This is a genomic window from Roseateles sp. GW821-FHT09G03, assembly GCF_059416045.1.
This window is the reverse complement of sequence record NZ_JBWKOK010000005.1, coordinates 1-109,752: the sequence shown is the minus strand read 5'-3', so window position 1 is coordinate 109,752 and position 109,752 is coordinate 1. Positions and strand designations below refer to the sequence as shown.

The 109,752-nt window shown below is 66.8% G+C and carries 105 protein-coding genes, 1 tRNA gene and 1 pseudogene (1 of these 107 only partly in view); 58 read left to right on the top strand and 49 right to left on the bottom strand.

From position 1 onward, the window contains the following. A protein-coding gene (locus AC07OZ_RS19045; protein ID WP_495468659.1) for a terminase ATPase subunit family protein crosses the window boundary here: on the top strand, nt 1–308 show its final stretch. The gene continues 1,489 nt to the left of window position 1, outside the view; 308 of the gene's 1,797 nt are visible here — the last part of the coding sequence; its start codon lies beyond the left edge, outside the window; its stop codon occupies nt 306–308. Further along, nucleotides 308–1,342, top strand: coding sequence for a phage portal protein (locus AC07OZ_RS19040; protein ID WP_495468658.1), 1,035 nt, complete (start codon nt 308–310; stop codon nt 1,340–1,342). The genes AC07OZ_RS19045 and AC07OZ_RS19040 overlap by 1 nt, the downstream gene beginning before the upstream one ends. A 50-nt stretch (nt 1,343–1,392) precedes the next feature. On the opposite strand, the gene AC07OZ_RS19035 is transcribed toward AC07OZ_RS19040, so the two are convergent. Both AC07OZ_RS19035 and AC07OZ_RS19030 read right to left on the bottom strand, forming a co-directional pair. Then, nucleotides 1,393–2,226 carry a DpnII family type II restriction endonuclease gene (locus AC07OZ_RS19035; RefSeq protein ID WP_495468657.1) on the bottom strand — a complete coding sequence of 278 codons (834 nt, stop codon included), beginning with the start codon at nt 2,224–2,226 and terminating at the stop codon, nt 1,393–1,395. Further along, on the bottom strand, nt 2,226–3,428 hold the full coding sequence (locus AC07OZ_RS19030; RefSeq protein WP_495468656.1) for a DNA adenine methylase: 1,203 nt from the start codon (nt 3,426–3,428) through the stop codon (nt 2,226–2,228). The genes AC07OZ_RS19035 and AC07OZ_RS19030 overlap by 1 nt, the downstream gene beginning before the upstream one ends. A gap of 1,005 nt (nt 3,429–4,433) precedes the next feature. On the opposite strand from AC07OZ_RS19030, the gene AC07OZ_RS19025 reads away from it, so the two are divergent. Together AC07OZ_RS19025 and AC07OZ_RS19020 are read left to right on the top strand one after the other, a co-directional pair. Beyond that, complete coding sequence (locus tag AC07OZ_RS19025; RefSeq protein ID WP_495468655.1) at nt 4,434–4,670, top strand: hypothetical protein; 237 nt, start codon at nt 4,434–4,436, stop codon at nt 4,668–4,670. 3 nt (nt 4,671–4,673) lie between these two features. Continuing rightward, complete coding sequence (locus tag AC07OZ_RS19020) at nt 4,674–5,417, top strand: SOS response-associated peptidase family protein (RefSeq protein WP_495468654.1); 744 nt, start codon at nt 4,674–4,676, stop codon at nt 5,415–5,417. Here the strand turns inward: AC07OZ_RS19020 and AC07OZ_RS19015 are convergent. Beyond that, nucleotides 5,383–5,739 (bottom strand): hypothetical protein, encoded by a 357-nt coding sequence (locus tag AC07OZ_RS19015; RefSeq protein WP_495468653.1) that lies wholly within the window; start codon nt 5,737–5,739, stop codon nt 5,383–5,385. The genes AC07OZ_RS19020 and AC07OZ_RS19015 overlap by 35 nt on opposite strands. 441 nt (nt 5,740–6,180) lie before the next feature. On the opposite strand from AC07OZ_RS19015, the gene AC07OZ_RS19010 reads away from it, so the two are divergent. The 4 genes from AC07OZ_RS19010 to AC07OZ_RS18995 all read left to right on the top strand — a co-directional run bounded on the left by AC07OZ_RS19010 (nt 6,181) and on the right by AC07OZ_RS18995 (nt 10,858). Then, nucleotides 6,181–8,265 carry an AAA family ATPase gene (locus AC07OZ_RS19010; protein ID WP_495468652.1) on the top strand — a complete coding sequence of 695 codons (2,085 nt, stop codon included), beginning with the start codon at nt 6,181–6,183 and terminating at the stop codon, nt 8,263–8,265. A 247-nt stretch (nt 8,266–8,512) separates the two neighbouring features. After that, nucleotides 8,513–9,025 (top strand): hypothetical protein, encoded by a 513-nt coding sequence (locus AC07OZ_RS19005; RefSeq protein ID WP_495468651.1) that lies wholly within the window; start codon nt 8,513–8,515, stop codon nt 9,023–9,025. Nucleotides 9,026–9,375: 350 nt separating this feature from the next. Further along, nucleotides 9,376–9,921 (top strand): hypothetical protein, encoded by a 546-nt coding sequence (locus tag AC07OZ_RS19000; protein WP_495468650.1) that lies wholly within the window; start codon nt 9,376–9,378, stop codon nt 9,919–9,921. 1 nt (nt 9,922) lies between these two features. Beyond that, nucleotides 9,923–10,858 (top strand): hypothetical protein, encoded by a 936-nt coding sequence (locus tag AC07OZ_RS18995; RefSeq protein ID WP_495468649.1) that lies wholly within the window; start codon nt 9,923–9,925, stop codon nt 10,856–10,858. A 259-nt stretch (nt 10,859–11,117) separates the two neighbouring features. Here the strand turns inward: AC07OZ_RS18995 and AC07OZ_RS18990 are convergent, their stop codons facing one another. The 5 genes from AC07OZ_RS18990 to AC07OZ_RS18970 form a co-directional block, all read right to left on the bottom strand. Further along, nucleotides 11,118–11,882, bottom strand: coding sequence for a FadR/GntR family transcriptional regulator (locus AC07OZ_RS18990; RefSeq protein WP_495468648.1), 765 nt, complete (start codon nt 11,880–11,882; stop codon nt 11,118–11,120). A 126-nt stretch (nt 11,883–12,008) separates the two neighbouring features. Beyond that, a complete protein-coding gene (locus tag AC07OZ_RS18985) occupies nt 12,009–13,082 on the bottom strand; it encodes an ABC transporter ATP-binding protein (protein WP_495468647.1) in 1,074 nt (357 codons plus the stop codon). Between the two features lie 36 nt (nt 13,083–13,118). After that, entirely contained in the window at nt 13,119–13,976 is an 858-nt protein-coding gene (locus tag AC07OZ_RS18980) for a carbohydrate ABC transporter permease (protein WP_495468646.1), read from the bottom strand. Next, nucleotides 13,973–14,836 carry a carbohydrate ABC transporter permease gene (locus tag AC07OZ_RS18975; protein ID WP_495468645.1) on the bottom strand — a complete coding sequence of 288 codons (864 nt, stop codon included), beginning with the start codon at nt 14,834–14,836 and terminating at the stop codon, nt 13,973–13,975. The genes AC07OZ_RS18980 and AC07OZ_RS18975 overlap by 4 nt, the downstream gene beginning before the upstream one ends. Further along, nucleotides 14,833–16,236 (bottom strand): ABC transporter substrate-binding protein, encoded by a 1,404-nt coding sequence (locus tag AC07OZ_RS18970; protein ID WP_495468644.1) that lies wholly within the window; start codon nt 16,234–16,236, stop codon nt 14,833–14,835. The genes AC07OZ_RS18975 and AC07OZ_RS18970 overlap by 4 nt, the downstream gene beginning before the upstream one ends. Nucleotides 16,237–16,398: 162 nt before the next feature. On the opposite strand from AC07OZ_RS18970, the gene AC07OZ_RS18965 reads away from it, so the two are divergent. The 5 genes from AC07OZ_RS18965 (at nt 16,399) to AC07OZ_RS18945 (ending at nt 21,388) form a co-directional block, all read left to right on the top strand. After that, complete coding sequence (locus tag AC07OZ_RS18965; RefSeq protein WP_495468643.1) at nt 16,399–18,147, top strand: IlvD/Edd family dehydratase; 1,749 nt, start codon at nt 16,399–16,401, stop codon at nt 18,145–18,147. 88 nt (nt 18,148–18,235) lie between these two features. Beyond that, on the top strand, nt 18,236–19,231 hold the full coding sequence (locus tag AC07OZ_RS18960) for an acyl-CoA dehydrogenase family protein (RefSeq protein ID WP_495468642.1): 996 nt from the start codon (nt 18,236–18,238) through the stop codon (nt 19,229–19,231). Then, a complete protein-coding gene (locus AC07OZ_RS18955) occupies nt 19,219–20,100 on the top strand; it encodes a PIG-L deacetylase family protein (protein WP_495468641.1) in 882 nt (293 codons plus the stop codon). Before AC07OZ_RS18960 ends, AC07OZ_RS18955 begins: the two co-directional genes overlap by 13 nt. Continuing rightward, on the top strand, nt 20,100–20,735 hold the full coding sequence (locus AC07OZ_RS18950; RefSeq protein WP_495468640.1) for a class I SAM-dependent DNA methyltransferase: 636 nt from the start codon (nt 20,100–20,102) through the stop codon (nt 20,733–20,735). Before AC07OZ_RS18955 ends, AC07OZ_RS18950 begins: the two co-directional genes overlap by 1 nt. Beyond that, on the top strand, nt 20,732–21,388 hold the full coding sequence (locus tag AC07OZ_RS18945; protein WP_495468639.1) for a glycosyltransferase family 2 protein: 657 nt from the start codon (nt 20,732–20,734) through the stop codon (nt 21,386–21,388). Before AC07OZ_RS18950 ends, AC07OZ_RS18945 begins: the two co-directional genes overlap by 4 nt. On the opposite strand, the gene AC07OZ_RS18940 is transcribed toward AC07OZ_RS18945, so the two are convergent. Further along, complete coding sequence (locus AC07OZ_RS18940) at nt 21,360–22,076, bottom strand: DUF72 domain-containing protein (protein WP_495468638.1); 717 nt, start codon at nt 22,074–22,076, stop codon at nt 21,360–21,362. The two genes, AC07OZ_RS18945 and AC07OZ_RS18940, sit on opposite strands and share 29 nt — an antisense overlap. A gap of 235 nt (nt 22,077–22,311) precedes the next feature. On the opposite strand from AC07OZ_RS18940, the gene AC07OZ_RS18935 reads away from it, so the two are divergent. Beyond that, entirely contained in the window at nt 22,312–22,722 is a 411-nt protein-coding gene (locus tag AC07OZ_RS18935) for a hypothetical protein (protein ID WP_495468637.1), read from the top strand. A 58-nt stretch (nt 22,723–22,780) separates the two neighbouring features. On the opposite strand, the gene AC07OZ_RS18930 is transcribed toward AC07OZ_RS18935, so the two are convergent. After that, a complete protein-coding gene (locus tag AC07OZ_RS18930) occupies nt 22,781–25,432 on the bottom strand; it encodes an excinuclease ABC subunit UvrA (RefSeq protein ID WP_495468636.1) in 2,652 nt (883 codons plus the stop codon). 197 nt (nt 25,433–25,629) lie between these two features. Here AC07OZ_RS18930 and AC07OZ_RS18925 point away from each other — a divergent pair, with 197 nt between their 5' ends. Together AC07OZ_RS18925 and AC07OZ_RS18920 are read left to right on the top strand one after the other, a co-directional pair. Continuing rightward, on the top strand, nt 25,630–26,145 hold the full coding sequence (locus tag AC07OZ_RS18925) for a pyridoxamine 5'-phosphate oxidase family protein (RefSeq protein WP_495468635.1): 516 nt from the start codon (nt 25,630–25,632) through the stop codon (nt 26,143–26,145). Between the two features lie 115 nt (nt 26,146–26,260). Further along, nucleotides 26,261–26,581 (top strand): plasmid stabilization protein, encoded by a 321-nt coding sequence (locus tag AC07OZ_RS18920; RefSeq protein ID WP_495468634.1) that lies wholly within the window; start codon nt 26,261–26,263, stop codon nt 26,579–26,581. Nucleotides 26,582–26,670: 89 nt separating this feature from the next. On the opposite strand, the gene AC07OZ_RS18915 is transcribed toward AC07OZ_RS18920, so the two are convergent. The 3 genes from AC07OZ_RS18915 to AC07OZ_RS18905 all read right to left on the bottom strand — a co-directional run bounded on the left by AC07OZ_RS18915 (nt 26,671) and on the right by AC07OZ_RS18905 (nt 28,112). Continuing rightward, nucleotides 26,671–27,000, bottom strand: coding sequence for a DUF4148 domain-containing protein (locus AC07OZ_RS18915; RefSeq protein WP_495468633.1), 330 nt, complete (start codon nt 26,998–27,000; stop codon nt 26,671–26,673). Nucleotides 27,001–27,303: 303 nt separating this feature from the next. Continuing rightward, on the bottom strand, nt 27,304–27,555 hold the full coding sequence (locus AC07OZ_RS18910) for a hypothetical protein (RefSeq protein WP_495468632.1): 252 nt from the start codon (nt 27,553–27,555) through the stop codon (nt 27,304–27,306). 227 nt (nt 27,556–27,782) lie between these two features. After that, nucleotides 27,783–28,112 (bottom strand): DUF4148 domain-containing protein, encoded by a 330-nt coding sequence (locus AC07OZ_RS18905; protein WP_495468631.1) that lies wholly within the window; start codon nt 28,110–28,112, stop codon nt 27,783–27,785. A 296-nt stretch (nt 28,113–28,408) separates the two neighbouring features. On the opposite strand from AC07OZ_RS18905, the gene AC07OZ_RS18900 reads away from it, so the two are divergent. The 6 genes from AC07OZ_RS18900 (at nt 28,409) to AC07OZ_RS18875 (ending at nt 33,467) form a co-directional block, all read left to right on the top strand. Next, the gene (locus AC07OZ_RS18900) at nt 28,409–29,671 is read left to right on the top strand and encodes an MFS transporter (protein ID WP_495468630.1); all 1,263 of its coding nucleotides are present in this window, start codon (nt 28,409–28,411) and stop codon (nt 29,669–29,671) included. Nucleotides 29,672–29,815: 144 nt separating this feature from the next. After that, nucleotides 29,816–30,124 (top strand): DUF3649 domain-containing protein, encoded by a 309-nt coding sequence (locus AC07OZ_RS18895; protein ID WP_495468629.1) that lies wholly within the window; start codon nt 29,816–29,818, stop codon nt 30,122–30,124. Further along, nucleotides 30,121–31,785 (top strand): PepSY-associated TM helix domain-containing protein, encoded by a 1,665-nt coding sequence (locus tag AC07OZ_RS18890; RefSeq protein WP_495468628.1) that lies wholly within the window; start codon nt 30,121–30,123, stop codon nt 31,783–31,785. Before AC07OZ_RS18895 ends, AC07OZ_RS18890 begins: the two co-directional genes overlap by 4 nt. Beyond that, nucleotides 31,785–32,075, top strand: a complete 291-nt coding sequence (locus AC07OZ_RS18885) for a DUF3325 domain-containing protein (protein WP_495468627.1) — start codon at nt 31,785–31,787, stop codon at nt 32,073–32,075. The genes AC07OZ_RS18890 and AC07OZ_RS18885 overlap by 1 nt, the downstream gene beginning before the upstream one ends. Before the next feature lie 185 nt (nt 32,076–32,260). Continuing rightward, on the top strand, nt 32,261–32,638 hold the full coding sequence (locus AC07OZ_RS18880) for a response regulator (RefSeq protein ID WP_495468626.1): 378 nt from the start codon (nt 32,261–32,263) through the stop codon (nt 32,636–32,638). Nucleotides 32,639–32,714: 76 nt separating this feature from the next. After that, nucleotides 32,715–33,467 carry a class I SAM-dependent methyltransferase gene (locus AC07OZ_RS18875; protein ID WP_495468625.1) on the top strand — a complete coding sequence of 251 codons (753 nt, stop codon included), beginning with the start codon at nt 32,715–32,717 and terminating at the stop codon, nt 33,465–33,467. Here AC07OZ_RS18875 and AC07OZ_RS18870 read toward each other — a convergent pair. From AC07OZ_RS18870 to AC07OZ_RS18820, 11 genes are all read right to left on the bottom strand, one after another. After that, nucleotides 33,406–33,897: a copper chaperone PCu(A)C gene (locus tag AC07OZ_RS18870; RefSeq protein WP_495468624.1), complete on the bottom strand. Its 492-nt coding sequence runs from the start codon at nt 33,895–33,897 to the stop codon at nt 33,406–33,408. The genes AC07OZ_RS18875 and AC07OZ_RS18870 overlap by 62 nt on opposite strands. 44 nt (nt 33,898–33,941) lie before the next feature. Then, the gene (locus tag AC07OZ_RS18865; RefSeq protein ID WP_495468623.1) at nt 33,942–34,589 is read right to left on the bottom strand and encodes an SCO family protein; all 648 of its coding nucleotides are present in this window, start codon (nt 34,587–34,589) and stop codon (nt 33,942–33,944) included. Between the two features lie 141 nt (nt 34,590–34,730). Beyond that, a complete protein-coding gene (locus tag AC07OZ_RS18860; protein WP_495468622.1) occupies nt 34,731–35,084 on the bottom strand; it encodes a DUF2946 domain-containing protein in 354 nt (117 codons plus the stop codon). Nucleotides 35,085–35,230: 146 nt separating this feature from the next. After that, nucleotides 35,231–35,674, bottom strand: a complete 444-nt coding sequence (gene cynS / locus AC07OZ_RS18855) for a cyanase (protein WP_495468621.1) — start codon at nt 35,672–35,674, stop codon at nt 35,231–35,233. Continuing rightward, a complete protein-coding gene (locus tag AC07OZ_RS18850) occupies nt 35,671–36,495 on the bottom strand; it encodes an ABC transporter ATP-binding protein (protein ID WP_495468620.1) in 825 nt (274 codons plus the stop codon). The genes cynS and AC07OZ_RS18850 overlap by 4 nt, the downstream gene beginning before the upstream one ends. A 4-nt stretch (nt 36,496–36,499) precedes the next feature. Continuing rightward, entirely contained in the window at nt 36,500–37,417 is a 918-nt protein-coding gene (gene ntrB / locus AC07OZ_RS18845) for a nitrate ABC transporter permease (RefSeq protein WP_495468619.1), read from the bottom strand. Between the two features lie 13 nt (nt 37,418–37,430). Beyond that, on the bottom strand, nt 37,431–38,843 hold the full coding sequence (locus AC07OZ_RS18840; protein ID WP_495468618.1) for a CmpA/NrtA family ABC transporter substrate-binding protein: 1,413 nt from the start codon (nt 38,841–38,843) through the stop codon (nt 37,431–37,433). 96 nt (nt 38,844–38,939) lie between these two features. Continuing rightward, nucleotides 38,940–39,737: an arsenical resistance protein ArsH gene (gene arsH, locus AC07OZ_RS18835; protein WP_495468617.1), complete on the bottom strand. Its 798-nt coding sequence runs from the start codon at nt 39,735–39,737 to the stop codon at nt 38,940–38,942. After that, the gene (locus AC07OZ_RS18830) at nt 39,730–40,428 is read right to left on the bottom strand and encodes an aquaporin (RefSeq protein ID WP_495468616.1); all 699 of its coding nucleotides are present in this window, start codon (nt 40,426–40,428) and stop codon (nt 39,730–39,732) included. The genes arsH and AC07OZ_RS18830 overlap by 8 nt, the downstream gene beginning before the upstream one ends. A gap of 4 nt (nt 40,429–40,432) precedes the next feature. Further along, the gene (locus tag AC07OZ_RS18825) at nt 40,433–40,936 is read right to left on the bottom strand and encodes an arsenate reductase ArsC (protein ID WP_495468615.1); all 504 of its coding nucleotides are present in this window, start codon (nt 40,934–40,936) and stop codon (nt 40,433–40,435) included. A gap of 1 nt (nt 40,937) precedes the next feature. Further along, nucleotides 40,938–41,264, bottom strand: a complete 327-nt coding sequence (locus AC07OZ_RS18820; RefSeq protein ID WP_495468614.1) for an ArsR/SmtB family transcription factor — start codon at nt 41,262–41,264, stop codon at nt 40,938–40,940. A gap of 87 nt (nt 41,265–41,351) precedes the next feature. Here AC07OZ_RS18820 and AC07OZ_RS18815 point away from each other — a divergent pair, with 87 nt between their 5' ends. From AC07OZ_RS18815 to AC07OZ_RS18800, 4 genes and pseudogenes are all read left to right on the top strand, one after another. After that, nucleotides 41,352–41,735 (top strand): hypothetical protein, encoded by a 384-nt coding sequence (locus AC07OZ_RS18815; protein WP_495468613.1) that lies wholly within the window; start codon nt 41,352–41,354, stop codon nt 41,733–41,735. Nucleotides 41,736–41,844: 109 nt separating this feature from the next. Continuing rightward, complete coding sequence (locus AC07OZ_RS18810) at nt 41,845–43,044, top strand: TolC family protein (RefSeq protein ID WP_495468612.1); 1,200 nt, start codon at nt 41,845–41,847, stop codon at nt 43,042–43,044. Then, on the top strand, nt 43,041–44,558 hold the full coding sequence (locus AC07OZ_RS18805; protein ID WP_495468611.1) for an efflux RND transporter periplasmic adaptor subunit: 1,518 nt from the start codon (nt 43,041–43,043) through the stop codon (nt 44,556–44,558). Before AC07OZ_RS18810 ends, AC07OZ_RS18805 begins: the two co-directional genes overlap by 4 nt. Next, nucleotides 44,555–47,643 (top strand): annotated as a pseudogene (locus AC07OZ_RS18800) (efflux RND transporter permease subunit). The gene AC07OZ_RS18805 and the pseudogene AC07OZ_RS18800 overlap by 4 nt, the downstream one beginning before the upstream one ends. 64 nt (nt 47,644–47,707) lie before the next feature. Here AC07OZ_RS18800 and AC07OZ_RS18795 read toward each other — a convergent pair. The 3 genes from AC07OZ_RS18795 to AC07OZ_RS18785 all read right to left on the bottom strand — a co-directional run bounded on the left by AC07OZ_RS18795 (nt 47,708) and on the right by AC07OZ_RS18785 (nt 50,227). Beyond that, entirely contained in the window at nt 47,708–48,373 is a 666-nt protein-coding gene (locus AC07OZ_RS18795; RefSeq protein ID WP_495468610.1) for a response regulator, read from the bottom strand. Further along, nucleotides 48,370–49,563, bottom strand: a complete 1,194-nt coding sequence (locus AC07OZ_RS18790; protein ID WP_495468609.1) for a sensor histidine kinase — start codon at nt 49,561–49,563, stop codon at nt 48,370–48,372. The genes AC07OZ_RS18795 and AC07OZ_RS18790 overlap by 4 nt, the downstream gene beginning before the upstream one ends. Before the next feature lie 112 nt (nt 49,564–49,675). After that, nucleotides 49,676–50,227: a carboxymuconolactone decarboxylase family protein gene (locus AC07OZ_RS18785; protein WP_495468608.1), complete on the bottom strand. Its 552-nt coding sequence runs from the start codon at nt 50,225–50,227 to the stop codon at nt 49,676–49,678. 186 nt (nt 50,228–50,413) lie between these two features. Here AC07OZ_RS18785 and AC07OZ_RS18780 point away from each other — a divergent pair, with 186 nt between their 5' ends. The 5 genes from AC07OZ_RS18780 to AC07OZ_RS18760 all read left to right on the top strand — a co-directional run bounded on the left by AC07OZ_RS18780 (nt 50,414) and on the right by AC07OZ_RS18760 (nt 55,307). Continuing rightward, nucleotides 50,414–51,340 (top strand): helix-turn-helix domain-containing protein, encoded by a 927-nt coding sequence (locus AC07OZ_RS18780; protein ID WP_495468607.1) that lies wholly within the window; start codon nt 50,414–50,416, stop codon nt 51,338–51,340. Nucleotides 51,341–51,394: 54 nt separating this feature from the next. Further along, nucleotides 51,395–51,976, top strand: a complete 582-nt coding sequence (locus tag AC07OZ_RS18775) for a hypothetical protein (RefSeq protein ID WP_495468606.1) — start codon at nt 51,395–51,397, stop codon at nt 51,974–51,976. 1 nt (nt 51,977) lies between these two features. Next, complete coding sequence (locus AC07OZ_RS18770) at nt 51,978–52,376, top strand: hypothetical protein (protein ID WP_495468605.1); 399 nt, start codon at nt 51,978–51,980, stop codon at nt 52,374–52,376. Then, nucleotides 52,373–52,954, top strand: a complete 582-nt coding sequence (locus AC07OZ_RS18765) for a DUF6624 domain-containing protein (RefSeq protein ID WP_495468604.1) — start codon at nt 52,373–52,375, stop codon at nt 52,952–52,954. Before AC07OZ_RS18770 ends, AC07OZ_RS18765 begins: the two co-directional genes overlap by 4 nt. A gap of 76 nt (nt 52,955–53,030) precedes the next feature. Continuing rightward, nucleotides 53,031–55,307 carry a tetratricopeptide repeat protein gene (locus AC07OZ_RS18760; protein WP_495468603.1) on the top strand — a complete coding sequence of 759 codons (2,277 nt, stop codon included), beginning with the start codon at nt 53,031–53,033 and terminating at the stop codon, nt 55,305–55,307. Between the two features lie 167 nt (nt 55,308–55,474). Here AC07OZ_RS18760 and AC07OZ_RS18755 read toward each other — a convergent pair whose 3' ends face one another. From AC07OZ_RS18755 to AC07OZ_RS18745, 3 genes are all read right to left on the bottom strand, one after another. Continuing rightward, nucleotides 55,475–55,939 (bottom strand): DUF3788 domain-containing protein, encoded by a 465-nt coding sequence (locus AC07OZ_RS18755; protein ID WP_495468602.1) that lies wholly within the window; start codon nt 55,937–55,939, stop codon nt 55,475–55,477. A 9-nt stretch (nt 55,940–55,948) separates the two neighbouring features. Continuing rightward, a complete protein-coding gene (locus AC07OZ_RS18750) occupies nt 55,949–56,494 on the bottom strand; it encodes a carboxymuconolactone decarboxylase family protein (RefSeq protein ID WP_495468601.1) in 546 nt (181 codons plus the stop codon). A gap of 93 nt (nt 56,495–56,587) precedes the next feature. After that, nucleotides 56,588–57,223, bottom strand: coding sequence for a nitroreductase family protein (locus AC07OZ_RS18745; protein ID WP_495468600.1), 636 nt, complete (start codon nt 57,221–57,223; stop codon nt 56,588–56,590). Nucleotides 57,224–57,446: 223 nt separating this feature from the next. On the opposite strand from AC07OZ_RS18745, the gene pdxR reads away from it, so the two are divergent. Further along, nucleotides 57,447–58,871: a MocR-like pyridoxine biosynthesis transcription factor PdxR gene (pdxR, locus tag AC07OZ_RS18740; protein ID WP_495468599.1), complete on the top strand. Its 1,425-nt coding sequence runs from the start codon at nt 57,447–57,449 to the stop codon at nt 58,869–58,871. A gap of 260 nt (nt 58,872–59,131) precedes the next feature. Here pdxR and AC07OZ_RS18735 read toward each other — a convergent pair whose 3' ends face one another. Further along, nucleotides 59,132–59,524: a hypothetical protein gene (locus tag AC07OZ_RS18735; RefSeq protein ID WP_495468598.1), complete on the bottom strand. Its 393-nt coding sequence runs from the start codon at nt 59,522–59,524 to the stop codon at nt 59,132–59,134. Then, nucleotides 59,521–59,967 carry a DUF4231 domain-containing protein gene (locus AC07OZ_RS18730; RefSeq protein ID WP_495468597.1) on the bottom strand — a complete coding sequence of 149 codons (447 nt, stop codon included), beginning with the start codon at nt 59,965–59,967 and terminating at the stop codon, nt 59,521–59,523. The genes AC07OZ_RS18735 and AC07OZ_RS18730 overlap by 4 nt, the downstream gene beginning before the upstream one ends. A gap of 743 nt (nt 59,968–60,710) precedes the next feature. On the opposite strand from AC07OZ_RS18730, the gene AC07OZ_RS18725 reads away from it, so the two are divergent. The 3 genes from AC07OZ_RS18725 (at nt 60,711) to AC07OZ_RS18715 (ending at nt 62,174) form a co-directional block, all read left to right on the top strand. Further along, the gene (locus tag AC07OZ_RS18725; protein ID WP_495468985.1) at nt 60,711–60,974 is read left to right on the top strand and encodes a DUF2024 family protein; all 264 of its coding nucleotides are present in this window, start codon (nt 60,711–60,713) and stop codon (nt 60,972–60,974) included. A 529-nt stretch (nt 60,975–61,503) separates the two neighbouring features. Further along, a complete protein-coding gene (locus AC07OZ_RS18720) occupies nt 61,504–61,800 on the top strand; it encodes an autorepressor SdpR family transcription factor (protein WP_495468596.1) in 297 nt (98 codons plus the stop codon). Continuing rightward, complete coding sequence (locus AC07OZ_RS18715) at nt 61,797–62,174, top strand: hypothetical protein (RefSeq protein WP_495468595.1); 378 nt, start codon at nt 61,797–61,799, stop codon at nt 62,172–62,174. The genes AC07OZ_RS18720 and AC07OZ_RS18715 overlap by 4 nt, the downstream gene beginning before the upstream one ends. Before the next feature lie 125 nt (nt 62,175–62,299). Here the strand turns inward: AC07OZ_RS18715 and AC07OZ_RS18710 are convergent, their stop codons facing one another. Both AC07OZ_RS18710 and AC07OZ_RS18705 read right to left on the bottom strand, forming a co-directional pair. Beyond that, nucleotides 62,300–62,683: a tautomerase family protein gene (locus AC07OZ_RS18710; protein WP_495468594.1), complete on the bottom strand. Its 384-nt coding sequence runs from the start codon at nt 62,681–62,683 to the stop codon at nt 62,300–62,302. A 132-nt stretch (nt 62,684–62,815) separates the two neighbouring features. Beyond that, a complete protein-coding gene (locus AC07OZ_RS18705) occupies nt 62,816–63,283 on the bottom strand; it encodes an ExbD/TolR family protein (protein WP_495468593.1) in 468 nt (155 codons plus the stop codon). 184 nt (nt 63,284–63,467) lie between these two features. Between AC07OZ_RS18705 and AC07OZ_RS18700 the strand changes: the two genes are divergently transcribed. The 3 genes from AC07OZ_RS18700 to AC07OZ_RS18690 are packed head-to-tail and all read left to right on the top strand — an operon-like array spanning nt 63,468 to nt 66,452. Beyond that, complete coding sequence (locus AC07OZ_RS18700) at nt 63,468–64,148, top strand: HemK2/MTQ2 family protein methyltransferase (RefSeq protein WP_495468592.1); 681 nt, start codon at nt 63,468–63,470, stop codon at nt 64,146–64,148. Continuing rightward, nucleotides 64,123–65,814, top strand: coding sequence for a transporter substrate-binding domain-containing protein (locus AC07OZ_RS18695; RefSeq protein ID WP_495468591.1), 1,692 nt, complete (start codon nt 64,123–64,125; stop codon nt 65,812–65,814). The genes AC07OZ_RS18700 and AC07OZ_RS18695 overlap by 26 nt, the downstream gene beginning before the upstream one ends. After that, nucleotides 65,811–66,452: a hypothetical protein gene (locus tag AC07OZ_RS18690; RefSeq protein ID WP_495468590.1), complete on the top strand. Its 642-nt coding sequence runs from the start codon at nt 65,811–65,813 to the stop codon at nt 66,450–66,452. Before AC07OZ_RS18695 ends, AC07OZ_RS18690 begins: the two co-directional genes overlap by 4 nt. A gap of 28 nt (nt 66,453–66,480) precedes the next feature. Here the strand turns inward: AC07OZ_RS18690 and AC07OZ_RS18685 are convergent, their stop codons facing one another. Next, complete coding sequence (locus tag AC07OZ_RS18685) at nt 66,481–67,707, bottom strand: TAXI family TRAP transporter solute-binding subunit (protein ID WP_495468589.1); 1,227 nt, start codon at nt 67,705–67,707, stop codon at nt 66,481–66,483. A gap of 278 nt (nt 67,708–67,985) precedes the next feature. Here AC07OZ_RS18685 and AC07OZ_RS18680 point away from each other — a divergent pair, with 278 nt between their 5' ends. Next, on the top strand, nt 67,986–68,903 hold the full coding sequence (locus tag AC07OZ_RS18680) for a hypothetical protein (RefSeq protein ID WP_495468588.1): 918 nt from the start codon (nt 67,986–67,988) through the stop codon (nt 68,901–68,903). Between the two features lie 67 nt (nt 68,904–68,970). On the opposite strand, the gene AC07OZ_RS18675 is transcribed toward AC07OZ_RS18680, so the two are convergent. The 3 genes from AC07OZ_RS18675 to AC07OZ_RS18665 form a co-directional block, all read right to left on the bottom strand. Beyond that, the gene (locus AC07OZ_RS18675) at nt 68,971–69,432 is read right to left on the bottom strand and encodes a cupin domain-containing protein (RefSeq protein ID WP_495468587.1); all 462 of its coding nucleotides are present in this window, start codon (nt 69,430–69,432) and stop codon (nt 68,971–68,973) included. Then, nucleotides 69,318–71,624, bottom strand: coding sequence for an acyl-CoA dehydrogenase (locus AC07OZ_RS18670; RefSeq protein WP_495468586.1), 2,307 nt, complete (start codon nt 71,622–71,624; stop codon nt 69,318–69,320). Before AC07OZ_RS18670 ends, AC07OZ_RS18675 begins: the two co-directional genes overlap by 115 nt. A 162-nt stretch (nt 71,625–71,786) precedes the next feature. Further along, nucleotides 71,787–72,251 (bottom strand): hypothetical protein, encoded by a 465-nt coding sequence (locus tag AC07OZ_RS18665; RefSeq protein WP_495468585.1) that lies wholly within the window; start codon nt 72,249–72,251, stop codon nt 71,787–71,789. A gap of 197 nt (nt 72,252–72,448) precedes the next feature. Between AC07OZ_RS18665 and AC07OZ_RS18660 the strand changes: the two genes are divergently transcribed. Beyond that, nucleotides 72,449–73,276, top strand: coding sequence for a DUF3667 domain-containing protein (locus AC07OZ_RS18660; RefSeq protein WP_495468584.1), 828 nt, complete (start codon nt 72,449–72,451; stop codon nt 73,274–73,276). Nucleotides 73,277–73,306: 30 nt separating this feature from the next. Here the strand turns inward: AC07OZ_RS18660 and AC07OZ_RS18655 are convergent, their stop codons facing one another. Beyond that, the gene (locus AC07OZ_RS18655; RefSeq protein ID WP_495468583.1) at nt 73,307–73,642 is read right to left on the bottom strand and encodes a winged helix-turn-helix transcriptional regulator; all 336 of its coding nucleotides are present in this window, start codon (nt 73,640–73,642) and stop codon (nt 73,307–73,309) included. 102 nt (nt 73,643–73,744) lie between these two features. Between AC07OZ_RS18655 and AC07OZ_RS18650 the strand changes: the two genes are divergently transcribed. Further along, a complete protein-coding gene (locus AC07OZ_RS18650; RefSeq protein WP_495468582.1) occupies nt 73,745–74,524 on the top strand; it encodes an SDR family oxidoreductase in 780 nt (259 codons plus the stop codon). A 9-nt stretch (nt 74,525–74,533) separates the two neighbouring features. On the opposite strand, the gene AC07OZ_RS18645 is transcribed toward AC07OZ_RS18650, so the two are convergent. Both AC07OZ_RS18645 and AC07OZ_RS18640 read right to left on the bottom strand, forming a co-directional pair. After that, nucleotides 74,534–76,738 (bottom strand): hybrid sensor histidine kinase/response regulator, encoded by a 2,205-nt coding sequence (locus tag AC07OZ_RS18645; RefSeq protein WP_495468581.1) that lies wholly within the window; start codon nt 76,736–76,738, stop codon nt 74,534–74,536. Between the two features lie 284 nt (nt 76,739–77,022). Next, entirely contained in the window at nt 77,023–77,643 is a 621-nt protein-coding gene (locus AC07OZ_RS18640) for a CHRD domain-containing protein (RefSeq protein ID WP_495468580.1), read from the bottom strand. Nucleotides 77,644–77,892: 249 nt separating this feature from the next. On the opposite strand from AC07OZ_RS18640, the gene AC07OZ_RS18635 reads away from it, so the two are divergent. Then, nucleotides 77,893–79,029, top strand: coding sequence for an acyltransferase family protein (locus AC07OZ_RS18635; RefSeq protein WP_495468579.1), 1,137 nt, complete (start codon nt 77,893–77,895; stop codon nt 79,027–79,029). On the opposite strand, the gene AC07OZ_RS18630 is transcribed toward AC07OZ_RS18635, so the two are convergent. The 3 genes from AC07OZ_RS18630 to AC07OZ_RS18620 form a co-directional block, all read right to left on the bottom strand. Beyond that, nucleotides 79,016–80,122 (bottom strand): Glu/Leu/Phe/Val family dehydrogenase, encoded by a 1,107-nt coding sequence (locus tag AC07OZ_RS18630; protein ID WP_495468578.1) that lies wholly within the window; start codon nt 80,120–80,122, stop codon nt 79,016–79,018. The genes AC07OZ_RS18635 and AC07OZ_RS18630 overlap by 14 nt on opposite strands. A gap of 95 nt (nt 80,123–80,217) precedes the next feature. Further along, entirely contained in the window at nt 80,218–80,964 is a 747-nt protein-coding gene (locus AC07OZ_RS18625) for a 2OG-Fe dioxygenase family protein (protein ID WP_495468577.1), read from the bottom strand. Between the two features lie 83 nt (nt 80,965–81,047). Then, the gene (locus AC07OZ_RS18620; RefSeq protein WP_495468576.1) at nt 81,048–82,085 is read right to left on the bottom strand and encodes a CDP-6-deoxy-delta-3,4-glucoseen reductase; all 1,038 of its coding nucleotides are present in this window, start codon (nt 82,083–82,085) and stop codon (nt 81,048–81,050) included. 55 nt (nt 82,086–82,140) lie between these two features. Here AC07OZ_RS18620 and AC07OZ_RS18615 point away from each other — a divergent pair, with 55 nt between their 5' ends. Further along, nucleotides 82,141–83,064 carry an NAD-dependent epimerase/dehydratase family protein gene (locus AC07OZ_RS18615; protein WP_495468575.1) on the top strand — a complete coding sequence of 308 codons (924 nt, stop codon included), beginning with the start codon at nt 82,141–82,143 and terminating at the stop codon, nt 83,062–83,064. A gap of 25 nt (nt 83,065–83,089) precedes the next feature. Here AC07OZ_RS18615 and AC07OZ_RS18610 read toward each other — a convergent pair whose 3' ends face one another. Both AC07OZ_RS18610 and AC07OZ_RS18605 read right to left on the bottom strand, forming a co-directional pair. Beyond that, nucleotides 83,090–83,677 (bottom strand): rhomboid family intramembrane serine protease, encoded by a 588-nt coding sequence (locus tag AC07OZ_RS18610; protein WP_495468574.1) that lies wholly within the window; start codon nt 83,675–83,677, stop codon nt 83,090–83,092. 238 nt (nt 83,678–83,915) lie between these two features. Then, nucleotides 83,916–84,000: transfer RNA gene (locus tag AC07OZ_RS18605), tRNA-Leu, on the bottom strand. Between the two features lie 144 nt (nt 84,001–84,144). Here AC07OZ_RS18605 and cysM point away from each other — a divergent pair. From cysM to AC07OZ_RS18590, 3 genes are all read left to right on the top strand, one after another. Then, on the top strand, nt 84,145–85,074 hold the full coding sequence (gene cysM, locus AC07OZ_RS18600) for a cysteine synthase CysM (RefSeq protein ID WP_067274271.1): 930 nt from the start codon (nt 84,145–84,147) through the stop codon (nt 85,072–85,074). A 66-nt stretch (nt 85,075–85,140) separates the two neighbouring features. Further along, a complete protein-coding gene (locus AC07OZ_RS18595; protein WP_495468573.1) occupies nt 85,141–85,668 on the top strand; it encodes an NUDIX domain-containing protein in 528 nt (175 codons plus the stop codon). Nucleotides 85,669–85,763: 95 nt separating this feature from the next. Beyond that, the gene (locus tag AC07OZ_RS18590; RefSeq protein ID WP_088406471.1) at nt 85,764–85,991 is read left to right on the top strand and encodes a sulfurtransferase TusA family protein; all 228 of its coding nucleotides are present in this window, start codon (nt 85,764–85,766) and stop codon (nt 85,989–85,991) included. Between the two features lie 114 nt (nt 85,992–86,105). Here AC07OZ_RS18590 and galU read toward each other — a convergent pair whose 3' ends face one another. Then, nucleotides 86,106–86,975, bottom strand: coding sequence for a UTP--glucose-1-phosphate uridylyltransferase GalU (gene galU / locus AC07OZ_RS18585; RefSeq protein ID WP_495468572.1), 870 nt, complete (start codon nt 86,973–86,975; stop codon nt 86,106–86,108). Between the two features lie 84 nt (nt 86,976–87,059). Here galU and AC07OZ_RS18580 point away from each other — a divergent pair, with 84 nt between their 5' ends. Next, nucleotides 87,060–88,034 carry an NAD(P)-dependent oxidoreductase gene (locus AC07OZ_RS18580; protein WP_495468571.1) on the top strand — a complete coding sequence of 325 codons (975 nt, stop codon included), beginning with the start codon at nt 87,060–87,062 and terminating at the stop codon, nt 88,032–88,034. Here the strand turns inward: AC07OZ_RS18580 and AC07OZ_RS18575 are convergent. Continuing rightward, nucleotides 87,976–90,834: a valine--tRNA ligase gene (locus AC07OZ_RS18575; protein ID WP_495468570.1), complete on the bottom strand. Its 2,859-nt coding sequence runs from the start codon at nt 90,832–90,834 to the stop codon at nt 87,976–87,978. The genes AC07OZ_RS18580 and AC07OZ_RS18575 overlap by 59 nt on opposite strands. A gap of 379 nt (nt 90,835–91,213) precedes the next feature. Between AC07OZ_RS18575 and AC07OZ_RS18570 the strand changes: the two genes are divergently transcribed. The 4 genes from AC07OZ_RS18570 to AC07OZ_RS18555 are packed head-to-tail and all read left to right on the top strand — an operon-like array spanning nt 91,214 to nt 94,128. Further along, nucleotides 91,214–91,945 carry a hypothetical protein gene (locus AC07OZ_RS18570; RefSeq protein WP_495468569.1) on the top strand — a complete coding sequence of 244 codons (732 nt, stop codon included), beginning with the start codon at nt 91,214–91,216 and terminating at the stop codon, nt 91,943–91,945. Then, nucleotides 91,945–92,268: a 4Fe-4S binding protein gene (locus tag AC07OZ_RS18565; RefSeq protein ID WP_495468568.1), complete on the top strand. Its 324-nt coding sequence runs from the start codon at nt 91,945–91,947 to the stop codon at nt 92,266–92,268. Before AC07OZ_RS18570 ends, AC07OZ_RS18565 begins: the two co-directional genes overlap by 1 nt. Further along, nucleotides 92,246–92,965 (top strand): response regulator transcription factor, encoded by a 720-nt coding sequence (locus AC07OZ_RS18560; RefSeq protein ID WP_495468567.1) that lies wholly within the window; start codon nt 92,246–92,248, stop codon nt 92,963–92,965. The genes AC07OZ_RS18565 and AC07OZ_RS18560 overlap by 23 nt, the downstream gene beginning before the upstream one ends. Next, a complete protein-coding gene (locus tag AC07OZ_RS18555) occupies nt 92,962–94,128 on the top strand; it encodes a sensor histidine kinase (RefSeq protein WP_495468566.1) in 1,167 nt (388 codons plus the stop codon). The genes AC07OZ_RS18560 and AC07OZ_RS18555 overlap by 4 nt, the downstream gene beginning before the upstream one ends. 103 nt (nt 94,129–94,231) lie before the next feature. Here AC07OZ_RS18555 and AC07OZ_RS18550 read toward each other — a convergent pair whose 3' ends face one another. Then, nucleotides 94,232–96,499 (bottom strand): S8 family serine peptidase, encoded by a 2,268-nt coding sequence (locus AC07OZ_RS18550; RefSeq protein WP_495468565.1) that lies wholly within the window; start codon nt 96,497–96,499, stop codon nt 94,232–94,234. A gap of 388 nt (nt 96,500–96,887) precedes the next feature. Between AC07OZ_RS18550 and AC07OZ_RS18545 the strand changes: the two genes are divergently transcribed. The 7 genes from AC07OZ_RS18545 to AC07OZ_RS18515 all read left to right on the top strand — a co-directional run. Next, nucleotides 96,888–97,550, top strand: a complete 663-nt coding sequence (locus AC07OZ_RS18545) for a hypothetical protein (protein WP_495468564.1) — start codon at nt 96,888–96,890, stop codon at nt 97,548–97,550. Between the two features lie 56 nt (nt 97,551–97,606). Then, nucleotides 97,607–98,290, top strand: a complete 684-nt coding sequence (locus AC07OZ_RS18540; RefSeq protein ID WP_495468563.1) for a response regulator transcription factor — start codon at nt 97,607–97,609, stop codon at nt 98,288–98,290. Beyond that, the gene (locus AC07OZ_RS18535) at nt 98,262–99,731 is read left to right on the top strand and encodes a sensor histidine kinase (RefSeq protein ID WP_495468562.1); all 1,470 of its coding nucleotides are present in this window, start codon (nt 98,262–98,264) and stop codon (nt 99,729–99,731) included. Before AC07OZ_RS18540 ends, AC07OZ_RS18535 begins: the two co-directional genes overlap by 29 nt. 691 nt (nt 99,732–100,422) lie before the next feature. Next, on the top strand, nt 100,423–102,639 hold the full coding sequence (locus tag AC07OZ_RS18530) for a type I secretion system permease/ATPase (RefSeq protein ID WP_495468561.1): 2,217 nt from the start codon (nt 100,423–100,425) through the stop codon (nt 102,637–102,639). Continuing rightward, the gene (locus tag AC07OZ_RS18525; RefSeq protein WP_495468560.1) at nt 102,636–104,105 is read left to right on the top strand and encodes an HlyD family type I secretion periplasmic adaptor subunit; all 1,470 of its coding nucleotides are present in this window, start codon (nt 102,636–102,638) and stop codon (nt 104,103–104,105) included. Before AC07OZ_RS18530 ends, AC07OZ_RS18525 begins: the two co-directional genes overlap by 4 nt. Nucleotide 104,106: 1 nt before the next feature. After that, the gene (locus tag AC07OZ_RS18520; RefSeq protein ID WP_495468559.1) at nt 104,107–104,631 is read left to right on the top strand and encodes a hypothetical protein; all 525 of its coding nucleotides are present in this window, start codon (nt 104,107–104,109) and stop codon (nt 104,629–104,631) included. A gap of 3 nt (nt 104,632–104,634) precedes the next feature. After that, nucleotides 104,635–109,752, top strand: a 5,118-nt coding sequence (locus tag AC07OZ_RS18515; protein WP_495468558.1) for a calcium-binding protein, incomplete at its 3' end; no start/stop codon positions are given.

Here is a 109,752-nt window from a genome sequence, read left to right as displayed (position 1 = left end):
AGAAGTTCTTCCCAGCGGTGAGGGCGATCAACTACTCGCTGGAGACGAAGACGCGCCTGGTGCTCAAGGCCAAGAGCGTGATCGCCAAGGGCCGGCTGGAGTTCGACGCGGGCTGGATCGACCTGGCGCATGCTTTCCTTGCCATCCGCCGTACCCTGACAGCGAGCGGTCGCAGCGTCACCTACGACGCGGGCCGCAGCGACGAGACGGGGCATGCAGACCTGGCCTGGGCCTGCATGCACGCATTGGACAACGAGCCCCTGGAGGGGTTCACGCTGCAGAGCCGCAGCATCATGGAGATCTCGTGATGGAAACGATTGAAGCGATCGCGCCTCAGGGCCGTCGTGAGCCTCGCGTCGAGGCGTTCACCTTTGGCGATCCGGTGCCGGTGATGGACCACCGGGATCTGCTCGACTACCTGGAGTGCGGCCTGATGGGCAAGTGGTACGAGCCGCCGGTGAGCTGGGAAGGGCTCGCCAAGAGCTTCCGCGCCAGCACGCACCACAGCAGCAGCATCTACTTCAAGCGCAACGTCCTGGTGTCGACGTTCAAGCCGCACAAGCTGCTGAGCGCAGAGACCTTCGGCGCGTTGGTGTTGGACTTCCTGATCTTCGGCAACGCCTACCTCGAGCGGCCGCGATCGCTCACGGGGCGAGGGCTCGAGTTGCGTCATGCGCTCGCGAAGTACGTGCGCCGCGGCGAGGACCTGAAGACCTACCATTTCGTGCGGCGCTGGGGCGACGAGCATGAGTTCCGGAAGGGCTCCGTGTTCCACATGCGCGAGGCCGACATCAACCAGGAGGTGTATGGCCTGCCTGAGTACCTCAGCTCGTTACAGGCGGCCTGGTTGAATGAGTCGGCGACGCTGTTCCGGCGGCGCTACTACAACAACGGCAGTCACGCCGGCTTCATCATGTACATCAGCGACCCGGCTCAGCAGCAAGAGGACATCGATGCGATCCGCCAAGCGCTGAAGGACAGCAAGGGGCCGGGCAACTTCCGCAACCTGTTTCTGTACTCGCCGAACGGCAAGAAGGATGGAGTGCAGCTCATACCCGTAAGTGAGGTAGCGGCGAAGGATGAGTTCTTTAACATCAAGAACGTGAGTCGCGACGATGTCCTCGCGGCTCACCGCATCCCTCCGCAACTGCTCGGCATCGTTCCGGGCAATACGGGCGGCTTCGGCGCGGTATTGCCTGCAGCAAAGGTGTTTGCGCGAAACGAGATTGCGCCGCTTCAGCAGCGATTCCGCGCCCTCAACGAGTGGCTTGGAGACCAAGTCGTCGATTTCGATGCCTATGCGATCGAACTGGGCGATGGCGACGTCGGTAGTGCATCGTGACGCAGACCTCAGCGGAAGTGCAGCCATCGCGACAAAGTGGCGCTCGTGCCTTAACTAATTATCTGTTTGAGACTCTTCAGGTCATTCAAAAATTCATCGCGCATTTGCGTCGTATAGATGCGTGCGATCTTGCCCTGATTTTGGCGGTCAACGATTTTTTTGAGATCGGAAAGTCGCTGCTTCCAGGTCATGCCATCGGTCACGAAGAGCAGCCATGTGTCGCGGCGCATGGCATCAATGATGGCATCGAGGTCGCCAATGATGTCTGTCATCTTTGACCCTGTGGCCCCGTAACCCTTGACTTCAATAACTATCCTAGGTCGAGTTCGATCGGGTACGCAGACGTCGCACTTCGCAGTCTTGTTATCTGCACCCGTGAATGTGCACCGAGTTTCATAGCCTTCGCCAAAAACTTCGCGCACCATTGCCTCGGTGAAATCCTCTAGGCCCCTGCCCCGTCGTTGGCCCGAGATAGCTGAACCACGCCCCGACCGTAGGCGCTCGACAAGGATGTCACTCCAGACGGGCTCGTGGTTGATTGACGCGGCCATTGCCTCTGGCAGCTTCAACTGTTCAAGCGCAGACAGGTAGGCCGCAGAGTCCGCCTTGTAGCGCGTAACGCCTATCCCACCGGCACCGAGGACGCGTTTGAGTTCTGCTTCCATGGTGTCTTTGGACAGGGCAAGGAAGAGTCGAGCGCACAGGATGCCTTCTTCAAAGTCTCCGGCAAGCAGCGCGGCCATCTCGCTGCGACCGTAGGTGGGCTGCTTGGGAAGGTCCGTCAGGCGCGCGATCGCTTTGGCGGCTGTTTCGTCCATCCAATCCACAGCGAGCGGACTTAGCCTGTCGACGATCTCGCCGAGCGATTGATCTTTTGCTTGCATTAGACGCCGACGATCAGATATTCCGTGACAGACGCGCGCTCCACCCCTGCATGCGTACCGAAATGATAGCGGTGAGGCTTCTCGAAAACTCGCACATTGCTTTTGTACTTGCGCATGAGTCCTTCCAACTGTTCTAAGTCTGGGAAGCCATTTGAACTGTATGAAAGAGCAATCTTGCTGCCTTTGAACTTCGCAAACATGCGGTCAAACGCTTCCACCGCAGTACGTCGGTAGCTGAATGGTGTGTACCGTTTTGCAATTTTGCGGACTTTGGTTGTCGTGTCGATTGGCAGACCTTGCCAATAACAAGAAAGGCCTTCGAGGAAGTGGTATCGCTTGATGTAGCAGTTGTCGTCCGAACGAGGCACGTACGGCGGATCCAGGTAGACGAGATCTACCTTGCGGCGGGGAAGATCAAAAATATCGGAACGAATCGCTTGGTTCTTCCTCCCGTTGTCGAAGACAGCTGCGTTGTAGACCTCAATTTGCTCCAAGAAATGCTCTTCGAGGGAAAGCTGTAAATCGCGCCGACCGTCGTCATATCGGGAGAGGTCACCGGAAATAGTAAACACCCCGCGTGGCTGACGCTTTGAGCAGGAGCGGAACAAGGCAGCAAAAGCGAGGGCTTGCTGATGCGGGTCTTGGAGCTGGCGAATATTGCCCGAAACGCGGTCGAGGAAGCGCAGATCCTCAAGCGTGTAGAACACTCCGTTGAATGTTCGCTCCACAAAATCGTGTGCTGGCGGGGTGCGGTCAAGAAGCTTCTTAATTGCCTTCCCGTCGAGATGCACGATGTTGTTCTCAACAGTCGCGCGGGCGACCGTGCTAGTGAAGTTCAAAAAGTCAGAAGCGATGACGCGCCGGCCCATCGACTTCAAGAGATAGGAGACGCTGCCTGTTCCGGAGAAGGGGTCCAGTGCACTCGTGAAGTCGAACTGATCGAGCGTTTCGAATATCCATGGCAGCAGACGCCGCTTCGACCCCATGTAACGAAGTTCAGGATATTTCGATGCACTAGCTGGCATCGCTTCGAGCGGCGCCGTGGGCCGCCGAATGGGAACGACTGGGGCGACGGTCTGTTGAACATTCGCTGTACGTGGCATCTGACGGAGTTCCTCGCGGAGTGTGCGCACTCGGTGCTTGAGTGCCGTCTCGAATTCTCGCATCCAATCGCTGCACGTTGCCTCCTGGCGGTCGCGCATAGCACGCGATCAGCAACCGATCGGCAACGCCAGCAAACACGGCTCGCATGTGCCCACGGGAGCTTTTGGCTTCCGTTGCTCGCCATGGGAACGCGACCGCCCTGCTGATCGTGCACGCTCTAGCAACTGCTCGCAACCGATTGGCAACCGCTTAGCAACCTGGCATCGGAACGCAAGATCAGCTTGCCGCAAAGCGTGGCGGCTCAGCGAGGACACCCGCAGGGTGCAGCTGCGCGGGTCCGACGGCAGCAGCGTGCGTCGCAGCGATAAAGCGCGCAGGCGCTTCGTCGGCGATGAGGCTTGCTGACCCCCGGGCGAATCCACGTTTGTCGCTCGGCGGCCCGATGCGGGCATCGGAAGAGGGGCGGCGAGGCGTGGGGCGGTGCCCCAGGGCCGTTGCAGCCGATGCAGACCGGCGGCGCGCGCTCGGGACCCCGCCCCGCCCGCGCGCTAAATAGGTCGACTTCGACGACTCTGCCGAGAGGGCGTAGCGCCCGGCGCGGCGCGGCCTTGACGGCGCAAATGCGCGGCGCCAGCGTGACGAGATCTGCCGGGCTTCTAAGGACGGTACCGCCCGCGACTGCCGCCTGCGATGGTCTGCCCAACGCTGCAGGATCCGCATGTGGCGGGGCCTTTCCGGGAGGCAACTCGGGAAGTGCCTAATCTTCCTAACTACCCCTGAAAAACGCAGCTAAGCCGTTGTCCCTTTTGAATTTCTCTGATTAGGCTATGGACCTAATCAGACCTAACCTCAAACCTAATTTTTTCGTAAGTTGTTGTTTTGAAAGGGATAGTCGTTGTGAAAAAGTTAGGATCGATCTTCCTAATCTGATTAGGTTGAGGTTAGAAAAAGATTAGGGTTGATGACTGTCGCTAAGCGCATGATTCGCAAAGGAATTTCGGCATTCCGACAGGCGTGATTAGGAAGATTAGGGAGTTCCCGAGGCCGTTCCGATTTTGGATTGGTGGCTTCCGCAGGCCGTCGGCGGCCTCTACAGTGGCCTCATGGACGCCGAGAATTTTTGGGCTGATGTGGAGGTTGACGAGACAGAGCAGGGCACCTTTGTGCCGGTGCTCGTGATGGGTGTGGGCGAGGATCCGGACCAGATCACTCGGGTGCCGCTCGCCGGTCAATGCGAGCTGCCGGAGCTGGCCAGGAGTGCAGCTGTCGACGCAATCGCAGCGATGGAGCTTGAGGCAGACCCGGGTGGCGACTGCAGCGCTCCGTTTGAGGAGCGCTGACAGATGTGCAACCTGTACCACATGGCCCCGAAGAACGCATTCGAGGTCTATGTTCGCCGCCATCTAGGCAAGCTGTGGTTGCCGGAGCGGCTACCCGAAAAGCCGTTCGTTGGCCCGTTCGATCCTGGCCTCTTCCTGAGATCGGACGGCGAGAACGGGATGATCGGTGAGATCGGCCAGTGGGCGCTGATCCGGCCTGGTGCGCCTGCGCGCAAAGACATGATGCAGCCTAAGCCCGTACCGGAAAAGAAACCGCCGGCGCCGCGGCCTCGCAGCACGAACAACGCGAGGTCAGAGACCGTCGCGACGTCGCAGACCTTCCGTGCTGCATGGAACGAGGGCAGGCGCTGCTTGATCCCCGCAACGTGGTACCAGGAACCGAACTGGGAGACCGGCAAAAACGTGTGGTGGCAACTGAAGCGCGCCGACGGGCTGCCTTGGATGCTGGCCGGCATCTGGAACCACTGGACAGACCCGTCCACCGGCGAGATTGTCCCAAACTACACGGTGCTGACCTGCAACTGCGACACCCATCCGATGCTCGCGCGACTGCACAAGCCCGATCCGAAGCTGGCCGACGACAAGCAGGACAAGCGGGCCGTCGTGCACGTCGAGCCGGAGGACTGGGGAGCGTGGTTGTTTGGGCCGATCGACAACGCCGGCGAGTTGATTCGCACCCAGCCGACTGAGTTCTTCGACCAGGTCGACGCGATCAGGACGGATGCGCTGCTGACCACTCTGCTGTGACAGCAGTGGGCATTGCCTCGATGGTGACGAACTCGTCGGCCAACGCCTCGTCGAGGTCGTCGCCGGCGAGGCGCAGCATGAGTGCGGGAAACGCGAGGTGGACAGCGTCCAGCGCGGCCAGCTCGGCGTTGCGCCACTGCACGGCCGCAGCGTGGGCCGGTGCAGTTATTCCGAAGTCCCGCCCGCCTGCAACGAAGTAGGCGTCGACCACTCCTGCCGCGCCGCCGAGGCGCTCTTCAAGCACCCGTCGGATCACGCATTCCGCGCCATCATGGTCGCGCTCTAGCACTACGACCTGGTGCATCGCGATGGAATAGGTCATGGCGTCTTGCCGCTGGATTGGAGAGGCGCCCGCTGCATTTGCGGTCCGCTGCATTCGCGCGGGTCGACGGGCGGCGGCGGCGCTTCGGGCACGCCCGTCACGCCCCACATGGTGAGCGGTATCCCAGTGAGCTGCCCCATGGCGAGTGAGCTGTCGATCTCCTCACACACTTCTGCTGGTAGCTCGCGGAGAGCCCAGGTCTGTCGGAGCGACACCTCAGTCCCGTCGATCGTCTCGCGCTCGATGCCCGTGACCGACCAGAAGGCACCGCTGCACTGTCACCAACATTGGAAGGACGGTGGAAAAAGCCAGATCGGTAGCAACACTCTGTTGCAAAGCAAAGAATTTCGCTTCACTAGGCAGAGCCGCTGGCGCGCAACTGAGCGTGCGCGTGACCAAACGGCTTCGATCTGTTAAGGGAGGACTATGTCAAATTACACAGTGACAATCGAATACTGCAATAGCGTTGAGAAGGCAGATGTGTCGATTGAAAAAGAGACGCTGAATATCAAATATGGCCCGAATGGGCTGGGTAAGAGCTCGATCGCGCGAGCAATTTCGTACGCGGTCAATGACGTGGATTCGTTGAAAACATTGAAGCCATTCAAATACCGCAAAGATCCCACTCAATTCAATCCGAAGGTGACGGGACTGGAGGGGGTGCAGTCTGTGATGATATTTGATGAAGCCTATGTTTCGCAATTTGTATTTCAAAAAGATGAAGTTCTCAAAAATAGTTTTGACATTTTCATTCGTAATGAGGCGTTTGTCATTGCGATGGCTGAGATGGAAACCTTGTTCTCTGATATCAAAGCCTCATTTAACAATGATAGTGATATTGAGGGTGCGATTGGCGATCTCAAAGAGCTACGTGACGCCTTCGGTTTGACCAAGGCGGGTGCAATAGCCAAAACTAGCAAGGGCTTTAAAGCTTTTGGCTCGGGAAATAAAATTGAAAACATCCCTGATGGTTTGGCCGCCTACGGGGATTTCATAAAAAGCGATCAGCCAGCGACATGGATTTCTTGGCAGACTAAGGGTAATGCATTCTCGGAGCTTTCGCACAATTGTCCATATTGCTCGTCCGATCTGCAGCAAAGTGACAAGAAAGACGTTGCACGATTGGTGGCTAAAGAATATGACCCGAAGGTGATAGAGCATTTGAGTGGCCTCCAGGTAATCATCAAGAGACTTGGAAAGTATTTTGAATCTGCATGCAGAGTTGGTTTGGATGCTATTACACGATCCAAGGTCGAACTTTCTCCGGAAGGTGAGAATTTTCTCGCTGGCCTCCGGGGGACCGTAGAAACCTTGTTGTTGAAACTAGAAGGATTACGCTCGATTTCGTTCTACGCCTTGAGAGATGTCGAAAAGATTGAAGACTCACTTGACTCGCTCCGAATTGACTTGACATTTTTGCCCCAGTTGAATTCAACGGACACTCAAGCACTTGTCGAGCCGATTAATACACGCCTAAAAGATTTGTCTAAAAAGGTTGGTGATCTAAAAGGGCGTGTCAATAAACATAAGGCGCAAATTCAGAAGTCAATTGTAGAGAACCAGAAAGGAATTAACGAATTTCTGATGTCGGCCGGTTATAGGTACTTGGTATCTATTCAAGCCGAGGGTGATGCTTACAAGATGAAGCTTTCTCATCGCGATGCTGACGATCACCTTGAGGCGGCAGCAAAGCACTTGAGTTATGGCGAAAGAAACGCTTTTGCGCTCGTTTTATTCATGTATCAAGTTCTTAAAGAAAAGCCTGATCTCGCCGTGCTTGATGACCCAGTTTCAAGTTTTGACAAGACCAAGAAATTCGCCATTCTGAACGAGCTTTTTCGTGGAAAGGCTTGTCTTCGAGATTCGACGGTTTTGTTGTTGACGCACGATATGGAGCCGGCGATTGACGTCCTTCGAGGCGTGAAGGGTAAATTTCAACAGCCTAAGCCAAAGGCACATTTTCTAAGCTCACGTGGCGGCGTTATTTCGGAGCTGGAGATCTTGGAGCAAGATATTCAAACTTTTGCACAGGTATGCTCTTCCAATGTGGCTAGTGTGACAGACGAAATTATCAAATGTATCTACCTTCGTCGCCACTTTGAGATCGTCAACGATTTAGGTGTTGAGTACAATTATCTTGCAAGTCTGCTGCATGCTCGAAAAGATCCGGCTTACAAGGAGGGAACCTTAATGACCCCGGCAGAAATTACGGAGGCGGAGAATTCTGTTATGCAGTGGATTCCTGGATTCTCTTATGCAAATGTGCTCGCATTGATTGATGACAAGGTGGGCCTGCGTCAAAGATTTGCTTCAGCTTCTATTGGCTACGATAAGCTGCAGTTGTTCCGCATATTTAGAGAGCGGCATATCGGTGTAAGCGGAGATCAGGATGACGTTCTGAGGAAGTTTGTTAATGAGACATTCCACATTGAAAATGAATATGTAATGCAAATAAATCCGCACAGATTTGATGGCATACCTGAATACATTATTCACGAGTGTGAGCGGATTATTGCTGCCCATTGATTGTTAATGCTCGTCTGCTGCGTGCCCGTGCGGGGTTAAGCGGTTCCAGGGCTTCGGTAGTGCCTTTCGCACCGATGCGCATCGAGCGGCGCGGCGTCCGGGACGCCTGCGGGTTCAATTCCCGCCATCCGGTCGCTACCCAAAAGCTACGGCGTCCCCAGCGTTGTCGAATGGGGTTAGCCCGTGGGTAAGCCGTCGCGAGGATGTCGCGGAGTGCGATAGCGTTGCGGGAAACAACTTGGGGGGAATGATGGCCGACGCAAATCAATGGGCCACCGTCGCCGCCGGTGTTCTTGGCACCGCGATCGGCGCGTCCGCCGGCCTGGTCGGCGGTTGGCTCACGGACATGCGTGCTCGCAAGACCGATCGGAAGCGGGCGACGTCGGCGCTAGCGGCAGAGGTTCATGGACTGCTCACCATCATCCGCGTGCGCCGCTACCGTAGCGACGTGGCTCGGGTCGTCGAAGCGTTCGCGTCCGGCGAGTTGACGGGGCCCTTTCGCTTTGAGGTTTCAGTCCCCTCGCATTACTCGCGCGTGTACCAGGCGCACATCGAAAAACTGGGCGCTCTGCACGTCGAGCATGCGTCAGATCTGATCGAGTTTCACCAGCTTTTGGATTCGATCGTCCAAGATGTTTCGCCAGGTGGGCTCGTGGCAAAGGAGGGCGGTGGGAGAGAAGCGTTCGAGCAACTGCTCGAGCTGTTCGACGCCGCCATTCAGGCGGGAGGGCGCTTTGTCGAACGCGCCAGCAAGATCTAACACCACTTCTCTCCGTCAAGGCAGTGGGCCGTCTGGGGCCATGGATGGGGCCATGCTGGTGCCGGTTTGCCATTCATGCTCGATCACATCGAAGCAAGCGTGGCAGTTCGAGGTGATGATCGATACCGTGTGATCGGTACGATTCCACCGCTGAGTTGAGTATTGACCCTTGCTTAAGGTACGCGACGTCACTGTTGTGAGTGCCGGGCCCAGGCTCACAATGAATGCAATGAATAAGACGCGCTCCTGTTCCTACCTCCGGTTTGTTCCCCCAAAGGTGGGAATGGTTTTCACCAATGAATCGATTGGTGAGTGTGCTTAGTCTGAGCGCTCCATAACTGGGAGTTAGCATGCGCCAGACGCTGAAAAAGTGCACGCCTTTGATACTGGGTGTTGTGGCGGCCGCTGCCATTGCAAAGGTTTGGGGGCCGTTTTTCATGAGCCAATATCAACCTGATATTCGCTCGTACGAAGACGATAAGAATGGCGAATTCGTTGCGGCATCGAATATTGCGAGATTCTTCTTGAACATTGATGTCAGCGCGATCAAGAGGGGCGATCATGTTCGGATCGTTTACGCGGATGGAACTGTCTATGATTTCGAGACGTCGCAGCGGTGCTCTGCGACGGCGACCGTATCGTGCCCTATCCAGAAGGCAACGCAACGGCCTTCGGAGACCTCGCCAGCTCCTCGGTCGCAGCTTCAACTTGAGGAAGAGAAGAGAATGGCGCGAGATACGTGTATTCAGCAGGCATATACGTATACGTTTAAAACCGGCTACTGGCAGGTTACATATCCCGATTCGGGTGATTGGGGTACCGTGATCACGGATGCCCGCTGGGTTAGCACGGGCGATGATATCGTGCAATCGTGGGGCAAGCAGGTCTGCAAGTGACATGAGTACACGCCTAGCGTTCATTGGGATAGCCGTAACCGCAGCAATTCTCGGCATCTATCTCTTTTTCGCACGTGCCGATAAGCCGCCGCAAGAAGTTGTTCAGGCTAAGGTGACCGCTGAAGCGTCGCCGCTAGGCGTACCTTCCAAAATTCCAACATCAACGCGAAGCGCTGGTATTGGCTCTGAAGCGGTGCTTGATAAAAGTCCCAAAGAACTCTGGAGCTCATCAAACGATCTATTTGAGTTGTATCGGCTAGGAGTTAATTCTAAGGACCCAAAGCTGCAGTACATGGCGCGTGAGGCTCTGAATATTTGTCTGCCGTTTGCAATGAAAGTGCCATTTTCCGACGCGGCAAATAGAAGAGACAGCGGAGCGAATGCTGCAGAGCTCCTACGAGTCAGGGCAGCCCTCGAAAAGGGATGTCGTGCATTCATGTCTTTGCCGGCAAGTGACTTGGTTCGCCAGCGCACAGAGGTTAATCTGGCTGTTCAGAATGCGGCGTTTCCTGTTAATCCGGCTCGTGCCGAACTGAGCCGCAACCCGAGTGAGCCAGAGGTGCGCGAAGCACGAAAAGCTTTATCGACGGCGCTAAACCAGCTCGGATCTGATGGTCTGCTATGGCTCGGTCCGGCCCTTGGTGGGTGGATAGAGCACGTCGAAGCGTCTAGCCCTGGCGAACTTTCTCCCGAGCTCCGGGACGTGAGGCACATCGACGCGGCTGTCCTGCTGAGTCAATGTCTCCTGGGTTATGAATGTGGGCCCGCTTCGACTCCATATTTATTCATTTGCTCGTCCAGCGGTATATGCCCAGGCTCACTTGAGGCATACGCGCTTAATGGTCTGGGGCCGGAGCAAACGGAAGCGGTGCGACGCCAGGCACAGCTCATCGCCAAAAGCATCGCCGGGAAGGACTTCTCCGCGTTTGGCCTGTGAGCTCGCGAGCGAGTGGCCTAGAGCACTGTGCCGTTCGCACCAAATTCGCACCGATAAGCGCTGAGGGACGCTCTGCGCTGGCTGAACGCGGGTTCAATTCCCGCCGGCTCCACCATTTTCCTGAAAGGGCCCGGACGTTTCGTCCGGGCCCTTTTCATTTTGGAGTGACGAGGCGGCGGCAGTCGGTCGCCGTAGTCGCTGAATTGGGTGCCGCACCAGGTTGTGCTGGGCAGCCGGAGCAGGCTTATGGCGCCTGAACCTAGCGCGCCGCCCGCTTCCCCGACCGCGCCTTCAACTTCGGCGCCGGCAGCCCCAACTGCGGCAGTTTCCTCCGCGAGCTCAGCACTTCCTCGATGTCTTCGTTCGCGCCGTCGATCAACTCGATGATCGCGCGCTCCGCCTTCTGCGGCGAACGCGCGATCACCGCGTCGAGCACCGCGCGATGCAGCGGTAGCGATGACGCCGGCCCGTCCTGGCGCGCGTTCGAGATTTCGAAGCTCGTGCGCAGCAACGCCGCCAGCGCCTTGTTCATCTGCGCGACCAGGCGGTTGTGGCAGGCACGCAGCAGGCCCTGGTGAAAGCGCAGGTCGTGGGTGACGTAGTCGCCGCCTTCCTCGACCGAGTGCTTCATGCCGGCGTACGCCGCCTCGATCTCGGCGATGTCTTCCGCGGTGGCGCGCTCAGCGGCGAGGCGCACCGCGACCGGCTCGACGAGGCGGCGCAACTCCTGCAGGTCACGCAGGAACTCCCGCGACAGGCCGGCGCGCGATTGCCAGGCCACGACGTCGGGATCGAACCAGTTCCATTGGTCTTCGTTCAGCACGCGCGTGCCGACCTTCGGGCCGGTGACGAGCAGGCCCTTGGCGATCAGCGACTTGACCGCCTCGCGGATCACGGTCCGGCTCACGCCGAGTTCTTCGCACAGGAGCGGTTCGGGCGGCAGCGTGCTGCCGACGGGATAGCGGCCGGTGACGATCGCTTCGCCGAGCAGATCGACGGTGCCGCCATGTACGTTCTTGATCATCGCGAGTGTGTGTCCAGAGCTTGGCGGTCACGCCGCCGTCGCGATCGGCAGGTCCTTGGTCAGCAGCTTCGCGACGCCCTGGGTGGCAGTGTAGACCACGGTGCCGGGCCGGCCCTTGCCGTCCATTCAGCTCAGGCGGATGCCGCTGGCCGAGTCGAAGACGTGCGCCTTCCCCGCATCGATGGCCAGGTGAATCGTGTCGTCCGGCCGCGCGGCGGGGCGGCCATGGATCACGGCGACGACCTGCGCGTCGCCGACCTGCAGCAGCAGCTCGGTCTCGGCCCCGGTGGGCTCGACGACGAGGACCTTCGCCGCAATGCCCGAGCCCGCGGGCGCGAGATGGATGTCGCCAGGGCGGATGCCGTAGTGCACGGCCTGGCCGTCGCTGCCGCCGACCTGCCGAGGCACCGGCCACCGCGTGCCGGCCGCCTCGACCTCGGTGGCGTCACCGCTGCCGCCCAGCCTGCCGGGGATCACGTTCATCGCGGGCGAGCCGATGAACTGCGCGACGAACAGGTTGTCGGGCCGGTCGTACAGATCGAGCGGCGTGCCGATCTGCTCGATGACGCCGTCGTGCATCACCACGATGCGGTCGGCCATCGTCATGGCCTCCGTCTGGTCGTGCGTGACGTAGACGGTGGTGGTCTTGAGCCGCTGGTGCAGCGCCTTGATCTCGGCGCGCATCGCGACGCGCAGCTTGGCGTCGAGGTTGGACAAGGGCTCGTCGAACAGGAACACCTTCGGGTCGCGCACGATCGCGCGACCCATCGCGACGCGCTGGCGCTGGCCGCCGGAGAGCTCGCGCGGATGGCGGTCGAGCAGGGTGTCGAGGTTGAGGATCTTCGCCGCCCGGGCGACCCGCTCCTGGGTGAGTGCCGCATCGGCCTTGCGCAGCTTCAGGCTGAACGCCATGTTCTCGCCGACCGTCATGTGCGGGTAGAGCGCGTAGCTCTGGAACACCATCGCGATGTCCCGGTCCTTGGACTCGAGTTCGTTGACGACCCTGCCGTCGATCGTGATCTCGCCGCCGGTGATGTCTTCCAGACCCGCGAGCATGCGCAGCAGCGTCGACTTGCCGCAGCCCGACGGGCCGATCAGCACGACGAACTCGCCCTCGGCGATGTCGAAGCTCACCCCATGCAGCACGCTGACCTTGTTGCCGTAGGTCTTCTCGACCCCGCGAAATCCCACCGTGGCCATGGCTCGTCCTTCCGTTGCGCTCGTGTCGGTCGGGCTTCAGCTCTTCACGGCGCCGGCCGTCAGGCCGCCCACCATGTAGCGCTTGAAGGTGTAGTAGATCGCCGCCGGCGGCAGCGCGTAGATCAGGCCGGTGGCCATCAGCAGCTCCCACGGCGAATCGTCGGCGGCGAGGAAGTTGCCGAGCGTGACCGCCAGCGTCACGCTGTCGTCCCTGGACAGCAGCAGGAAGGCGTAGAGGTATTCGTTCCACGCCAGCAGCAGCGCATACGTGCCGACCGCCACCAGCGACGGCACCATCAGCGGCAGGTAGACCAGGCGGAACAGCTGCAGCGGCGAGGCGCCGTCCATGCGCGCGGCTTCATCCAGCTCGAGGGGCAGCTTGTCGGACGCCTGCTTGAGCACCCAGATGCAGTAGGGCGAGGCAATGGTCACCATCGCGAGGATCAGCGCCCATTGGCTGTTCATCAGCCCGTAGCTGCCCATGGTCTTGTACATCGGCACCGCGAGGAACGCGGCCGGGATGAAGTAGGTGAACAGGGCGAGGTTCATCACCGTCCGCCCGCCACGCACCTTGAGCCGGCTGATCGCGAACGCCGCCGAGGTGGCGATGAACAGCGTGATCGCCGCGACCGCGACGGCGATCAGCACCGAGTTGCCGAGCTGCCGCCAGAAGTGGTCGAGGTAGAAGTGCTTCTGGCCGAACACGTTCTCGAAGTTCTTCAGCGTCGGGTGATCGGGCCACAGCTTGCCGGTCGTGGCCTGGTCCTTGGGCGAGATCGCGAACAGCACCAGGTGGTAGACCGGCACGAGGGTCCACAGCAGCAGTGGGATGCCGATCAGCAGCAGCTTCGCCTCGGTCGCGACGGTCTTCCAGCGCATGGTCTTGCCGCTCATTTCGACAACCTCTTCATCATGATGCAGACGAGCGGCAGCACCAGGGGCAGTGCGACGACGATCGAGGCCATCGACAGTTCGACCTGGTCCAGCCTCAGGTAACGGATGCCCAGCGTGGCCAGCACATGCGTCAGGTCGGCCGGGCCGCCGCCGGTCAGCAGGTAGACGCTGTTGAAGTCGCCCAGCGTCCAGATCATCGACAGGATCAGCGAGGTCACGTAGAGCGTGCGCATTGACGGCCAGGTGATGAAGCGGAACTTCTGCCAGCGCGTCGCGCCGTCGACCGATGCGGCCTCGTACTGTTCCGACGGGATGGCCAGCCGCCCGGCGATCAGGATCATGGTCCAGAACGGCAGCGACTTCCAGACATGCATGAGCATCGAGAAGCCGAGCGCGAGCGGCGGGTGGTTCAGCCAGTTCGGGCCGTCCAGACCCGTGAGCCTGAAGATCAGCGTGTTGATCACGCCCCACTCGGGGTTGAGCATGAATCGCACCGACAGGATGGTCGGGATCGACGGCAGCGCCCACGGCAGGATGAAGACCAGCGACAGGATCCTGATCCACCAGCGCTCGGTCACGAAGAAGCCCGAGAGCACCAGCGCGATCACCATCTTGATGTTGATCGCCACGATCAGGAACACCAGCGTGTTGAACACGCTGCGCAGGAAGACCGGGTCCTCGACGAGCTGCCCGTAGCTGGAGGGATGACGTGCCAGCCACAACCCGTAGCCGACCGGGTACAGCACGAAGACCACGAAGACGAGCAGGTAGGGCAGCACGAGCAGGCGGCCCCAGAACTGCCAGCGGTCGCGTGCCCGCCCCGGGTCGGCGCCCCCGCCGGACAGGAGCGGGGCGCTCATCGCGTGTCCGCCACCACGGCGCCTGGCGCCGCGACCGTCTTGATGCGCGCGATCATCTCGTCGACGGCCTTGTCGACCGGCACTTTCTCGTTGAGGACGCGGTTCATCGCCTTGGCCCAGACGTTCTCGTTGTTCAGCACGGTGAACCTGTAGTTCTTCGTGAACTCGAAGGTGACCGTGCCGGCCATGAACTGGTTGTAGACCGATTGACGGTGCGCGTCGGCCTTCCAGAAGGCGCTCTGCTGCGCCGTCCTGGTCACCGGGAACCACCGGCCCAGCGCACCTTCGACGTAAGGCGTCAGGTTCGCGTCCTCGAGCAGGAACGAGACGAACGCCTTGGCCGCCGCCTTGTTCTTCGCTTCCTTGAACACCACGCCGGTCTTCACCGCCGCGCGGTAGATCATCTTCGAGCCGTCGGGTTTGGACGGGAAGCCCGCGGTGCGGATCCGCTGTGTGTAGTTCTTCTTCGCGGTGGCGCGCTGCTCCTCGCTGAGCGTGGCGTTGTTCATGTCGTCCAGCCACTTCGCGGCGATCGAGATGGTCGCGTTGTGCGTCATCACCGTCGTCCTGTTGTGGAAGGCCACGTTGTTGTCCGGATCCTTCCAGTTCGTGCTCGACGGCGGCGAGCAACCCTTGCTGTAGACCTGCGTGTAGTCGGTCAAGGCGCCGATCAACCCCTGGCGCACGGCGGGATCGTCGACCAGCAGCCTGCCGCTGTCGTTGACCAGCTTGACGTTGTAGGCATCCATGAAGGTCAGGAACGAGTAGAACGAGTCGCTCGAATCCACGCCGAGCGGCATGCCGATGCCGAACGCGCGCGAACCGGTCCTGGCGCGATACGCGGGCTGGACCTTGTCGCACCAGAAGCTCCAGTAGTCCTTCCAGGCGGTCGGGATGTCCGACTCCTTGAAGCCCGCATCGGCAAGCATGTCGACCCAGTACTCGATGTGCATCGTCTGCTGCTTGATCGGGAACGCGTAGTAGGCGCGCTTCTTCTCCTTGTCGTTGTACAGGAAGGTGGTCTCGACGGTGTTCGGCGCGAAGCGCGCGCGGATCGGGTCGATCACGCTGCCGATGTCCTCGAGCTTGCCCTCGAACGCCCACTTCGCCGTGACCTGGTAGTCGTAGAGGTCGGCATAGGCCACGTCGGGCGGGTTGCCGGCGTCGAGCGCGGACACGGTCTTGGGAATCATGTCCTGGACCGGGTACTGCGAGAGCTCGACCTTGATGCCTTTGTGCTTCTCTTCGAACTTCCTGATCGCGGCGAGGAGTGCGTCGTCTTCCGCCTTGTAGAAACCCTTGATCCACCAGACGGTGAGCTTCTCTTGGGCCATCAGCGGGGCGGCGCCCATCAGGGCCGCGCCGGCGGCGGCGCCGACGATCCAGGTCTTCAGCTTCATGCCGATGTCTCCTTCAAAAGGTCGGAAGAAAAATTCTTATGATGTGATCGTATGATGTTTGTGCGAATAGCGCAACGGCGATTCCACCTGTCTTCCGGTTAATGGTCATACCATAGGATGTAGAGATCAATCCGGCCACCGACACGGGGAAGCGAGCGAGTCATGACCCAAGCGCGAGACAGCAAACCCAGGAAGAAGCCCGAGGCCCTGCGCAGCCAGCAATGGTTCGGGCGACAGGACCGCGACGGATTCGTCTTCCGCAGCTGGCTCAAGGGCACGGGCGTGCCGCACGACCAGTTCGACGGCCGGCCCGTGATCGGCATCTGCAACACCTTCAGCGAACTCACGCCCTGCAACTCGCACTTCCGCACGCTGGCCGAGCAGGTCAAGATCGGCGTGTACGAGGCGGGCGGCCTGCCGCTCGAGTTCCCGGTGATGTCGCTCGGCGAGACGCTGCTGCGACCGACCGCGATGCTCTACCGCAACCTGGCGTCGATGGATGTCGAAGAGAGCATCCGCGGCAACCCGGTCGACGGCGTGGTGCTGCTGATGGGCTGCGACAAGACGACACCCTCGCTGGTGATGGGCGCGGCCAGCGTCGACCTGCCGACCATCGGCGTCAGCGGCGGCCCGATGCTCAACGGCAGGTGGCGCGGCCAGGAAATCGGCTCGGGCACCGGCGTGTGGCGCATGAGCGAGCAGGTGCGAGCCGGCACGCTCAAGCTCGCCGATTTCTTCGACGCCGAGAGCTGCATGCACCGCAGCCACGGGCACTGCACGACGATGGGCACGGCGAGCACGATGGCCTGCATGGTCGAGGCGCTGGGCCTCGGCCTGCCGGGCAATGCGGCGTACCCGGCCGTCGACGGCCGGCGCAACCTGCTGGCGCGCAACGCCGGGCGGCGCATCGTGCAGATGGTGCACGACGACCAGGTGCTGTCGACCCTGCTCACGCGCGAGGCCTTCGAGAACGCGATCAGGACACTCGCCGCGATCGGCGGTTCGACCAACGCGGTGATCCACCTGATCGCGATCGCCAGGCGCATCGGCGTGGCGCTGGACCTCGAGGACTTCGACCGCCTCGCGAGCGACCTGCCGTGTCTCGTGAACCTCCAGCCGTCGGGCCGCTTCCTGATGGAAGACTTCTGCTACGCGGGCGGTCTTCCGGTCGTCATGAAGGAGATCGCGCCGCACCTGCACCTGGGCGCGATGACCGCGAGCGGCCTGAACCTCGGCGAGAACATCGCCGATGCGGAGAACTACAACGCCGAGGTGATACGGCCGCTGGCCACGCCGTTCATGGCAAAGGCCGGCATCGCCGTGCTGCGCGGCAACCTCGCGCCGCGCGGCGCGGTGATCAAGCCGAGCGCGGCCACGCCCGCGTTGATGGTGCACCAGGGCCGCGCGGTGGTGTTCGAGGACATCGAGGACTTCCACAGGCGCATCGACGACGAGGCGCTCGACATCGACGAGACCTGCGTGATGGTGCTGAAGAACTGCGGCCCCAAGGGCTATCCCGGCATGGCCGAGGTCGGGAACATGCCCTTGCCGCCCAAGCTGCTGCGGCGGGGCATCACCGACATGGTCCGGATCAGCGACGCGCGCATGAGCGGCACGGCCTACGGCACGGTCGTGCTGCACACCGCGCCGGAGGCCGCGGCGGGCGGACCGCTGGCGGTCGTGCGCGACGGCGACATCGTCGAGCTGAACGTGCCGGAGCGGCGCCTGCAGCTGCACATCAGCGATGCGGAGCTGGCGACGCGTCTGGCCGGATGGCAGGCGCCGCCGCCGCCGCTCGCCAGCGGCTACTGGCGCCTGTATGTGGACCACGTGCTGCAGGCGGACCAGGGCGTGGACCTGGATTTCCTCGTCGGCTGGCGAGGGGCCTTCGTGCCGAGGGACAACCACTGAAGCGGTGGACCGCGGTCGACCGGAGTGACTGCCGTACGAGCAACGGCATCCTGCCTGCCATGCGTCCCTCCACAAGGAGACGCAAGCGATGGAGAGCGACGGTCATCGAGACGGCATCCACAGGAACGCCATTGCCGGTCAATTGCGTGACCTGATCGACGACGGCCGCGATGAGCTTCCGCTGCCCGGTGGCGGCCGGACGCTGGACCGGTGGCGCGCGCTTGCCCGGGTCGCCGCGCGGGACCTTGCGCTGGTGAAGCTCTTCGAAGGCCACACCGATGCGCTCGCCACGCTGGCGGAGGCGGGCGTCGCGCCCCAGGCCCGCGCCAGTTACGGCCTGTGGGCCGCCGAACCGCCGCAGGCGCGCGCGGTGTTCCGGCGCCTGCCCACGGGCGGCATCGTCCTCCACGGCAGCAAGGCCTGGTGCTCCGGCGCCGAAAGGCTGGACCGTGCGCTGCTGACGGTCTGGGAGGAGGACGGCACCGGCCCCTGGCTGGCGGATGTCGATCTGCATCATCCCGGCGTCCACATCGACGACGCCACCTGGCACGCTGTCGGCATGGCCGCCACGGCGAGCGCCACGGTGAGCTTTGAAGCGGCGCCCGCCCGCCTCGTCGGCGACGCCGGTTTTTACCTGTCGCGACCCGGCTTCTGGCACGGCGGCATCGGCATCGCCGCCTGCTGGCACGGTGCCGCGTGTGCGGTGGCAGACGCTCTCCGTGCGCAAGCGAACAGTGCCGCCGAGCCGGGCTGGCACCGCACCCTCGCGCTCGGCGAGGTTGACCACCTGCTGTCCGCCAACGCCGCGCTGCTGCGCGAGGCTGCCGCCTGGGTCGACCGCCATCCGGCCGCCAATGCGCGGGCCTGGGCGCTGCGCACGCGAGCCGCCAGCGACGACGGCGCCCAGCGGGTCTTGCGTGCGGCCACGCGGGCCATGGGCGCCGGTCCGCTGTGCCTTGACCCTCATTTCGGGAGGCTGGCAGCGGATTTGCCAGTGTTCCTCCGGCAGTGCCACGGCGACCGCGATCTGGCCGCCCTGGGAACCGACAACCTGAAGGAAGACACCACGCCATGGACGCTCTGATGCACCGACGCCCGTTCCTGACCGTGAACGAGGGCATGCCCGCCGGCCTCGCCGCCGACGAGTCCCCGCTGCGATCGCCGTCCGACCGCCGCATCGACGGCGAGGGCACGCCCGAATGGGCCTGGCGCCAATGGCAGCCGCTGTGGGGCGCGCCGCTGACCTCGCTCGACGAACTGGTGCCGGAAGGCCGCCGTGCCGTCGTCGTCGCGCCGCATCCCGATGACGAGGTGCTGAGCTGCGGCGGACTGCTGTCGCTGCTGGTGACGCGTCACCGCGCCGGTCTGCCGCCCGATCGCGCGCCCGCGCCGCCCGTCGAGCTGGTGGCCGTGACCGACGGCGAAGCCAGCCACCCCGGATCGCCGCGGTGGACGCCGCAGCGCCTGGCCGTGCAGCGCCGCCACGAGCGCGCCTCCGGATTGCGCCGTCTCGGCCTGCACGTCCCCGTGCACGCGCTGGGTCTGCCCGACGGACGCATCGCGGAAGAGGAGGACGATCTCGTGCTCGAGCTGTGCCGCCGCCTGCGGCCGGACGACGTCGTCCTCACCTCCTGGCGCTTCGACGGCCACCCGGACCACGAAGCCACGGGCCGCGCCTGCGCGCGCGCCGCCTTGCTGACGGGTGCCTCGCTGGTGGAGATCCCCATCTGGGCCTGGCACTGGGCCCGCCCGGGCGACGCGGCGGTGCCCTGGCACCGGATGCGGCGCCTGCCGCTCAACGCGCGCTCGCTGCGGGACAAGCGCACCGCGCTCGCCGCGCATCGCAGCCAGTTGCTCGAGGACGGGGATCACCCGCCGGTTCTCTTCGCCGAAGCGGTGAACCGCCTGCTGCGTCCCTTCGAATTCGTGCTGGCACCCGAGGCGCATCAATGATGAACGACGCCAGCGGTGCCCCGGCGGCGCTGGCGCGTCATTTCGAGGCGCTGTTCTCCGACAACGCCGACCCTTGGGGCTATCGAACGCGGTGGTACGAGCAGCGCAAACGCGCGATGGTGCTGGCCTGCCTGCCGAGAGAGCGCTATGCCCATGGCTTCGAGCCGGGTTGCGCCAACGGCGAACTGAGTGCCGCGCTGGCCACGCGATGCGACCGTCTGCTGTCGACCGACGGCAGCGAGACGGCCGTGGCCCATGCGAAGGATCGACTGGCCTCGCTGGTTCACGTCGACGTGGCACGCGCAACGATGCCGGCGGATTGGCCCGTCGCACGATTCGATCTGATCGTGCTGAGCGAGATCGGCTACTACCTGGAGGAGGGCGGTCTCGATGCCTTGATCCGCCGGGCGGCGGCGAGCCTGGAAACGGGCGGCACGCTGCTGGCCAGCCACTGGCGGCACCAGGAAGGCGACTACCTGCGCCTGGGCGACGAGGTGCATCGCCGCATCGATCTGCTGCTGCGCGAGCGTCACGGCTTGACGCGGCTGCTGCGGCACGAGGAGACGGATTTCCTCGTCGAGGTCTGGAGCGACGACAAGCGCTCGGTGGCGCAGCGCGAGGGCTTGAGGCCATGATCGGCATCGTGGTCCCCGCGCATGACGAGGAGGTCCTGGTCGCTCGCGCGCTCCTGGCGCTGAAGGTCGCGGCGGCGCACGGCGACCTGGGCGCGGAAGAGGTCCGCATCCTCGTGGTGCTCGACGCGTGTCGCGACGGAACGGGCGCGGTGGCGCGCGCCCTCGGCATCGACTGCCTCGCGATCGAGGCGCGCAATGTCGGCATCGCGCGCGCGGCCGGCGCGCAGGCGCTGATCGGGCGCGGGGCGCGCTGGCTCGCCTTCACCGATGCCGATTCGACGGTGGCGCCGGACTGGCTCGCGCGGCAGCTCGCGTTCCGCAGCGAGGCGGTCTGCGGCGTGGTCGAGGTCGACGACTGGAGCGGCTATTCCAGCGAGGAGCGCCGCCTCTACGAGGCGGGGTACCTGGATGCCGAGGACCATCGTCACATCCACGGCGCCAACCTCGGCGTGTGCTCGAGCGCCTATCAGCGCGCCGGCGGCTTTCCGCCACTGAGCAGCCGCGAGGACGTGGCGCTGGTGCATCGGCTCGCCGCGCTGGGTGCCCGCATTGCATGGACCAACACCGTGCGCGTGCTGACGAGCGCCCGTCGCGCCGGCCGGGCGCCGGACGGCTTCGCGACCTTCATGCAGGGCTTGTGCCCGTCGCCATGAGCCTGGAAAGGCTCAGCGCATTGGCGGTCGCCGCACCGGAGGCCGTGTTGTCGAAGACGCACCAGACCAGCGTTCCCGCGGGCCAGCGCGACAGCGCCTTCGCCTGAGCCTCCAGCCATTCTTCGTCGTAGCTCGACCAGTACATGCGCGGGGCGCCGTGCCAGCGGTAGTAGACGACCGCGCCGCGTCCGTCGCCCTGCTCGCCGAGCCAGCCACCGGGCGCGCCGGCGCCTGCGGGTTTCGCAGGATCGGCCGCCACGCGACCGATGCGCTCGTGGATCAGCAGCCGCTCGGCGACATCGGTGAACCACGTGGGGTGGCGCGGCTCACACACCACGGCGCCGTCGAAACCCGCCCGTACCGAGCGGAAGAAGGCACGCGCCACCTTCACGTCGAAGACGAGCGACGGGGGCAACTGCACCAGCAGCACCGCCAGACGCTCACCCAATCCCGCCAGCGAAGCCGCGAAGGCCTTCACCTCCGCGCGGGGCACGTGCAGGCGCGCGTCGTGCGTCATCGCCCTGGGCAGCTTGACCGAGAAGCGGAAGCCGGCGGGCGTCTGGCTCGCCCAACGCTCGAAGGTATCCGGACGATGCGTGCGGCTGAAGGTCGTGTTGATCTCCGAGCAGTCGAGCACGCGTGCGTAGCGTTCCAGCTGCGCGCCGCCACCGGGGAAGGCGTCGGCCACGTCCCTGGGAATGCTCCAGCCCGCGGTGCCGATGAACCGGGAGGGCGTGGAGCGCGGGGGCGGCGGGGAGGCAGGGAACGAAGGACGTGGCATGGCGGTCAATTGAGTGATCCTCGTCGGCAAGCCGCTTGCCCATCCGCCGGATGCTGTGGCCCGGCATTGCCGCAGCGCAGCATGACAGCGGCGAGGGTGGGGGCGTAGCATCGAGACTCCTCGGACTCATGCCTCTCGCGTCATGTCAGTCTGGCAATTCGATCTCGCCTTTGCGCAAGACGGTGCCGCAGCGTCGTGGCTGCCGTCCTCGCGCTCCGACGTCATGCACTATCTCGCAAGCCGTGTCGGGCCGAGCACGCCGATGCTCGAGGGCTGGCGCTACTTCGGCAACGAGGCGGGCAATTGCATCGACATGGTCTCCGACCCCGATGGCCGCTATGAACTGCACGCGCGCCTGGACGCCTGCGCGAGCGAGACCGACCACTTCATCGAGGTCGTCTGCGACGTCGCCCACGCGCTCGGCTGCGAGTTCTTCAGCGAGGAACTGTCGGCGCTCGTGCGGCCCAGCTCGCGGGCGCTGAAGGAAGCGCTGCAGCGCTCCAGCGCCTGGCAGTTCGCGCTCGATCCCGAGGGCTTCCAGCCCAGCCGCTGATCGCGCTGATCGCGCTGAACCCGCGGATTCCTGCGGATCCGCGCCCTCCGGATCGACCTCACACCGTGCCGTCGAGCGCCGCCTTCAGATGCGGCGCCGTGCGTGACTCCGCGCTGGCGGCCACCTCTTCCGGCGTGCCCGCCGCCACCAGTCGACCGCCATCCCCGCCTGCACCGGGACCGAGGTCGATCACCCAATCCGACGCGGCGACGACGCGCATCTCGTGCTCGACGACGACGACGGTGTGACCAGCCTCGACGAGGTCGCGCAGCTGGACCATCAGCTTGTCGACATCCGACGGATGCAGGCCGGTCGTGGGCTCATCCAGCACGTAGAGCGTGTGGCCGCGCTGCGTGCGCTGCAGCTCCGTGACGAGCTTGATGCGCTGCGCCTCGCCGCCCGACAGCTCGGTCGCCGGCTGGCCGAGCCGCAGGTAACCCAGGCCGATGCCCTTCAGCAGTCCCAGCGGGCGGGCGAGCGCCGGTTCCTCCGCGAAGAACTCGAACGCGGCGTCCACGGTCATGCCGAGCACCTCCGCGATGTTCCGATCGCGGTAGTGGATCTTCAGCGTCGCCTCGTTGTAGCGCGCGCCGTGGCAGGCGGGGCAGGGCGCGAAGACGCTGGGCATGAACAGCAGCTCCACGCTGACGAAGCCTTCGCCCTCGCAGGTCTCGCAACGGCCCTTGGCGACGTTGAAGGAGAAACGGCCCGCGTCGAACTTGCGGGCGCGCGCGGCCGGTGTCGCGGCGAAGAGCTTGCGCACGTGATCGAACAGCCCCGTGTAAGTCGCGAGGTTCGAGCGCGGCGTCCGCCCAATCGGTTTCTGGTCGACCTGCACCAGCCGGCGGATCGTCTCGGCGCCGCTGGCGATCCGTCCGCCGGTGGCGGCCTGGACGTCGGTTCCGGCCTCGGCGTCCTCGTCATCCTCGATGGCCACGGGCTCGTGGCCCAGGTGCGCGCCGACGAGGTCCACCAGCGCGCGGCTCACCAGGGACGACTTGCCTGAACCCGACACGCCGGTGACCGCGGTGAAAACGCCGAGCGGAAAAGCGGCGTCCACGTCGACGAGGTTGTTCTGCGTGATGCCTTCGAGGCGCAACCAGTCCTTCGGCGGGCGGCGCACGGGCCGCCGGTCGTGCCGGCCGGCGGCACCGACTGGACCGGAGGAAGGGCCGGGGACTGCGTCGCGAGTTTCGTCGGGGAAGAGATAGGCGGCGGTGCGCGACTCCGGGACGTCGCGCAGGCCATCGGGCGGTCCGCTGTAGAGCACACGGCCGCCGAGTTCGCCGGCTGCGGGCCCGACGTCGACGATCCAGTCCGAGGCGCGCATGAGGGTCAGGTCGTGCTCGACGACGTAGACCGAGTTGCCCGCCGCCTTCAGCGACCGCAGCGAGGCGAGCAGCGATTCGCTGTCGGCCGGATGCAGGCCCGCGGACGGCTCGTCGAGCACATACACGACGCCGAAGAGGTTGGAGCAGATCTGCGTGGCCAGGCGCAGCCGCTGGAGCTCGCCGGGCGACACGGACGGCGTGGCACGCTCCAGCGACAGATGGCCGAGTCCGAGCGAGAGCAGCGGTCGCAGCCGCATCAGCACGTCGTCGACCAGGCGCCGGGCGGCGAGACGCTTCTCCTCGCTGAGCCCGTCGGTGGCGGCGTCGCCGAGGTGGTCCGCCAGCTGCGCCAGCGGGAACTGCGACAACGCGCCGATGTCCAGTCCGCCGAAGCTCACCGACAGCGCCTCGCGCTTGAGCCGCTTGCCGTCGCAGACCGGGCAGGCGCCGCCGATCAGGTAGCGCGACACGCGGCGCTTCATCAGCGCGCTCTGCGTGGTCGCGAAGGTGTGCATCACATAGCGCTTCGCGCTGCTGAACGTGCCCTGGTAGCTGGGCTCCATCTTGCGGCGCAGCGCGTCCTTGGTCTCCGCGGGGGTGAACCCGGCGTAGACGGGCACGGTGGGCTGCTCGTCGGTGAACAGGATCCAGTCGCGCGTCTTGCGCGGTAGCTCGCGCCAGGGCTTGTCGACGTCGATGCCCAGCGTGACGAGGATGTCGCGCAGGTTCTGGCCGTGCCAGGCCGGCGGCCAGGCGGCGACGGCGCGGTCACGGATGGTGAGCGTGTCGTCGGGGACCATCGAGGCCTCGGTGACCTCGTACACGCGACCCAGCCCGTGGCAATGCGGGCAGGCGCCCTGCGGCGTGTTGGGCGAGAAGTCCTCGGCGTACAGCATCGGCTGTTTCGCCGGATAGCGGCCGGCGCGCGAGTACAGCATCCGCAGCAGCGATGACAGCCCGGTCACGCTGCCCACCGACGAGCGCGCGCTGGGCGTGCCGCGCTGCTGCTGCAGCGCGACGGCGGGCGGCAGGCCGTCGATCGAATCGACCGCCGGAACGCCGACCTGGTCGATGAGCCGTCGCGCGTACGGCGCGACCGATTCGAAATAGCGCCGCTGCGCCTCCGCGTAGATCGTGCCGAAGGCGAGGGAAGACTTGCCGGAACCGGACACGCCGCTGAACACCACGAGCGCATCGCGGGGAACGTCCACATCGACGTTCTTCAGGTTGTGCTCGCGCGCGCCGCGCACCTGGACGAAGGCGGCGCGTCCGGGACGCTCGCCGTCGACATCCGATGTCGCGGCGGACGCGGCGCCGGAGTTTGACGCGGACGCGCGCGACGCGGAGGAGGACGGGCGGATGGACGGGCGTTTGGCCAAGACGGAACCTCGGAGGATCGGCGCGGTGCGCACAGGCGTGGGGGCGAAGTATCGGTCGACGCAGCTGGGTCACGTGGAATAGCAAGCTGGATGCCCAACCCGCCTGGGAGGCCGGGGATCGTGCTGTCGATCGGCTTGTCCATCGGCGCCGGGAGCGGCTCTTGCTGGGTAGGACCCATCCACAGAAGGAGTCCACCATGACCGACAAGCCCCTCTCCGACACCGAGCGACGCGAGAAGCTCTGGGACCTCATCAAGGACATCAAGGTCGGCCTGTTCACGACGCACCACGCGAACGGGCATCTGCACTCGCGCCCGATGACGCTGCAGAACAAGGACCTCGACGAAGGCGAATCGCTGTGGTTCTTCATGTCCCGCAGCGGTGAGCCGTTCAGCGACATCGTCGCGTCGTCGCAGGTGAACGTGGGCTTCGCCAACCGGGACGACGACACCTACGTCTCGGTGTCCGGTACCGCGGAGCTCAACGAGGACCGCGCCAAGCGCCAGGCGCTCTGGACCAAGGTCGCCGAGGCCTGGTTCCCCAAGGGCATCGACGATCCCGACCTGGCGGTGGTGCGCGTGCGCATCAGCCACGCCAGCTACTGGGACGTGAAGGCCTCCAAGCTGACGCAGCTCTACGCGATGGCCAAGGCCGCGGTGACCGGCAAGCCGCCCGTCGGCCTCGCCGAGACCGGCGAGGTGCGGATGAAGTGATGGCGTGACAGACCCGCGGATCCGCCGGGATCCGCCGGTTCACGTGTCGGCGATAGGCGTCGACGACAGACATCGACGACAGACGTCGACGATCAACGACCCACGGGAGATCCTCATGCCCAGAGGCGACAAGTCGTCCTACACGGACAAGCAGAAGCGGCAGGCCGAGCACATCGAGAGCGGCTACGAGCATCGCGGCGTTCCCAAGGAGGAAGCGGAGCGGCGCGCGTGGGCCACGGTCAACGCGGAGACTGGCGGCGGCAAGAAGTCCGGCTCCGGACGTGGCCAGGCCGAGAACCACGAGCCCTCGCGCAAGGGCGGGCACCTGGGCGGCAAGGCCGCGGCCAGCCGCACGGCGGCGGAGCGCTCCGCGTCCGCGAAGAAGGCTGCGGCGACGCGCAAGCGCAATGCGGCGGCGCGCGCGGGACATCATTGACGGGCCGTTCTCCGTCACCAATGAGAACGCCGACAGGACGGAGGTCCTGTCGGCGTTTGTCGCGCTGAGCCTTCCGGCTCGAGCGATGTTCAACGGGCGGCGACGCCTTCGGTCGCGGCACCCTTGGCTTCCTTGGCGGCGTAGCGCTGGACCAGCGCGGCGTACGTCGGCGAGGCCTTCATCTCTGCATATCGCGCTTGTGCCTTGGCGCGCTGGCCGGCGTTCAGGCTGAAGTCTTCGGTGCGGTCGACGGCGGCCAGGCCGGACTCGCGATAGATCTCCAGATCGGCCAGCACTTCGGCGCGGCTCTTCTGGCCTTGCGTGATCGGATCGAGGTGGCTGTAGCTCTGCGCGAAGGCCGGCACGGCGGCGGCGGACAGGGCGATCAGGGCGGTGGCGATCAGGGTCTTGGCGGTCATGATGGTGTCCTTTGAGAGAGCGTTGGATCGGGGTGTCTGGGGTCTTGGGCCGGCTTCGTTTGCCGATGACTGAAGGTTAGTGCCGCGTGTCTTTCTGATAAATGACTGGCACACGAATGGGCCGTTGTGAGGCTCGCAACAATCGGCGGCTTGCCATCGGCCGTCGGGCCTTCACGGGCTGCCGGTGTCCGATGCGCAGGCACAAAGCAAGACGCCCGGCATGAGCCGGGCGTCTTGCGTGGGAACGAAGCGAGGAGCGTCAGTCCGTGGATCGCTCCATCGACACAGCGCAGCCTGAGGCGTTCATTCGGCCGAGGCGTCTTGCTGATCGGCGGTCGTGCTGCGACGGCCGGTGATGTAGACCGTCGGCAGCTGTTCGCGCTTGACGCTGACGACCACCGGATCGAGCGTGACGATCGAGGCGCGCATCTCGCGCTGACCTTGTGCATGAGCGATCCCGAGGCCGAGCGCCAGGGCCGCGATGGCACCGAAGGCGACGGCCTTGACGGTGGTGCTGGTGGCGGAAGTGATGGCGAGGCGGTGGGCGTTGTTCATGTCGATCTCCTGAAGGCGTTGGCTGTGTCGATGGAGTCAGTGTCGTCATCGAGGCCACGCCTTGCGAGCGCCTGGCGACGAACCTTCAACGCGACGGCGTGAAGTGCATGGACGGCTGACAAACCGTCGCGCCTCGCTGGCCGTGTCATCCCATCACAAGCGAGAACGCCGACAGGACGATGTCCTCTCGGCGCTCGATGCTCCGGGCTTTGCGGCCCGGGCGGCGTTCAGCGGGCGGAGACGCCTTCGGTGGCGGCGCCCTTGGCTTCCTTCGCTGCAAAGCGCTGCACCAGGGCTGCGTACTTCGGCGACGCCTTCAGCTCGGCGTAGCGGGCTTCGGCCTTGGCGCGCTGGCTGGCGTTCAGGGTGAAGTCCTCGGTGCGGTCCGCCGCGGCCAGACCGGACTCGCGGTAGATCTCCAGATCGGCCAGCACTTCGGCGCGGCTCTTCTGGCTTTGCGTGATCGGGTCGAGGTGGCTGTAGCTCTGCGCGAAGGCCGGCACGGCGGCGGCGGACAGGGCGATCAGGGCGGTAGCGATCAGGGTCTTGGCGGTCATGATGGTTTCCTTTGAGAGAGCGGTGGATCAGGGTGTCTGGGGTCTTGGGCCGGCTTCGTTTGCCGATGACTGAAGGTTAGGCGGGTGCCCGAATCGCATAAATGGCCCAGGCGCGAATGGGTTGTTGTGCAGCTCGCAACAATCCACCGAGTCCACAGCGCCACAAAGGCGACGTGGTCGGTGGCGTCCGGTGTTGCGCGAGGAGCGTTCTCGCCCGCCTGCGCCCGCCCGCGAATCGGCTCGAAGTCCTTTAGGCTCGACGGTTTCCCAATCGCGACCTCCCGGCAGTACCCCGCATGACCACCGATTCCGCGTCCCTCGCACGTTCCGACGCGGCGCTGCCCGCCGCCGCCCCTGCGGCGACCGGCGTGACCGCCACACCCCATGCCCACGGCTTCCTGCTGCCGGTCGTCGGCGCCGCCGCCTTCGCGCACCTGCTCAACGACCTGATCCAGGCCGTCCTGCCGTCCATCTATCCGATGCTGAAGGCCAACTACGCGCTGAGCTTCGGCCAGATCGGCTGGATCGCGCTGGTCTACCAGATCACCGCGTCGCTGCTGCAGCCCTGGGTCGGCCTCTACACCGACAAGCATCCCAAGCCCTACCTGCTGCCGATGGGCATGGTCGCCACGCTGATCGGCGTCGGGCTGCTGGCGTTCTCGAGCTCGTACGAAATGCTGCTCGTCGCCGCGGGCGTCGTGGGCATCGGCTCGGCGACCTTCCATCCGGAAGCCTCGCGTGTCGCGCGCATGGCCTCGGGCGGGCGCTTCGGCACCGCGCAGTCCTGCTTCCAGGTCGGCGGCAACGCGGGCTCGGCGGTCGGGCCGCTGCTCACCGCGGCCATCGTCATTCCCCACGGCCAGTCGGCCATCGCGTGGTTCATGCTGGTCGCGGCGCTCGCGATCTTCGTGCTGTCGCGCATCACCGGCTGGACGCTGCGCCACGGTCAGGCGAAGGTCAACAGCCTCGCCCGCGGCGCGGCCGGCGGCCTCGGCCGTCGCGAGGTGGTCCGCGCCATCGTCGTCATCGCGATCCTGATGTTCGCGAAGTTCGTCTACATCGCGTCCTTCACGAACTACTTCACCTTCTACCTGATCCAGCGCTTCGGCCTCAGCGTCCAGCAGAGCCAGGTCTACCTGTTCATCTTCCTGGCCGCGATCGCGGCGGGCACCTTCGCCGGCGGCCCGGTGGGCGACCGGATCGGGCGCAAGGCGGTGATCTGGGTGTCCTTCCTCGGCGTCGCGCCGTTCGCGCTGGCGCTGCCCCATGTCGGCCTGACGCTCACTGCCGTGCTGGCGGTCGCGATCGGGTTGGTGATGTCGTCGGCCTTCGCGGCGCTGGTCGTCTACGCGCAGGAAGCGGTGCCGGGGCGCGTGGGCATGGTCTCGGGCGTGATGTTCGGACTGATGTTCGGCATCGGCGGCATCGGCGCTGCCGGCCTGGGCCATCTGGCCGACGTGCACGGCATCGTCTGGGTCTACACGCTGACGTCCTTCCTGCCGCTGCTCGGCCTGGCGACGGCGTTCCTGCCGGACACGCGCAAGGCCAAGTCGGCCTGAACCTGGCGCGGGGGGCAGGGCGGTCCGGCGCCGCCTTGCCCGTAGCGCTGCCATCCCTTCATCAATCGCACCGACATTCACGGCGCCGACCCTGTTGCGACCTATGATGAGAAAAGTTCTCATTTGCAACAAAGCCGTTTGCCCATGTCTCCCTTGGTCTCACGCCTGTGGCGTGTGTTCCCGCTGATCTCGCGCATCGTCGCGGCGATCGGTGGCGGCTACGTGCTGGCGGCGCTGCTCAGCGTGGCGGTGCTCGCGCTGCCGGTGAGCCGCCCGCAGGCGGTCATCGGCGGCATGCTCGGCAGCTTCGTCGTGTATGTCGGCGCGGTTGTGTGGGTCTTCGCGGTGCGCAGCGCCACGCGAGCCTGGGCAGGCCTGATCGTCGCCGCGCTGCCGCTCCTGGCTGTCGCCTGGTCCGTCTGGACTGCCGCCGCTCCCGTAGCATCGCCATGACCGTCGACGTCCAAGAGTCCCTGACCGCGCCGCAAGCGCGCGGCATCCGGCAGACGATGTCGGACCTGCACATCTGGACCGGTCTGCTGCTGGGCTGGTTCCTGTTCGCGATGTTCCTCACCGGCACCGTCAGCTACTTCAAGGAGGAGCTGTCCCAATGGATGCGGCCCGAGATCGCGCACCAGGCCGTGACGCCGGAGCCGGCCGTCGTGGCCGGCCGCATCGCCAAGGAGCTGGAGACGCTGGCGCCGGGCACGTCCCAATGGAGCCTGCGCCTGACCGACGATCGCCACAGCGTGGCCGACGCCTTCTGGCGCGTGCCGGCGAAGGACGGCGCGCGTCGCGCGTTCAAGTCCGCGGTCTTCGATCCGCAGACGGGAGAGAAGGTCAGCGCGCGCGACACGCTGGGCGGCGAGTTCTTCTACCGCTTCCACTTCCAGTTCCACTACATGCCGGTGCTGTGGGGCCGGTGGCTCGCGGGCCTGGCGGCGATGTTCATGCTGGTGGCCATCGTCAGCGGCGTGATCACGCACAAGAAGATCTTCACGGACTTCTTCACCTTCCGCTGGGGCAAGGGCCAGCGCTCGTGGCTGGACGCGCACAACGCGCTGTCGGTGTTCGGGCTGCCCTTCCACCTGATGATCACGTACACCGGCCTGGTGACGCTGATGGCGCTCTACATGCCCTGGGGCGAGCAGGCCGGCATCAACACGCCGGCGTTGAAGCAGCAGCTGACCGCGGAGCTCAACGCCTTCATCCAGCCCGGCAAGCCCGCGGGCGAGGCGGCGCCGCTGGCGTCCGTCGAGGCGATGGTGCGCGAGGCCGAACAGCGCTGGGGCGCGGGCAACGTGGCGCGCGTCACCGCGACGAATCCGGGCGATGCCTCGGCGCGCGTGGCGATCACGCGCGGGGAGGGCGGCCGCGTCTCGATGAGCCCGCAGTACCTGCTGTTCGACGGCGTCTCCGGCAAGCTGCTGGAGGATCGCAGCGGCGTCGGCGCCGCGGCCGAGACGCGCGGCGTGATGGTCGGGCTGCACCTGGGCCGCTTCGGCGACGACACGACGCGCTGGCTGTACTTCATCGTCAGCCTGGCGGGGACCGCGATGGTCGGCAGCGGGCTGGTGATGTGGACCGTGAAGCGACGCCAGAAGCTCCCCGATCCGGACAGGCCGTACGTCGGCTTCATGGTCGTCGAGCGGCTGAACATCGCCGCCATCGCCGGCCTGCCGCTGGCGATGAGCGGCATGCTGTGGGCCAACCGGCTGCTGCCGTTGGGTCTGGAGAAGCGCGGGGAATGGGAAGTCCACGTGGTGTTCATCGTCTGGGCGGTGACGCTGCTGCATGCGCTGGTCCGGCCGGCGAAGCGCGCGTGGATCGAGCTCTTCTGGCTGGGCGCCGCATCACTGGCGCTGCTGCCGGTGGGCAACGCGCTGACGACGGACCGTCCGCTGTGGCACAGCCTCTTGCAGGGCGACTGGACCTTCGCGGCGGTCGAGCTGATGTGCTGGGCCTTCGCGGCGCTGCTGGCCTATCTGGCGGTCCGAACGGCGCGCCATGTGCCGAAGGGGTTGGCCGTCCAGCAGGCGAGTCGCGCATCGCCGCCACCGCCCTCCGGCGAGGCCGGCATGGCGCTGCGATCGGGCGAGGAGGGGGCGCGGTGATGCACGTCCTCAGCCTGTTGATCTGCGTGGCCGCCTTCGCGGCGCTCGCGATGGCGACGGACCGCACGCAGATGGAGGTGCTCGGGCGCGAACTGCCCGCCACCAAGTCCCGCGCGTTGCGTGTCGCCGGCTGGGCGCAGCTGCTGGCGAGCCTCGCGCTCGTCGTGAGCGTCCAAGGCTGGGGCCTGGGACTGGTCAGCTACAGCGGCCACACCAGCTTCGCGGCGGGCGTCGTGTACATCGCCTTGATCGTGCAGCATCTGCGCAGACAGCAGCAGCGCTCGCGGTGAGCCAACCCCGAGCGCCGACGGCGCACACGCGCCATGGCGCTTCCGAGGTGTCCTCGAATCCCATCGGCTTGTAATCCTTCGCCTGACCCGCTGTCGGCCAGCGTCCCCACCCCGGCTGGGGGCCGCCCAGCCTCGAAAAACTGTCACCCGTGACCCATCATTGAGTCATTCCAGGGAGACAAAAAATGAAGGTTGCACTGATCGAGGACAACGTGCTGCTGCGGCGCCTGATGGTGTCGCGCCTGCAGTCCGAGGCGTCCATCACCGTGGTGGGCCAGGCCTCCAGCGAGAACGCCGCGATCAGCACGATCGCGCTGAGCGCGCCGGACGTGGTGCTGGTGGACCTGAGCATCGACGGCGGTTCCGGCCTGGGCGTGATCGAACGCCTGCGCGCCGCGCGCTTCCGCGGCCGCATCCTGGTGCTGAGCTCCGAAGACCGCTCGACCTACGAGTCCCGGGTCCTGTCCTGCGGCGCGGACGGCTTCTACGACAAGGCCAACGACTTCGAGCGACTGGTCGATGAGCTCTGCGTGCTGTCCAACAGCGCGTGGATGGCGGATTGATTCACGGCGGCGCCGCACGCTTCCGGCGCCTTCCTCGAGGGCAGTAGAGTTCAGGTCCTTCCCCAGGACCCCGGACATGTCCCACGACCTCAGCTTCAGCGGCACCGGTCCCGGTGCGCAGACCCAGGACGGCTGCTCGGTGGAGCTCTACCGCCGGGCGCGCTACGCCGGCGAGATCGAGCACCTTCGGCCGCGGCTGCCCCCCGGCACCACCGTGCTGGAGTTGGGATGCGGCACAGGGTTGCTCACGCATCGCCTGCTTGAATTCGGCTGTGAGGTCACCGGCGTCGACAACTCCACCGACATGCTCGCGCATGTCTCCGGGCGGGTCCGCAAGGTCCACGCCGACATCGAGCAGCTTGCGCTCGCGGAGCGCTTCGACGTGGTCCTGTTGCCCAGCGGCCTCATCAATCATGCGGATGCCGCCGTGCGGCGCGCCTTCGTCGCCGCGGCCGCGCGCCATGTCGCGCCGGACGGCGTGCTCATCCTCAAATGCCAGAACGCGCAGTGGCTGCGGACCGCGACGATCGGGCGCGTGGGCGAGCACGACGGCGTGTCGATCGACCTGCTCCAGGTCGACCGGACGCCCGAGGCGAAGGAACCGCCCGTCCGGATGACGCTGAAGTACACGGTGGGCGACGACGCGTGGACGCATTCGTTCGTCGTCGTGCCCATGGACGAGCCGGCGATCGCGCAGTTGCTGGACGAGGCCGGCTTCGCCGCGCCGGAAGCGCTCGATGCGAAGCGCGAGTGGTTCCTCGCCCGGCTCAATGCGCGTGATCGCCGTGACCACCGCCCTTGTCTTCCTTCGCCGGCATCGCCGCGTTGAGCGCGCGCACCGGTGCCTTCACCTCGACGGTCTGCCGGACGCCGGCGCGGTCCTCGAAGACCAGCGTCAGCGGCACCTGATCGCCGGCCTTCACCTGCGCGGGCAGGTCCAGGAACATCAGGTGGAAACCGCCGGGCTTCAGCTCCACCGTCTTGCCGGCGGGAAGCTCGATCGCCGGGACCTGACGCATGCGCATCACGTTGTCCTGCATCGCCATCTCATGCACCTCGGCCTTGGGCGTGAGCGGCGTGGTGACGGCGACAAGCCTGGTGTCCTTGCTTGCCGTGAGCTTCATGAAGGCGCCGGTCGCCTTCTGCTGCGGCACGGTCGCGCGCACCCAGGCGTCGTCGATCTTCACTTGGGCATGGGCGGCGACGGAAGCGAGCAGCGAACCCGCGACGAGCAGCAGCGAGTGGATCTTGAAGGTCATGTCGGTTCTCCGGAAAGATGTGGTTGAGGGTCGAAGGTTGAGGGTCAGGCGTTGAGCAGCTGGCGCACGTCCTCGGCGAGGTCGGCGGCGCTCATCTCATGCTTGATGGCCAGGCGCGCCTTGCCCTGTCGGTCGAAGACGGTGCTGATCGTCGAGTGGTCCATCGTGTAGCTGCTGCCCGTGGGCACCTTGCCGTAATAGACCTTGAACTCCTTCGCGACCGCGGCGGTGCCTTCGAGATCGCTGTAGAGCCCGAGGAAGCTCGGGTTGAACGCGGCGGTGTAGGCCGCGAGCACCGGCGCGGTGTCGCGCTCCGGGTCGATGGTGACGAAGAGGACCTGGAAGTCCTTGGCATCCTCGCCCAGCATCTGATGCACGGCCGCCGCGCGCGCCAGCGCGGTCGGGCACACGTCGGGGCACTGCGTGAAGCCGAAGAACATCATCACCACCTTGCCGCGGAAATCGGCGAGGCGGTGCGGGCGGCCATCGCCACCCTGTAGCGCGAAGTCACGCGCATAGCTCACCAGCGTGAGGTCGATGCCGTGGAAGGTCGGCGAGGGCTTGCACGCCGCCAACGGCAGCAGGCAGGTGGCGATGGTCAGAGCACGACGGCGCGCGTCGGGAACGGTGACGGAATCGCTACGTGAGGCGCGTGCAGGCGGCGCCAGGCGCGCGAGAGAAAGGTGTCGCATGATCGAGAAGGCGTGGACCGACCCTGACGCGTGAGCGCGTCGACGCCAGCACGCAGGGGCGCGTGCGAGAGCGACGAGGTCAGTCGAAGAGTGCTTCGCGTCCGGGACGGAGCGAAGTGCGCATCGGCCGCGAGGCGGCGATCAAGCGACGGCGGGAGGTCCGCGAGCGAGCGCGGGCGCCCACGCGAAGAGCGGGCGCGGCGCGGTGAAGAACAGCTGCGGATGCTCGAACTTCAAGGCATCGGGCGGCGTCCATTGCACGGTGGCGGGAGGCAGGTCCGGCGCGCCATGGTGGATGGCGCAGTACGGACAGTTCATCGACGAATTCATCAGCGATGCGCTGTCGCGGCTCGTGTCGACGTTGCCGGCGGCGTCGATCACCACGAGCTTGGCGCCGGTCGCGGAACAGATCTCCGCGAAGGTGGCGCCCTGATGGACCAGCATCGCATGCGACAGCGACGGCAGCATCGCCGCGAGCAGGATCGTGAGGCTCACGAGCCATGCCCAGCGCCTGGTCGATGTCCGCGTCGCATGCATGCGCGGCATTCTATGTCCCGGTCATCGACGGCGTCGGTGGCAGGGATCCGACGGTTTCGCGCCGTCGGACCTTCAGCGCATCAGGCCATGAGCGGGTCAGGTGCTCAGTACGTCTTGTACGGCAGGAACTTCCCGCTCATCACGATGCTGACGCGGTCGCCCTTCGGATCGGGCTCGCGTTGCAGGTCCATGCGGAAGTCGATCGCGCTCATGATGCCGTCGCCGAATTCCTCGTGGATCAGTTCCTTGAAGGTCGTGCCGTAGACGCTGATCAGCTCGTAGAAGCGGTAGATCAGCGGATCGGTCGGGACCGAGGTCGGCAGGCTGCCCTTGTAGGGCACGACCTTGAGCCACTGCGTCTCCGCCTCGGTGAGGTCGAAGAGGCCGGCCAGCGTCGCGGCCTGCGCATCGTCGAAGGTCATCTGGCCGAGGCAGCCGGCCGTGACCCACTCCTTGCTGAGGCCGACCGCGTCGGCCACATCGGACCACTTCAGGCCCTTGGCCACCTTGGTGGCGATGATCTTTTCGGTGACGTCGAGTCGGCTCATGCAAAGCTCCTGGGTGGGGTGACGGGATGGCTGCGCTCCACCAGGAAGTCCATGAGGTGGTTGCGCATCGGGTAGTACTGGGGATCGTGGTGCAGCGTGGCGCGCTGGCGCGAGCGGGGCATCGTGTTCACGACGATCTCCGCGACCCGCGCGCGCGGGCCGTTGGACATCAGCATGACGCGGTCGGCCAGGAGGATGGCCTCGTCGACGTCGTGCGTGATCATGAAGACCGTCTGCCGCGTCGCGGCGCAGATCTTCAGCAGCTCGTCCTGGATCGTGCCGCGCGTCAGCGCATCCAGCGCGCCGAAGGGCTCGTCGAGCAGCAGCATCCGCGGCTCGATCGCGAAGGCCCGCGCGATGCCCACGCGCTGCTTCATGCCGCCGGAAAGCTGGCTCGGCTTCTTGTCGAGCGCGGGCGTCAGGCTGACGAGGGCGACGTACTTGCGGACCTGCTCGTCGACCTGCGCCTTCGACCAGTTCGGCCACTTGCTGCGCACCGCGAAGGCAATGTTCTGACGCACCGTCAGCCACGGCATCAGCGCATGGCCCTGGAAGACGACGCCGCGATCGAGGCCCGGTCCGACGACCTCGCGGCCGTCGACGATCACGTGGCCTTCGCTGGCCTGCTCGAGGCCCGCCAGCGCGTTGAGGATCGTCGTCTTGCCGCAGCCGCTGTGGCCGACGATGCAGACGAACTCGCCCTGTCGCAGCGTGAAGTCCACGCCTTCGAAGATGGTCGTGTCGCCGTAGCGCTTGGCCAGGCCTTCGACGCGGACGAGGACGGGTGTCGTATCGACCGCCGCAGCGGCCACGTGTTCCATGGGATCAATCCGCATACGTCACCGCCTTCTGCGCGCGGGCGAAGAGCCCGTCCAGCGCCATGCCCACGAGGCCGATCACGAGGATCGCGAAGATCACGTTGGGCAGGCTGAGGTTGTTCCACTCGTTCCAGACGAAGTAGCCGATGCCGGTGCCGCCGACCAGCATCTCCGCCGCGACGATCACCAGCCAGGCGATGCCCATGCTGATGCGCATGCCGGTGAGGATGGTCGGCGCGGCCGCGGGCAGAATGACTTCGAAGGCCCGGCGCAGCGGGCGGACCTCCAGCGTGCGCGCGACGTTGAGCCACTCCTTGCGCACGCCGGCGACGCCGAAGGCCGTGTTGATCAGCATCGGCCAGACGCTGCAGATGAAGATCACGAAGATGCCGCTCGCCGCCGAGTCCTTGATCGTGTACAGCGCAAGCGGCATCCACGCCAGCGGCGAGATCGGCTTGAGCACCTGGATGAAGGGATCGAGCGCGCGGTGGACCAGCGGACTCATCCCGATCGCGAAGCCCAGCGGGATCGCGACGAGCGCCGCCAGCAGATAGCCCAGCGCGACACGCCCGAGCGAATACGCCAGCTGCAGCCCGATGCCCTTGTCGTTGGGGCCCTTGTCGTAGAACGGATCGGCGAGGTGATGGACGATCGTCGTCCCCATCTGCGCGAGCGTCGGGAAGCCGCTCTTGGCCGCCACCGTCGCGCCGCTCCCATCGGCGCCGGCGATGTCGGCGGGAAGGGGCTTGCCCATCAGCTTCGCGTATTCGATCTGCTCGGGCGTCATCGCCGGTGCTGCGGTGGAGACGGCGGACAACGCAGTCCCGGTGCCCATCGTCGCCAGGAACCAGATGCCCAGCAGCAAGCCGAGCAGCAGCAGCGAGAGCAGGGCGGCACGCGCGTTCAATGAAGTCGGCGGGGTCATCGGAGTTTCCCGCTCAAGCGCGCTTGATCGCGAAGCCGGCCACGTAGGCATCGGGCTGCGCGGGATCGAAGCTCTTGCCCATGACGTTGAACTTCGGATACGCGCCGTCCGGCACGGCCTGGTCCAACGCCTTCATCTGCTTCTTCGCGTCGGTGAGCAGGAAGACCTTCTCCGCGATCTGCTTGTAGTTCACGTCGCCCTTCAGGTAGCCCCAGCGCTTCATCTGCGTGAGCATCCAGACGGCCATGCTCTGCCACGGGATCGGATCGAAGTCCGCGCGGTCCGGCACGACGCGCACGTTGCCCAGGCCGTCGGCGAACTTGCCGGTCAGCACCTGCGCGATCACGGTCTCCGGCTGGTTCAGGTAGGCCTGCGGCGCGATGACCTTGGCGATCAGCTCGCGGTTGCGCGCCTCGCGTGCCATCGCGGCGGAGGTCAGCACGGCGCGGTACAACGCGGCGAAGGTGTTGGGGTTCTTCTGGATGAACTCCGTGCTGGTGCCGAAGGCGCAGCAGGGATGGCCGTTCCACAGTTCCTTGGAGAGGAGGTGGATGAAGCCGACCTCCTCGAACACCGCGCGCTGGTTGAACGGGTCCGGGCCGAGGAAGCCGTCGATGTTGCCGGCGCGCAGGTTGGCCACCATCTCCGGTGGCGGCACGACGCGGATCTGGATGTCGCGATCCGGATCGAGGCCCGCTTCCGCCACGTAGTAGCGCAGCAGGAAGTTGTGCATCGAGTACTCGAAGGGCACGGCGAACTTGAAGCCCTTCCACGCCTTCGGATCGCGCTTGTCCTTGTGCTTCGTCGCCAGCGTGATGGCCTGGCCGTTGGTGTTCTGGATCGTCGCCACGTTCATCGGCGTGGCCGTCGCGCCCAGGCCCAGACTGATGGCCAGCGGCATCGGGCTGAGGAAGTGCGTGGCGTCGTACTCCTTGTTGATCATCTTGTCGCGGATCAGCGCCCAGCCGGCCGTCTTCACGACCTCGACGTTCAGTCCCTGCTTGGCGTAGAAGCCCAGCGGGTGGGCCATGATCAGCGGCGTCGCGCAGGTGATCGGGATGAAACCGATCTTGAGATCTTTCTTCTCCAGGGCGCCGCGCTCCTGCGCCATCGCCTGCAGCGGCGCGATCGGCAGCACGCTGCTGATCGCTGCCATCGCGCTACCGCGACCGACCGCGCGCAGGAAACGCCGGCGCAGCGCGTCCTGCGGGAACAAGGCCTTCACCAGCGCGGCTTCGACGAACTGGTTGGACTCGGCCTCGATGTCGGCCATGTCCATCGCGCCGGCGCGCGTGCGCAGCGTCGCCGCGGCCTGGTCGCGATCCACGTCGCGGGCATGCTCGGCCTCGCTGCCGTGGCGCCCGCAGGCGCAGCGCATCAGCAGCGGGCTATCGGCGTCGTAAGGGTCGTGGCGGAGGTCGCTCATCGCTGCTTTCCAGGTCGGTGGACGAATGCATCCACTCTAGGAAAGCGCGACCGATCACGGCATCGTGCGCGCCGTGGTTCTCATGTAGGGCTGGCACTACACGCGCGCGTCGGCGCGGGGACCACAGCCACACCCGGCGGAGGCGGCCGTCGGAGAACACCCGACGGCGGCGCCGAGATCGACGCGCCTGGCCAACGCTTCGGCGCTCTCCTTGCGCTCGCTGTAGCGGCTCAGCAGATAAGGGCCGAGGTCGCGCGTCAACAGCGTGAACTTGAACAGCTCCTCCATCACGTCCACCACACGGTCATAGAAGGCCGAGGGCTTCATGCGCCCGTCCTCCGTGAATTCCGCGAACGCCTTGGCGACGGAAGACTGGTTCGGGATGGTCAACATGCGCATCCAACGCCCCAACACCCGCAGCTGGTTCACGGCGTTGAACGACTGCGATCCGCCGGAGACCTGCATCACCGCCAGCGTCTTGCCCTGCGTGGGCCGTACCGAGCCCGAGGACAGCGGGATCCAGTCGATCTGCGTCTTCATGATGCCGGTCATGGCGCCGTGCCGCTCGGGGGAACACCAGACCATGCCCTCGGACCAGGCGGCGAGCTCGCGCAGCTCCCGCACCTTCGGATGCGATTCGGGTGCGTCATCGGGCAGAGGCAGGCCGCTCGGGTCGAAGATCCTGACCTCCGCGCCCATGGCCTCGAGCAGGCGCGCCGCTTCGAAGGTCAGCAGGCGACTGTAGGAGCGCTCGCGCAGCGAGCCGTACAGCATGAGGATGCGCGGTGCATGCTGGGAGGGGGCTGATGTCCTGAGACGCTCGTTGGTGGGAACGTCCAGCAGATCCTCGGTCAGCGCTGGGAACGTGGCGTCGGGAAAGAGGCGTTCAGACATGGTGTGCGGGCGTCGATGGAGGGGAGGAGGGCACGCGTTCGGAGATGCGCGGCGATGACAGCAGCCGATGAGTCGCCACCGCGAGGGCGGCACCAGCCAGCTCGGCCACGACGAAGCCTGGCGCGCTCGCCGGCGCGATGCCGGCGAAGCTGTTGCTGAACATGCGACCGAAGACGGCCGCCGGATTGGCGAAGGACGTCGAGGCCGTGAACCAGTAGGCCGCGCCGATGTAGGCCGCCACCATGGCCGCCACGCGCGTGGGAGGTGCCCGCAGGATCACGAGCAACAGCCCGAACGTGGCGACGCCCTCGGCGATCCACTGACCCGTGCCGCTTCTGACCTTGGTGGAAAACTGCAGCACGTTCATGTCGAACATGGCGTGGGCGAGCCAGGCGCCGAGCATGGCGCCCAGCAGTTGAGCGGCGATGTAGGGCAGCAGCGCGCGCCTGGCGAGTTCGCCGCGCCAGGCCATGACGGCGCTGACGGCGGGGTTGAAGTGAGCGCCGCTGACGGGGCCGAAGACCTCGATCAACACGTAGAGGCCGCCGACCGTGGCCAGGGTGTTGGCCAACAGCGCGATCGCGACGTTGCCGCCTGAGAGGCGTTCCGCCATGACGCCGGAACCGATCACGGTGGCGAGCAGGAGCATCGTGCCCAGGACTTCCGCAAGCAGCTTGCGCGACAGCGTCATCGCATCAGCTCCGGGCGATCTCGACCAACGCCTGCTGGAGTTCCGCCTTGCTCATCGTCGCCAGCGGCAACTGCACCAGTTGCAGCATGCGATAGCCGATGGCCTGGCGCGTCAACTCGAACGCGCGGCGTTTATCCTCTTCGTCACCCTCGATGTTGGACGGGTCCGGGTACCCCCAGTGCACCTTGACCGGCTGGCCCGCCCCGCCGAAGAAGACGGGGCACTGTTCGGCCGCGGCGCTGTCGCACACGGTGATGACGATGGACAACGGCGGCGCGTCCGGCGTGGTGAACTCGTCCCAGCTCTTGCTGCGATAGCCCGAGGTGTCGACGCCGGCGGCCTGCAAGGCTTCGAGCGCCAACGGGTTGAGCCGACCGCTGGGCGCGCTGCCCGCGCTGAAGGCACGGACGTCCTTGCCGAGCCGCGTCGCCCAGTGATTCAGCATGCCTTCGCTGAGCACACTGCGGGCAGAGTTGTGGGTGCAGAGGATGAGCACGTGGGTCGTCATGTCAGCAGCCGCAGTGGGTCGATGTGGGTGCCACGGCGCAGGCGGCGCCCTGGCAGCAGTTCTCGGTGAGATAGGCCAGGAGCGCATTCATCTGCGGGTAGGCGGCGCGGTAGATCATGTGCCGGCCGGAGGGCTCCGAGGTGACCAGTCCCGCCTCGCTGAGGTCCTTCAGATGGAAGCCCAGCTTGGCGTAGGCCACGCCCAGCATGTCCACGAGAGCGCCCGGTGTCAGGCCGTCTTCGCCTGCCACGACCAAGGCGCGGAACGCGTCGAGTCGGATCGGATGCGCCAGCGCGCCGAGGCCGGCGAGGGCTGTTGTCTTGTCCATGGCGAACATTACAACAAAACTTGTAATTACCCGCAAGTCCCGACCTTGAAGCGCGAGTTCAACGAGGTCGCTACACTTCGGCCGCTCATGCTTCGCCGCCTCGCCCATCGCCTGACCGTCACGTGCTACGTGGCGTTGTCGCTGCTGTTCTCACAGCTGGCGTTGGCCAACTACGTCTGCCCGCAGGAGCGGGACATGGCGGCGATGGCCGAGATGGTGGCGTCCGGCATGCCGTGCGAAGGCATGGACATGGACCAGCCGGCGCTGTGTGCGGAGCACTCGTCCAGCACGCCCCAGTCGTTCGAGCCCATCAAGCTGCCGACGCTCGCGCCGCCGCTGGTGGTGTCGATCCTGGCGGTGAGCGTCGACCTTGGCGAGGACGCCCGCCTGCCCGCCTCGGCGATGACGCCGGCCGAGGATCGACCGCCGCCCGATCCGCTCTTCCTTTCCACGCTCAGACTCCGAGTCTGATCAGCTCCGTCGATGGAATGGCGCCGGCGAGGCATGCCGCCTCCCGGCTTCGTTGTCGTTCGTCTTCGGAGCTCTCGTGAACCCAAGAACCCTTCTGCGCGCAGCCGCCTTGGCTGCCGTTTCGCTGCCCCTGCTCAGCCAGGGCACGCCACTCACGCTCGACCAGGCCATGAGCCTCGCGGTCCAGCGATCGGAATCCGCCCGGGCCACCCGGGCCGGCGTCACCAGCGCCGCCGAAACGGCGCGCGCGGCCGCCCAATTGCCCGATCCCGTGCTGCGCGCCGGCATCGACAACCTGCCCGTTTCCGGCACCGACCGCTTCAGCGGCCGGGACTCGATGACGATGAAGCGCGTCGGGATCTCCCAGGAATGGCTGTCCGCCGGCAAACGCAGCGCGCGACAGGCCGTCGCGGATGCGGCGGTCCAACGTGAGGCTGTCGCCGTGTTGGCGTCGCAGGCCGAGGTGCGCCTGCAGACCGGTCTGACCTACCTGGACGCCTACTTCGCCGGCATGGCGCTCGAGCTGGCGACGGAGGCGGAGCATCACGCCCACGACGAGCTGGAGGCGGCCCGCGCCCGGCTCGCTTCCGCCACGGCGACCGGCCAGGAAGTGCTCGGACTGTCCGGTGCACGCGGCATGGCCGAGGACGAGTCCGCCGAGGCACGCCAGCAGATGGACGTCGCGCGGGCCGCACTGGAGCGTTGGATCGGCGTCCCCGTCGATGACCTGGCCGCGCCGGGCGCGTTGCCGCAGCCTGCCGAGTCCGCGTACGCGGCGAGTCATCCCGCCGTCCTGGCCGCGGAACGGGACCTTGGCCAGGCTCGCGCGGAGACCGAGGCGGCACGGACGAATCGCCACCCGAACTGGTCCTGGGAGGTCAGCTACGGGCAGCGATCGGGCTATGCGGACATGGTGTCGGTCGGCGTCAGCATCCCCCTCGCGATCGCGCCGGCGCAGCGCCAGGACCGGGAACTCGCGGCCAGGCTCGCGCTCGCGGAGAAGGCCGAGGCCCAGCTCGCCGAGACGACCCGCATGGCCGTCGGCGAGTACCGGATGCTCGCCACCGAAGCAGCGCGCCTGGCCGGACGCGTCGACCGCTATCGGACGTCGGTCGTCCTCCCCGCGCAGCAGCGCACCGCCGTGGCGCTGGCCGCCTACCGCTCGAACCAGGTGCCGCTGACCACGCTCTTCGAATCGCGCCACGCCGAACTGGAAGCGAGGCGGAAGCTGCTCGCGCTCGAGCGCGATCTGGCGCGGGCGCAGGCATCGCTGGCGTTCAAGACCCTCGTCGAAGGAGACCGTCCATGAAGCGCGCAGCAGTCGTTGTTTCGCTGGTGGCGATCGGCGTCGCGTTGGCGCTGGGTGGCTTCTACGTGGGTCGAACGATCGATGGCACCGTCTGCATGGACGACGCACGACCCGCGGCGACCCCCGACGCCGAGCGTGATCGCCAGGTGCTGTACTGGCACGACCCCATGGTGCCGGGCCATCGCTTCGACAAGCCCGGCAAGTCTCCGTTCATGGACATGCAGCTGGTGCCGGTGTACGCCGATGAAGCGGCGGACGCCGGCGTCAGGATCGGCGCCACGGTGCAACAGAACCTCGGCGTCCGCACGGTCGCCGCGAAGATGACCGAGGTGTCGTCGTCGTTCGACGCGGTCGGCGCGGTGCAGTTCGACGAGAGGCTGAACGTCGCCGTCCAGACACGCGTCGCGGGCTACGTCGAACGCTTGCTCGTGCGGGCGCCCCAGTCGATGGTGCGCAAGGGGCAGCCGCTCGCCACGGTCTTCGCGCCCGAATGGCTGGGACCTCAGAACGAATGGCTCGCGCTCAAACGCGCCGGCGCCGCACCGGAGCTGGTCGCGGCCGCGAGGGACCGCTTGAGGGCGATGTCCGTTCCCGAAGCGCTGATCCGGCACAGCGAGGAGACCGGCACGGCCCAGGCGCGCTTCACGCTGGAAGCGCCGGTGGGCGGCGTGGTGGCGGAACTGGGCGTTCGCGAAGGCGTGGCAGTGACTGCCGGGACGACGCTTTTCCGCATCGCCGGCCTGGAACGCGTGTGGGCGGTGGTCGAGGTGCCTGAAGCGCAGGCGGCCCGACTGGTCCGTGGTCAGAAGGTCGGGGCGACGCTGCAGTCCGATGCCACGCAGGTGTTCGACGGTGAACTCAAGGAGATCCTTCCGCAGGTCAACGCCGACACGCGCACGCTGCAGGCGCGCTTCGAGGTCGACAACCGGAGCGGCAAGCTGGTGCCCGGCATGCTGCTGCGCCTGCGGATTGCGGGTGCGACTGCCTCGCGGCTGGTCGTCCCCGCGGAGGCTGTCATCCGTACCGGCACACGGGCCGTCGTCATCGTCCGCCGACAGGGCGGGGCCTTCGAGCCGCGTGAGGTGAGGCTCGGGGTGGATCTGGGGAATGACGTGGAGGTCCTCGACGGCTTGCGTCCCGGGGAGGAGGTGGTGGCGAGCGGCCAGTTCCTCATCGACTCTGAGGCGCATCTGAAGTCCTCGCTGGGGGCGATGTCCGCGGCGCCGGTCGCGTCGATGGCTTCTTCTCCCGCATCCACGCCGACGTCCGCTGCCGCCGCGATCACCTACCGCGCCGAGGGCACGGTCGAGAGCATCGATGCCGACAGCATCATCCTGTCGCACGGCCCCGTGCCGGCCTTGAAGTGGCCCGGCATGACCATGGGTTTCGGCAAGCCCGATCCGCGAGCCTTCGCCGAGGTGAAACCCGGCGACAAGGTCCGCGTGGAGTTCAAACAGGGCGGCCCCATGGCATGGGAGCTCGTGTCGGTGCGCAGGATCGGAGGCGCGCCATGATCGCCGCGCTCATCCGCTGGTCGATCGGCAACCGCTTCCTGGTGCTGATCGCCACCGCGATGCTGGTCGCGGCGGGCCTGTGGTCCGTCGCGCGCACGCCGGTGGATGCCTTGCCCGACCTGTCGGACACGCAGGTCATCGTGCGCACCAGCTACCCGGGCAAGCCGCCGCAGGTGGTCGAGGACCTGGTCACCTACCCGCTGACCACGACGATGCTCAGTGTCCCCGGCGCGAAGACCGTTCGCGGCTACAGCTTCTTCGGCGACTCCTTCGTCTACGTGCTCTTCGACGATCGGACCGACCCGTACTGGGCCCGATCCCGGGTGAGCGAGGCGCTCGGTCAGATCCAGGGGCGCTTGCCGCCGGGGGCCACCGCGGTGCTGGGTCCGGATGCGACCGGCGTGGGCTGGATCTACGAATACGCCCTGGTCGATCGCACCGGCGCGCACGACCTCGGGCAACTGCGCGCGCTCAACGACTGGTTCCTGAAGTTCGAACTCAAGACGGTGCCGGACGTGGCCGAGGTGGCCAGCCTGGGCGGCATGGTGCGGCAGTACCAGGTCGTCCTCGATCCGGACCGGATGCGCGCGCTCGGCGTGACGCAGGAGGCCGTCCTGGCCGCGCTGCGCAACGCCAATCAGGCCTCGGGCGGCTCAGTCGTGGAGATGGCGGAGAGCGAGTACATGGTGCGATCGCGCGGCTTCCTGAAGTCGCTGGACGACTTCCGCGACATCCCGATCCGCGTCGCCCGGGCGACGCCGGTGATGCTGCGGGAGGTCGCCTTCGTGCAGGTCGGGCCCGAGATGCGCCGCGGCATCGCCGAGCTGGACGGCGAGGGCGAGGTCGCCGGCGGCGTGATCGTCATGCGCTCGGGGAAGAACGCCCGGACGACGATCGAGGCGGTCAAGGCCAGGATCGCCGCACTCAAGCCGGGTCTGCCGCCGGGTGTGGAGATCGTGGAGACCTACGACCGGTCGACCCTCATCGATCGCGCGGTCGACCATCTGCGCGACAAGCTCATCGAGGAGTTCATCGTCGTGGCGGTGGTCTGCGCGGTGTTCCTGTTCCACCTGCGCTCCGCGCTGGTCGCGGTCGTGACCTTGCCCGTGGGGGTGCTGACGGCCTTCATCGTGATGCATTGGCAGGGTCTGAGCGCCAACATCCTGAGCCTCGGCGGCGTGGCGATCGCGCTGGGCGCGATGGTCGACGCGAGCGTGGTGCTGGTCGAAGCCGCGCACAAGCACCTGGAGCACTTCGAGGCGCGGCACGGTCGATCGGCCAGCATCACCGAGCGCTGGACGCTCATCACCGAGGCGGCGGTCGAGGTCGGACCGGCGCTGTTCTTCTCCCTCCTGGTGATCACGCTGTCCTTCCTGCCGGTGTTCACGCTGGAGGCGCAGGAGGGGCGGCTGTTCTCGCCGCTGGCGCTGACCAAGACCTATGCGATGGCCGCGGCCGCCGGCCTGTCCGTGACCTTGGTGCCCGTGCTGATGGGCTATCTGATCCGGGGCCGCATCCCGAGGGAAACCGCCAATCCGATCAACCGCCTGCTCATCGCGATCTACCGGCCGGCGCTGGAGGCCGTGCTGCGATTCCCCAAGGCGACGCTGGTGGTGTCGGCGCTGGTGCTGGCGATGACGGCGGTGCCGCTGATGCGGCTCGGCGGAGAGTTCATGCCGCCGCTGGATGAAGGCGATCTGCTGTACATGCCGTCCGCGCTGCCCGGGCTGTCCGCGTCCAAGGCGGCGGAACTGCTGCAGCAGACCGACCGGCTCATCAAGACGGTGCCCGAGGTGGAGCGTGTCTTCGGCAAGGCCGGCCGCGCGGACACCGCGACGGACCCGGCGCCGCTGGAGATGTTCGAGACGACGATCCGGTTCAAGCCGCGTGCGCAGTGGCGATCCGGCATGACGCCGGAAAAGCTCACCGAGGAACTGGACCGTGTCGTCAAGGTCCCCGGCTTGTCCAACGTCTGGGTGCCACCGATCCGCAACCGCATCGACATGCTGGCGACCGGCATCAAGAGCCCCGTCGGCATCAAGGTGTCCGGGCCCGACCTGGCCACGCTGGACCGGCTGACGACGCAGATCGAATCCGTGGTCAAGCGAGTGCCCGGCGTGTCGTCCGCGTTGGCGGAGCGGCTGACGGGCGGCCGCTACATCGATGTCGACATCGATCGCGCGGCCGCGGCGCGGTACGGACTGTCCGTGGCCGCAGTGCAGGCCATCGTCGCCACGGCCATCGGCGGCGAGAACGTCGGCGAGGTGATCGCGGGTCGTGAGCGCTATCCGATCAACGTCCGATATCCGCGGGAGATCCGGGATTCGCTGGAGCGATTGCGCCAGCTGCCGTTCGTGACGGAGCAGGGCGCGACCGTGCTGCTGCGGGACGTCGCGCGCGTGACCGTCGAGGAGGGGCCACCGATGCTGCGCAGCGAGAACGCCCGGCTGTCGGGCTGGGTGTACGTCGATGTCCGCGGGCGGGACCTGCGCTCGGTCGTCCACGACATGCAGGCCGCGGTGGCCCGGCAGGTGGCCATGCCGGCGGGCTACGCGCTGTCGTGGTCCGGCCAGTTCGAGTATCTGGAGCGCGCGACCGAGCGTCTGAAGGTGGTGGTGCCGGCCACGCTCGCCGTGATCTTCGTGCTGCTCTACCTGCTGTTCCGCTCCGCGGGCGACACGCTGCTCGCATCGCCTTGGCCGGCCTGGCGGCGGAGTTCGGCGTGGTCATGCTGGTCTACCTCAAGAACGCCCATGCGCAGCGTCTGGCGGCTGGCGAGCCGGACGACGACGCCACGCTGCTCGCGGCGATCCGCGAAGGCGCGGCGCTGCGTGTGCGACCCAAGGCGATGACCGTCGCCGTGGTGATGGCAGGTCTGCTGCCGATCCTGCTCGGCAGCGGGACGGGATCCGAGGTCATGGCGCGGATCGCCGCCCCGATGGTGGGTGGCATGGTCACGGCGCCGCTGCTCAGCATGCTCGTCGTTCCGGCCGCGTGGTACCTGCTGAGACGTCGTCGCACCGCGGCGACGCCGGCTTCCGACCCGCCATCCGTGGCTTCGCCCTTCCGCGCCGATCCAGGTTGAAGATCCGCTGCCAGAGCATCGGCACGTCGTCGCAGCGGGGAAGAAGTCCGACGGCGCTGAGACGCTAAGGCGCGAGCAGTTCCCGCCGCACGGCGAAGAGCGTCAGCTCCACGTCGTTGCGCACGCCGGTCTTCTCGAGGATGCGGGCGCGGTAGGTCGACACCGTATTGGAGGACAGGACGAGCTGTTCGGCGATCTCGCCCACGCTGCGGCCGGCGACCAGCATCTGGAAGACCTGGTGCTCGCGGTGCGAGAGCACCTCGTGCAGCGGCACGGCGTCGTCCGCCATGAAGGCGCCGCCGATCGCGCCCGCCAGGTGCTCGGCGACGCTGGGCGTGATGAAGCGGCGACCGCGCGCGACGGTGCGCACGGCGTCGATCATCTGCTCGCTGTCGGCGCTCTTGTTGAGGTAGCCCGCCGCGCCGAGCTTCAGGCTGCGTACCGCGTACTGACGATCCGGATAGGTGGAGAGCATCAGCACCGGCAGCTTCGGGAACTCGCCGCGGAGCGACTTGAGGATGTCGAGCCCATCGCGCTGCGGCATCGCGATGTCCAGCAGCACGACGTCCGGCCCCGAGCCGGCCGCCGCGCCGGCGCGCACCTGCTGGATGGCTTCGGGTCCGTTGGCGGCCTCGCCGATCACGCGCAGGTCGGCGGCCTCGGCGAGGATCTGCTTGATGCCTTCGCGCACGATGCGGTGGTCGTCGCAGATCAGCACGCGGATCGTCATGACGGCGCTCCCTCGAGCGGCATGACCAGCCGCACCGTCGTGCCGCGCCCGGGCGTGCTGGCGATGCCGAGCCGGCCGCCGAACTGCGCTGCGCGTTCGCGCATGCCGAGCACACCGTAGCTGCGCGCGTCGTTGAGCGCCTCGTCGGGCGCGCCGATGCCGTCGTCGCTGACCTGCAGGTAGAGCACCGGCTGCGGCGGCGCGTCGACGTCGATGCGGATGTCCACGCGCGACGCCTGCGCGTGTCGCGCGACGTTGGACAGCACCTCCTGGAAGATCCGGAACACCGCGATCGCCAGGCCGCCCTCGGGCGGAACGACATCGGCGGCGACGAAGATGCGGAAGCGCACCTCGCGCTCGTCGCTGCCGGCGAGCTGGAACTCCTGGGCCTGCCACTCCAGCGCGGCCCACAGGCCCTGGTGGTCGAGGATGCTCGGGCGCAGGTCCGTGATGATGCGGCCGACCGCGTCCACGGCCGTGTCGACGAGTCCGCCCATGCGGTGGCACTTCGCCACCATCGCGGCGCGCTGTGCCTCGTCGCCGACGCGGCGCTCCAGCCAGTTGACGTCCATCTTCAGCGCGACCAGCAGCGAGCCGAGTTCATCGTGGATCTCGCGCGCGATGCGCTTGCGTTCTGTCTCGCGGACGGCCTCGAGGTGATGCGCGAGCTCGCGCAGCTGGGAGGTCCGCTCGGCGACGCGGCGTTCGAGCTGGTCGTGGCTGGCGCGCAGTTGCTCCTCGGCGTGCTTGCGCTTGGAGATGTCGACGAAGGTGACCACGGCGCCCTGGACCTCGCCGTGCTCGAACAGCGGATAGCTCGAATACTCCGCGGGGAAGGCGCTGCCGTCGGCGCGCCAGAGCACCTCGTCGTCGATGCGGCAGGGATCGCCGCGGCGGAAGGCGTTGAAGATCGGGCAGTCGCACTCGCGGTAGTCGCTGCCGTCGCCATGCGAGTGGTGGATCAGCGCATGCATGTTGCGGCCGAGCACCTCGTCGGTGCGCCAGCCCAGCGTGTCGCAGGCGGCGCGATTCACGAAGGTGCATCGGCCGTCCATGTCGATGCCGAAGATGCCCTCGCCGGTGCTGGCCAGCAGCAGTGCAAGACGGCGTGCGGCCTCGTCGGGCGAGGCCTGGTCGTCGGCTGATTCGTGGGCAGCGGCGGGAGCGGGCAGGGCGGTGGGCGGGAACATGCCCTGCGAGCGTGCAAAGGATGTGCCATGTCGGCGCGCGCCTGCCCCAGTCGCACTCGTTGTCGCCGCCGACCGGCCTGCGCTGGGCGCGGGCGCGGTCGGCGACGCGCGCTCAAGCGCGGCGCAGCTTCACCGACGGGAAGTCCACCGGCACCGCGAAGGCGACGTTCACGTAGTTCGTGAACAGGTTCAGCGCGACGTGCGCCAGGATCTCCACGATCGCGCCGTCGTCGAAGCCGACGTCGCGCAGCGACTGCACGTCGGCGTCGTTGACCTGGGCGCGGTCGTTGACGACCTTCAGCGCGAAGCGCAGCGCGGCGGCGGTCTTCGGATCCGCGGACTCGCCCATCTGCGCGGCGGCCATTTCATCGGCGCTCGCGCCAGCCTTGCGACCCAGCGCGGTGTGCGCGGCCAGGCAGTACTCGCAGGCGTTGCGATCGGCGATGGCGACGGCGATCTGCTCGCCCAGCTTCGCGGGGATCACGCCGCCGCCGAGGGCGCCGAAGCTGCCCCCCAGGCTCTTGAGGGCGGCGGGCGAGTTGGCCACGGCGCGGAACATCGCCGGCGTGGCGCCGAACGCGGCCTGGATCTGGTCGAGCGCGACCTTGGCGTCGCCCTGGGCTTGCTTGGGATCGACGAGGGCGACGCGGGAGGTGACGGACATGATGGTTCCTTTCAATGGTTGAGGACGGTGGCTGTGTCAGGCAGCGTCGGGTGTTCGTTTGCTGCTGGACGTCAGTGTGGTCCTCGAAGGAGTACCATTGGCCGCGTTTCATCCATCAAACGAATCCAAACGTCCATGGCTGCCAAATCCCCGTCCTCCGCCGCTGCCTCGACCCCAGCGAGGAAGGTGAGTGCTGCGACCGCAGCGACCGCTGCGACTGCGGCATCGACGGCGTCGCTGCCGCCGATCGACCGTCTGTCCTCGCTGCTGGAGCACTTCCGCGTCCGCGCGCGGCTGTTCCATGTCGGACCGCTGTGCGGCGTGAGTCCGTTCGATCCGTTGCCGGGCCGGGGCTTCCTGCATGTGATGAAGCGCGGGGAGATGGAACTCCGTCATCCCGCCAGCGCCGGCCTGCCGCGCAAGCTGCGCGTGGACGAGCCTTCGCTGCTCTTCTATCCGCGTCCGGTCGCGCACGAGTTCCGCAATCCACCGCGCGAGGGCTCCGACTACACCTGCGCCGAGCTGGAGTTCGACGGCGGTCCGCTCAATCCGCTGGTGCGGGCATTGCCGCCGCTGGTGCTGCTCCCGCTGGCGCGCGTGGAGGGACTGGAGATGTCCCTGCAGCTGCTGTTCTCGGAGACGGAGCGGCTGCGCTGCGGCCAACGCGTGCTGGCGGACCGGCTGTTCGAGGTCGTGCTGATCCAGCTGCTGCGCTGGCTCATCGACCATCCGGCGGAGGCGGGCGTGCAGCCGGGGCTCGTCACGGGGCTGTCCGATCCGCGCGTCGCGCAGGCGCTCGCGGCCGTGCACGAGGCGCCGGGCGAGGCGTGGTCCCTCGAGCGCATGGCGGCGCGCGCGGGCATGTCGCGCAGCGCCTTCGCGGCGCGCTTCCGCGAGTTGGTGGGGCAGGCGCCGGCGGCCTACCTCGCCGACTGGCGCCTGAGCCTGGCGCAGGAACAACTGCGGCTGGGCCGCTCGATCAAGCAGATCGCCGATCAGCTCGGCTACGCGAATGCGTCGGCACTGTCACGCGTCTTCACGCAGCGGGTGGGGCGGTCGCCGAGGGAATGGCGGCAGGGGCTGGTGGAGCAGGGCGAGTCGAGTGCTGCCTGAGACTTGCGCTCACGGCCGACGGGCGAGCGTGGGCTTTCGGCTAGGCTAGTGGATATGGATCTGCAGACGCTCATCGATACCTTGTATGAAGACCTTGACGCACGCGTGAGCTCGGTGTCATTGGACGATGCGGGCGACCTTCGCCTGCACATCGACTACGACAGCTTCGTCATGCCTGAAGGAACGCAGCACGTCGAACTCAAGTGCATCCGTCCCAAGGAATTCACTGTCACGGCCGGCTGCATCAGATCGATCGATCAGCCCAAGGAACACATCCTGCTGGCCGACCATCACGGTCCGCAGTCGCAGATATTCTTTTCCTCCGCGCCGGCGTCGCCGGAAGAGGTGTTCTATCGCGCTCACGCCGTGCTCTCAAAGGAGTTCGACCGCTGGCGCGATCCGGCGACCTATCTGAACGGTTCACCCGAGGCCCTGCGGGGGCATCTGCTTGGCGGCTACGGCCTGTTGGCTCGTGGCCCCCAGTTCGTGATGGAAGCGCTGGCTGCCGCCGTCAATCCGCTCTTGAACGTCAAAACGATGGAGTCACATGCGCTGCAAAGCTCCGCGATCGTTCTGACACTCGATCGCCAATTCGTGATCTGCGAGTCGGTCGAGGTTCTGCACAGGGAGGACTGACGTGTCGCGGCAGCAGAACGTCCAGCAGCAGAACGCGAGTGCAGAGCTCCGAATTCGCAGTGATGCGAATCATTGGCGAGCGACTCCGTGGCCGCACGCCTTGCGACAGGTCGCGGAAGTGCGCGGCGTCGACTGCGATCGGGCGATCGTGATTCGCCTGGAAATCGACTTCCCAGGCATGCCTCGCTTGTTCGGCCGCTTGCTGACCGCGGAAGGCCGCTTCATCGACTTCGAGATCGAGACGGACGCGCTGCACCTGGTGATAGAAGGCGTCATCGAATGGGACGACGTGACGCACGAGCAAAACCTGTCACCGCACAACAGGGGCGTCGGCGCGGGTCTCGGGGCGATCGCGCTGAAGGTGCTGGAGGAGTTGAACGCCACACCGGGAAACGCGTGAGGAAGACCATCGCCGCATTGGCTCTCGTCTTCGGCGTGTCCTTGGCGCACGCGGGTCCCGGTTGCCCTGCCGATTACGGTCAGCGCCTGACGACTTGGCTGGCGGCAGACCAGGCCATTCGCAGCGTGGCTGGCGGCGTGATCGTCGATGAGCGCCGTCTCATCAATGCGATGGAGGCTCTGGGCGGCCAGCATGCCCAACAGTTCCGCGTGTTGCTGAAGCGATGCGGTTGGCCGGACCAGCGCAAGTACGGTGAAGAGGTGACCAAGGCAGCCTGGATGTTGGCACAGCATGCGGACGACGATGTGGCTTTCCAGGAGGAGGCCTTGAACGCTTTGCGCCGTGCGGCGGAACACGGCGCGGCGCCTCGCCGTCACGTCGCGTATCTCGCGGATCGAATCCGCATCCATCGCGGACAACCACAACTCTTCGGCACGCAACTGCGATTGATCGACGGGCGGATGACCCCCGAACCCATCGTTGATGAAGATGCGGTCGATCAGCGTCGCGCATCACATGACCTTCAACCGCTGGCGGACTACGTCGCCGAGGCCCAGAAGCGCTTTGACTCGCGATGAGGCGGGCTCCTATAGGATGTCCAGGCCGAGTCGACCCATGTCTGGATTGGGTTGAACGAAGCGGGGAGCAAGACCAATGGGCTCGAAGGGCGGAGGCGCGCGGCATGCGCAGCGGCGGGCACCCGGAGCGCTGCCCACGCGTGCGGCACGCGGCAGTGCCTTGGCGGAGCAGGGCAAGCTGGCGGAAGCCGAGGCCGTCGTGGACGAGGCGGCGCGAGCCACCGATGCGACGCCGGACGTGTTCGTGCTGCTGGCCTCGGTCCGGCAGAGGGCCGGCGACGCCGCCGGCGCGGTGGATGCGCTGCATCAGGCCACGCAGCGGTTTCCCGACGACTGGCGGCCCTTCACGCGACTTGGCGCGCTGCTCGCCGAGCATCGGAACTGGGACAGCGCCGCCACGTGTTTCGCGGCCGCGGCGCAATTGCGACCGGACAACGCGGACATCGCCTTCAACCTCGGCACCTCGTTGCGCGAGGCAGGCCGTCACGAGGACGCGATCCAGGCCTTCGAGCGCACCGCCACCCTGAACCCGGCGTATGGAGCGGCTTATCTCGGGCTGGGCCTCACCTATCGCCTGATGGGAGCGACCGACGCCGCGCTGATGGCCTTCGACCTCGCCGCGGACACGATGCCCGAAGACGCCCGGCCGCTGAGGGAGGCCGCCAGGACGCGGATCGACGCGGGCATGCGGGCAGAAGCGATCGCCACGCTGGGCCTGATGGGCACGCGCTTCGAGCGGGATGCGGAGGTCAACAACACGCGAGGCGTGCTGCTCCAGGAACTGGGCCGCGCCGACGAGGCGTTTGCGGCCTTCACGCGGGCGCTGGACATCGACGGCCGGCACCTCGCCGCATTGAACAACCGCGGCAGCCTGCTGCTGCTGAACCGGCGGTTTTCCGAAGCGATCTCGGACTTCGATCGCGCGCTGGCGATCCAGCCGGACATGGACGGGCTGCGAAGCATCCGGCTGTATGCGGCGATGCACATCTTCGACTGGCGGCAGTTCGACAGCGGCTTGCACAGCCTGGTGCAGGACATCACCGACGGCATGCCACGCATCCAGCCGCTGGTCGTCCAGACGGTGCTGGACGACCCCGCGCTGCAGCAGCGAGCGTCCCGCCTGTGGGCTCAAGGGCTTCATCCCGACGACGCCATCGAGTCGCACGGGAACGCTGCCTCAAGCGGGATCCCGGCGGAACCAGCACCCGTCGCATCGACGCAGACATCGACCTCCGCCCGGCGTCTCAAGATCGCGTACATCTCCCGGGACTTCAGATCTCACCCGGTGTCGTACCTGATGGCCGAGGTCATCGAGCTTCACGACCGCGAGTCCTTCGAGGTCGTGGCGATCAACTATGGCGACGTGAAGGACGACGCCATGCAGCATCGGCTTCGTGGTGCGTTCGATGCCTTCCACGATGTCGCGCTTCACACGGACCTGGAAGTGGCGAGCCTGTGCCAGCGCCTGGAGGTGGACATCGCCATCGATCTGACCGGATTCACCGACGGTGCGAGGCCGGGCATCTTCGCGGCGCGGGCCGCGCCGATCCAGCTGCTCTACCTGGGCTTCCTCGGAACGTCCGGCTCGGGCTCATATGACTATCTGATCGCGGACAAGGTCTTGATTCCGGACGAGGCGCGCTCCTTCTTCGATGAGCGGCTGCTCCTGCTGCCCTGGTACCAGGCCAACGATCGCCAGCGCCCGGTGCCTGCGACGGGCTTGACACGCGATCACGTCGGCCTGCCGCGGGACGCGTTCGTCATGTGCTGCTTCAACAACCCGTGCAAGATCCTCCCGGACCAGTGGGAGCGATGGGCGGCGATCCTGCATGGCGCGCCGCAAGCCGTGCTCTGGGTCCTGGAAGAGGATGTCGTGGCCGCCGCCAACCTCAGCCAGCATGCGATGGCGAGCGGCCTCTCTGCCGAGCGCATCGTCTTCGCGCCGAGGGTCTCGCGCGATGCCTACCTGGAGCGGCTCGCCTTGGCGGATCTGTTCCTCGACACGCTCCCCTACAACGCAGGCACCACGGCGAGCGATGCGTTGTGGATGGGCGTTCCCGTGTTGACGGTCGCGGGCCGGAGCTTCCCGGCACGGATGGCCGCGAGCGTGCTGAGCGCGATCGGCTGCGAGGACCTGATCGCGGCAGATCCGGAAGCCTACGTCGCCAAGGCGATCGAACTGGCCCGGGACGCGGGCGCGTTGGCGCGGGTGAAGCAGGCGGTCCGGGACGGGCGGACGGCGGGCCGGCTGTTCGATGCGGTCGCCTTCACCCGCCATCTCGAGCGGGGCTTGAGGCGGGTTCATGAGCATCGATTGGCGGGTCACCTTCCGGCCGATCAGGTCATCGAGTGATCGGATCGGACGTTCTTGGCTCAGCGCTGATCCGGATTCAGCTTCAAGCCACTGAAAGCGCACATCCTTCGTTCGCGTCGAGTGATCGCTGCCGAAGCAGGGCGGACGTCGCGCTCAGGCTGATCGCTCCAATCATGCGGCGTGCACGCCGAAGGGCGGGACGACGTTCAGACCGCCTTGGCGGCTGCCAGAGCTGGCCGCTTCATCTCGATCAGATCGGCGACTTCACGCCGATCGTCCGATGACAGGACCGGAACAGTCAGCCACTTCCCATCATGAAACGTCCTCGTGTCGTCGTAGTTCCTCACCAGTTGCGGGCTCCACGAGTCACGCAACCTTTCGAACCTCTCCCGCTCGGCACCCCCAAGAACAATCAGAACGGAGAAGCTTCTGTATCCGGGGATAAGCGTGCACAGCGCCTTCCCCTTCGTGTAGCGCATCGACCATCCGCGACTCTTGCCACCATGTAGCCAGTCCGGCGAGAACACTTCGGGATACGAAGCGGCAATCCATTCGCGCAGCCGGGTCCAATGAGTGAAAGCGCTTCTCCCCATCCATGTACGAACCTGATCCTCATCTGGAGGTGTGGACTGGCCAGTGATCCGGTCGCCGATTTCAGGAGTCTGTTTCATGTCGCGCCCTTAGATCGAGCCGGCCGGAGAGACCAGCGGGAAGTCCTTCTCGGGGTCGAACACGTTGTTGATGTAGTTCGTCAGCGAGTACATCGCCACCAGGGCGATGATTTCCATCACGTTGGCGTCGGTGTACCCGGCATCTCGGACAGCGGCCAGATCCGCTTCGCCGACTTGGCCGCGGGTCATGATGACCTTGCGTGCGAATTGGAGGGCTGCCTCACGCTTCGGATCGGCGGCAATGCCTTTGCGAGCCAGTGTGATATCGGAAACCGGCAACTTGGCCATGTGTTCAGCCGTGAAGCTGTGGACCGTCAGGCAATAGTTGCAGCCATTGAGCTCGGATACGGCGAGGCCGATGCTGTCTCGTGTCTTCACGTCCAGCGCCTTGCTCAGCGAACCGAGCAGCGTGGCCCACGCGTTGAAGGCGATCGGGCTCTGCGCGAACGTCGCCATCATGTTGGGTGTGAAGCCGATGTTCTTGGTGAACGCGTCGAGCGTTTGCTTCGATCCGGCCGGGACCTGTTCCGGCGTCAGGGCTGCAGTTCTGGGCATGATGGTGATCCCTTGGTGTGTTGAAGATGTGATCTGTGCTCATTCGGCGCCGGCGTCGCCGGCGGCGTGTGTGGCTTCTGAGTTCGTCCCGGATCAAACGAAGTCGAGAACTTCTGCGACCGGCAGGCGAGGCTTCTGTGGCCAATTGCCCGGCCGCTCCGCGCCAATCGACAGCAGCATGACCGGAATCTCTTCCTCGCCCAGTCGGAACTCGCGATGCACCGCTTCAGCATCGAAGCCGATCATGGGCGTAGAGCCCATTCCCATGGAGCGTGCCGCATAGATCATGGCCGCCGCACCGAAGGTGGCCGTACGCACTGCCTCGTCGCGACGGCGCTGCGGATATTCCATGTAGAGGTTGCGCGCGGGGATTTCCCATTCCGAAACCATCGACGCCGGCATGATTCCAGCCTCTACAAGCGGAGCCAGGCGATCCGGGATCACGCTGGTATCGACCAACTGTCCGCAGACGATGAAGGTGACGGCTGCATCGCTCACGGCAGGTTGATTCCACGCGATGGGGCTCAGGCGAGCTTTTGCCGCGTGCGAGCGCACGGCAATGAAGCGCCAGTTCTGCAGGTGGAAGGAGGTCGGCGCCGTAGTCGCGATCCGAACCAAGTCGGAGATCTGCGCGTCGCTCAGCGTCGCGGTGGGGTCGTAATACTTGGCGGCCGTCCGGCTCAGGATGCATTCGATGACGGCGTTCGTCTGGCTTGTTCCGTTGTTCATGGTCGTCCCGCAGTGAAGGCTCGGTTGATCGTGGTCCTACGTTTTGCACTCATTCGGCGTAGAAATTCTGGTCAATCGTTGGTACGGCCGTAAGAACCAAGATGCGTCGAATTTGTGTGTACCAAGTGCTCATCGCTTCGATGTGATGACAACCGGCGAGCGAGCTGCGACGATGAATTCATGACGCGATGAACCGTGTCTCATCACCAGAGGATCGCAAGCGATGTCAGACCTGAAGATTCGACTTGACCGGACGGCCAAGCTCTCCTTGTCGGAGCAGATTCGCTTGAGCATCTGCAGGGGGATCGAATCGGGCCTGCTGGCGGAGGGAGCTCGACTCCCCTCGTGGCAAGACCTTGCAGCTCAGCTCGGTGTCGCGCGCGGAACAGTGCAGGCCGCATATGAACGCTTGGCTGATGCACAGCTGATCGAGAGCAACCGGGCACGCGGTACACGTGTCGCCCCGCAGTTGCGCATGAAGTTGAAGCGACCCGGCGCACCTTCTGTCGGCCAGTTCATGAGGTCCTATGGTGAGATGCACGCCGGTCCTTCGGTCTTTCAGCTCGGCGTTCCGGCTCACGAAGGGTTTCCGGAGAAGCTGTTCACTCGCGCTCGCTCATCCAACCTTCTGAAGGCCAGCGGTCTTTCGTCGTACCTCTATCCAGACCCCAGGGGGGAGCTTGAGCTGCGCAAGGAGATCGCCAGCTATCTCGCCATCGCAAGAAACCTGCAGTGCTTTCCCGAGCAGGTTTTCATCACCGCTGGCTATGCGGCTGGCTTCGGCATCGCATTGCGGGTCCTGGGCTTGGAGAGAAGGAGGGCATGGATCGAGGAGCCCGGCTTCATGGTGACTCGCAGGGGCTTGGAGCTCGCCGGCCTGGAACCCGTGCCGGTGCCAGTGGATTCCGAAGGCATCGATGTGGAGTACGGAATCGAAAACGCCGCAGACGCAGCGCTGGCTGTGGTGACCCCTGGTCAACAGGCGCCACTGGGCACCACGCTGTCTCTGAGACGGCGGCTGAAACTTCTGGAATGGGCTGCGACTCGTGATGCGTGGATCATCGAAGACGACTACCTGAGCGAGCTCCAGCTCGCGGGCAGATCCGCCCCGGCCCTCGCGTCATTGGACGAAGGACGTCGGGTCATTCACATTGGCACGTTCAGCAAGACGATCAGTCCGGCCTTGCGAATCGGATTCATCGTCGTTCCAGACGAATTGACCAACGCTTTCGCGGAAGTTGTCGCCACACTGGCGCCAGCACCATCTCCCGTGGTTCAGCTCGCTACGGCTCAGTTCATGGCGGATGGCCACTATGTCCGTCGAGTTCGCCGTTTGAAGCGGCTCTACTCGACCCAGCGGGATGCCCTGTGTGCAGAGTTGCAGAAGCGAGATGAAGAGTGGCTGGGGGCCGGCCTGGCAGTGCTGCTCAGACTGCCTGATGGCGCGCCAGACAAGCAGATCGCTCGTGAGGCCGCAGCGCTCGGCATGGGGCCCTCACCGCTGTCGATGTGGTACGCCACGCCATCCAGGGCTTTGCCCGGTCTTCTTCTGGGTGTCGCTACTGCACCGGAGTCGAAGATCGCCTCGTCGTGCCGCAGGTTGTTCGAGATCATCGGCAGATATCGCCAGCTTGGTCGAGAGACCTGATGCGGCGTAGGTCACCGGGCGACCTGATCTTGTCCAGTGATCGGCCGAGCCTCAACGAAGATCACTGGGGAGGCGACTCCTTTCGACCCGTTGCGGCAATTGCCAACGGCGTCCTCGCGGCGTCGAAACGGTCGTTCAACGTTCGAGGTGAGGCGGGACCGACGGCGAGACGGCCTACCCGCCGGAAGGATGATACGCACCACCTGGAGGCGAGCAGGCCGGCTTGCTGTTGGGTCTTGCTTCGATCGATGGGTTAGGTTTCACCGCTTGGTGTAAGCGTCGAGGACTTTGCGAACATCAGCTTCAGTGGTTGAAAGCCCTACCTTGGCAATATGACTGGCGAATTGCTTCTCTTGGTGGACAAACTCTTTGGAGAGATCACTGATACGTGTTAGTAGCTTGAAAACGAAGACGGAGACAGCTGAGGCGCTCCCTCCGACGAAAACTGGAAGCGATTTGGCAAAAATTGCAATATTGTGATCGGAGCGGAGCTGCTCGGCAGCCACCAAGAGCCCATACCCGGCTATAGCGGCCAGCGAAAGTGCCATTACGGCGAGGACTCCGATTTGTGGAATCGAGGTGTAGCGGTTTGCCGAACGATTCTTGCGCATTTCAAGGCAGAGCGCTGCCTTCTGAGATTCGAGGTCGCTCATTGCTTATCCCCCATTGCAGCGCGTACTTCGCTAGCACGGGGGTCGATGGCGTACAGCACCGAGAGCTCTCGCCGTCGAAGTAAATCAAGCGTCTCCTTCAGCGTATCAAGCTTCCGACTCTCGGACTCATCAGGATCAGCGCCCATAGTACGGAGGCGCAGGATCTGCTCCATTAGTTCGTTTCGGCTAGTTCGATACAGTTGCCAACGAGATCCATCATCGAAAAGCTGAGTCAAGGTCGAGATGAGCAAAGCCATCACCGACAGGACTATCGATGCCAGGGTGAGAACTTCATTGCCCATTCTCCAATCGACAATTAGGAGGATGGGGAGTGTGGCGAGAGTGACTGTCTGAAGACTTCGTAGAAGCAGGCCTCGCCTCCGCGCCCGAAATGCCTGTTGATCGAAGTACTCAAGCTGCTCGTAGAGCTGGCGCTGAAGCATGTCGAGGGAAGCATCTAGCGCATTCGTTCTTTCGCTCGGCATACAGTTCTTTCCGTTTGCGTTAGTAGGAGCCGGGCAGTCGGTCCCTGTGAAGCCTAACTATTGGTTTATCCAGCAGTTCGTGTCGCATAACTCCACCGACAGCTGCTTGACCAAGCTTGCATGAATTGCCAAAAGGCGTTGTTGGGCATGGGAAATTTGCCCGGCAGGCAAGGTGTGGTCGATCATTAAATTGATGTGGGAAGCGGCGCGACTTTGCCAGCCGCGGGAAGCCGGTGCAACGGAGGAAAACGCTCCATAGCAGCCTGACAAGCACTCCCGTCTCGGCCGGCCATGTTGACCTCCGCATACCAGCCGTCCACGGGTGGCCGCTTCTGGCCGGGAGCTGACCGTCGAGTTGCCCAGTCTAGTGCCCGCTCCCGCTGGCGGATTCAACTGGTCGATGCAACACACTGATAGCCGCGCATGCGGCAGGAGTATTGCAAATGAAGCGACGGCCACGGCTCTACTACTCCGACAGTCAGAAGGCGCTGATGTGGGAGTGCTGGAAGCATGGTTGGACCTTGCATGAGATCGGCAAGCTCTTTGACCGGCCGCACTGCCGATCAGGTCATCGAGGAGGTCGACCCTGCGAAGGAGCCGAGCGTCCGGACGATCTGATGCGGGTGCTGGACGTTCAGTGGCATTCGCCGCGCCGCGGTCCTCCACACTGGGCCATCGACAACTTCCCCGATGGGGCCCCCATGAAGATCGCCGTGTTCGACACCTACGTCACCCGTCCCGACGGCCGCCTGATGCATTTCGACATCCTCGTGCCGGACGCGTCCCGCGCGCAGGATCAGGTGCTGGCCTTCGGCCGCAAGTACCTCGCCGCCAAGGGCCTGCCGGCGCATCAGCTGTCGGCCGAGGAGTGCCGCTTCTGCCACATGGAGATCGCGCCGGAGCCGGTCATCGAAGAGGTCGCGCGCGAAGGCTTCGCGATCATCGAGTTGGCGAACTGCGAGTGAGACGGGCGCACGGGCGTCGGCCGGGTTCGTTCATGATTAGGTCTGCAGGGAACCGCATACTTCGCTCCATGCGAAATCAGCTCCTCATCCTGGCCGTCGTCCTGGCGCCATCGGCGTGGGCAGCACCCATCGGCTCTGCCTCGACAGCCTGCGGGTCAGTGAAGGCCGCACTGGGCCCAGAAACAAGATGCCCTGACGAATATCGGTGCGAGGTCGTCGACAACGACGACAGGAAGTACTTCGTGGTTCGCGTCAGATCCCGCTGCCCAGCACCTCCTGATGCGGGACCTGACTGGGTCGGCAGCAGCCTTGTCGGGTACTACGGCGTTCGCAAACGCGATGGCGTGGTCGTGGAGTGGAACGAAGCCGAGGGCATCGCCGGGCCGCCACTGACGGGCAAACCAAAGATCCCTCCGCGCTGAACGACAGCGGGCCCTCGTGGGCGTCGCCTTTTGGCCGAGGCCGTGAGAAAACCCTCCCCCCTAACGCACATCTTGACTCAATTCGATGATTGGCTAATTATCAGGCCATGAGTCAAGTGTTCCGTGCCTTGTCAGACCCGACGCGCAGGCAAGTGCTGCAGCTGCTGCGGCAAGGTCCCATGAGCGCAGGAGAGCTGTGCGAGCACTTCAGCGTCTCGAAGCCAACGATGTCCGCTCACTTCTCGGTGCTGAAGGACGCGGACCTTGTTCATGCGGAGAAGCTCGGCAAGTCCGTCATCTATCACCTGAAGCTGACGGTCTTGGAGGACGCGCTGTTGGGCTTCGTCCGTTCGTTCGACCTTGGCAAGCAAGCATCGAAATCGCGCAAGGAGAGAATCTCATGAACAAGGACGTCGTCGGCAGCTTCGCATGGGGCTTGGGCATCCTGCTGCTCGCGCTGGTCTGCAGGCAACTCCGGATGATGGAGTACATGGACGCGGAGACGGTGACGCGGGTCGTCATCGGCGCAACGGGTTTGATGGTTGCCTGGTTCGGGAACCGCTTGCCAAAAGCCTTCGTTCCAGACCTTCGTGCCAGGCAAGCGCGTCGCGTCGGTGGCTGGTCGCTGTTCATCAGCGGCGTCGTTTACGCGGCTCTGTGGGCATTCGCGCCGATTGCCTTGGCAGTGTGGCTCGGGAGTGCCGCAGTGCTGACGGGCATCGTGATAACCATGACCTACTGCGTCATGATCTGCAAGCGCGCGAAGGTCAGTCACTGAGTCTCGGGGCCGACGGCGCACCCCGAAGTTCCCTGCTGTTCAGCAGCATTCCGAAGGACCAGTGGAGAAGTCTGCTTTCGCTGCTGGGCAACCGTCGGGTCCAGACTGGAATCGGTCCTCCCCCTTCACGGATTCGCGTACTGCGCCACCCCATTCCCGAACGACCAGTTCTCGCGCTTGACCTCGACCAGGTTGATGAAGACATCCTCGGGCCGGACATCCAGCGGTGCCAGGCGCTCCACGATGGTCTTGTAGAGCGCGCGCTTCTGATCCAGCGTCCGCCCCTCGTTCAGCGTGATCTGGATGTAGATCAGCCGGCTCGAGCGCGGAATGTCCAGATAGCTGGGGTCGAAGACGAAGTGCGTCTCGTCGTGTTCGGTCAGGATCTGGAAGTTGTCCTTGTCCGGGACATTGATCGTCTGGCGCATGGCCTCGTAGACCGCGGCTCCCACCTGGCGGGGATAGCTGGGGTCGGACTGGCGCTGCATGTCGATGCGAACCAAGGGCATGACGGAATCCTTTCGCTCACCGGAATTGGCCCCTCATCCTGTCATGCCCGGGAATGCCTGGTACGCCCAGGGCCAATGCGTGGGGTCAGGTGGTGCGCCAACCCTTGTGGACGTCCGAATGGCCCCGTCGTGCTATTCGGCGGGCAAGCGGGGGAGAGGCGTCACGGCATGGAGGCGCTCGCGGCGGTCTCCGAAGTGCGCGATGACGACATCGACCGCCCGCAGGCCGTTGCGCTGGGCGGCGGCCATGACGGCCAGGACGGCGCCATATTCCGCCCCTTCCCGGGGATCGATCTCGATGTCGGGCCGCGTTTCGACGGCGATGGCGGAGACCGCGCGCAGCCGCGCTTCGAGGGCCGACGGACCCACCAGGATCTCCCCATCCCAGGCCACCACGCCGGTCCGATCGACGGAAATGGTGTGGAAGCGAGGCTCGGCCCCGGGGGCTCTCAGCTCGCAAGGCAGGTCGATGCCGACGACATGAAGCGTCCGGGGGAGGGCACCGATCCACAGGGCGGACAGCGTGAGCATGACGGCGCTCAATGGCGCCGTGCTCAGGGACGTGAGGCGCAGCGGCTCTGCGTGTTCGGATGTGGGCATCGTGGCGATCCTCTCTCAAGTAGGGGCTCACGTGACTGGAGGAGATCCCGGAGAGATCGAGCGCGAAGGCTTCGCGCTCATCGATCGGGGATCACGCCTTTCCTACCCCCGATCTCAGCGAATCGCCGATACCCGCCGCCGCCGAGCGGTCACAGCATCGGGTGTCCCGACGGAGTCGACACCCATGCCCGAAGAGAATCCCTTCCGCCCGTCCGAATACACCGCCGCGTTGCTGCGGCAGTTGCGGCTGATCGGACCCTTCAGCGGCCGCGCGCTGGAAATGGGCACCGGCAGCGGCGTCGTGCTGGCCGCATTGGCGGCGGCCGGCGCGCGCGAGCTGGTCGGCGTCGACATCGAGCCCGAGGCCGTGGCCCACGCTCGCGCGTTGCTGCGGGCGCAGCACATCGTTCATGCGACCGTGCATCACGGCGACCTGTGGGAGCCTGTGCACGGGGAGCGCTTCGACCTGATCGCCTTCAACCCGCCCCAGTTGCCCCTGCAGGACGACTGCGCCGAGGGCGCCCGGCTGCGCAGCTGGAGCGACGGCGGCCGCGAAGGTCGCGAGGTGCTCGACCGCTTCCTCGACGGCCTCGGCGACCACCTGGCGCCGGCGGGCATGGCCGTCCTCACCCACAGCAGCTTTGTCGGGCTGGAGGAGACCACCCGGCGTCTGGCGGCGCAAGGCCTGCGCCTGGATGTTGCGCAGACCGTGTCGGCGCCGGTCCCGGCCTGGAAGGTGCGCCTGCTGCCCCCGCGCTGGCTGGAGAGCCACCGGGGCAGGGCGTTCCATGTCGTCGGCCCCTATGTCTTCTGCGACTTCCATGTCGTCGAGATCCGGCATGCGCTGCCCGACCCCTGCGCGTGATTGGCGGGCAGCGCTCCTGTGCCTTGTCCTGGCGGCGAGCGGCTGGGCGGCGCAGGCTTCGCCCGACGCTTCCCACATCCCGTCAGCGGACGCGGCAGTCGATTGCGACGCCGAGCCCGACGCACTGTCGCGCGTGCGCTGCCGCGGCGAGATCCGCATCGGCGTGCGCGCGTTCTACCCGCCGTTCAGCCAGTCGACGGCGGACGGACCGCGGGGCTTCGAGCCCGCGCTCGCGCGACTGCTGGCGAAGCGGCTAGGCGTCGGCGTGCGCTTCGTCGAGGTGGACGCGGCGAACCGGATGGTGATCCTGGGCGACGGGCGCGTCGACCTGCTCATCGCCACCACCGGCCACACCACGCAGCGCGACGGCCAGGCGCTGTTCGTGCGGCCGCATTACTACGAATCGCATACCGTGGTCGTCGGACTGCGCGGCACAGGACCGCCCGAGTTGCGGACGCTGTCGGCACTGGCGGGACGCACGGTCTGCGTGACCATCGGCAATTCAACCAATGCCGAGCTGGCGGTCAACGGCGCGCGGCTGATGCTCTTCGGCACGCCGCGCGCGCTGGTGGAGCAGCTGCAGGCGGGCACCTGTCCGCTGGTCGCGCATGACGACAGTCTGCTGCTGCCGCTGCTGCCGGCGAGTTATGAAGTGAAGCTGTCCTTCGCGCCCCTGCCGTGGGGTGTGGTCGCGCGCCGCGACGGCGCGCCATTGGCATCGCTGCTGGCTCGTGAACTCCGCCAGTTGCACGCCGACGGCACCTTGCTGCGCCTGGCGCATGAGTACGGCGTCCCGGAGCCCTGGCTGGAAGAACAGCGGCAGCGCTGGTCCTCGCCGCCCTGCAATGAACCTATGGCGCCCTCGGCGCTCGAGCCGGAGCGCTGCCTCGACCCGCCGCGCGACAACCACCTGGCGCCGACGCCGATCGCCGACGCCGTCGAACGGCTGGAGCTCTGGCTGCAGGGGCACTGGGGGCTGGAGGTGACGCTGGCCATGCTCAAGACTCGGGTGGCGCTGGGCCTGTTCCTGGAGGGCGTCGGCTACTCCGTCGTGCTGGTCGTCGGCGCGGTGTTGTCCACGGTGCTGCTGGCGCTGGGCTTCGGTGCCGGCCTGACGGCGCGCTCCCGCGCGCTGCGCTGGCCGCTGCGCGGCGTGCTGCTGACGACCCAGTCCACGCCGATGGTGTTGATGATGACCGCCGCCGGCCTGCTGCTCAGCGGTGCCGGCCAGTCCACGCCGGCGATGGCCTCGCTGGTGGCGGTCGTCGTGCTCGGCCTGTTCAACGGCAGCAACGCCGGACAGGCCGTGGCCGAGGCCCGACTGGCCCTGCGCGACGAGGGCCGCGGCGCCGGGCTGCGCGCTGCGGCGCTGAGGGCGCGGGCACAGATCTCGGCCTTCGCGGTCAATGCGACGCGCGGCACGCCGGTGGCATCGCTGATCGGCGTGCCGGAGCTGCTCGCGGCGCAGACAGACATCGCGTCCTTCTCCGCCCGGTCGACGACGACCTTCGCGCTGCTCCTTGTGTTCTACATGGCGTTGGTGTCGCTGGTCGTGGCGCTGCTCCACCGCGTGGAGTCGCGGCTGCAGCCGGCGCCGATCGTGCCGGGGCCGGCACAGCCGCCGGAACGATCGCCGCGCCGATCGCCGCGCCAATCACCGCCATGAGCGCGCCGGACGCCTCGCTGCTCCAGGTGTTGCCGGTGTTCGCGCCGACCTTCGCGCGCGCGCTGGGCACGAACCTGTCGCTCGCCCTGGAGGCGCTCGCGATCGGGCTGCCGGCCGGACTCGCACTCGGCGCGCTGCGACTGCCCCCGACCGGCGGCGAGCCATCGCCGTGGCGGCGGATGAGCGCGCGCGGCGCCGGCACCGTGGTCGCGCTGCTGCGGGCGGCGCCGGCTTTCGTCGTCATGCATGTGCTGCTGCATGCGCTGCCCGCGCGCTGGGCGGTGTCGCCGGGCGGCGCGGTGGCATGGTCGCTGTCGGCCTATGCCGCCGCCTACGTCGCGGACAACCTGCGGGTGGCCGTCCTGGACCGGCGAGCCGGCGCACGCGGTGGTGTGCCGCTGTTCCTCATGGGGCTGGCGCGGGCCTATTTCGTCATGGTGCTGTCCAGCGGCTTCGGCGCCGCCGTCGGCGTGAAGGAGGCGACCGCCGTGACGCTGCGCGCGCTGGAGCGACTGCCCCAGGCCGCCGACCGGCTGTGCCTGATAGCCGCCGTGGTGCTGGTGTTCGTCGCGATTCGCCAGGCGGTGTACGCGATGATCCTGGCCGCGCAACGGCGCGTGGAGCGCCGCTCCGGCTAGGCGCCGCCGATCGGCAGGAGTCCCGTGCTCACCCCGCCGACATGTGCGGCCGCAAACGCTCCAGCCGGTCGCGCGCGATCTGCTCCTGACCCTGGCGCAGGATCACCGGCTCGACCATCCGGAACAGCAGCCGGCCTCCCCAGCCGGGGCGGCTGCCGCGATCGACACGCCGCTGCAGCCAGCCCAGCCACCGCAGCGCGATGCCCAGCAACGCCGCTTCGATGAAGCCGGTCAGCGAGGTCAGCGTGCCGAAGGCCGACACCACCGCCACCAGGACCAGCACCGGTCCCCAGTAGGCATCGACGACACCGGCCACGGCCGCCGGCAGGTGCTCGTACAGCCAGGGTGTGCCGCTCTTGGCCCATTCCAGCGCCAGCGGATGCACGGGCAAAGCGGCGCCGGTCTGGCGCGGGTAGTCGCCCGGGTCGGACACCAGCGTCTGGCCCTTGTGCACTTCGTCCATCGCCTGCAGCAGCGCGTAGAGCACGGCAGGGTGGATGTCCTCGCGGACGACGACGTTGACCGTCGCGCCCACCAGCGACACGTCGCGCGGCGGCAGCGGTCCCTGCAGGTCGAAGGCGCCGCGCACCAGCGTCGCGGGCTTGAGGTAGTCCAGGTTGCGGGCGATGCCCCGGCTGTCGCTCAGGGAGAACATCCGCAGCCCCGGATCGGTCGCGAGCCGCCGCACCATCGCGTTGCCGGGCGCCAGCATGAAGAAGCCGGCCTCGTGCTCGCCGCGCTGCAGCGCGGTGGCGGCGTCGCTCATCTGCTGGAACGAAAAGCTGGCATTGGCCGCGCTGACGCCGTAGCGGGCCAGCACATCGTGGGTGGCCTGCGCGGTCGCGCTGCCCTCGAGCGGCATCACCAGCCGATGGCCCTTCAGATCGGCCAGCGTGGCCGGCTCCGCCAACTCGCGGCGCAGGAACAGGAACAGCGGCTGCAGTTCGACCACGCCCGCCGACTGGACCTGCGGATGCCGTGCCGCATCGACGCGCTGCGCGGTGAAGCCGACGTGCACGCCGGAATCGGAGGTGTCGAGCTTGTCGATGATGCGCAGGCTGTCGTTCTGGTTGCGGACCTCGGCCTGCAGGCCATGCGCGCGCAGATGCTCGGCGTAGCGATGGGCGTGGTTGTCGAACGATCCCCCGGGCGGCCCCGCCTGGATGACGACGCGCTGCGGCGGCAACGCACGTCGGACGCCACCCGACAACGCCCAACACAGCGTCGCCAGCAGGATCAGAACCCAGAGACTCAAGCGCGACATGATCACCTCCCGGACCGCGCCATCGCGGCGCCGTGGCCATGATGAGCGCCAACGCGGCGTCTGGCGCGGCCCGCCGCGCGATCGCGGCATTCCGGAGGCGAAGAATCAGATCGGATCCTAGGCCGGCGCGGCGGACCGTTGCGACGGCGCCGCAAGGCGCAGGCACATCGACGAGTGCGGGCCGCGGCGGTGTTCCCCATGTCTGCATGGCTTCGCGCAGGGAGGAGCGCGACCAGGCAATCCTGCCGATGAAAATCAGAAGATCTCCGATGGACGGCCGTCCTTGCCACGGGATAGCTTGCAGGCACGCGAGCAATTGGAGGCACGGCGTGACCACCACAAGCAAACAGCCCTTGCAGCTTCACCGGGAGCGTGAGACCGCGAAGCAGAAGAACCCCACGGGTCCTCTTCAACGCTGGGTTGATGACTCACCGCGCATGGTTGCGCAGCGTCGGTCCATCCAGTCCGCTTTCGGATCCGCCGTCGTCCAGCGCGTCGTCGCCACGGCCGGCGGCGAGTGGGACACCGAGAAATACGAGGCCTGGGGGCCGAAGCGGCCCGACCCCCTTTCCGACATCGGCTTCGGCGCCGAGATCTCGCTCGTGTTCAAGCCCGGCGCGGGCGCCCCCTTCGGCGCCAAGATCGGCCTGATTCAGACCGTCACCGCGCTGTCCGGCGGCAAGCCCGACCCGACCGGATACGAAGCCGTGCCCCTGAACAAGGAAGGCCGTGCGATCGACCGCGATCGAGGTGAGTCCGGCGCGCGCAACACGAACCCTGTCTACGGCGCGCACAACAGCGCCGACAGCAGCGCCAGCACGCTCACGGACAACTTGTCCAAGAAGGGCGAGAACACCTACGGGATGCGCAATCGCGTCTGGAAGAACATCCCGGCCAGGTTGTGGGACATGCCGAGTTCGGCAGTCAACAGCAAGGAGACCGGCAAGAGCTTCGAGACTGCGGCCGTGGTGCTCGAGGGCCAGCATGCCGGCACTTACCTGGGCACGGTGGCGTGGGGCTACAAGAAGGATGCCGGCGCCAAGGCGCCCGTGCTCGCCCCGACCGCGCTGACGAAAGTCAGCGATGGCAACCCCTCGCCGGAATTCGTCGAGGCCGCCCAGGAGTGGAATACGCAAGGTCGGACTGACGAAGGTGATGCGCTGGTGCCGGTGCCTATCCCGTTGTAGACCGCGGTCCTGGCGGCAGACTTCTTTCCGGCAGGTGTCTTTCTCGCGCTGGCCCTTCGGCCGGCCTCTACTCGCGCTCGATGGGAGAGCCGTCGCTTCTGGTGAAACGACGCCCGGTGCCGTCGTGATGCAGGACCACATCGTGGTCCGGGTAGTGGACCGTGCCTTTGGAGGCTCGGCTACCCACGACGAGGTACACGGCCTCCGCGGCGGAGCGGTTTTCCAGGCAGTGAGCCACCGGTGCCCCCGCGGCCCAGGCGGCCGCGTCCCCGGCCCGCAGCACGGACGCTTCGTCCTCGAGGAGCACCAGCTCGCCGGAGAGCACGTACACGAATTCATCTTCCGTTTCGTGCCAGTGCCGATGCGAGGAGCGGGAGCCCGGCGGAAGGCGTTCGAGGCGCGCGCCGAACTGCGTCAGGCCTGCTTGATCACCGAGGACAAGCTCGGCGTAAGGGCCGTCGTTCTGTCCGGAGAGGCGGTTGACGACACCGGGGTGGTCGGTCCAGAGGGCGGTATTGAGCTTTGGCATGGCGACGGCTCGGTGATGCGCGGAGGCGATTGAATCTGCTCAGTGTCGCCTGTGCGTGCGCGCTCGTCCTCATCCACCGCGATCACCTGCTCGGCGGCTCGCAGGTAGGCCAGCGCCGCGGCGGGATCGCGCGAGCCCCGCGCGACTTCTTCCAGCGACCCGGAGCGTCGCAGCGCCTTGTTGAGCTCGGGCACCTCATCGCCGAGCGCGCGAGCCGCTTCGAGCGCACTCATCAGATCGAGCAGACCGCCGCGCTTCGGGCGCGAGACGTCGGGGCACAGCCGTTGCACCAGCGCCGGCTGCGTGCGCAACGCGTCGGCCAACGCGATGGCCTCGCGGTCGCGCAACGGCGCGAGATGACCGGTGCCGTGCAGGATCATCGGTGCCATCGCGCGCAGGAAGCGCGAGGGGAGGTTGGCGTAGAGCTCGCGCAGCAGCGTCGCGGCCTCGTGCAACTGCAGACGGATCGCGGCGCGCGCGACAGGCAGCGTCGCCGGGTCGTTCTCGATCTGGTAGCGCCACACGCAGGCGGCCGCGAGGTAGAGCGCCGCCAGCACATCACCCAGTCTCGCGGACAGCAGCTCCATGCGCTTGAGCTTGCCGCCCAGCAGTCCCATGGCGAGGTCGGCGGTGAGCGCGTAGCGGGCCGACAGCGACGCGATCAGCGTCGCCTCGGCGCGCAGGTCGGCCGGCGGCTTCCCGCGCAGCGGCGCGTGCGCGAGGCTGCGCCAGAGGTTGCGCATCACATGGCCGATGTGGCCGGCGAGGGCGCGGCCCAGCCGCTCGTCGTCCTTGGACTGCACCGCCGACATCTCCTCCAGCACGAAGGGATGGCAGCGCGTGGCGCCCTGGCCGAAGATGATCAGCGCGCGCGACAGCAGGTTGGCGCCTTCCACCGTGATCGCGATGGGCGCATGGCGGTAGGCCACGCCCAGCAGGTTGCGCGGCCCGGAGATGATGCCCTTGCCGCCGAGCACGTCCATGCCGTCGTTGACCGCGCGGCGACCCGCTTCGGTGAGTTGCACCTTGAGGATGGCGCTGGCGACGCTGGGCTGCTCGCCCGCATCGAGCGCTGCCGCCGTGTAGCGGCGCGCGGCATCGGTGGCGTAGAGCCGCGCGGCCATCTGCGCGGTGATGCCGGCGATCGCATGGAAACGTCCGATGGGCAGGCCGAACTGCTCGCGCACCTGACCGTAGCCGTTGACCACGAACAGCGCCGTCTGCTGCATCGCCGCGCCCAGCGCCGGCAGCGAGATCGCTCGGCCCGCGGCCAGACATTCCATCAGCATGCGCCAGCCCTGGCCGACGCGCTCCTCGCCGCCGATCACCCAGTCCATGGGCACGAAGACGTCCTCGCCGCGGATCGGGCCGTTCATGAAGGCCGAGTCCATCGGCCGGTGGCGGTGGCCGATCTCCATGCCGGGCGTGGGCACGGGCAGCAGCGCGCAGGTGATGCCGAGCGCCTGCTCGCCTTCGGGCCGCGAAGGATCCACGGCTTGGAAGGCCAGGCCCACCACGCTCGCCACCGGCGCGAGCGTGATGTAGCGCTTGTCGAAGCGCACGCTGAAGCCTCGCACCGTGCGGCCGTCGATGACGCGCTCGGTGAGCACGCCGCGGTCGGGAATGGAAGCCGCGTCCGACCCCGCATGGGGCGAGGTGAGCCCGAAGCAGGGCAGCTCGCGCCCGTCGGCCAGGCGCGGCAGGTAGTGCTGCTGCTGGGCGGGCGTGCCGTAGCGCAGGAGCAGCTCGGCGGGGCCGAGCGAATTGGGCACCATCACCGTCACCGCGCAGGCGGTGTTGACGGTGGCGATGCGGGTCACCACCTCGGCGTGCGCGTAGTGGCCGAAGCCCAGCCCGCCGTACTCCTTCGGAATGATCATCCCGAAGAAGCGGTGCTCGCGCAGGTACTGCCAGACCTCGGGCGGCAGATCGCCGGCCGCGTCGATGGCGTGGTCGTCGAGCATCGCGATGAGCGTGGTCACCTCGTGGTCGAGGAAGCGGCGTTCCTCGTCGGTGAGGCGATTCGGGCCCTTCGCGATCAGCGCGTCGAAATCGGGCTGACCGGCGAACAGCTGGCCCTCGAAGCCGACGGTGCCGGCCTCGAGCGCGGCCCGTTCCGTGTCGCCCATCGCGGGCAAGGCCTTGGAGAAGGGCGTCATCGCCAGGCGCCCGAGGAGTCGGTGAAATCCCATGCACCCAGCCTAGGTCGGCACGCCCTTCGATGAGGTCAGTCTGGAACGCACTTGCGCGTAGGACTCGAGGACGCCGGCCATCACCCCGCCTTCTCCCGCAAGCGGGAGAGGGGGCAGGAAGCTCAGCACTCGACAGCGCCCCCTCAGCGCCTTGGCGCGCGCTCAGCGCTTCGCCTTGCCCTTCTGGATGTCCATCTTGCTGTCCGGGTCCAGCGTGCGCACGAGATAGCGCGTGCGCGCGTCGAAGGATCCACGGGCGATGACGACGCCGGGGTTCTCCGCGTGATAGACCGCCGCTTCGAGGATGACCGGGTCCTTTGACGGCGCGATCAGCCAGCCGCCCGGCTCCACCTTGGGCAGGGGCGAGCAGGGGAGCGGTCCGGTGTGTTCCGCGATGCCTTTCTCGGGATACCAGATGACGCACTGGCCTTTCTTGAGCGGCAGCAACGGCGCCGGGATGCGGTTCTTGGCCGTCACGTTGAAGTAGGAGTTGTCCTGCCCGGGCGCGGCACGGCCGACGTCGCGTTCAGGATCGGAGGCCTTGCCGACGGACTGGGCCGCGGCACCGATGCCGGTCACTAGGGCGGCGGCGCCGACGAGGGCGGCGGTGAGGTGTCTAAGCGTCATGAAGAGCTCCTGTTGTGGTGTCGGCCTCCTCCAGAGGCCCTCGCCGACAACAGGCAACCAGCATGCCGACGTCAGGCGGCCCAGGCCCGGGATCAACCCGCCCTGGCGCGCAGGTCGTCCCGACCTATCATGCTCCGCGCGTGACCGGCAGGGAGTGGACAGCCGGCGCATCCACGACGACTTCCGAGCCGCCCGCCATGACGCCCCTCTCTCCGTCCCACGCTGCCGCGACCTGCCACAACTGCGACCTGTCGCTCCAGCCCGGCGGCAACTTCTGTCCCCATTGCGGCCAGGAGGCGCATCTGCATCCGGCCTCGATGCGGGAGTTCATCCACGAGTTCATCGGCCACTACGTCGCGCTCGAAGGCCCGTTGTGGCGCACGCTGTGGGCGATGCTGTTCCTGCCGGGACGTCTCACGCGCGAGTACTTCATCGGCCGGCGCCGGCGTTATGTCCAGCCGCTGCGCCTCTACCTGAGCCTCAGCTTCGTGTTCTTCATCGCCGTGCATCTGCTGCCCGGCGATCACCTCACCGTCCAGCGCGACGACCGCGCCATCGCGCAGGCACGCCAGGGCAGTTGCTCCAGCCCGGGCAGCACCTGCACCGGCTGGCAGCGGCGCCTGGACGCCGTCGGCGAGCGCCTGGCCAGCGGCTCCGCCGCGCAGGTGCAGAAGCGCATGGACAAGCTCGCCCCCTACGCGATGCTGATGATGCAGCCGGTCTTCGCGGGTCTGCTGGCGCTGGTGTTCCTGCGGCGACGGATGAAGTACGCCGAGCATTTCGTCTTCGCGCTGCACCTGCATGCTTGCTGGTTCGCCGCCTATCTGCTGGCGATCGTGGTGCCGTCGCTGTCGACGGTCATCGCGGCGCTGGTCCTGCTGCACGGCGTGATCGCGCTGCGGACCGTCTACGGCACGGGCTGGTGGGGCGGGATCTGGCGCGGCGGGGTGCTCGCGGCGCTCTATCTGCCGCTGCTGCTGGCGGGCGTCGTCGCGCTGGTGGTCGGGGCGGCGCTGCTGGGTTGAGCGCGACTCGGCGAGCCGTTCGACGCCCCCTCAAGCCTGTGGCTTCTGCTCCATCCAGCCGAGCAGCGAATCGAGGGCCGGGCAGAGCGCCTGGCCCCACGTCGTCATCGCGTACTCCACCCGGGGCGGTTTTTCCGCATGCACGATGCGATGGATCAGGCCGTCCGCCTCCAGGTCACGCAGTTGCTGGGTCAGCACCTTCGGCGAGATGCCCGTGACCGCGCGTTCAAGCTCGGAGAAACGCCGCACCTGACCGCCGAAGAGGTTGAAGAGGATCAGCAGCTTCCAACGCCCGTCCAGCAGCGACCAGGCGGACTCGAGGCCGATGGCGGCGCTCAGTGCGGTGTAGCTGGGGCGTTCGGTCATGGCGGCACTTACTTTCCGGTGCGTGCTTGTCGGGCCGGGCAGGGCTCTTGAAGATGAAGCACTCGCGGGCAAGGCCCGCTGTTGTCAGAACAGGAGTGTCGATTGTCTTCAAGTACTGGAATCCGTTCCCGCCGTGCGCTCGTGACCGGAGGGACGAAAGGGGTCGGACGTGCCGTGGTCGAGAGGCTGCTCGCGTCGGGTTTCGAGGTGCTGACCACCGCCCGCCATCGTCCCGACGATGCCCAGGACGCCCGTTTCGTCGAGGCCGACGTGGCGACCCCCGACGGCGTCCGTGCCGTGGCGGAGGCGGTCCTGCGGCAGTGGGGCGGCGTCGATGTGATCGTCCATGTGGTCGGCGGCTCCGCGGCGCCGGCGGGCGGGTTCGCCGTGCTCGACGACGATGAATGGCAGCGCGAGTTGAATCTCAACCTGCTGTCGGCCGTCCGTCTCGACCGCGCCCTGCTGCCAAGCATGCTCGCACGGGGATCGGGCGTGGTCGTGCACGTCACCTCCATCCAGAGCGTGCTGCCGCTGCCGGAGGCCACCATGGCCTATGCCGCGGCCAAGGCGGGGCTTTCCAACTACAGCAAGGCCTTGTCGAAGGAGCTCAGTCCCAAGGGCATCCGCGTCGTGCGCGTCTCTCCCGGCTGGACCGAGACCGAGGCAGCGGTCGCGCTGATGTCGCGCGTGGCGGAGCAGGCGGGCGGGAGCATCGACGAGGCCCGGCAGACCATCATGGCGTCGCTGGGCGGCATTCCGCTGGGGCGTCCCAACGCGCCGCGGGAGGTGGCCGACCTCATCGCCTTCCTCGTCTCGGACCAGGCCGGCGCCATCACGGGCACTGAATTCGTGATCGACGGCGGGACCGTGCCCACCGTGTGATCCGGCGGGCTAGCGTCCCGCGTCCAGCAGCTCCTTCATCACCTGCTCCAGCTCGTTGAACTCCACCGGCTTCACCAGGTGGGCGTCGAAGCCCGCGGCCGCCGTGGCGTCGCGGTCGGAGCGCTGGCCCCAGCCGGTGATCGCGATCAACGCGAGCGGCTCGGGCCCGCGCGTGGTCCGGAGCCGGCGCGCGACGTCCGTGCCCGAGAGACCCGGCAGCCCGATGTCCAGCAGCACCACGCGCGGCTGCGTGCGCTCGAACACCGCGAGCGCCTCCTCGCCGCTGTACGCGACCTCCGCGCGATAACCGACGCCGCGCAGCACCTCGGCCAAGGTGTTGGCGGCATCCACGTTGTCGTCGACCACCAGCACCAGGGTCTGCCGCTGGGCGGCCGTCGCCGCCGGGCGTGTCCCGTCGGCTCTTCCGGACTCGTCCACCAGCGGGGTCAGTCCTTGATCCGCCAGCGGCAGGCTGACGGTGAACCGGCTGCCGTGGCCGATGCCGTCGCTCGCCACGCTGATCGTGCCGTCGTGCAACTGCACGAGCTGTTTCGACACGGCCAGGCCGATGCCCAGCCCCGAGGGCGCCGGACCGCGCGCGTCGATCCGCGTGAAGAGCTCGAAGACCCGCGGCTGCATCGCTGGCGCGATGCCGACCCCCTGGTCCGTCACCATGATCTGCGCCCGGTCCCCCACCACGTCGACGTGCACGCGCACCTCGCCCGGCTCCGGGCTGTACTTGGCCGCGTTGTCCAGCAGGTTGCCCAGCACCTGCTGCAGCCGTGTGGGATCGCCGTCGACCGGCACCGGCACCGGCGGCAGCGACAGCGTGACGCGGTGCTTCATCTCGCTGTACAGCGGCTCGATCGCCTCCAGCGCCTGCTTCACCACCGTGCGCAGGTCGATGACCTGGCGCTTGAGCTCGACCACGTTGCGCGTGATGCGGCTCATGTCCAGCAGGTCGTCGAGCAGCCGCGCCATGTGCGCCGACTGCCGCGCGATGATGTCCGTGGCCTGCGCGCGCGTGTCGTCCGATGAGGACTGCCGCAGCATCGCCACCGCATAGCGGATCGGCGCCATCGGGTTGCGCAGCTCGTGCGCGAGCGTCGCCAGGAAGGAGTCCTTGCGCTCGCTCTCGCGACGCAGTTCCTCCTGAGCCGCCGACAGCTCGGTGACGTCGACCGTCGCGCCGATCACCCGCTGCACCTGGCCGTCGTGCGCCGTGATCGGCCGCAGCGACGTCAGCAGCTGGTAGGTCCTGCCGCCGTGCGTCGTGCGCTGTGCGAGGTTCATCGCCTGGCCCGTGATCACCGCCTCGCGGACGATGCCGGCGAACTCCGGCTCGCCGACCAGGCTGCCGACCTCCGCGCCGATCAGCGCCTCGCGCGTGAAGCCCATCGGCGTGTTGAACGCCCAGGTGTAGCGGCCCAGCACGTCGCACTCCCACGCCATCACCTTGCCGCTCTGCAGCGCGAGGTGGAAGCGCTCCTCGGCCGCCTGGCTCGCGCGCAGCGCTTCCTGCTGCGAGGTGACGTCGACCGCGACGCCGTAGGCATGCACCGCGCGGCCCTTCGCGTCCAGGCTCACATAGCCGTCGAACTGCGTCCAGACGACCTCGTCGTTGTCGGCGCGCGTGATCGGGCAGGCCAGGCTGAAGCGGCCGCCGCTCTCCGTGGCATAGCGGTAGCGGTCGCGGAAACGCGCGGCGTCCTGCGCGGACATGCCGGCGAGCATGTCGTCCATCGACGTCCAGGTCCGCCCGAACAGCTGCTTCGCGCCGCCGCCGGTGGTGGCGAAGCCCGTCACCGCGTCCCAGTCCCAGGTGATCATGCGGCCCGCCGCGAGCGCGAGGTTGAGCCGCCGCCGGCTGCTGCGCTCCTTCTGCATCAGCCGGCCCGCCCACGCCGAGACCGACGCGACCAGCGAGCCCGTCAGCAGGAACAGCACGACCAGCGCCGCGTCCGCGACGGAGTTGACCGGGAACATCTGGCCGACTGGCTCGATCCAGAAGTAGAGGATCGCCAGGCTGGCGGCCACCAGGAAGGTCAAGGCCGGCCTGAGACCGCAGACCAGGCCGACGATCACCAGCGACGGGAAGTAGGGCAGCAGCGGTTCGCGGCTGTTGAGCGCCGGCTGGAGGGACAGGTTGAGCCAGGTCGCGGCGACGAAGACAAGCACCGCCGCCGGCCAACGCAACCAGAACCTCTCAATCACCATTTCTCGCCCCCCCATGCCGCCGCGGCACCGCTTCCGGCGCCCCGCGTCGTTGCAAATCCTCGCCATAGCCCCGCTATGGCTCCGGTTTGCGCCTGGCGGTGCATCCCAAATCGGAGCCGCGTCAGCACGGGGGAATCATGCGGTGAACTTATGAGGCGAGCATACCGAGGCGGGAGGGATTCGACCGCTCACCTTGTCCCCGACGTGTGTCGAGCGATGACAGGGCGTTTGCTGTAGGCCACGCGGCTATCGGGTGGGGCAGGGCGGCGGTCGAGAGAGCTTCAGCCCTGGCGCGTGCGTCGCCGTGCCAGTCCGCCGATCGCCAGGACGCCTGCGAGCATCAGCGCGTAGCTCGATGGCTCGGGCACCGCGCTCGCCTGCAGGAAGCCGCGGATCTCGCCGCCCGGGGCGAAGGTCGAGTGCACGTTCAGATACGCATTGCCGCCCGCCAGCCCGGTCGACAAGGCCGCGAAGGCGCTCGCGATCGTGCCGCCGTTGGCGGTGATGAACGCGGCGTTCCAGCTGCTGGCCTGCGTCAGGTCGAAGGTCTGGTCGTACATGCCCGAGGTCACGCCGAGCGGGAAGTTCGGAAAGGTCGGCGTCGTCGTCGCCACGCCCGCGTTGCCGGCGCCCGCGGCCGCCGTGCAGCAATGGATGTGCGAGGCCGTCGTCGTGCCGGTCAGGCCGGCGAAGGTGACCTGCACGCGCATCGTGAAGTCGTCGTCGTTGAAGGTCACCGTCGCCAGGCCGGTGCCGGCTGAGGCGTTCGGCGGGAACTCCGCCGCACCGCTCAGGGGCGCGGTGTACACGATGTCGTGCGCGATGGCGGGCATCGCGAAGCTCGCGGCCGCGAGCGCCAGCGCCGCGAGGGACACGGGCTTCAAGCTCTTCAGGGACGTCATGGAGGTCTCTCCTGGGTTCGGCTCCGCAACGGGCTGCGCGGAACTCAGGCGGCGGTATACGTCGATGCCATCGGGCTTGTGAGCGATCGGCAGCGCGGCGTGGGGCGATGAAGTCCCTCGCAGGGACGGGAGGCAACCGGATCGCGCGAATCCGGCACAGGGTCCGATGTAACGGGGTGTGCGGACAGGCATCGCGCTTGCCATCCGGCGGGGTTGTGCGCGGACCGGGGTCCGCCGCGGAGGAATCCCATGGAGTCATCGACGTTCCGCCTCGGACACCGTCCGCCCCTGGACGGCCTGCGCGGCTTCGCCGTCCTCTGCGTGATGGTCTTTCACGCGCACACCGGTTTCCTGGAAGGGGGCGGTCTCGGCGTGGAGATCTTCTTCACGCTCAGCGGCTTTCTCATCACGACGCTGCTGTGCGACGAGCTTGATCGTTACGGTGACGTCAGCCTGAAGAATTTCTATGCGCGGCGTGCCCTGCGGCTCGCGCCGGCGCTGATCCTGCTGGTGTTCGTCTACGCCGTGTGGAGCTGCCTCGCGCTCGACGGCGGCAAGGCGCGGCAGAACCTCCTGGAGGCCGGCATCGCGCTGACCTACATGTCCAACTGGGCGCGCGCCTTCTGGTGGAACGCGCCCGACCTGCTGGGGCACACCTGGTCGCTGTCGATCGAGGAACAGTTCTACCTGGTCTGGCCCCTGGTGCTGCTGCTGGCCAGCCGCTTCACGTCCAACCGGCGCACGCTGGCGCTGCTCGCGCTGGGACTGGCGGCGCTCTCGCTGACCTGGCGCAACGTGCTGCTGGAGCAGCAGCGCAGTCCCGAGCGGCTGTTCAACGGCCTGGACACGCGCGCCGACGCGCTGATGGTGGGCTGTGCGCTGGCGTTGTGGCTCAGCGGCCAGCGGGTCGACGCGCTGCGCCGGCGCTGGGCCGGGCCGCTCTCGATCCTGGGGCCGTTGGCGTTCGTGTTCATCGCCGCGGTGATGCTGGTCAGCGCCAAGGAGGAATGGCGCCAGCCCTACATGTACCGCTGGGGCTTCGCGGCCGTCGAACTCAGCGCCGCCGTGCTGATGGCGCATCTGCTGATCAGCGAACGCGCCGGTCTGGCGCGGCTCTTCAGCCTGGGCGCGTTGCGCTGGTTCGGCGGTATCTCCTACGGGCTCTACCTCTGGCACTACCCGGTCTACCGGATGATGCGCGCGCAGGGCGCCGCGCCCTGGACCATCCTCGTCGGCGGCTCCGCCGTGACCATCGCCATCGCGCTGGTCTCGTACCACGGGCTCGAGCAGCCGGTGCTCAAGCTCAAGAAGTTTTTCGACCGACGGAAAAACGGCGCCGTGGAGGCGCCGTCTTCCGTGGAGAGCCAGTCGGTCAGGCCGGCTTGACCAGCAGCGACCGCGCCCAGGCGTCCGCCTCGCGGGCCGGGGTCTGGCCGCTGACCTGGATGCGGTCCAGCAACTCGGCGACGCGGCCGCGGATCTGGCCGACCTCGGCCATCACGGCGTTCTCTTCGCCCTCGTTGCGGAACTCGCGCGCGACGCTGATGATGCCGCCGGCATTCACCAGGTAGTCCGGCAGGTAGGTGATGCCGCGGGCTTGCAGCGCGTCGCCGTCGGCGGCGGTGGCCAGCTGGTTGTTGGCGGCGCCGGCGATCAGCGCGGCCTTGAGCGCGGGGATGGATTGCGCATTCAGCGTCGCGCCCAGCGCGCAGGGCGCGACGACGTCGACGTCCGCGGCCAGGATCTCGTGGATGCCGACGGCCTTCGCGCCCAGTTCGGTCTGCGCGCGCGCGACCTTCTCGGCGTTCACGTCGGCGACGACCAGCTTCGCGCCGGCACGGTGCAGGTATTCGGCCAGGTGCCAGCCCACCGCGCCCAGGCCTTGCAGCGCGACGCGCACGCCTTCCAGCGATTCGCGGCGCAGCACGCGCTTGACGCCTTCATCGATGGACACGAACACGCCGTAGGCGGTCTTGGGGCTGGGGTCGCCGCCGAAGGCGCCTTCGCGCGGGATGCCCGACACGTACTGCGTCTGGGCCGTCATGCCCTTCATGTCGGCGGTGGTGGTGCCGACGTCCTCGGCGGTGATGTAGGCGCCTTGCAGCGACTGCACCGCGCGGCCGAAGGCCGCGAACAGCGCGGCGCGGTCGAAGTCGCCCTGCGGCTTGATGATCACGGCCTTGCCGCCGCCGAAGGGCAGGTTGGCGAGGGCATTCTTCAGGCTCATGCCCTGCGACAGGCGCAACGCGTCGTTCAGCGCGGCCAGCTCGTTGTCGTAGCCCCAGAAGCGGCAGCCGCCGAAGGCCGGGCCGCGCGCGGTGCTGTGCACCGCCAGGATCGCCTTGAGGCCGGTCACCGGATCGGCGGCCAGCAGCACGCGTTCGTGCGGGGCCTGGTCGGGCAGACCGAAGAGGGAGGAGGGGATGGCGTCGGACGAGCCGGCGGCGAGCGCGCGGGCGATGTCGGTGATGGCGTTCATGGGAACCTGCACTTGTGATGCTTGAAGAAGACCGGACCGTGGCGATCCGGCGGGGCCCGCCACGCTTGTGGCGCGCGGGTCCCGAAGTTTAGCGCTCAGCGCCCCATGAAGGCGTCCGACCGCAGCGTGACGACCAGCGTGTCGCGGTGGCCGGCATGCGCGGGATCGATGGGCTGGATCGGCGTGGTCTCGTGGATGACGCGCTCGTCGTCGAGCAGCAGCAGCGTCCACGGCTCCATCATCGTGAAGCGCTGACCGCGCGGGCCGTCCGCCTCGAAGACGCGCGACTCGCCGCCCTTGATGCCGTGGCGCCCCAGCATGAACACCGCCACCAGGTCCACGCCGTCACGGTGCGCGCCCTCGGGCGTGGGCCGGCCGATGCCGCCCGCCGTGTCGATGCGGAACTGGTGCGCCTCGATGAACCAGGGCCGCGCGCCCTTGAGCCGGTCCGCGACCGCGGCCAGCCCCAGCAGCAGCCGCGGCCAGATCGGCAGGTCGACCGCGGCGGGATCCATCGGCTCGAACCAGCGTTCGATGCCGCCGTGCAGCGCGTTGTAGTCCACCGGCTGCCAGTGCGCGCGATGCGGCGCCAGCCGCACCGAGGGCTCGGCCTGCGAGTCCACGACGAAGCTCGCATGCCGCCGGAAGCGGTAGCGGCCGCCGTCGCGCAGGTAGGCGTCGGGGGGCAGGTCGTTCCAGTAGGCCTGCAGCGCGCGCAGATCGGCGGCCTGGCAGTGCAGCCAGTGCGTCAGGCTCTCGGGCGCGATGACGGTGTGGCCGAGGTTCTGCAGTTGCTGTTCGAACTGCGCGGCACTGGAATACGGCGGCGGGAAATGCTTCATGCGCGAAAGTATGGATCGCCGCGGGCGGGATGGCGCATGTCACGCCGTGAACGCGGGATTGCGCGGGCGTTAGGTGGACCGGCTCAGCCGGCGTGCTTGTCCAATTCGGACGTGAACGCGTCGGCGTAGAACTCCTCGGCCGGCAGTCCGCAGGACGCGACGAAGTCGCGCTGCGCGGACTCCACCATCACCGGCGCGCCGCAGGCGTAGACCTGGTGCTTCGAGAGGTCGGGCAGGTCGCCCATCAGGACCTGGTGGACGAAGCCGGTGCGGCCGGTCCAGCCGTCCTCGGCCTTCGGCTCGGACAGCACCGGCACGTAGGTGAACGTCGGCATCGCGGCCGCGGTCGCCTCGGCCCAGTCGTGCAGGTAGAGGTCGGCCTTGGAACGGCAGCCCCAGTACAGCGTCACCGGGCGGGTGATGCCTTCGTCCTGGATGCGTTCCAGGATCGCCTTGATCGGCGCGAAGCCCGTGCCCGAGGCGAGCAGCACGATCGGCTTGTCGCTGTCTTCACGCAGGAAGAAGCTGCCGAACGGGCCTTCCATGCGCAGGATGTCCTTTTCCTTGAGCGCGCCGAAGACGTGGTCGGTGAACTTGCCGCCGGGCATGTGGCGGATGTGCAGCTCGATCGCCGGCGGCGTGCCGAGGCGGCTCGGCGCGTTGGCCATCGAGTAGCTGCGCCGCGCGCCGTCGCGCAGGATGAATTCGACGTACTGGCCGGCGCGGTACTGCAGGTTCTGCGTGGCCGGCAGCTGGAGCTTGACCACGGCGACGTCGCCGGCGGGCTTCTCGACGGTGATCACGCGGCTGGGCAGCTTCAGCACGGGGTACTCGCCGGCGCCGGGCACGGTGCGGGCCTCGACCGTGCAGTCCGTCTGCGGCCTCGCGCAGCAGGTCAGGATCATGCCGGCGGCTTCTTCCTCGGGCGACAGCGCCTTGGTCTGGTGCTCGCCGTGCACGACCTGACCCTCCATCAGCCTGCTCTTGCAGGAGCCGCAGGCGCCGTCCTTGCAGCCGTAGGGCAGGCCGATGCCCTGGCGGATGGCCGCGGCCAGCACGGTTTCGTCGTCGTCGACGGTGAAGTTGCGGCCGGCGGGCAGGACGGTGACCTGGAAGCTCATGGTGAGGAGATGACTAAACTAACCCGCCATTTTGCCCCAGCCCCGCTTCCTCCTCATGCCCGGTGCCAATCCCGCTTCGCCTTCCGTCAATCGCCGCGCCCGCCGCGGCCGTCTGCTGATCGTCGGCTGCGGCGATGTGGGGATGCGCGTGCTGCGGCAACTGGCCGGGCGATGGACGGTGTTCGCATTGACGAGCAGCGCCGCGCGGGTCGGCGAACTGCGCGCCGCCGGCGCGATCCCGCTGATCGGCAACCTGGACGATGCCGCGTCGCTGGGTCGGCTCGCGGGGCTCGCGGACCGCGTGCTGCACCTGGCGCCGCCGGCCGCGCAGGGCCGGACCGATGAGCGCACCCGGCGGCTGCTGCAGGCCCTGTCGCGCTCGGCGGTCCCGGCACATCTGGTCTACGCGAGCACGAGCGGCGTCTACGGCGATTGCGGCGGCGCGCGGATCGACGAGACGCGCCGTGCGAATCCGTCCAACGACCGCGCCTGGCGCCGCGTCGACGCCGAGGACCAGCTGCGCCAGTGGGGCCGCGTCACGGGCGCGCCGGTGACCATCCTGCGCGTGCCCGGCATCTACGCGTTCGACCGCGACGGCGGGCATCCGCGTGAGCGGCTCGGCAAGGGCCTGCCGGTGCTGGCGCGCGAGGACGACGTCTACACCAACCACATCCAGGCCGACGACCTGGCGCGCGCTTGCGTGCTGGCGTTGATGCGCGGTCCGGCGCAGCGGATCCTGCATGCGAGCGACGACAGCGAGCTGCTGATGGGTGACTACTTCGAACTGGCTGCGTCGCTGTGCGGCCTGCCGGCGCCGGCCCGCGTGACGCGCGCCGAAGCCCCCGGCGTGTTCTCGCCGATGCAGATGAGCTTCATGAACGAATCGCGTCGGATGGACAACCGGCGCCTCAAGCGCGAGCTGCGCCTGCGGCTGCGCTACCCGACACCGCGCGAGGGGTTGCTCGCCGTCGAGGACTGACGGGGGGGCTGAGGGCGCGGGCCGATCAGCGCCGGCGGCTGCCGCGCCAGTAGTTGATCATCAGCCACGCGCCGAGCATGCCGCCCAGGTGGGCGAAGTGCGCGATGCCGCTGCCGCCGCTGATGCCCAGGAACAGCTCGATCGCGCCGAAGATGGCGACGAAGTACTTGGCCTTCATCGGGATCGGCGGGAACAGCGGCATGATGACCCGGTCCGGGAACAGCAGCCCGTAGGACAGCAGCAGCCCGAACAGCGCCCCGGAGGCGCCGACGGTGGGCGCGAACGATCCCATCAGCAGCGTGAACACCAGCTGGGCCGCGGCGGCGGTCAAGGCGCTGGCCACGAGCAGTTGCGCGTAGCGCTTGCCGCCCCAGATCGTCTCCAGCTCGGAGCCGAACATCCAGAGCCCGAACATGTTGAAGAACAGGTGCCCGAAGCTGCCGTGCAGGAAGGCGTAGCTGATCGGCTGCCAGAACTCGAATCTTCCGGAGTTCAGCGGCCACAGCGCCATCTCGACGTTCATCGCGCTGAACGGCCCGTAGACGTAGGGGAGACAGAACAGGCCCACGCAGATCAGCATGAAGGCCTTGGTCACCGGAGGAATGAAGGGCATGGGGCGGGCGTCTTCAGAAGGCACCGCGGACGGCGCGTTGGGAAGGCGCAATGGACCTGGGATCAAGCCAATGCGTCCGGTCGAGTGTAGCCGCGCCTTGGGCAAGACCCGGCCCGCGGCGCGCGCGGCTTTCCCGGCCAACTTCCCGAGAAAACACGCGGAAGGACCTGCGGAACCAATGCTGAACCGATGCGGAAGGATGGATGTCAGCGTTGCCAAGACCTGACCACTTGGAGAGTGGTGCCCGGAGCCGGACTCGAACCGGCACACCTTGCGGCGGGGGATTTTGAGTCCCCTGCGTCTACCGATTTCGCCATCCGGGCGTCTCGGCAACTTGCTGCATGCGGGACCACCGGAGGTGGTCCGCTTCGCGGTTCGGAAGCGTTGCCGCGGAGGCAACGGTGAGCCGCGAAATGAGAAAGCCATTATGCCACGCAGGAAGACGCCTCCTGAGAGAATGCGCGGCTATGAGTGACGCAAGCGCCTTCGACCCCACGAGCTATCCGACCTTGGAAGACGTCATCGGCAACACGCCGCTGGTGCGGCTGCAGCGCATGCTGGGGCCGGAACTGGCCGCGCGCGGCAACGTGCTGCTGGCCAAGCTGGAAGGGAACAACCCGGCGGGCTCGGTGAAAGACCGTCCCGCGATCAGCATGATCCGGCGCGCCGAGGAGCGCGGCGAGATCAAGCCCGGCGACACGCTGATCGAGGCGACCTCGGGCAACACCGGCATCGCGCTGGCGATGGCCGCCGCGATCCGCGGCTACCGCATGGTGCTGATCATGCCGGAGGACCTGTCGGTCGAACGCGCCCAGACGATGAAGGCCTTCGGCGCCGAACTGATCCTGACGCCGCGCTCCGGCGGCATGGAGTACGCCCGCGACCTGGCCGAGCAGATGCAGCGCGACGGCAAGGGGCGGGTGCTCGACCAGTTCGCCAACAACGACAACCCGCGCATCCACTACGAGACCACTGGGCCGGAGATCTGGCGCGACACGGGCGGGCGCATCACGCACTTCGTCAGCGCGATGGGGACGACCGGCACGATCACCGGCGTCTCGCGCTTCCTGAAGGAGAAGAACCCCGAGGTGCGCATCGTCGGCGCGCAGCCGGCCGAGGGGTCGCGCATCCCCGGCATCCGCAAGTGGCCCGCGGCCTACCTGCCCAAGATCTACCGTCCCGAGACCGTGGACGAGCTGGTGCTGGTCGGCCAGTCCGACGCCGAAGACATGGCCCGCCGCCTGGCGCGCGAGGAAGGTCTGTTCGGCGGCATCTCCGCCGCCGGGGCCTGCTGGGTCGCGATGCAGATCGCGCGTCAGGTCTCGAACGCGACCATCGTGTTCGTGGTCTGCGATCGCGGCGATCGCTACTTGTCGACAGGTGTGTTCCCCGCCTGACGTCGCGCGGTCAATCAGGGATGATGGCCGCATCGCGACACGCAGGCGCTCCGGCGCCCACGCCTCATGAGCTTCCGCTTCTGCCCGCAATGCGCCAGTGAACTGGCTTGGATCGAGCTGCCGGAAGACGGCGGCCCCAAGACCCGGCTGCGTTGCCCGAACTGCGACTTCACCCACTGGAACAACCCGACGCCGGTGCTGGCCGCCGTCGTCGAATGCGTCGACCGGGAGGGCCAGGTCTTGCTCGCGCGCAACGCCGCGTGGCCGGGGCCGTTCTTTGGCCTGATCACCGGGTTCATGGAAGCCGGCGAGTCACCGGAAGAGGGCATCCGGCGCGAGGTGCTGGAGGAGACTTCGCTCGAGGCGCTCGGCGCGACGCTGATCGGCGTCTACGACTTCCAGAAGAAGAACCAGGTCATCATTGCGTACCACGTGCCCGCGCGCGGCGAGGTCACGCTGTCGCCGGAGCTGGTCGAGTACACGCTGACGCCGCCGGAGCAGCTCAAGTGCTGGCCCGCCGGCACCGGCCAGGCGCTGGCCGACTGGCTGCGCGGACGCGGCATCGAACCGAAGTGGATGGCGCCTCGCACCTGAACCGCGTGGGCCTCAACCGCTCGCGCCGACCGTCACCGACCGGCTGACTAGAATCCGCTTCATCGGCCGCCGTCATCGGCGGCAAGGACGCTCTCATGGACATTCACAAGGAACTCGACACCCGCGGCCTCAACTGCCCGCTGCCCATCCTCAAGGCGAAGAAGGCCCTGGCGGAGATGGAAAGCGGTCAACTGCTCAAGGTCGTCGCGACGGATCCCGGCTCGACCCGCGACTTCCAGGCCTTCGCGCGGCAGACCGGCAACGAACTGGTCGAGCAGACGGCGGCGGGCGACGAATTCATCCACGTGCTCAAGCGGCGCTGAGTCCAGCGCATCGCCTCAAACGAAGAAGGCCACGCGATGCGTGGCCTTCGTGCTTCATGACCGGACAGTGACGGGAAGTCCTGCTGTCAGAACTTCAGCACGGGTTCAGCGCGGTCAGATTTCCAGGGTCTTGAGGTACTCGCGGAAGCTGGCGCCGAGTTCCGGGTGAGCCAGCGCGAGTTCGACGTTGGCCTGCAGGAAACCTTCCTTGCTGCCGCAGTCGTAGCGCTTGCCTTCATAACGGAAGGCGAAGACCTTCTCGCGACGCATCAGCGCGGCGATGCCGTCGGTCAGCTGGATCTCGCCGCCGACACCGCGCGGCTGGGTCGCGATCTCGCGGAACACGCCCGGCGTCAGGATGTAGCGGCCGGCCACGCCCAGGCGCGAAGGCGCATCCTCGGGGGCGGGCTTCTCCACCATGTGGGTGAGATCCATCAGGCGGTCGCTGATCGCCGCGCCGGCCACGATGCCGTAGCGCTTGGTGTGTTCGGCCGGCACTTCCTGGACCGCCAGGATGGAGGCCTGCCATTCGGAGAACTGGTCCACCATCTGCTTCAGGACCGGCGGCTTGCCGACCATCAGGTCGTCGGCCAGCAGCACCGCGAAGGGCTCGTTGACGACGACGCATTGCGCGCACAGCACCGCGTGGCCCAGGCCCAGGGCCTTGGGCTGGCGGATGTAGATGCACTCCATGTCGTCCGGCTTGATGGAATGGACCATCGCCAGCAGTTCCTTCTTGCCGGCGGCTTCCAGTTCGGTCTCGAGCTCGAAGGCGGTGTCGAAGTGATCGGGGATGGCACGCTTGTTGCGGCCGTTCACGAAGATCATCTGACGGATGCCTGCCGCGTAGGCCTCTTCCACCGCGTACTGGATCAGCGGCTTGTCGACCACCGGCAGCATCTCCTTGGGCTGAGCCTTGGTGGCTGGCAGAAAGCGTGTGCCGAGTCCGGCAACCGGGAAGATTGCCTTGTTGATGAGGGCCATTTACGTACACTCCGACGGTAATTGCGCCGGCATTCTTGCACGACGCAGCTGAAAGAAAATCAAACAAACCTCTCCAAACCACTCATGGCAGTGCTAGTCCTGGAACCGCTGGAGGCTGACGTCCTGGAATGGCTGGCGGAGCGCCATGTCATCCAGGCCGCGCCCGATCTGGCGGAGGCGCCGCACGCCTTGAGAGAGCATGTTGCGCAGGCCCAGGCAATTTTCTTGCCCGCCTCGATCGCGCTGGATGCGGAAATGATCCGCCGCGCGCCCCGCCTGAGAGCGGTGGGCCGCATCGGCGCCGGCGCGGAGAACATCGATCTCGAAGCCTGCCGCGCCGCCAACATCGAGGTCGTGCGTGCGCCGACCGCGGCGGCCTCGGCGGAAGCGGAGTTCGTCATCGGCGCGCTGCTCGCGCTGCTGCGTCGCGTACCGGTGCAAGGGGCGGATGGGAACTGGGTGGGGCGCGAACTGGGTTGCGCCACGGTCGGCCTGGTCGGCCTGACGCCGTCGGCGCGCCAACTGGCGACGCTGCTGCCGGCGTTTGGTGCGCGCGTGATCGGGTATGACCCCAGCTTGCACCATGCCGACCCGTTGTGGGGCCAGTGGGGCATCGAAGCCTACGGCCTGCGCGAGCTGATGCAGGCCGCCGACGCGGTCAGCGTGCAACTGGCCTACTTCCCGCGCTACCGCGGCCTGATCGGCGAGCGGGTGCTGAACTTCTGCAAGCCGTCGCAGGTGCTGGTGTCGACCTCGCACTCGGCGCTGTTCGATGAACAGGCGCTGGCGGACGCGCTGCAAGGCGGCCGGCTGCTGGCGGCCTGGCTGGACCTGATGGAGCCCGGCCTCATGGAAGCCGGGCGTCCGCTGCACGGCGTGCCTGGCTTGCAGGTCACGCCGCGGATCGCGGCGACGACGCGCGAATCACGGATGCGCGCCGCGTGGAGCGTGGCGCGGCGGATCTCGGAGATCCTGTCCGCGCCCGCCGTGCTGCCTGAGTTCAGGCCGACGCACCCAGGCGCGCTAACTGATCTTTTAGCCGAGCCACGGTGGCGCTGAAGTCGGCGATGCGCTGACGTTCCTGCTCCACGACGGCCGCCGGCGCGCGCGCCACGAAGCCTTCGTTGTCCAGCTTGGCCTTGGCCTTGGCGATCTCGCCTTCCAGGCGGGCGATCTCCTTGGCGATGCGGGCGCGCTCGGCTTCGACGTCGATCTCCACCTTCAACGCCAGGCGTGCCGCGCCGTGCACCAGCACGGGCGACATCGCGCTCTGCGCGTTGAACGCGGCCTCGTCCTCGATCAGCTCGACGCTCTGCAGTTTGGCCAGCACCTTCAGCGCGGGCGCCGCCTCGCGCAGGAAGGACAGGTCGCCCCCGGCCAGCAGCGGCACGCGGTCGGACGGGCTCAGGCCCATCTCGCCACGCAGGCTGCGGCAGGTGCCGACCACGGACTTCAACTGCTCGACCCAGGCGACGGCCTGCGGGTCGATGCGCTCGGGCTGGGCCACCGGGTAGGGCGCCGTGACCAGGTACTCGGTGGACTTGCGGCCCGCGATCGGGGCGACGGTCTGCCAGAGTTCCTCGGTGATGAACGGGGCGATCGGGTGCAGCAGGCGCAGGATGGTCTCCAGCACGCGGATCAGCGTGCGGCGCGTGGCGCGCTGCGCAGCCTCGTTGCCCTCCGCCTGCGCGGTCTGCAGCTGCACCTTGGCCAGCTCCAGGTACCAGTCGCAGTACTCGTCCCACACGAACGAATAGATCGCGTTGGCGACCAGGTCCAGGCGGTAGTCCGCGAAGCCCTGGGCGACGGCCTGCTCGACCTTCTGCAGCTCGCTGACGATCCAGCGGTCGGCCTGCGAGAACTGCAGGTAGCCGTGGGCGCTGCCGCCGGGGGCGCATTGCTCCTTCGTGTGCTCCACCAGACCGCAGTCCTGGTCCTGCGTGTTCATCAGCACGAAGCGCGTGGCGTTCCACAGCTTGTTGCAGAAGTTCCGGTAGCCCTCGCAGCGCTTGCTGTCGAAGTTGACGCTGCGGCCCAGCGTCGCCATCGCGGCGAAGGTGAAGCGCAGCGCGTCGGCGCCGTAGCCGGGGATGCCTTCGGGGAATTCCTTCTCCGTGGCCTTGCGGACCTTGGGCGCGGTCTCGGGCTTGCGCAGGCCCTGCGTGCGCTTGTCCAGCAGCGGGGCCAGCTCGATGCCGTCGATCAGGTCGACCGGGTCGAGCACGTTGCCCTCGGACTTGCTCATCTTCTTGCCCTGCGCGTCGAGCACCAGGCCGTGGATGTAGACGTGCTTGAACGGCACCCGGCCGGTGAAGTGCGTCGTCATCATGATCATCCGGGCGACCCAGAAGAAGATGATGTCGTAGCCGGTCACCAGCACCGACGACGGCAGGAAGAGGTCCTGCTCCACCGTCTTCGCCGGCCATCCCAGCGTCGAGAAGGGCACCAGCGCCGACGAGTACCAGGTGTCCAGCACGTCCTCGTCGCGCGTCAGCGGGCCGGTGTAGCCGGCCGCCGTGGCCTTGGCCTGGGCCTCGGCCTCGTCATGGGCGACGAAGACCTCGCCGTTGCTGCCGTACCAGGCGGGGATCTGATGGCCCCACCAGAGCTGGCGCGAGATGCACCAGTCCTGGATGTTGCTCATCCACTGGTTGTAGGTGTTGACCCAGTTCTCGGGCACGAACTTCACCTCGCCGCTGGCGACGACGTCGATCGCCTTCTGCGAAATGGACTTGCCGTCCTTGCCCGGCTTGCGGGTGGCCACGAACCACTGGTCGGTCAGCATCGGCTCGACGATCTGGCCGGTGCGGGTGCAGCGCGGCACCATCAGCTTGTGCTTCTTGACCTCGACCAGCAGGCCCTGGTCCTCGAGCGCCTTGACGATCAGCTTGCGCGCGGCGAAGCGGTCCAGGCCGCGGTACTCGGCCGGGATCTCGTCCATCGTGTCCACGACGGTCGCGTCCAGCGTGAAGATCGTCAGCATCGGCAGCTGGTGGCGCTGGCCGACCTGGTAGTCGTTGGTGTCGTGCGCCGGCGTGACCTTGACGACGCCGGTGCCGAATTCCTTGTCGACGTACTCGTCGGCGATCACCGGCACCAGGCGGCCCGTGATGGGCAGCTTCACCTGACGGCCGATCAGGTGCTTGTAGCGCTCGTCCTCCGGATGGACCATGACGGCGGTGTCGCCCAGCATGGTCTCGGGACGCGTGGTCGCGACGACCAGCGACTCATCGCCCTCGGCCATCGGATAGCGGATGTGCCACAGCGAGCCGTCCTCTTCCTCGCTCTCGACCTCCAGGTCGGAGACGGCGGACTTCAGGATCGGATCCCAGCTGACCAGCCGCTTGCCGCGGTAGATCAGGCCCTCGTCGAAGAGCTTGACGAAGGTGTCGACCACGACGGGCGAGAGCTTCTCGTCCATCGTGAAGTACTCGTGGCCCCAGGACACCGAGTCGCCCATGCGGCGCATCTGCTGCGTGATGGTCGAGCCGGACTGCTGCTTCCATTCCCAGACGCGGGCGACGAAGTTCTTGCGGCCCAGGTCGTGGCGGCTCTGGCCCTGGCCCTGCAGCTGGCGCTCCACGACGATCTGCGTGGCGATGCCGGCGTGGTCGGTGCCGGGGACCCACAGCGTGTTGTGGCCGCGCATGCGGTGGTAGCGCGTCAACGAGTCCATGATGGTCTGGTTGAACGCGTGACCCATGTGCAGCGTGCCCGTCACGTTGGGCGGGGGCAGCTGGATGCTGAACGACGGCTTGGCCGGATCGAGCGAGGGCTCATAGAGGCCCTTGGCCTCCCACAGCGGGCCCCAATGGGCTTCCAGGGAGGCGGGTTCGAAGGACTTGGCGAGTTCGGTCATGGGGCGCGCCGCCGTGAAGCGGTGTAAGGCGGTGTCATCTGGGCGAGGGACAAGGTGAGCCGACGATTGTAGGGCGGCGGGACCCCGCGACGCCCCTGTCGGGCGGCCGCAGACGGGGGACACCCCAGAGAGGGATGCGCTCCGTCCGGAGAGGGAGATGTCGAATCCCGACTCCCTGACGCGTCGTGTCAGCAGGGACGCCGTTTTTCTCTGCGTTTCGCCCAGTACCCCCCTTGGAGGCATTCCCTCGGACAGGGCAACGGCGATACAAAACGAAAAACAGCGATACCGCGGTGAGATGCCCTGGCGAGGGGGCATGGGAATCATGGCGACATGGATTCACCGCCCGGACACCCGGGCTTTACCGAGGAATTGCAACATGCATCTGTTTCGACGCTGGAGCCACCACCATGAACGTCAGCACGCTCACTTCGACCACGATGGCCGTTTCGGTCCTGTCGGCCCTGTGTGTGACGATGGCTTCTACGGCCCGCTGCCCGTCACCGGACCCTGGTACCGCTTCGGCGGTTTCGGCGGCTTCCCCTGGGGGTGGGGCGGTCTTGGACACGGGCATGGCGGGCGGCATGGAGGCGGGCATGGACCCCGATACGGTCGCCACGGCCACCACGGTCGCCATGGTCACCACGGCGGTCATGGGTGGGACGGCTTCGGCGGGGGCCTGGGATCCGATGCCCACCACGCCGGCCGCGGCGAGAGGCTGCAAGCCCGGGCCCGCGCCTTTCTGGACCTGAGCGACAGCCAGGTCGAGCTGCTGGAGCACCTGATCGGGCAGTTGGCCACGGCGCGGCGCGCGGTCAAGGCGCTGGCGCGCGGTCCTGAGGTCGCCCGGCTCGTCGACACCGAGAACTTCCGCCGCGACGAGGCGCAGGAACTCTTCGATGGCCAGATCGAGGCGCTGCGCGCGACCGGTCCGGCGCTGGTGGCCGCCTTCGGCGACTTCTTCGACGCCCTGGACTTCGATCAGCAGCAGATGCTGCGCTTCGTGCTGCGACGGCTGCGCCGCCGCGCGGGCCGGGGGGAGGACCGCGACGCGCGCAACGGCCGGGACCGCCGCGACGGTCGCGACGGCACCGACGACCGGAGCCTCTGATGGACAGCCGCGACTGCCGGCAGCCCCCGGGGCTGCTGCGGCCGGTCATCGACCGCAACCGCTGCGAAGGCAAGGGCGATTGCGTCGAGGTCTGCCCGTACGGTGTCTTCTCCGTCGGCACGCTGCCGGTGGACCGGCGCAAGGAGCTGAGCCTGTTCGGCAAGCTGCGCGGCTACGCGCACGGCTGGCAGCAGGCGTTCACGCCGAACGCCGATGTGTGCCGCGCCTGCGGCCATTGCGTCAAGGCCTGTCCCGAGCGGGCGATCACGCTGGTCCGGCACGGCCACAATGGGCGCCACGATGCATCGATTGCTGCTGATTGACGACGACGAGGCGCTGGCCGCGCCGCTGGCGAACTACCTGGCGCGCTTCGACTTCGACCTGAGCGCCGTGACGCGGCCGAGCGCCGCGCTCGCGCGTCTGGCCGAGGAACGCTTCGACGCGCTGATCCTGGACGGCATGCTGCCCGAGATGGATGGGTTCGCGTTCTGCAAACGCGTGCGCGGCGGGACCGAGCCCTGGCGCGAGATCCCCATCCTGATGCTGACCGCGCGCGGCGACCTGACCGATCGCGTGGTCGGCCTGGAGCTTGGCGCGGACGACTACCTGTCCAAGCCCTTCGAGCCGCGGGAGCTCGCGGCGCGGCTGCAGACGATCCTGCGCCGCACGCGCCTGGCGCCGGCTGCGGCCGCGCCGGCGACGCTGCTGCGCTTCGCGGGCCTGGACATCGACACCGCGCGCCGTGTCGTGACGGTGGCGGCGGGCCCCGTGGAGTTGACCAGCACCGAATACGAACTGCTGCTGATGCTGGCGCGCGAGCCGGGCCGGGTGTTCTCTCGCGACGAGATCCTGAACCGGCTGCGCGGCCAGGAGGCCGATCTGTTCACCCGGGCCGTCGACATCCTGGTGAGCCGGATGCGCCGCAAGCTCGAGCCTCTGGAGGCGCTCAAGACCTTGCGCAATGCAGGCTACTGCTTCGCGCTTCCGGCGGCGGGCACGGCGGGCGAGGGGGGCGCATGACCGATCCGCGCCATCCCTACGACCATTGGAACGATCCGCGCCATCGCCACGCGCACCGCGAGGAATGGCGGCGCCGCGCGCGGCAGATGCGGCGGGCGCACAAGCTGGAGAAGATGCGCCGCTGGGCGGAGATGGAGGCCAAGGGCATCCCGTTCCCGCGCGAGCGCGGCTGGCGCTGGCACATGCGGGCGCGCAACCGCTGGCACCAGCGCTGGCATCGGCATCACGCGCAGTTCAAGCACTCGCTGGGCGCGCGGCTGATCGCGATCTTCGTCGTGCTGGCCTGCGCCGGGACAGGCATCCTGTGGGCGGCCATGCAGGTCGACTACGGCCTGCTGTGGGCGGTGCCGCTGCTGTTGCTGGTGACAGGTCTTGCCTATGGCGGCATCCGGCACCTGGTGGGGCCGCTGCGCGAGCTGGCGGCGGGGGCGGAAGCGTTCGGGCGGGGCGATCTCGAACATCGCGTTCCCATCTACCACCGCGACGAGATCGGCGACCTCGCGCACCGCTTCAACCAGATGGCCGAGGACATCCAGGCGATGCTCGACGGCAAGCGCGCGCTGCTGCTGGCGATCAGCCACGAGTTGAGAAGCCCGTTGACGCGCGCGCGGCTGCATGCGGAACTGGTCGACGAGGGCGCCTCGAAGGAGGCGTTGCTGGACGAGCTCGGGCAGATGCGCGAACTGATCTCCGCGCTGCTGGAGAGCGAGCGCCTGGGCAGCGGCCACCGCGCGCTGCAGGTGAGCGACTGCGATCTCGGCGTGCTGGCGCGGGAGCAGGACCAGCCGGGCATCGCGCTGCGTGTGGACCGCGACCTGCCCGTGCTGAAGATCGATCGCATGCGGGTGCAGCTGCTGTTGAGGAACCTCGTCCACAACGCGCTGCGGCACAACGATCCCGACGCCGGGCCGGTGATGGTGAGCGTCGAGCGCCATGGCGACGGCGTGAAGCTCACCGTGCGCGATCACGGACCAGGCGTGCCGCCCGAGGCATTGCCGCAACTCGGCCAGCCCTTCTTCCGGCCGGACGAGGCGCGCGCGCGCAGCGAGGGCGGCGTGGGCCTGGGCCTGTCGCTGTGCCGGCTCGTCGCCGAGGCGCATGGCAGCCGGCTGGAGCTGCGCAACGCGCAGCCGGGGTTCGAGGCCGTGGTGAGATTCCCTTGAAAGGGCCTGGAGGCTTCCCTGCGAGGGTCCTGAGGTTTCCCTGCGAGGTCCCCGGAAGTCCGATGACCGGCATTTTCGGGCCGGCGTGCCCGGACGGGTGTGCTCAGACCAGCACGGCCGCGATCGCGTAGTCCTGCGGTCCCTGCACCACGTTGGAGGCGATCACCGTGACGGTCCACGCGCCTTTGGCGGCCTTGGCCACCTGCACGACCTCGACGTTGTTGCGCGTGTCCATCGCCATCGCGCCGCCTGCGGTCGCCGCGAGGTTGCCGACGTGGCGCGTGCCGTCCGGCGCGGTGACCACCAGGTTCAGGTTGTTGATCAGGCCCTTGCCGGGGAAGTCCGAGTAGGCCATCACCACCCGCAGCGTGCGGCTGGCGCGGGTCACCTTCAGGGCCTGGTTCACGAGCTGGCCGCTGCTCAGGCCCTTGCCGTCGATCGTGAGCAGGACGGTCTTCGTCGACCGGTCCAGGTTCACGGCGCCGTGGCCCTGGTGGTTGTCCAGCAGGGTGCCCGCAGGTGCGGTCTTTGGCAGGCGGCGCGCGCCGGCGATCAACAGCGCCTTCAGCAGCGCGGCCCGCGGTGCGGCGATGTTGCGCTTCGTGCGCAGGAACTCGCGCAGCAGCGCCAGCGCGCCCGAGGTCAGCGGCGTGGCCATGCTGGTCCCGCCCATGTGGAAGTAGAGCTTGCTCTTCGGGAAGGCGGCCCACGCGAAGTTGTTGGCCGCCAGTTGCGTCGAGCGCGTCGACAGGATGAAGGTGCCCGGCGCCACCACGTCGGGTTTGATGCGGCCGTCCAGCGTCGGGCCGCGGCTGGAGAACGCCGCCACCTGGTCGGCGCTGTTGGCCATCGGATCGGCCTTGTAGGGCGCGACCGGGAAATCGTCCGGCCACCACACGCCGTAGCGGTCCGCGTCGAACTCGGGCCGCAGGTTCTCGCTCGCGCCGACGGTGATGCAGTTCTTCGCGGTGCCGGGCGAGGTCACGCTGCCCGCGTTGATCTGGCCGTCGCCGTCCGAGTCGGTGCCGTCGTTGCCGGCCGCGATCACGAAGCACATGTCCTTGCGCTTCCAGACGAAGGCGTCGAACTGGCTGCATTGCTCGTCGTAGTCGCCGGGGTCGCCGCCGCCCCACGAGTTGGAGTGGATCCGCGCGCCCTTGTCGTAGGCGAACTGGAACAGGCCGGAGAGATCCGACGGCAGGCCGGCCAGCAGGAAACGGGCGCTCCGCAGCTGGGCCGGGGCGCTCGGCTTCCATCGCATCTGCTGCTCGATCGCCTGGAAGACGAGCTTGGCCTGCGGCGCGTGTCCGCGGATCGGCTTGGCGAGCGTGGCCGACGCACTGCCGTTCCCGAGCACCGAGCCCGCGACGTGCGTGCCATGGCCGGAGTCGAGGTCCGCCGGGCCGTCGTCGGCACCGGCGTTCGTCGCGTAGACCTGCCAGTCGGGCGTGACGGGATAGCTCTTGATCGCGGCGATGCGGCCGGCGAAGTCGGGATGGATGGTCGCCGGATCGCCGGTATCCAGACCGGTGTCGCAGACGGCGACGGTCTCGCCCTTGCCGGTCAGCTTGAGCCCGCTGGCCTGGATGGCCGAGAAGGCGTTGCCCATCAGCGTCGTCGCCACGTTGTTGGAGGTTCGCGGCACCACGCGCTCGCGGATGTAGCGCACGCCGTGCACGGCGGACAGCGCGCGCACCTGGTCGCGCTGCCGCTTGGCGGTGCCGTCGGCCTCGAAGCGCAGCTTGAGCACGCGGGCGCGTGCATTGGACGACACCACGGTGAAGCCCAGTTCACGCGCGGCGCGCTCGATCGCGCCGAGGTCGGCGGCATCGAAGATCTCCACGACCAGCAGGTCCGGAACGACGCGGCGACGCGGCAGTTCCGGCGCGCCGGCAGGCGCGGCCAGCGCCGGCGCCACACGGTCCGAGTGAGGCAGATGTCCGACCCAGCGCACCATCGGCAAGGCCTCGATGGCCGCGATCGCGGCCTCATCCGCCTTGACCACGTAGGCGAAGCCGCTCATCGGCTGACGCAGCGTGCCGCCTGCGGCGCGCAGTTTCGCCAGCCAGGGCTGCTTGACCGGCCCGATGAACTGGACGACGTAGTGGTGGGCGCCCGGCAGCAGCGCGGCGGCCTTGGTGCCCAGCGAGCGCGACTTCGCGGTGCGCGCCGCCGGATCGGTCGCGCCGCCGCCGAGCTCGAGCTGGTAGTGGTCGGACATGTCCTCGACCGGGAACTGGCGAACGAGGCGCGCCATCTCGTCGCCTTCGGCGTCGACGAGCACGAATGCGGGATAGCGCTCGACCACGCGCGCGTCGGGCGCGATGGCGGCGACGTCGGCGGGCGTCGCAAAGACCTTGAGCATCGTCATGGCGGAACTCCTCGCGGGCGGTCGGCCCGATGGGTCATCTTGGCCGGTGGGCCCGATCGGCGAGCAGGAGCGCCACGTCGAAGGATGAAGTGTGGACCTCCCGGGGCCGGAGTTCACCCTTCAATGTTGGGATGCCGATCGCGCGGGACGGCTCACCCACTCATGCGAGTGGGATCTGGCGATGCACCTACCGACACAGGTGGGTCCCCCTGCGAGAACCCGTGTGGCGCCGATGCCAATGATTTCATCGAATCGATTTCATTGATCTTTTCGTGCCAGGTCTTGCGGATGTCGCCGGGAAGATGCCTCTCCCGCGTCGTCAGGCGCGGTCCATGTCATCCGACGAAGGTGATGTTTATGAATTGATCCGATCCGACTGGAGTTGTCCATGTCCCCGATGTCCCCCACGTCCTTCTTTCACGCCGGTGCGTCCGGCCACGCCGCCGCCGCGGCCCGCTTCCGCGGCCCGGCGACCTTCCATGCCAGCCTCGACGACGAGCTCGACGAGGATCCCGGCGCCGTCCTCGCCGCCGAGGCCCTCGATGCGGGATCCGGCCGCGGCGGACCGCCCGTGCCGCCGCTGTCGGCGTCCTCGGCGGCCGCGGCTCCGGCGCCGCGTTCCGCGAAGACGCTGTTCATGCAGCGCCGCCTGCTGGAGCTCCGCCCGCTGCTGCGTCTGAACGGCGAGGAGTTCGAGGCCTTCCTCTACCAATCGCGCATGTACCCGTCGCTGAGCCGCTTCGCGCCGGGCAGCGTCGAGTACTTCGTGCCGCGCCGCGACATCACGGTCGGCCTGGCGATGAAGACGCTGCGCGATCGCATCGAGCACGCCGCGGTCATCGCCGAACTGGTCTGCCGCCTCAAGCGCGACGACGAGGAAGGCGCGCTGTGCAACGATGACGAGGCGGTCGTGGCCGCGGCGGCGATCCGAGACGACCTGCGCGAGGCGCTGGGCATGCTCGGCGTCTACGAGCAGGCGATCCGCGACGGCGTGGCGGTGGTGCAGTACCACGAGCCGGTGAGCGAGACGGCCCCGGTAAGCCGCGGGTAAGTCGTCGCGGCGGAGGATGCGCCTTTAACATCGGCGCTTCCGCCTTTCCACCGCCCATGAACCGAATTGCCCTGGTCGAGGATCATGTCCGCCTGGCCGGCCTGATCCGTCAGGCCCTGCAGGCCGCCGGCATTCCGACCGACGTCTTCCACGCGATGGAGCCTGCCTGGGTCGCGCATCGCGACGTCGGTTACGCGGCGCTGGTGATCGACCGGGGGCTGCCGGACGGCGACGGCCTGTCGCTGGTCAAGCGCCTGCGTGCCGCGCATCAGGGCACGCCATGCCTCATGCTCACGGCGCGCGACGCCTTGCATGACCGCATTGACGGGCTGGAGTCCGGCGCCGACGACTACCTCGCCAAACCCTTCCCGATGGAAGAGCTCGTGGCGCGCGTGCGGGCGCTGATGCGCCGCCCGGTCGCGGTGCGGCCGCCGCGGGCGGTCTTCGGCGACATCGAGGTCGTGATCGAGGAAGCGCTGCTGGTGCGCGGCGAGGTCTCGGTGGCGCTGGCGCCGGCGGAGCTGCAGATCGCGATCGCGCTGGTGCAGCAGCAGGGGCGCACGGTCCGGCGCGCGGCGCTGGAGGCGGCGGCCTGGGGCTTGTCCGAGGCCGTGACCCCGAACGCGCTCGACGTCGCGCTGCATCGCCTGCGCAAGAAGCTGAGCTCGATCGGCTCGGAGTTGCGCATCGTCAACCTCAGGAACCACGGCTATGCGCTTCAGGATCCGGTGGCCGAATAGCCTGCGCAACCGCGTGCTGGCGGTGCTGGGCGCCAGCATGGTGCTCAGCGCGGTGCTGGTGGGCGTGGCCTCCATGGTGCTGTGGGAGCCGTTCACGGCGTGGGTGCTGCGCGACCAGATCGAGGACAACGGAGAGGCGCTCGCGCGCAACCTGCGCTTCGACGCCGACGGCTGGCCGGTCGGCATCAACGAGAAGGCCATCGAGCCCTGGCTGTTCGACAGCCTGCGCAACGAGGTCATGCTGCGCGTGGCTGACCGCGAGGGTCGCGTCGCCTTCTCCCCCGACGGTCTGAAGACCACGTTCTCGCCGGACTGGAAGCCCTTCGAGCCGCGGCGCCAGTCCTTCACCTTCCACCGCAACGGCGTGGCGATGCATGCGGCGACCGTGCCCTACGACCATGCCGGGCGGCGCTGGTACATCCAGTTCGCCGTGACCGATCGCCTGGTGCTGCAGATGCGGGAATCGATCGGCTTCGACGTGTTCCGGCAGGGGGTGATCGCACTCGGCGCGACCTTCGTGCTGGTGTTCCTGATCACGATCCATGTGGCGCTTCGCCAGGCGTTGCAGCCGGTGCGTGAAGCCTCCAGCGCCGCGCGCCGCATCGAACCTCGCACGCTGGCCGACCGCCTGCCCGCGGCGGGGCAGCCGCGGGAACTGCGGCCCTTGATCGAGGCTTTCAACGCGGCGCTGGACCGGTTGCAAGGCGGCTTCAGGACGCAGCAGGAGTTCCTGTCGAATGCCGCGCACGAGCTGAAGACGCCGCTGGCGCTGATCCGCGCGCAGGTGGAGCTGGCGGACGAGGGCCCGTGGCGCGACCAGGTGCTGGACGACGTTGATCGCGTCGCGCGTCAGGTGCAGCAGTTGCTGTTGCTGGCGGAGGCCAGCGAGCAGCGCAACTACCGCGTCGAGGCGATCGATCCGACGCCGGCGCTGCGCGAGGTCTTCGAGTTCATGGAGCGCGTGGCGGAGAGGCACGACGTGACCCTCGGCCTGCACGTGAGTCCGTCGTTGCGTTCGTGGCGCGCCGATCGCGGGGCGCTCTTCACGCTGCTGAAGAACCTGCTGGAGAACGCGATCCAGCACAGTCCGCCGGAGAGCGTGGTCACGCTGATGGCGGGACCTGAGGGCTTTTCCGTCTCGGACCAGGGCAAGGGCGTGGCGGAGAAAGACCTGCCTCGCATCTTCGAGCGCTTCTGGCGCGGTGCTGATCGGCGGGAGCAGGGCGCGGGCCTGGGCCTGGCGATCTGCACCGAGATCGCGTCCGCGCACGGCTGGCGGCTGAGCGCGCATCGGCGGGCGCCGGGACCGGGGCTGGAGGTGAGATGTGACATGGCGGAGGCGGCCGGAGGGGCGGCAGCCGCTATCCTGGCGACATGCAGCCCCGTCACCGATCCCTTGTCGTCAGAAGCGCGACGACCCTTGCGGTCTTCTTCTGCCTGACTGCCTGCCAGAGTCTGCCGCCCGAGGACGACTGGACGCCGACGGCCGACGCCGTCTCCATCTTCAGTACCGAGCAGGATGCGACTGCCGTGGCCACGGGCCATCCAGGCGCCGTGCCCCGGATGATCGTCCGCGAGTCGGACCTGATCGTGATCGGACGCCGGACCTGCGACGCGGGCGCCGTGCAGGTCAAGGCGCCGGATGGATCGATCGGATGGTCCGTGGCGACGTCGCTCAAAAGCGCCGGTCCCTGTCCGCTGCAAGGCTGAAAGTCGTCCGGGCCGCCAGTCGCGCCTGCATGTGGACTCTCTGGCTGAAGCGACTCGCCATGGACCTGCATGAGCGAGTCTCGAAGTGTCTCGCACGACATGACGAGGTGTCGTAACGTCATCCTTTGCTGGAAAGACGTTGGCCGGAAAGGGGGATTCGCAGACACCTATCTTCAGAAAATCTCGAAGTGGATCTTCGTCTTTGCCTGTCGCCTGGGGTGTGGTTCGTGAATACAGTCACGAGCTTGTCGGAGGAGGAACGCCTGTATCGCGGGCGACTTCGACTTGCCGGAAGTCGCCGATTTGTCTCCCCCTCCAAGGTGGGATACGCGGCGTGAAGATGGCGTCAGCACAATCGCCGCCGCAGCACAAAGGAATGAGTCGCCGTTAGTGCGACCACAGGCATGGCCTCAAATCAGGGAATGGCGGACGCGCTCCAAGACGCGTCCGGCTCGGCTGCCGCATTGGCGGTCGGAAATGGTGCCGACGGCGGTACGTCGACGGTGGATCGCGATGGCGCCTTGCGCGCGTTGTGCATCGTGGCCCGCATGCATCACGTGGCGGCCGATGCGCCGTCGCTGCGGCACAGCCTCGGCCTCGGCGCAAGCGATGCCCCGACGACGCAGGACCTGCTTCTCGCCGCCAAGCGGTTGGGACTCAAGGCCAAGCGCTCGAAGACGACGATCGACCGGCTGAGCCTGACCGCGCTGCCCGCGCTCGCGACGCTGCGGGACGGCCGCACCGTGGTGTTGGCGCAATGCGACGGCAAGCGGGTGCTGTTCATGGACCCGACCGGCGATGAAGCCTCCGCGCGCCCCACGATCGAGCCGGTCGAGACCTTCGCCGCCGAATGGACCGGCGAACTGATCCTCGTCACCAGCCGCGCGAGTCTCGCCGGAGATCTCGCCAAGTTCGACTTCTCCTGGTTCATCCCGAGCATCGTCAAACACCGCCGCCTGCTGGGCGAGGTGCTGACGATCTCGCTGTTCCTGCAGCTGTTCGCGCTGGTCAGCCCGCTGTTCTTCCAGGTCGTGATGGACAAGGTGCTGGTGCACCGCGGCCTCACCACGCTGGACGTGCTGGTGATCGGGCTGGTCGTGATCATGGTGTTCGAGAGCGCGCTCAACATCCTGCGCTCCTACGTCTTCAGCCACACGACCAGCCGCATCGACGTGGAGCTCGGCTCGCGGCTGTTCCAGCATCTGCTGAGCCTGCCGCTGGCCTACTTCCAGGCGCGGCGTGTCGGGGACTCGGTGGCGCGCGTGCGCGAGCTCGAGAACATCCGCCAGTTCCTGACCGGCAACGCGCTGACGCTGGTGCTGGACGTGCTGTTCTCGGTGATCTTCATCGCGGTGATGTTCAGCTACAGCGCAACGCTGACGCTGATCGTGCTGATCTCGCTGCCGCTGTACCTGATCCTGAGTCTGTCCATCGTGCCGGTGCTGCGCGGGCGGCTCAATGAGAAGTTCGCGCGCGGCGCGGAGAACCAGAGCCTGCTCGTCGAGACAGTGACCGGCATCCAGACGGTCAAGGCCAGCGCGCTGGAGCCGCAGATGGCGCGCAAGTGGGACGAGCAGTTGGCGGCGTATGTCTCGGCGTCGTTCCGGACGCAGACGCTGGCGCAATACGGCAACGAGGGCATCAACCTGATCGGCAAGCTGGTGAATGCCGCCACGCTGTGGTGGGGCGCCCGCCTGGTGATGCAGGGCGACCTGAGCGTGGGCCAGTTCATCGCCTTCAACATGTTTGCCGGCCGCGTCGCGCAGCCGATCATGCGCATCGCGCAGATGTGGACGGACTTCCAGCAGACGGGCATCTCGATGGCGCGGCTGGGCGACGTGCTGAACACTCGCACCGAGCTGCGATCGCAGAGCACCGGCGCGATGCCGCGCGTGCGCGGCGACGTGACGCTGGAGAACGTCACCTTCCGCTACCGGCCCGACGCGCAGCCGGTGCTGCACGGCGTGGACCTGTCGGTGCAGGCGGGCGAAGTCATCGGCATCGTGGGCCGCAGCGGCTCGGGCAAGAGCACACTGACCAAGCTTCTGCAGCGGCTGTACGTGCCGGAATCGGGCCGCGTGCTGGTCGACGGTCAGGACATCGCGATGGCCGACGCGACGCAGTTGCGCCGCCAAGTCGGCGTGGTGTTGCAGGAGAACATGCTGTTCAACCGCTCGGTACGGGAGAACATCGCCATCGCCGATCCGGCCGCGCCGATTGAGGCGGTGATGCATGCGGCGAAGCTTGCCGGCGCCCACGACTTCATCGCCGAGCTGCCCGAGGGCTACGACACGGTGGTGGGCGAGCAGGGGGCGGGTCTGTCGGGCGGACAGCGGCAGCGCATCGCGATCGCGCGGGCGCTGTTCGGTCAACCGCGCGTGCTGATCTTCGACGAAGCGACCAGCGCGCTCGACTACGAGAGCGAGGCCATCATCCAGAAGAACATGCGGGCGATCTGCCAGGGGCGGACGGTGTTCATCATCGCGCACCGCCTGAGCGCGGTGCGCCATGCCCACCGGATCATCGCGATGGAGAAAGGCCGCATCGCGGAGATGGGCAGCCATGACGAGCTGATCGCCAAGCCGCAAGGGCTCTATGCGCATCTGTGGCGCATGCAGGGCGAAGGAGGCTCGGAATGAGCGCCGAAGGGATCCGGCGCGCAGTGGCTGACGAAGCCGCGGAGATGCCCCGCCATCCGGCGCGCGAGTTGCTGTCCCGGTATTCGGCGATCTTCAAGGCCGCCTGGGAACGGCGCGAGGAGCTCGCCGGTCCGCGCCGCATGGCCGACGAGCGGGCATTCATGCCCGCTGCGCTGGAACTGCAGGAAACACCGCCGCACCCGGCGCCGCGTCGCATGGCGATCGCCATCTGCGCGCTGTTCGTGATCGCATTGCTGTGGGCCATCCTTGGACAGATCGACATCGTGGCCGTGGCGGAGGGACGGATCATCGTCAGCGACCGCAGCAAGACCATCCAGCCGCTGGAGACCAGCGTCGTGCGCGAGGTCTTCGTCAAGGACGGGGACAAGGTGAAGGCGGGGCAGTTGCTGATCGCGCTGGACTCGACGATGACGGAGGCGGACAGCCACCGCGTCGACAAGGAGCGCGTGGCGGCGCTGTCGGAGGTCCTGCGATCGCGCGCGTTGCTGCAGGCGTTGACAGGCAGGGGCTCGCCGCAGCTGGCGGAGGCGTCGATGAAGTCGATGCCGCGCGAGGACGCGGACAGCGCGCGCTTCCAGCTGCAGAGCGAGTGGGCGGACATTTCCGCGAAGCTGGCGAAGCTGCAGGCGGAGCTGGAGCGACGCGACGCGGAGATCGCGACGGCCAAGCAGGTGGTCGAGAAGCTGCAGAGCACGGTGCCGATGGCGCAGCAGCGCGAGCGCGACTACAAGGCGCTGAGCGACCAGGGCTTCGTGGCGGGCCATGCGGGACAGGACCGGACGCGGGAGCGGATCGAGCAGGAGAAGGACCTCGGCACGGCCATCGCGCGCCAGCGCGAGTCGCAGGCAGCGCTGGCGGAGTCGCGCGGATCGACGGCCTCGTTCAAGGCGGAGACGCTGAGGACGCTGCGCGACCGCGAAGCACAGGCGGACCTGAAGCTCAAGCAGCTCGCAGAGGAAGGCGCGAAGGCCAACAAGCGCAATCAGCTGACGAAGCTGACCGCGCCGGTGGACGGCACGGTGCAGCAGCTCGCGGTGCACACGGCGGGCGGCGTCGTGACCGAGGCGCAGGTGCTGCTTGTCCTCGTGCCCGATGAGGCCGAGGTGACCGCAGAGGTCGTGCTCGAGAACAAGGACATCGGTTTCGTCCGCGCGGGGCAGGAGGCGGAGATCAAGCTCGAGACCTTCCCGTTCACGCGCTACGGCACGGTGCCGGCGTCGGTGAAGAGCGTGAGCGCGGACGCGGTCAACGACGAGAAACGTGGGGCGATCTTCCCGGTGACGCTGGTGCTGGGGAAAGGCGTCATCGATGTCGACGGGAAACAGGTCCGACTCGGGCCAGGCATGAATGTATCGGCCGAGGTGAAGACGGGAAAACGCAGGGTTATCCGATATCTATTTGATCCCATCAGGCGGCACCTTGACGAAAGCATGCAGGAGCGTTGACATGACAGTTGTTCCACCTAGGCGAAATAGTTTTCCACAATGGATTGGATACTTCATTGCTTTAGGTGTCATCAGTTTTTTCGACGATGGCACGGCAGCCAAGATAGTAAGCGATTGGTCAATTGGATTGGACTGGCTGAAGGATTGGAGGGCGGCAGAGGTTGGGGGTATTAGGCTTAATTCAATGGAATGGGTACTGTTTTATCACGCTGTGGCGCTCGCTACTTGTCCATGGCCGATAAAAGTCACTATTGACGAGCTGCTTGCAAATATTCGTGCGGGACATAGTCCGGACTCGCTTGGGTTCAGCTTGGCACGGATTGCTTTTGGAATTTGCTTGGCTGCAATTGTGGTGGCATATTGCAGATTTGGTGGTGGCATCTATTTTCTCGTTAATTGGTATGCGCATGGAAAATTTGTTTACGCAATTTTTGCTCACATACCGACAACCACACCGCTGGCTATAGCTTTGGGCATTATTGCCGTTGGGCTATTTGGGGTTTTTTGCAAAATAAGGAAGGATTAATTCATGTCTAACACTAACCCGAACCCTCCAACTCAATGGGATGAAGAAGCGGTCAAAGAGTCGTTCAAGGAGGCATACAAAGCGTTGATCGAAAACGCGTTCAAAGGCAGCGAAAAATATTTCGATGGGTTGGCGGAGATGCTGAGCGCGAAGGGGCGACAGGCCATAAGCGCGGCCGATGCCTTGAAGCAAACCTTGTCCAATATGGATAGCATCACGGCACAGGCCTATGCAAATCTGGACGCCGTAGATCGAACGAAGTTCGATACCCAGATGCTCCAGAACATCGACAAGGTAAAACACGAACTAACTACGGCGTCCAATGCCTTAAAATCGGCAGGCGAAGCCTCTGCGCTTGCCGCTAATGCCACTGCAGCCACGAAAGCGGCTGGGGCAATTATTGGGGCGGCCGACACGTTGAGCGCAATTGCCAAAAATAAGCCCGTTGGAGAAGTTGCCGGAGAGTCGGCGATGGCGCTCGTAGGCATAGTGACAGCAGGCATTGTTACCGCTGCAGCTGCCGCCGCTGCTGCTGCTATTGGCCTTGGCGCCGTGGCGGCCGGAGTCGCTGCTGCGGCTGTGGGCGTCGGAGTGGCGCTAGTGGCAAAAGCGGCATGGGACAATTGGGTTAAGCCTATTCTGCAAGAGCACTTCGCCGACTATCAAAAACCATTCTGGGAATGGTTCTACGACAAGGTGCTTGGCGATCCTTATGAAGGGATCGATCCCACCTCGAACAGTTCTTATCGCGATGCGATGCGTCCCCCCCGCCGCGATCCGCTGGCCATCGATTTGGACGGCGACGGCATTGAAACCGTCGGCGTCGATGGAAACACCCGGGTCCTGTTCGACCACGACGCCGATGGCGTCAAGACCGCCACGGGTTGGGTCGCCCCTGACGATGGCTGGCTGGTCCTGGACCGCAACGGCAACGGCGTGATCGACAGCGGCCGGGAACTCTTCGGCGTCGACACCCGATGGACCACGACCAATCCCGATGGGTCGCAGATCCTTCACGGTGCGGCAACGGGCTTCCAGGCGCTGGCCAGCGTCGACTCGAACCTGGACGGTGAATTCAACGCCAGCGACGAAGCATTCACCCAGGTCCGGATCTGGCAAGACCTGAATCAGGATGGCATCAGTCAGGCCAATGAGTTGTTCTCGTTGGCTGACAAGGGCATCACGGGGATCTCGCTGAATGCGACCAGCGGCAACACGCAGCAGGCGAACGGCAATACCGTGACCGGGACGGCCGTCGTCCACCGCGCCAACGGCGTCGACACCTCCGCCGGAACGGTCAGCGTCTCGACCGCCAACAACCTGGATCTCGTCAACAACCCGTTCTACCGCACCTTCAACGACGCGATTCCGCTGACCGACGCGTCGAAGGGCTCGGCCGGAATGGGTGGCAGTGGCTGGGTGCGCGACCTTCGCGAAGCGATGAGCCTTCAGACGGAAGGCGGCACGGCGCTTCAGTCGGCCGTGTCGGAATTCGCCGCGATGTCCACGCGTGATCAGCAGCGCGGTGATATCGATCATGTGGTCGAACAATGGGCGGCCTCCACGGGCCGCCTGCTGCACTCCAGCGCATTCCGCTATCTGGAGGAGTCGACCCAGGACCTCGGCAATGGACAGGAGCGCATTCACATCGTCGCCTCCGAGCCCAACAAGCGCACCTATCTCGTGGCCGAGTTCCGCCTGCCGACCGAGTTCTACGTGCAGGGAACCGAGCGGCCGAATTCCGTCCTGAACGCGGCAGGCATCGAGTTAATGCGGCGCATCTCCGTCCTGGAAGTCTTCAACGGCGCCCGCTTCATCGATTCGGTGGAAACCCGGCCGAAGCCTGTCCCCTCGGGTGGCGGCAGCAGCGGTGGAAGCGGGGGCGGTGGAGCGATCAGCGAGCCGCCGACGATCTGGGTGCCGTTGAACCTTTCCGCGCTGCAGATCGCGTCCATCGATCAGGCCTATGGCGCACTGACCGACAGCGTCTACGCGGCGCTCGTCATGCAGACGAGATTGAAGCCTTACCTCGAATCGATCGAGGTGTTGTTCGACGAGTCGGGCATCCGGCTCGACAGCACGAAACTTGCCGCGAGCCTCGAAGCGAAGTTCCAGTCGAACGCCTGGGATGGATTGGGAGATCTGACGGATTTGCTGCGTCACAGCGCGGAAGCGCTCGCCTCGGCCAACTACCCGGCGATGACGACTCTGCGTACCTGGATCGATGGCCTGCCGGCCGACTCGGCCCTGCGAGGTAGGCTGAACGAACTGAGCATCGTGTCGTCCACTGCTGTCCAAGGGACTGCGGCTGCCGACATCTATCTCGGCAACGCAACAGGTGCCACTTTCAATGCAGGCGCTGGCCACGACCACATCGATGGCGGGGAGGGCAACGACGTTCTTTACGGTGGTGACGGAAACGACCGCCTCTATGGCGGCGCGGGGAATGACGCCCTCAACGGCGACGCGGGCGATGACGTGCTCGATGGCGGCGCCGGCAACGACTCGCTGCGAGGTGGCGCGGGCAACGACGTCTACAAGTTCGGCCGCGGCGATGGCCAGGACTACCTCGAGTCTGAATACGATACCAGCACGACCCGCAACAACCGACTTTCCTTCAAGCCCGGCGTCGTGGCTTCGGATGTCACGCTGCGTCGCTCCGGATCAAGTCTCATCGTCGGCATCGCCGGAACGAGTGACCAGGTCACCGTGGGCGCGTTCTTCGAGAGCGACGATCCGAATGGCGTCTACAACCCACTCCAGCAGATCAACTTTGCTGACGGCTCCGTGTGGGATCTCGCCAAGATCCTCCAGGTCTATTTCGCCGGTACTGCTGGGGATGACCAGATCGGCGGTACGAAAGCCGCAGATGTGATCAGCGGCCAAGCCGGCAACGACACGATCAGCGGTTACGCCGGCAACGACGTGATCAACGGTGGAGACGGCAACGACAACCTGTCGGGCAACGCCGGCGACGACACGCTGGACGGTGGCGTTGGCAACGACAATCTCACCGGCGGCGACGGCGATGACGTGATCCTGTTCGGCAAGGGCGATGGCCAGGACTATCTGAGCGGCGACTACGACAACCGTGCCAATCGACTGGACGTGTTGCAGTTCAAGGCGGGCGTGAGCGCCGGCGAGATCGTCGCCACGCGCGAAAGCTCGAGCCTGGTGTTGAGCATCGCCGGCACGACTGACAAGATCACGATCGGGTCCTTCTTCAACAACGACGATCCGCGCAGCGCGTACAACCCGGTGCAGCAGGTGCGGTTTGCCGACGGCACGACCTGGTCCGTCGACGACATCCTGTCGCGCTACTTCGCGGGCACTGCGGGCAACGATCAGATCGGCGGCACCAATGTCGGCGACGTGATCAATGGCCAAGCCGGCAACGACACGATCAGCGGTTACGCCGGCAACGACGTGATCAACGGTGGAGACGGCAACGACAACCTGTCGGGCAACGCGGGCAACGACGTGCTGGATGGCGGCGCGGGCAGCGATTCGCTCACCGGCGGTGACGGCGATGACGTGATCCTGTTCGGCAAGGGCGACGGCCAGGACTATCTGAGCGGCGACTACGACAACCGTGTCAATCGACAGGACGTGCTGCAGTTCAAGGCGGGCGTGAGCGCCAGCGAGATCGTCGCCGCGCGCGAAAGCTCGAGCCTGGTGTTGAGCATCGCCGGCACGGCCGACAAGATCACGATCGGCTCGTTCTTCAACAACGACGATCCGCGCAGCGCGTACAACCCGGTGCAGCAGGTGCGGTTTGCCGACGGCACGACCTGGTCCGTCGACGACATCCTGGCGCGCTACTTCGGGGGCACTGCGGGCAACGATCAGATCGGCGGCACCAATGTCGGCGACGTGATCAATGGCCAAGCTGGCAACGACACGATCAGCGGTTATGCCGGCAATGACGTGATCAACGGCGGGGACGGCGCCGACAACCTGTCGGGCAATGCGGGCAACGACACGCTGGACGGCGGCGCGGGCAACGACTCGTTGACCGGCGGCGACGGCGATGACGTGATCTTGTTCGGCAAGGGCGACGGCCAGGACTACCTGAGCGGCGACTACGACAGCCGCGCCAACCGACTGGACGTGTTGCAGTTCAAGGCGGGCGTCAGCGCCAGCGAGATCGTCGCCACGCGCGAAAGCTCGAACCTGGTGTTGAGCATCGCCGGCACGACCGACAAGATCACGATCGGGTCCTTCTTCTACAACGATGATCCGCGCAGCGCGTACAACCCGGTGCAGCAGGTGCGGTTCGCCGACGGCACGATCTGGTCCGTCGACGACATCCTGGCGCGCTACTTCGGGGGCACTGCAGGCAATGACCAGATCGGTGGGACAGTCGCCGCGGACGTGATCAACGGCCAGTCAGGCAACGACACGATCAGTGGGTATGACGGCAACGACGTGATCAACGGCGGCGACGGCATCGACAGCCTGTCGGGCAATGCCGGCAACGACACGCTGGATGGCGGCGCAGGCAACGACACCCTCAGCGGCGGCGACGGCGATGACGTGATCCTGTTCGGCAAGGGTGACGGCCAGGACTACCTGAGCGGCGACTACGACACCCGCGCCAATCGACTGGACACCCTGCAGTTCAAGGCGGGTGTCTCGCCGGACGAGATCATCACCACGCGCGAAAGCTCGAACCTGGTGTTGAGTATCGCCGGCACGACCGACAAGATCACGATCGGCTCGTTCTTCAACAACGACGATCCGCGCAGCGCGTACAACCCGGTGCAGCAGGTGCGGTTCGCCAATGGCACCGTCTGGAATATCACCCAGATCTTGGCAGCCCTCTCGGGGGGAACATCGGGGGCAGACAATATCACCGGCACCAACGGCGCGGACGTGATCGATGGGCGCGCCGGGAACGATACCTTGCGTGGCGCCGGGGGCAACGACCAGTTGTTCGGCGGTGACGGCACCGACAACTTGGCGGGCGACGCGGGCAACGACACGCTGGACGGCGGTGCTGGCAACGACACCCTCACCGGCGGCGACGGCGATGACGTGATCCTGTTCGGCAAGGGCGACGGCCAGGACTACCTGAGCGGCGACTACGACAGCCGCGCCAACCGACTGGACGTGTTGCAG

What these genes read in the sequence shown, in the direction of transcription:
- cysM (WP_067274271.1), top strand. Translation starts at nt 84,145, where the DNA reads ATGAGTGACGCAAGCGCCTTCGACCCCACGAGCTATCCGACCTTGGAA.
- AC07OZ_RS18995 (WP_495468649.1), top strand. Translation starts at nt 9,923, where the DNA reads ATGAGTACACGCCTAGCGTTCATTGGGATAGCCGTAACCGCAGCAATT.
- AC07OZ_RS18735 (WP_495468598.1), bottom strand. Translation starts at nt 59,524, where the DNA reads ATGAGCGACCTCGAATCTCAGAAGGCAGCGCTCTGCCTTGAAATGCGC.
- AC07OZ_RS18630 (WP_495468578.1), bottom strand. Translation starts at nt 80,122, where the DNA reads ATGAACGCCATCACCGACATCGCCCGCGCGCTCGCCGCCGGCTCGTCC.
- AC07OZ_RS18700 (WP_495468592.1), top strand. Translation starts at nt 63,468, where the DNA reads ATGCCCGAAGAGAATCCCTTCCGCCCGTCCGAATACACCGCCGCGTTG.
- AC07OZ_RS19025 (WP_495468655.1), top strand. Translation starts at nt 4,434, where the DNA reads ATGGACGCCGAGAATTTTTGGGCTGATGTGGAGGTTGACGAGACAGAG.
- AC07OZ_RS18870 (WP_495468624.1), bottom strand. Translation starts at nt 33,897, where the DNA reads ATGACCTTCAAGATCCACTCGCTGCTGCTCGTCGCGGGTTCGCTGCTC.
- AC07OZ_RS18825 (WP_495468615.1), bottom strand. Translation starts at nt 40,936, where the DNA reads ATGACGACCCACGTGCTCATCCTCTGCACCCACAACTCTGCCCGCAGT.
- AC07OZ_RS18590 (WP_088406471.1), top strand. Translation starts at nt 85,764, where the DNA reads ATGGACATTCACAAGGAACTCGACACCCGCGGCCTCAACTGCCCGCTG.
- AC07OZ_RS18840 (WP_495468618.1), bottom strand. Translation starts at nt 38,843, where the DNA reads ATGAGCGACCTCCGCCACGACCCTTACGACGCCGATAGCCCGCTGCTG.
- AC07OZ_RS18895 (WP_495468629.1), top strand. Translation starts at nt 29,816, where the DNA reads ATGTCTCCCTTGGTCTCACGCCTGTGGCGTGTGTTCCCGCTGATCTCG.
- AC07OZ_RS18795 (WP_495468610.1), bottom strand. Translation starts at nt 48,373, where the DNA reads ATGACGATCCGCGTGCTGATCTGCGACGACCACCGCATCGTGCGCGAA.
- AC07OZ_RS18755 (WP_495468602.1), bottom strand. Translation starts at nt 55,939, where the DNA reads ATGAAACAGACTCCTGAAATCGGCGACCGGATCACTGGCCAGTCCACA.
- AC07OZ_RS19005 (WP_495468651.1), top strand. Translation starts at nt 8,513, where the DNA reads ATGATGGCCGACGCAAATCAATGGGCCACCGTCGCCGCCGGTGTTCTT.
- AC07OZ_RS18875 (WP_495468625.1), top strand. Translation starts at nt 32,715, where the DNA reads ATGTCCCACGACCTCAGCTTCAGCGGCACCGGTCCCGGTGCGCAGACC.
- AC07OZ_RS18960 (WP_495468642.1), top strand. Translation starts at nt 18,236, where the DNA reads ATGGAGAGCGACGGTCATCGAGACGGCATCCACAGGAACGCCATTGCC.
- AC07OZ_RS18950 (WP_495468640.1), top strand. Translation starts at nt 20,100, where the DNA reads ATGAACGACGCCAGCGGTGCCCCGGCGGCGCTGGCGCGTCATTTCGAG.
- AC07OZ_RS18575 (WP_495468570.1), bottom strand. Translation starts at nt 90,834, where the DNA reads ATGACCGAACTCGCCAAGTCCTTCGAACCCGCCTCCCTGGAAGCCCAT.
- AC07OZ_RS18745 (WP_495468600.1), bottom strand. Translation starts at nt 57,223, where the DNA reads ATGAACAACGGAACAAGCCAGACGAACGCCGTCATCGAATGCATCCTG.
- AC07OZ_RS18850 (WP_495468620.1), bottom strand. Translation starts at nt 36,495, where the DNA reads ATGGAACACGTGGCCGCTGCGGCGGTCGATACGACACCCGTCCTCGTC.
- AC07OZ_RS18550 (WP_495468565.1), bottom strand. Translation starts at nt 96,499, where the DNA reads ATGACGATGCTCAAGGTCTTTGCGACGCCCGCCGACGTCGCCGCCATC.
- AC07OZ_RS18880 (WP_495468626.1), top strand. Translation starts at nt 32,261, where the DNA reads ATGAAGGTTGCACTGATCGAGGACAACGTGCTGCTGCGGCGCCTGATG.
- cynS (WP_495468621.1), bottom strand. Translation starts at nt 35,674, where the DNA reads ATGAGCCGACTCGACGTCACCGAAAAGATCATCGCCACCAAGGTGGCC.
- AC07OZ_RS18775 (WP_495468606.1), top strand. Translation starts at nt 51,395, where the DNA reads ATGGATCTGCAGACGCTCATCGATACCTTGTATGAAGACCTTGACGCA.
- AC07OZ_RS18670 (WP_495468586.1), bottom strand. Translation starts at nt 71,624, where the DNA reads ATGGGATTTCACCGACTCCTCGGGCGCCTGGCGATGACGCCCTTCTCC.
- AC07OZ_RS18750 (WP_495468601.1), bottom strand. Translation starts at nt 56,494, where the DNA reads ATGCCCAGAACTGCAGCCCTGACGCCGGAACAGGTCCCGGCCGGATCG.
- AC07OZ_RS18655 (WP_495468583.1), bottom strand. Translation starts at nt 73,642, where the DNA reads ATGACCGAACGCCCCAGCTACACCGCACTGAGCGCCGCCATCGGCCTC.
- AC07OZ_RS18615 (WP_495468575.1), top strand. Translation starts at nt 82,141, where the DNA reads ATGCCCGGTGCCAATCCCGCTTCGCCTTCCGTCAATCGCCGCGCCCGC.
- AC07OZ_RS18900 (WP_495468630.1), top strand. Translation starts at nt 28,409, where the DNA reads ATGACCACCGATTCCGCGTCCCTCGCACGTTCCGACGCGGCGCTGCCC.
- AC07OZ_RS18990 (WP_495468648.1), bottom strand. Translation starts at nt 11,882, where the DNA reads ATGATCAAGAACGTACATGGCGGCACCGTCGATCTGCTCGGCGAAGCG.
- AC07OZ_RS18545 (WP_495468564.1), top strand. Translation starts at nt 96,888, where the DNA reads ATGTCCCCGATGTCCCCCACGTCCTTCTTTCACGCCGGTGCGTCCGGC.
- AC07OZ_RS18730 (WP_495468597.1), bottom strand. Translation starts at nt 59,967, where the DNA reads ATGCTTCAGCGCCAGCTCTACGAGCAGCTTGAGTACTTCGATCAACAG.
- AC07OZ_RS18985 (WP_495468647.1), bottom strand. Translation starts at nt 13,082, where the DNA reads ATGGCCACGGTGGGATTTCGCGGGGTCGAGAAGACCTACGGCAACAAG.
- AC07OZ_RS19015 (WP_495468653.1), bottom strand. Translation starts at nt 5,739, where the DNA reads ATGACCTATTCCATCGCGATGCACCAGGTCGTAGTGCTAGAGCGCGAC.
- AC07OZ_RS18560 (WP_495468567.1), top strand. Translation starts at nt 92,246, where the DNA reads ATGCATCGATTGCTGCTGATTGACGACGACGAGGCGCTGGCCGCGCCG.
- AC07OZ_RS19020 (WP_495468654.1), top strand. Translation starts at nt 4,674, where the DNA reads ATGTGCAACCTGTACCACATGGCCCCGAAGAACGCATTCGAGGTCTAT.
- AC07OZ_RS18640 (WP_495468580.1), bottom strand. Translation starts at nt 77,643, where the DNA reads ATGACGTCCCTGAAGAGCTTGAAGCCCGTGTCCCTCGCGGCGCTGGCG.
- AC07OZ_RS18790 (WP_495468609.1), bottom strand. Translation starts at nt 49,563, where the DNA reads ATGTTCCCGCCCACCGCCCTGCCCGCTCCCGCCGCTGCCCACGAATCA.
- ntrB (WP_495468619.1), bottom strand. Translation starts at nt 37,417, where the DNA reads ATGACCCCGCCGACTTCATTGAACGCGCGTGCCGCCCTGCTCTCGCTG.
- AC07OZ_RS18540 (WP_495468563.1), top strand. Translation starts at nt 97,607, where the DNA reads ATGAACCGAATTGCCCTGGTCGAGGATCATGTCCGCCTGGCCGGCCTG.
- AC07OZ_RS18975 (WP_495468645.1), bottom strand. Translation starts at nt 14,836, where the DNA reads ATGAGCGCCCCGCTCCTGTCCGGCGGGGGCGCCGACCCGGGGCGGGCA.
- AC07OZ_RS18965 (WP_495468643.1), top strand. Translation starts at nt 16,399, where the DNA reads ATGACCCAAGCGCGAGACAGCAAACCCAGGAAGAAGCCCGAGGCCCTG.
- AC07OZ_RS18915 (WP_495468633.1), bottom strand. Translation starts at nt 27,000, where the DNA reads ATGACCGCCAAGACCCTGATCGCCACCGCCCTGATCGCCCTGTCCGCC.
- AC07OZ_RS18675 (WP_495468587.1), bottom strand. Translation starts at nt 69,432, where the DNA reads ATGCCAAAGCTCAATACCGCCCTCTGGACCGACCACCCCGGTGTCGTC.
- AC07OZ_RS18635 (WP_495468579.1), top strand. Translation starts at nt 77,893, where the DNA reads ATGGAGTCATCGACGTTCCGCCTCGGACACCGTCCGCCCCTGGACGGC.
- AC07OZ_RS18980 (WP_495468646.1), bottom strand. Translation starts at nt 13,976, where the DNA reads ATGAGCGGCAAGACCATGCGCTGGAAGACCGTCGCGACCGAGGCGAAG.
- AC07OZ_RS18690 (WP_495468590.1), top strand. Translation starts at nt 65,811, where the DNA reads ATGAGCGCGCCGGACGCCTCGCTGCTCCAGGTGTTGCCGGTGTTCGCG.
- AC07OZ_RS18595 (WP_495468573.1), top strand. Translation starts at nt 85,141, where the DNA reads ATGAGCTTCCGCTTCTGCCCGCAATGCGCCAGTGAACTGGCTTGGATC.
- AC07OZ_RS18525 (WP_495468560.1), top strand. Translation starts at nt 102,636, where the DNA reads ATGAGCGCCGAAGGGATCCGGCGCGCAGTGGCTGACGAAGCCGCGGAG.
- AC07OZ_RS18830 (WP_495468616.1), bottom strand. Translation starts at nt 40,428, where the DNA reads ATGACGCTGTCGCGCAAGCTGCTTGCGGAAGTCCTGGGCACGATGCTC.
- AC07OZ_RS18920 (WP_495468634.1), top strand. Translation starts at nt 26,261, where the DNA reads ATGCCCAGAGGCGACAAGTCGTCCTACACGGACAAGCAGAAGCGGCAG.
- AC07OZ_RS18715 (WP_495468595.1), top strand. Translation starts at nt 61,797, where the DNA reads ATGAACAAGGACGTCGTCGGCAGCTTCGCATGGGGCTTGGGCATCCTG.
- AC07OZ_RS18660 (WP_495468584.1), top strand. Translation starts at nt 72,449, where the DNA reads ATGACGCCCCTCTCTCCGTCCCACGCTGCCGCGACCTGCCACAACTGC.
- AC07OZ_RS18725 (WP_495468985.1), top strand. Translation starts at nt 60,711, where the DNA reads ATGAAGATCGCCGTGTTCGACACCTACGTCACCCGTCCCGACGGCCGC.
- AC07OZ_RS18665 (WP_495468585.1), bottom strand. Translation starts at nt 72,251, where the DNA reads ATGACGCTTAGACACCTCACCGCCGCCCTCGTCGGCGCCGCCGCCCTA.
- AC07OZ_RS18815 (WP_495468613.1), top strand. Translation starts at nt 41,352, where the DNA reads ATGCTTCGCCGCCTCGCCCATCGCCTGACCGTCACGTGCTACGTGGCG.
- AC07OZ_RS18705 (WP_495468593.1), bottom strand. Translation starts at nt 63,283, where the DNA reads ATGCCCACATCCGAACACGCAGAGCCGCTGCGCCTCACGTCCCTGAGC.
- AC07OZ_RS19040 (WP_495468658.1), top strand. Translation starts at nt 308, where the DNA reads ATGGAAACGATTGAAGCGATCGCGCCTCAGGGCCGTCGTGAGCCTCGC.
- AC07OZ_RS18570 (WP_495468569.1), top strand. Translation starts at nt 91,214, where the DNA reads ATGCATCTGTTTCGACGCTGGAGCCACCACCATGAACGTCAGCACGCT.
- AC07OZ_RS18680 (WP_495468588.1), top strand. Translation starts at nt 67,986, where the DNA reads ATGGACGGCCGTCCTTGCCACGGGATAGCTTGCAGGCACGCGAGCAAT.
- AC07OZ_RS18530 (WP_495468561.1), top strand. Translation starts at nt 100,423, where the DNA reads ATGGCGGACGCGCTCCAAGACGCGTCCGGCTCGGCTGCCGCATTGGCG.
- galU (WP_495468572.1), bottom strand. Translation starts at nt 86,975, where the DNA reads ATGGCCCTCATCAACAAGGCAATCTTCCCGGTTGCCGGACTCGGCACA.
- AC07OZ_RS18945 (WP_495468639.1), top strand. Translation starts at nt 20,732, where the DNA reads ATGATCGGCATCGTGGTCCCCGCGCATGACGAGGAGGTCCTGGTCGCT.
- AC07OZ_RS18820 (WP_495468614.1), bottom strand. Translation starts at nt 41,264, where the DNA reads ATGGACAAGACAACAGCCCTCGCCGGCCTCGGCGCGCTGGCGCATCCG.
- AC07OZ_RS18535 (WP_495468562.1), top strand. Translation starts at nt 98,262, where the DNA reads ATGCGCTTCAGGATCCGGTGGCCGAATAGCCTGCGCAACCGCGTGCTG.
- AC07OZ_RS18890 (WP_495468628.1), top strand. Translation starts at nt 30,121, where the DNA reads ATGACCGTCGACGTCCAAGAGTCCCTGACCGCGCCGCAAGCGCGCGGC.
- AC07OZ_RS19030 (WP_495468656.1), bottom strand. Translation starts at nt 3,428, where the DNA reads ATGCGCGACCGCCAGGAGGCAACGTGCAGCGATTGGATGCGAGAATTC.
- AC07OZ_RS18555 (WP_495468566.1), top strand. Translation starts at nt 92,962, where the DNA reads ATGACCGATCCGCGCCATCCCTACGACCATTGGAACGATCCGCGCCAT.
- arsH (WP_495468617.1), bottom strand. Translation starts at nt 39,737, where the DNA reads ATGTCTGAACGCCTCTTTCCCGACGCCACGTTCCCAGCGCTGACCGAG.
- AC07OZ_RS18720 (WP_495468596.1), top strand. Translation starts at nt 61,504, where the DNA reads ATGAGTCAAGTGTTCCGTGCCTTGTCAGACCCGACGCGCAGGCAAGTG.
- AC07OZ_RS18760 (WP_495468603.1), top strand. Translation starts at nt 53,031, where the DNA reads ATGGGCTCGAAGGGCGGAGGCGCGCGGCATGCGCAGCGGCGGGCACCC.
- AC07OZ_RS18610 (WP_495468574.1), bottom strand. Translation starts at nt 83,677, where the DNA reads ATGCCCTTCATTCCTCCGGTGACCAAGGCCTTCATGCTGATCTGCGTG.
- AC07OZ_RS18625 (WP_495468577.1), bottom strand. Translation starts at nt 80,964, where the DNA reads ATGAAGCATTTCCCGCCGCCGTATTCCAGTGCCGCGCAGTTCGAACAG.
- AC07OZ_RS18695 (WP_495468591.1), top strand. Translation starts at nt 64,123, where the DNA reads ATGCGCTGCCCGACCCCTGCGCGTGATTGGCGGGCAGCGCTCCTGTGC.
- AC07OZ_RS18925 (WP_495468635.1), top strand. Translation starts at nt 25,630, where the DNA reads ATGACCGACAAGCCCCTCTCCGACACCGAGCGACGCGAGAAGCTCTGG.
- AC07OZ_RS18785 (WP_495468608.1), bottom strand. Translation starts at nt 50,227, where the DNA reads ATGTCCGTCACCTCCCGCGTCGCCCTCGTCGATCCCAAGCAAGCCCAG.
- AC07OZ_RS19000 (WP_495468650.1), top strand. Translation starts at nt 9,376, where the DNA reads ATGCGCCAGACGCTGAAAAAGTGCACGCCTTTGATACTGGGTGTTGTG.
- AC07OZ_RS18970 (WP_495468644.1), bottom strand. Translation starts at nt 16,236, where the DNA reads ATGAAGCTGAAGACCTGGATCGTCGGCGCCGCCGCCGGCGCGGCCCTG.
- AC07OZ_RS18580 (WP_495468571.1), top strand. Translation starts at nt 87,060, where the DNA reads ATGGCAGTGCTAGTCCTGGAACCGCTGGAGGCTGACGTCCTGGAATGG.
- AC07OZ_RS18910 (WP_495468632.1), bottom strand. Translation starts at nt 27,555, where the DNA reads ATGAACAACGCCCACCGCCTCGCCATCACTTCCGCCACCAGCACCACC.
- AC07OZ_RS18805 (WP_495468611.1), top strand. Translation starts at nt 43,041, where the DNA reads ATGAAGCGCGCAGCAGTCGTTGTTTCGCTGGTGGCGATCGGCGTCGCG.
- AC07OZ_RS18620 (WP_495468576.1), bottom strand. Translation starts at nt 82,085, where the DNA reads ATGAGCTTCCAGGTCACCGTCCTGCCCGCCGGCCGCAACTTCACCGTC.
- AC07OZ_RS18955 (WP_495468641.1), top strand. Translation starts at nt 19,219, where the DNA reads ATGGACGCTCTGATGCACCGACGCCCGTTCCTGACCGTGAACGAGGGC.
- pdxR (WP_495468599.1), top strand. Translation starts at nt 57,447, where the DNA reads ATGTCAGACCTGAAGATTCGACTTGACCGGACGGCCAAGCTCTCCTTG.
- AC07OZ_RS18935 (WP_495468637.1), top strand. Translation starts at nt 22,312, where the DNA reads ATGTCAGTCTGGCAATTCGATCTCGCCTTTGCGCAAGACGGTGCCGCA.
- AC07OZ_RS18885 (WP_495468627.1), top strand. Translation starts at nt 31,785, where the DNA reads ATGCACGTCCTCAGCCTGTTGATCTGCGTGGCCGCCTTCGCGGCGCTC.
- AC07OZ_RS18520 (WP_495468559.1), top strand. Translation starts at nt 104,107, where the DNA reads ATGACAGTTGTTCCACCTAGGCGAAATAGTTTTCCACAATGGATTGGA.
- AC07OZ_RS19035 (WP_495468657.1), bottom strand. Translation starts at nt 2,226, where the DNA reads ATGCAAGCAAAAGATCAATCGCTCGGCGAGATCGTCGACAGGCTAAGT.
- AC07OZ_RS18565 (WP_495468568.1), top strand. Translation starts at nt 91,945, where the DNA reads ATGGACAGCCGCGACTGCCGGCAGCCCCCGGGGCTGCTGCGGCCGGTC.
- AC07OZ_RS18905 (WP_495468631.1), bottom strand. Translation starts at nt 28,112, where the DNA reads ATGACCGCCAAGACCCTGATCGCTACCGCCCTGATCGCCCTGTCCGCC.
- AC07OZ_RS18710 (WP_495468594.1), bottom strand. Translation starts at nt 62,683, where the DNA reads ATGCCCTTGGTTCGCATCGACATGCAGCGCCAGTCCGACCCCAGCTAT.
- AC07OZ_RS18865 (WP_495468623.1), bottom strand. Translation starts at nt 34,589, where the DNA reads ATGCGACACCTTTCTCTCGCGCGCCTGGCGCCGCCTGCACGCGCCTCA.